Here is a 115,343-nt window from a genome sequence, read left to right on the forward strand (position 1 = left end):
CTGAAAGACGTTTCGAAGAGTTTCTTTAGCCTCGGGGCGGCCGACAGGGGCTTCCACGCGCGCGGGCACCCAGGACAAAAATTTCGCGGATGCAGGCGAGATCTCGACGAGCCAATACGGACGCGTCAGAAGGCGCCTTTGCTCCGTTGACGACAAATAGAGATTGGAATCGCGGATCGAATATCGTCCGCCTCCGCGATCGGCGATGGTCGTATGGGAAAATTGAAGCGGTGGCAGTTGCCGCGTACCTTCGAACAGTGCGTAATGCGGGGCCAACTCCGATCCATCATTTACAGCAAGGCCGCGAATGCCGGTAACGACGTGTCGCTGCCCCTCCTGATGTGAAAATGGCATCGACTTGAGGCCGACGCGCGCCAACCGTCGATTGGCGGCAGATGCGATCCTGTAGCGCCAGAGCCGTAGCAGCCCAAGAGCGCGTTTCCGTTTCGGTAGCTTCTTGAGATTGATCTCGTCGAAATCCTGGATCGAATACGGCGTTCTGGAAATCAGTTTCCGAACGCCAAGATCGGCCAAGCGTGAGAGTGCAGCATAATCGAAATTCTCGCGCTCCTCGACGTCGACGAAAAACAGCTGGCTATTTGCAAGCGGAGCGAGCTTCGATCGCCACTGATCATTTAGCGCCTCGTTCCATTCAGGGAGCTGGATGGGCACAACGGTGTCTTTGATCGGCAAGGTAGTCGCGTGCGCTAGACCCTGAAAGCCAAATAACGCCGCGAAAGCCTTTTGATTTTTGGTTGTAGGGATCGGTGCGTCAAATGTTGCGGAGTTGCCATGCCGCGTGACGATCCAGGTGTTGTCTTCTCGCTGATGCGCAAACATCGCGGTTCCAGCTGCTCGTCGGGCTGATGCCTGGGCAAGCCCTTCCAAAGCGGGCCATTTAACAGGGTGTTTGCGCAGCCAGGACTCCAGCATTGCGACTGCCCAGACCTGGTAGCTCGAAAAGGCGTTCGCAGTGCGTTGCCTTCCAAGGAACCTATTGACGCCCTGATGCCCCAATCCTTGTACCAGCCGGCTTTCATCTCCGCTTAGCATCTTGGACGCTACATTGAGGAGGCTCTTCTTGGCCCAGTCGGACATGGGCAATCCGAAGCCTTGCTTGGGAAGGTCGATCAACTCGCGCGGGAGGTATCGATAAGCGATCTCCTTCAGGATCAGCTTTCCGCTACCATTCTGGGTCAGGACGTTTTCGGGTAACCTTTCTGCAAAGCGCGCCAGTTCCACGTTCAGGAACGGCGTACGAACTTCGAGCGAATGCTGCATGCTCATCCGATCGACTTTCGGCAGCACCGCACCTGGCATGTAGTTATCGACATCCGAGCGGCGCATGGCACTCAAGAGAGTGGGGGCACTTGCATTGATGTCGCCCCGCAAGGCAGCGAGATGGTAGGCAAAACCAGTTGGCACAAAACCGAGCAACTCCTCGACGCCGGCTTCGGCAGCAATCAGGATTCGCCCGCCATAGTAACCGTCACCAGGATGCCAGCCCGTTGTCCCAGGCCGCCTGTTGGCGCATTCTTCAAGCGTCGCAAAGTACCGGCCGTAGCCGCCGAACATCTCGTCGCCACCATCGCCCGAGATCGCAACGGTGACGTGCTTTCGCGCAAATTGCGAGAGCAGGTAGGTGGGAAAACACGACGAGTCCGCATTTGGCTCATCGAGAAATTCGCCAATTCGGTAGAGGAACTCGGCGCCTTTGGGGTCAATGAGTTCTTCGTGGTGTTCGGTGCCGAGATGGGCCGCGAAGGCACGTGCGATATTGTGCTCGCTCTCCTTCGCGCCGCTGAAGCCCATCGAATAGGTTTTCAGGTCACGGTTGAGTCGCCGTCGGATCAGTGCGCATGTGGTGGAGGAATCGACACCGCCGGAGAGGAAGGCGCCAAGCGGAACGTCGGCAATCATTCGACGTTGCAAACTCCGGACCAGGATGTCTTCGAGTTCGTCAGCGAGGTCGGCCATCGAGCGGCCCACGAACAGGTTGTTCCCTGGTTCAAAACGGAAATAACGATTGATCTCTGTCATGCCGTCCGCGCGGACACGCATCCAATGTCCCGGAGGAAGCTTGCGGACGTGTTGATAGATGGTGCGCGGCGCACCAATATACTGGAATGACAGTACTTCCGCGACGGAGTCGATATCGACGGTCGGATCGAAACCGGGAACACGCTCCATTGCCTGCAGTTCGGAGGCGAAGGCGAGGCCGCCTCCAGCGAGATGCATGTAGTAGAGAGGTTTCTCCCCAAACGGATCGCGTGCCAGAATGGTTTCACCAGACTGGGTATCGAAAGCTGCGAACGCGAACATTCCGTCTAGCCTCGGAAGCGCCTCGGTTCCCCAAAGGGCAATGCTCTCGACAAGGACTTCGGTGTCGGTGCGCCCGCGAATATTGACGCCGGCGCGCTCCAGTTGTGGCTTCAGCTCCTTGAAACTGTAGATCTCGCCATTGAAGGTGATCCACCATCGCCCGTCGCCTGATGGGAACGGTTGCAATCCCGCAGGGGAGGTGTCGATGATCGCTAGACGCAATTGTCCGAGCACGCAGCGTCCGTCCGGATCCTGCCATACGCCGTCGCCATCGGGGCCCCGATGCTGCATCGACGGTAACATCGCTCTTACGGCGCTCTCGGCTGTTGGTCCGTCAAAAGGCTGTCGCCTCGGCATCAACAGTCCGGCAATCCCACACATATCCAGCTAGCCCCTCCAGGCAACATCGTCTAGTGTTTCTCTGTATATCTTAGATGACACCAGAGTAGAGAAGAACTTGCGCCCGGCAGTTCCATTAATCTATGAAGACGGCTACACTTTGGGTTGACAAGGCAGCGTGGTTCGCGCCTCGCAGCACGGGTACTTCATGCGAGCGCAGCAAGTCAAATCCGGATCAGACGATATAGTCGCGCGCTATCGCGTGCGATGGACCGATCGGTCGACCACATGGAGCGGACACCCCAGCGCTCCCCTGATGGGGGCTGCTTCCTTTTGGGTACAAGTTAGACGCAATCAAGACTTTTTCTTCGACCTCATCGCACCCGCAACGCAGATCGACAGTATTTCTCTCGAATGCTCCATAGTTGGCCGCAAGGGGGCGACGATCTGGGGCGAATTGATCGATACCCGAGGGCATGTCCTTGCGCGGGGGCAGATAAACCCGGCCGGCGTCAGAGCCGCGAATGGACATCCGGTCCTTATTGATGGTGTCGGGCTTCGGCTCGAGGCAGGCCAAAAATATCGCATTCGATTATCGTCGCAGAGCGGCGACGACATCGATTGTCTACGGGTGCGCGCGTTCAGGGCACCCGCCGGCAAGCAGGAATTCAACAGGGAGTTTCTCGGCTTCTCAAATCAACGCAGGTTCGAGCATCGCGCGTTGCCTCGCCAGATGGATATCGTCGCTCTCTGTGACACTACGGACGCGCCCGGGTCCGTGGTTGCGGCGCTTGAGACGCGCTGGCCTGGGTACAAAATCAAACTTTTCCGCGCTGCAGATTACGTCAAGCACTGGTCGATATTGGCTGATGCGAGCTTCGTCATTTTCGTGGACGTCTTTACGCTCGGAAACGATGCCGCTGAGTTCGATGCGCTATGCTTCGAACTGCACCGTCGGGGGATTGTGACAGTTTTTCATCAGTCATGCGCGTACCCTGATCGTCCGGGCGCTTCCGCTGTGTCCTATGGCGGTCGGCTCGCGCATGACAATGCATTGCGCAATGTGCAGCGTCGCCGCTGTCATTTCGCATTGCTTGATATGCCGCCGTCTCTGATTCGGTCTCTCGACAATGCGCCGTGGCCGTTGGCGGGAGATGAGGGCAATGCGCATGTTGATGCTGACCTGCTCGACAGAATGCATCGGGACGTTCAGGTTGGCAGGCTGCCGAGGGTGACCGTCTTCGCTTCCGTAAGCCGCGATCCGACGATCACTGACAAGTTTCTGGAGCATTTTGCGCGTCAGAGCTATCCAGGTCCGGTCGTTCTTGGACTTGTGGCCGACGACCTTGAGAGCGAATCGGTCTCAATCGTTCGCGGATACGCCGCTGCCATTGACGCGTCGCATGATGCCGCCCGAGAGGTTCGCCTGTTTGCGGGCAGGGAGGCGTTTCGCAGTTACATCACGAGGAGTGAGGGCGAGGAGAAAACGCGCGAGACGGATCTCTATCTCCTTGTTGATGGCGAAGCGGTGATGAGCCGTGACTTCGTCGCTGCGCATGTTTTTGAACACTGGTTTGAGGATGTTGAGGCCGTCGTCGGTTCTGGTCCCATCGACGCGAGCGATGCTCTGCCCGAGCGCATGCTGTGCGATCTGGAAGGGCGTCTCCTGGCCGGTGATCGAAATGCGCGATTGAGGGATTCGGTCCAGCCCGATGGCTTCCTGAATTGCAATCGGGAGAACTTCTCCTTCAAGCGCCGTACGGTCTCCCGATGCGCCGCTGCGTTAGAAACGCTGATATTCGCAGATGCTGGAATGTCTTCTGATCGAGCGGCCATCGAACTCGGTTACAGGCTTTATAGCAACGGTGCTGTCATTCGATACACGGATCTGGCCTTTGCCATGCGCTGTAGCCACGCAGAGTCTGTTACCGAACCAGGTCCTTCCGCAGTATCCGCGCGCGACATTGCCCAAGCGCTTCAAGCCGAGCCGGAACTTGCTCTTGCGTCTCGTCGTTGGGCTGCGAGTGCAGGCAGAGCAGATCACGCGTTGCCGGGGGATGTGTGTGTTTCGGGGGCGCGCGCGCATCGGCCGCTCCGTGTCTTGACCTATCGTTGGCACGTGCCGCACCAGTATGAACTCTACAAGTTGCCGCATGAGTTCACCCTGGCAACCCGGCTCGGCAACGGGATGGTTGATGCGTGGCAGTTCGACCAGCGACCGCTTCGGCCGAATGTCCGTCTGCGTCCCGCCGAAACGATAGATCCGCGTGACTACGACGTTGCGATACTGCATTTCGATGAGAACGTCCTTGCGCCCCACCTGACCAATGGCGTTGTGTCGTCTGTATGGGGCGAGCCATTTCGCTGGCTCCTGGGCCTACCGGACATTCCCAAGATCGCGATCTGTCACGGGACGGTGCAGTTTGTCGGCCAGTACGGCGCTGATCCAGGCCGCAAGACTGAATTCATTATTCACGACGATGAGCGTCTCCGGCTTGTCGCGATGCTTGCAGCTGCAGGTGTGAGGGTGGTGTGCAATTCGCATCAGGCTGCAGGAGAATGGCAGTTTCAGAACAGCGAGGTCATCTGGCATGGTTTCGACCCGCAAGAATTCCCGCAAGGCAATTTGACGCGAAATGTTCTGGCGCTCGAACCGGATATCCATCGCCCGCATTATCGCGGGGCATGGGAGCATCGCCTCGTCGAGGACTTGCTCGATCCCGGTATCAGAATCGAGACCGCGCGGCATCCCGGCGCGCCGCTCGAGATGCGCGGGACGAATGCCTTTGCGGTCCGAAACTTTCGCTCTTACGTCGACCGCATCCGCAGTTTCACCTGCTATCTCAATACGACATTGCGGTCGCCGATGCCTCGCTCGCGCGGGGAGGCGATGATGACCGGCGTTATTCCTGTCTGCCTGCGCAATCACGACGTTGACCGGTTCATCGAACCGGGAGTTGATGGCTTCTACGCGGACAGTCCCGAGGAACTGGCGGATTTCATCAACTACCTGTTTCGCGATCGCGCCGCTTCCACAGCGATGGCGGCTGCTGCACGCCTTAAAGCGATGGATGTATTCAATCACGACCGCTATCTTGCGTCCTGGACGAGAACCCTCAGGGACGTCGTCGGCTAACGTAAACGCGCGCCGTGACGTCTCTTCGTCTCGATGCGCCGTCTGAGCCACGCAAATGCCGTCGCCATCGCGAAGAATGCGAGCCATAACTGCAGCGGGATCAGTGGTTCGACGGAGCGTTCGATGCCGATGACGCACGCGGCGACGATCGCGGGGACAATTGCCATGGTGGCGAGGACCCATCCTGCACCGCCGAGCGTGAGAGCGGCGATGGCCGCGCCGGCGAGTGCGATCCAGCTCGTGGCGGTTGACTTGTCGAACAAGATCACGTTCAGAGCGCGCGTCATCCTTGCCCAGGCGGGGCGATCAGCTTCCCCGAAAAGGCGCTCGCGTGAAACAGTGGTCAATGCACTGGGGCCGCGCTGGCTGGCAAAAAGCAGAAGCCGCTTTGTCACCAGCTCCGGAAACTCCTTCCAGTTGGCCCGCAACCACGCATCCACGACCAGCTGCAATCGTTGCTTTCGCTCATAGTCCGTCGGCAGATGGGCGACCCATTGCCTCAGGGCCGGTAAGCCAAATTCGGTAATCACTGTGCCGTCGCTGAGGGCAAGGCTTGTATAGGTTTGACGGCCGATCGGGCCTCCGCCTGCTTCCCACAGCAGGGAATCTGTGCCGCTTGTGCCTACGGCGACGATGTTATGCGTGATCCGGTGGTTGCGAACCAGCCAGGGCGACCACACGATCAAGACGCCGACAGCGAAAGCGAAGCCTTGCCTGAGCGCAGTCCTGGGCAGAAGCCCGGCGATGCGAGGCGAGGCAATGCGGCCATTAAAGCTGGCGCATAGCACGATCGTCAGGCCCATGAGCAAAACGGCAGGAAGAAACTGCGGGCGACCCAGACCAAGCGCCAGCCCAGCGCTGCCTGCAAACATTGCCGCTTGCCAGCCTTTCGTGCGTATGGCGCGGAGCCCGGCGGCCATCGTCAGCCACAGCAACGCCTCGCTGACGGTCTCGGTGCCAAGCTTATAACTCCAGAAAATCGAGGGGCGGCACAAGGCAACCACGATCAGCAATGCGTATGCATGGTGCTGATTGCGGGTGAGGAGAAAAATCTCAATACAAAGCAACAACAGGCTGGCGAATGCGAGGCACTGGATCAGGAATCTGAATACCCACTCGAAGCCGGCTTCCCCGCCGATAACCAATGACAGGGCTATGAATGCCGGAGTGGTCGGCGCATAATAAGTGGAGAGGCTAGGATTTTCTCCCCAAAAAAAGTGAGTGTAGATATTGCGTGCAACATTGACGTAATCGAGCAAGTCGGAAAACGGAGCCTCCGATATTTGCAGCCAATAGAGGATTCGAGTTCCCCAAAACATCGCCGCTAGGGCCAGCAGTGTTAAAAGCTCGGGTTTTCTGAGATGCTTCAGGCCATTCACCGACTGATCACTCCCAATAGGTGTCCCCCCCCCCCACACACACCAATAGAACTTCCTCGGAACCTTTAAGGGTTTACATGTGCGAACATGCGCGCCGGGGAAAAAGACGCAATCTGGATATCGTGGCGGCATTCAGTGGTCGGGAAACAACCTGGTGATGGTTCTCCGATCCGGTGTGTGATACGGGGGCGAGCAAAGCCCGTGAAGTTTCTTTTATGATGTGAAGTTCCGACATGACCGAAATCTCAGATTGTGCATACGTTAGACGCGGGCAGGTACGGCGCGAGTTGGTGCGCGAGCATGCCGATCGTGTGGCTGTAGAACGCGACGGCTGGATCGAAAAGAATCAAGCTTACTATAAAGACGACCGGGAATTTATGCAGTTCCTCATTCCTGCGGGCGCGCGAGTGTTGGATCTGGGATGTGGGACCGGCGGATTGCTTGCTGCGCTGGAACCGTCCTACGGGCTGGGTCTAGATCTTAGCGGCAAGATGATCGAGGTTGCACGACGCAATCATCCCAATCTCGATTTTCGCGTCGGCGATATCGAAGACGATGCCTGCATCGAGGCGATTGAAGGTCCGTTTGATTTCATCATCTTGTCGGACACGATTGGCTTGCTGGATGATATCGAAATCGCGTTGTCCCGCCTGCATCGACTTTGCAGTCGCGATACGCGTCTGGTCATCTCCTATTTTTCGCAGATCTGGGGCCCCGCTCTCAAGCTGGCGACCAAGGCCGGGTTGCGCATGCCGCAACCTGAGACCAACTTCATCTCGCATATCGATTTCGAGAACATCCTCGATCTTGCGGAGTTCGAGCCCATACGGCGCGATGCACGGCAGTTGCTCCCCCGACGTGTCTTTGGTCTCGGGACTTTGGTGAACAAGTATATTGCGCCGCTACCGCTCATCGATCGGATGTGCCTGCGCACCTATGTGGTGGCGAGGTCACGCCGTGCCATGGTTCCGGAAGAACTGTCGACGACAGTGCTCGTGCCTTGCCGAAACGAGCGCGGCAATATCGAGAATGCCGTCCGGCGGCTGCCGAAATTCGGCAAACATATCGAGATCCTGTTCGTGGAAGGCAATTCCAGCGATGGGACATACGACGAATGCGAACGCGTGCGCGACGCCTATGCGTCGGAATACGACATCAAGGTCTTCAAACAGCCGGGCAAGGGCAAAGGAGATGCCGTTCGCAAGGGATTTAACGAAGCAACAGGCGACATCCTGATGATTCTCGACGCGGATCTCACGGTGCCGCCAGAGACTCTGCCGAAGTTCTACGCGGCAATCGCGTCCGGCAAAGGCGAGTTCGTCAACGGGACGCGACTGGTTTATCCGATGGAAGGCGAGGCGATGCGTCCGCTGAACTTCATCGCGAATCGCTTCTTCGCGGCGGCATTCAGCTATCTCGTGAACCAGCGCTTCACCGATACGCTTTGCGGCACCAAGGTCCTCAAGCGTAGCGCTTATATGAGGATTGCTGCCAATCGCAGCTACTTTGGTGATTTCGATCCTTTCGGAGATTTCGATTTGATCCTTGGTGCCGCCAAGCAGAACCTGCGGATCATCGAAATCCCAATCCATTATGCCTCTCGTACCTACGGCTCGACGCAAATTTCGCGTTTCCGCGATGGATTTCTGCTGCTGCGCATGGTGATGTTCGCCTTCCGGAAGCTGAAGGCAGTCTGATGAGTGGCGGGGAGCAACAGTTCGATGCTCGACCAGTCGAGTATCGTCAGATCTGGGATCAGAAGCCGACTCTGCGCCGGCTTTACGCCGACTATCACCGCAGGCTGTTGGCCGAATGCGGCGACGGACCCGTTCTCGATATCGGCGGTGGAACGGCGAATATCAAGGATGTCCGCAAGGATGTCGTTTCGATCGACATCCTGCCTTTTCGGGGGATCGACGTCGCGTGCGACGCACATCGGTTGCCGTTCCCGAATGGGTATTTTTCAGGCATCGTGATGCTGGATGTACTCCACCATCTGGCGCGCCCGGTGGCGTTTCTTCAGGAAGCGGCCCGGGTGCTCAGGCCGGGCGGGCGATTGACGATGATCGAGCCGGGAATGTCGACGGTGGCATATCCGTTCTACCGTTTCTTGCACGAAGAGCCGGCCGAGATGGGAGCGGATCCGTTTTACGAGCCACCGCTCGATGCCGAACGTGACCCGTTCGATTCCAATCAAGCGATTCCGACTCTGCTGTTCGAAAACAGGGACAATGTCGTCGAAGTCAAACGTCGGGTGCCGGAGCTTGTACTCAAGCGAGTGGATTGGCTGAGCCTGTTTGCCTATCCACTGAGTGGCGGATTCAAGCGTTGGTGTTTGGTCCCTGATGGCGCAGTCAATTCCGTTCTCTGTCTTGAAGATGCTCTGCCGCGATGGGTTCGTCGCTTCTTCGGGTTTCGTCTGTTCGTGACATTGGAAAAACAGAGCGTGCCGGAGCGCAAGGTATGATCAAGCAGGCGATTCAGAAGATCGGTCTCACGACGAATGCCTTGTTGGTGCGCTCAGGTGTAATGCGTTTGCCGTTTGCACGACGGACCTTCGTCTATGCCTATACCTGGTACAAGGAGCGGATTGAGGCTGGTCCGGTCGAAGCGCTTCGAAAATTCGTGCCGAGCGGAACGCTGGTCATCGATGTGGGTGCCAATATTGGCTTTTTCACCACGCGCTTTGCGGACTGGACGGGCCCACAAGGGCATGTCATGGCGATCGAGCCGGACCTAGAAAATTTTGGCTCCCTGGAGCAGCGGCTCCGGCAGCATGGAAGTATCGAGCGCACCACGCGCCTGAATGCGGTGGCCGCAAGCGAGCCTGGCAGCCTTTTCCTCAAGCGCAACGAAGTGCATCCGGGTGATCACAAGATCGCAACGGATGGTGAAGGAATCAAGGTAGCCGCGGTGGCAATCGACGATATCGTGGCTGGGCACGCGTCGCGTGATCTGTCGATGATCAAGATCGATGTTCAGGGTGCCGAAATGGTCGTCCTGGCGGGCGCCCAAAAGGTTCTGCAAGAGCGAAGCGCGGCGCTTTTCATTGAGGTTGACGAGAAGGCGCTCATGGCGTTCGGAACCTCGTCGCACGCACTTTTCGCCCATCTCCGGTCCTTCGGTTATAGCGGTTACGAGCTTGGCGAAGATGGCAGTTTGACGCCTTTTGAGAATTCTGCGCTGCAGACTCGCCTGGCGGATGGTGGCTATGTCGATGTTCTGTTCCTCAAGCAGAACGACAGTCGGTGATCGCATGCCCGCTTGAAACCGCGCAGCGTCGCATGTGCTGGGGCGCTCGACCCGTAGCGATTGCATCTTGCTTCAAGCGGGCAAATGATTTCCAATCGGTGCAACGAAGATCGGCTGTTTGCAGGTGTTGGGCTTGCCACCGGTGTTGAGCTTACCAGTTTGCGTGCCGCCGTTCTTAGCTTGTTCAGCTGAATTTTGTTAGCAAGTCTCGGTTTGATCTTTCCTCAATCTCGTCGCCATTAACGGTCGCGCGATGTGCGAATTCGCTCGGCTGATAGATAGCGTTTTCTAGCGGCGATGTTCGCACTATACGCCATGGCTGCGACAGCATTTCTTTGTTTCTGGATGCCCCTTTTCAGAATCCCGATGAGTGGGCGCACTTCCTTCGTGCCTATCAAATCAGCCGTGGCGGTTTCGTTGGAACGCAAAGCGAGAGGATGACCGGAGGCTTTGCCGATCGGGCGATCGGTGCGGCGGCCTTGCCATTTCAGGGCGCGCCCTTTCACGTGGACGTCAAAGTCACGTCTGAGCTGTATGCGCAGGCGAATGCGATCGGTTGGAGCGGTGCAACGGAGTTTGCCAGCTATCCGTGAGTTGCACTTTATTCGCCCGTGACCTATTTGCCGGCCGTCGTCGGGATCTGGCTCGGCAAATCGTCCGGCTTGTCCGTCGTTCGCACGCTGTATCTGGCTCGCCTCCTGACCGGGATTGCAACGACCCTGATCGGCGCAATTGCCATAGCGGTCGCAATCCGCTCTGCGCTTTGGCTGTTCTGTGTCCTGTTGTTGCCTATGACGCTTTCTCAGATGAACGCCGTCACGCAGGATGGCATGATCTTCGCGATGGCCGCACTGGGCGTTGCGATGTTAGCGACCTCGGTGCGGCGGCGCGCGTGCCATTTCGAGGAGACGCGTATGGGGCTTTGTCGCTGCAATCAGCATCGTCGTCATGGGGCATCCAGCTTACGCCCCTATGGCCGCACTGTTGGGTCTCGCAAACGGCGCTTCCCGTATCAAGAAAACATCGGCCATCGCGCTTGTCTGGATACTCGTGCTCGCCCGGGGATCTTTCGCAGTGATTCAGGCCGGCACGCCGAGTGCCCGGCCGGACGCTCATATCGATCCCGCCGCACAGTTTAGGTGGGTAATGGGGGATCCGCTGGCTTTCATCAAAATCCTGGCATCCACCATCTCGATCAAGGCCCCCGGCTATGCGAGCAGCTTCATCGGACGATTGGGCTGGTTGGACGTTTACTTGTCACGCGGTTATCTCGCAGCTGCATTCGGCTGTCTTCTTTGTGGCTCTGTTGCGACGATCAATCCGCGGATGGATGCGAGGGGGCTAGTGGTTTTCGTTGCGACGATGTCGATCCTGCTCGTTTTCAGTTCTTGCGCTGTTTTTGCTACTCTACATGACGTGGAATGACGTCGCCGCCACAAAGATCGAGGGACCATCCGGGCGTTACTTCATCCCGCTCGCTCTCGCCTTTATATTGGCGTTTCCGCAATTGGCCCGAATCGGATCTCTCAGAGAAGCCTTGGTGCTCGTTGTCGTCTCGTTTCCTATGGTGACGTTGGCTGAGCTGGTCCGGGCGGTGGTTGCCCGTTGTTGCGTCTGAAGCTCGCGCTGGAAATCATCGATACGGTGGCGAGGTCAGCAGCCGCCGGCGCCATTCGCAGACCATTGCTGCACAATGTGTGTCATCTGCCATATTTACGTTCTAGATTGATCGCGAAGAATAGCGGTCAGAGGTTTGAATAGGCGAGAGCAGCTCGGGTATGGTCGGACAAAATCAGGTGCAATCAGTTTCAGCGAACCGCGAGAATATGGCGCCTTACTGGAAAGACTGGATAACGCTGTCTTGCGCCCTTTGGGCGAGCAAAGGCTGGGATGATAGTGCTGGTGGCTTTGCCGAGCGCTTCTTGCCTGACGGCACGCCTGATCTCGCGGCTCCCCGTCGGGTCCGCGTGCAGGCTCGCCAGATCTATTGTTTCGCCAAGGCGGCGCAGCTCCGCTGGTATCCGCAGGGCGCCGATATCGCGCGCAAAGGTCTTGAGCACATGCTTGCCAAGGCGAAGTCGCCGGATGGCAAGCCCGGCTTTGTGCATATCCTCGCGCCCGATGGCGCTGTGCTCAATCCGCTGCGCGACACCTATGATCATGCTTTCGTTCTTCTCGCGCTCGCGACTGTGTATCAGCTCGATCGCGACGTCCGGGTGCGTGCAGAGATCGATTCCGTGATGTACTTCATCGATACGCAGTTGCGCTCTCCCGACGGCGGCTATCTCGAAGGCATTCCGGCCGCCATGCCGCGGCGGCAAAATCCGCAGATGCATTTGTTCGAGGCCTTCATCGCGGCCTTCGATGCCACCCACGACCCGGCGTTCCAGCAGCGCGCTGGCGATCTGAACGGCCTGTTCGTCTCGAATCTGTTCGATACGCAAAAGGGCGTGCTCGGCGAATATTTCGAGCAGGACTGGTCGCGAATCGAGCCTGTCTGTGTTGAGCCTGGACATCAGGCCGAATGGGTATGGCTGCTCAAGCAATTCGAGCGTATCACCGGTTGTCCGACCGGAAAATATCGTGTGCGTCTGCTGGAGACGGCGCTCCGCTATCGCGATGCCAGCGGCTGCCTGATCGACGAGGGCGATGCCCAAGGCAATATCGTCAAATTGACGCGGCGGCTGTGGCCGCAGACGGAGATCGTCAAGGCGTGGCTGGCCCAGGCCGAGTCCGGCGTCGCGGGCGCCGCTGACGAGGCCCGTGCGGCGCTTGTCCGCCTGGACAAGCACTATCTGCAGCATCCGGTCAAAGGTGGCTGGTACGACCAGTTCGACGCGGATGGCAATTCCCTGATCGATACCATCCCGGCCTCGTCCTTCTATCACATCCTCTGTGCGGTGGCCGAAGCCGATCGTGTGCTCGGGCCGGACGCTCAGTAAGTCTTTCCGAGCAGTTCGAAGGGCGGCGCGTTGCGGACGCGCTGGCCGACGAAATCGAGATCGCGTACGAACATCTCGTCGAGCTTCCCACCGGGATCGAGCCTGCGGGCTGCCGGATCGTAGGCGAACGGCGCAAAGCCGTAGCTGCGCAGATGAGTCCGAATTCCCTCCACGCTCTCGCCGTAACGTTCGATCAGGCCGTTGATCTCCACCATCACCACCTTGAACTCGGGATTGGCAAGGATGCGCGGGGCGCCGCGCAGGACATGCATCTCATAGCCCTCGACATCGAGCTTGAGCGCGTGCGGGACACGGTCGCCGATGATGTCGTCGAGGCGGCGTTGCGGCACGGTTGTGCCGTCGCCCCGCACCACATGGTTGAAGCCATGCTTGCCGACAGAGAGCGTCAATGTGCCTTCGGCATCGCCGGCGGCGATCCTGTGCAGCTCGATGCGGTCGTCGAGCCGATTGAGGCGCACATTGTCGGATAGCGTGCGGAACGTGTCGGGAGCCGGCTCGCAGGCGATCACCCGGCAGCCCGTGCTTTTGGCCGAGAGGAGGCCATAGACGCCGACATTGGCGCCGATGTCGAGCAACAGGTCGTCCGCGCGCAAGAAGTGACAGAAGAATCCCATATTGCTGAAATCATAGAGCTGGTGGAGATACAGTCCGGTGGCAAAATTGCTCTGGTTCGGTACGATGATCTGCAGATCGTTCGGCAGCTGCAGCACCGCCTTGTGGTTTGTCGTCCTGCGCGCGAGATTCCAGCTGATATAGTCGAGCAGCGTTTTTGTCTTGCTGCCGGTTGTGAGCGGGTGCGCGAGAATGTCGCGAACGACGCTGAAACGCGCCATGCCGTGTCTGAAATATCGGGAAGGCCAAAAGGTCATTGCGCGGAATCCGTACGGACAGGCGTGAACCGGCGATTGGCGGTCGCTCCCGTTCGATGCGAGACCGACCCTCACCGTCTGACACTTGCAGGTATTGATTCGCCTGTCAGCCAGAACCGTGTGAGAGCGTTAAGGGCGACAGTTCGGCGACCGAGGCGAGGATAGGCATGATCCGCGTGGTCACATGTGCACTATGGTAGCGACGGCGGTGTATCGTTATCGCATGGCAGACAAGTACACAAAGACGATGCGTCTGCCCACATCAGTTCAGGCTCGCGGAAGAAGGATCAGCCGCGCGGCTTCGCGCGAAAGACCACAAAGTGCGACATGGCGAAATTCACGATGAAAGCGGTGAAGATGGCGCCTATTTTGGCGGCATAGACCGGCATGACCTTCGACAGCACCAGCAGCGTCGCCGTATTAACGACCATGCCGAGAAAGCCCGACGCCGCAAAAACGAAATAGTCTTTCCAGCGAAGCACGCGGCCGGACTCCGCCCGGAACGTGATCATCGTGTTCATGACATAGGAGCACGACACCGCCACCAGCCAGGCCATGACATTGGCAGGCACGATCGGGATACCCAGCGCCTGATAGGAGATACTGAAGACACCGAAATCGATGATCGCGTTCGCGACGCCGATGATGCCGAAGCTCATCATCTTGGCCACTGTCGGGTGACGGAGCCAGTTCTCGGCGGTTTGCAGCAGTTTCAACATCCAGGTCGCGATCTTCGGAATCCATGCGCTGCTTAGCAGGATCGGATCGCGGAGTCCGGGCTTTTTCGCGTCGCAATGCTGCCTTGTGCTAGCCGCCGCGTTCGTCGGCGATCACCTTCCCGTCATTGGGCAGGGAGCCCGGAGGTACAAATTGCACGGCTCCGCCGAGCTTGCTGACCGTCCGCAGGGTGACGGACACGGCCTCCAGCAGGCGCGCATCGCCAGTCGTCTCTGCCTTGAGCAACATGACATCGCTCTCGCCGTCGCGGGATACGACGAGTCGGAGGCGGCCGAGTTCCGGGTGCCGCTTGCCAATCTCGGCAATTTGCTCGGGGCGCACGAACATGCCTTTCACCTTGGTGGCCTGATCCGCCCGGCCCATCCACCCCTTGATGCGCATATTGGTCCGTCCGCAGGCGCTGCGGCCGGGCAGGGCGGCGGTAAGATCGCCAAGCGCCAGACGGATCCAGGGGTGGTGGGGGTCCAGCGAGGTCACGACGATCTCGCCGACATCGCCCACGGCGACGGGATTGCCGGTGCCGGGGGTGACGATCTCCAGGATTAGGTCCTCGTTCACGATCAGCCCGTCCCGCGCCGGGCTCTCATAGGCGACGATGCCGAGATCGGCGGTGGCATAAGCCTGATAGGCGTCGATACCCCTGGCCTTGATCTCCGCCTGCAGGGATGGCGGGAAAGCTGCCCCGGACACCAAGGCCCGTCTGATCGAGGAAACGTCACGCTGGGCCTTCCCAGCGGCATCCAGGAGGATCTTGAGGAAGTCCGGGGTGCCGGCATAGGCCGCCGGGCGGTAGGTCTCGATCAGTTCGAGCTGCTGGTCCGTATTGCCCGGTCCGGCGGGGATCACGGCGCAGCCGAGCGCTCGGGCAGCGCCATCGAACACGAAGCCGCCAGGGACCAGGTGATAGCTGAACGTATTCAGCACAATATCGCCCGGCTGGAACCCGGCGGCATGCAGCGCCCGGGCGCCATGCCAGGGGTCGGCCTGTTTCGATTCCGGCTCGAAGATCGGGCCCGGCGAGGTGAACAGCCGGCCGAAGGTGCCCGGCTGGCCCGCCACAAAGCCGCCGAAGGGCGGCCGGACCTTTTGCAGCGCCGGCAGATCCGATTTCCGCAGTACCGGTAGCCCCGCCAGTGCGGTCGGACTGGTGATGGCGGCCGGATCGATGTCTTTAAGATGTGTCGCATAGGCCGGTGCTTGCATGGCATGCCGCAGCACATCCGGCAGTCGGGAGAACAGATTGGCATGGCGGTGCGACGGGTCGCAATTCTCTAGGCTGTCGAAGTGGCGCATCTGGCTGTGTCCTGGTGGTTGCGACGTTGCGGTCGTTCCTCGGCCTGTGCTGTTGTGCTACGGGAAGGTCATGTCGTCAGAACGTATCGTCCAATGGCTCGAAAGCTGGGGCCAGCTTGATCTTCCTGCGGCGGGCGTGTTGGCGGCGTTAGTTGTTGCGTCCTCGTTCCTGCCGGTTCCCCGTACCTTCGTCGTTATCGGCGCGGGTGCGGCATTCGGCATGCGATCGCTGGCGGTCATCCTTCCCGTCGCGGCTATGGCATCGGTTCTGGCTTGCCTGCTGGCACGCTACGTCCTGCGCGCCTGGGTCGAACGGCAGATCGAAAAACGCGCCGCTTGGCACGTGATTGCACAGGCGGTGAACGACGAAGGCTGGCGTATCATGGCGCTGATGCGATTCTTCGGCCCGATGCCGAATTCCGCGCAAAACTATCTGTTCGGTCTCACCAGGATCGGCCTGCTGCCCTATACGGTCATCACCACCCTCTGCACGATGCCGCAAATCATCTGTTATGCCTATCTCGGCGCGTCCGGCCGCGCCTTGCTGCTGGACGACGGGTCGTCGCTGAAACGCGCGATGATCGTGGTGGCTGCCATCAGCATGGTCGCGATTGTGTTCCTCGTATCGCGTCGCGTCCGCGCGATCCTCGCACGCAAGACCGGCGTGATCTGCGCCGGGCCTGTTTGCTCCAGGCAGGTTGTCCAGAACTAGAGCCACCGTTTACGCCGTTTGAAGCTCTTGAGATTCTTGAAGCTCTTGCGCTGATCGCCGGCGCCGCCGAGATAGAACTCCTTCACGTCCTCGTTGTCGCGCAACTCGTCCGCGGTGCCGTCGAGCACCACCTTGCCCTGTTCCATGATGTAGCCATGGCTGGCGACGGAGAGTGCTGCGCGCGCATTTTGCTCCACCAACAGAATGGTCACCCCGAGGTCGCGGTTGATCTTCTGGATTATCCCGAACACCTCCTTCACCAGCAGCGGCGACAGACCCATGGAGGGTTCGTCCATCAGGATCATCTTCGGCCGGGCCATCAGCGCGCGGCCGATCGCCAACATCTGCTGCTCTCCGCCGGAGAGATAACCGGCGAGGCCGGTACGTTCCTTCAGCCGCGGGAAGTAATCGTAGACCATGTCGATGTCGGAGGAGACATCGCCGTCGCGCCGCGTGAAGGCACCGAGGCGGAGGTTTTCCTGGCACGTCATGTCGGAGACGATGCGGCGCCCCTCCATCACCTGGAAGATGCCGCGACGAACGATCCTATCGGGATCGGTGCCGTCGATGCGTTCGCCATCGAACACGATCTCGCCGCGCGTGACCTCGCCATCCTCGGTCTTGAGCAGGCCGGAGATTGCCTTCAGCGTCGTCGATTTGCCGGCGCCATTGGCGCCAAGCAGCGCGACGATCGCACCCTTCGGAACCTCCATACTGAGCCCGCGGAGCACGAGGATAACGTCGTCATAGACTACCTCGATATTACGGACATCGAGGAGGGGGATGGTGGCTGCTGGCGAAGACGGTCGGCTAAGCTCAGTTGTTTCAGTCATATGGCTTTATCCAACAGGTCGAACGCGGCACGTCGCTTCTCTCTTTGTCATCACCCGCGAAAGCGGGTGATCCAGTATCCGGCGGCGGCAGTGCTCAACCGCAATGGCGGTGTCTACTGGGTCCCCCGCTTTCGCGGGGGACGACATTCAGGCGTTCAAACTACCACCCATGCCATTCCGGCTTGCGCGGCAGATCCACGGTCTTCACCTTTTCAAGCTTGATCGTGCCCTTGGCCATCAGGTCGTTGAGATCGCCATCGGTCGAGCCCGAGACCTTCGAACGATAGAGATCGACCTTGGTGGTCGGGCGGTGATCCTTGTCAGTCCAGGTCGAGGGATTGCAGACGCCCTCCATGCCGGCCGGCACCCAGTCCTTCTTCTGATAGAAGCCCTTGGCGACATTCTCGCCCGATGTACCGCCATTCTTCGCGGCCCATTCGATCGCTTCCTTCATGTAAAGTGAGGTGCAGACGGCCGCGATGTAGTGCACCGGACGGTAGATCTTGCCCGAGGGATCGGAAATCTTGGAGATCTCCTGCACGATCTTCATGCCCGGTGCGTTGCCGCCCCAGCCTACCGCCGTGCGCAGGGGGAAGATCACCCCATCGGCGGCATCGCCTGCGGCTTTTGCGGCGTTCTCGTCCATGCCCCAGACATTGCTCATGAACTGGATATCCACACCGGCCGCCTTGCAGGCTTTCATCACCGAGATATTGGAAGCGGCGGTGTTGCCGAGATAGGCGTAGTTGGCGCCGGAGCTCTTCAGGCTGAGGCACTGCGCGCTGTAGTCGCCCGGTGTAAGCGCAAAGACGAGCGGCGGAAGCACCTCGAAGCCGAGCTCCGCAGCGATGGCTTCACCCGCGGCCTTCGGTGCATTCGGATAGGGATGGTTGGCGCCCATATGGACGTATTTCGGCTTGCCGGATTTGCCCTTGGTCTTCCAGTCCTCCGCCGCCCAGGTCAGCTCGGCACGCAGGGCGTCCGAATAGCTCGGACCATAGAAGAAATTATAAGGTGCGGGCTTGGCCTTGCCGCCGGCGCCGGTCGGATCGGTCAGCGCCGCCGAGTAGGAGCCGGAAATGTCCGGGATCTTGTCCTGCGCGAGGAAGCCCGTGAGCGCTTCGGTGTCCGCCGTGCCCCAGCCCATGATGGCTGAGACCTTCTCGCCGCCCGACCATTTCTTGTACAGCGCGATCGCGCGCGGCACCTGGTAGCCGTAGTCGTTGCTGTCGAGATTGACTTGCTTGCTGCCGATGCCGCCATTCTTGTTGATCCAGGCGAAGGTATCGACCACGCCCTGGCCATAGGGCGTGCCAACGTCGGAGGTGCCGCCGGAATAATCGGCGAGATGGCCGACGGCGATCTGCGCCTGCGCGGAAGCTGAGGCGCCGGCTATCAACAGAGCGAGCGATGCGGAAGTCAGTAATGATCTTATCGTCATGAGCGTTCTCCCAGCGTTTTGTGTTTTATGGTCTTGAGTAGTCTGCCGTCCTCAATGCGAGAACGGGTAGAGTTTCCAGTAGGCTTTGATTTGCCGCCAGCGATGCGCGAGTCCGTCCGGCTCGAACACCAGGAAGGCGATGATGATGATGCCGATGGCGATCTCGCGCAAAAATGTGAGATTGTTGTTGAGAGCGAGGGCCTTGTCGATCGCGCCGCCCTTCAGCTCCATGCTGATCCATTCCATCGCTTCCGGCACCAGCACCACGAAGGCCGTGCCCATCAGTGTGCCCATGATCGAGCCGGTGCCGCCGATGATCACCATGGCGAGAAACAGGATCGAGCGCTCGATGCCAAAGCCTTCGTTGGAAACGACGAGCTGGTAGTGCGCATAGAGCGCGCCCGCGATACCGGCGAAAAAGGCGGCAAGCCCGAAGGACAGCGTGCGATATTTGGTGAGATTGATGCCCATGATCTCGGCGGAGAGATAGTGGTCGCGTACCGCCACCAGCGCACGTCCGTCGCGTGAGCGCATCAGGTTGGTGACGAGCAAATAGCTGACGACCACATAGGCCAGCACCACGTAGAAATATTGCCGGTCGCCGCGCAGCACATAGCCGAAGATCGAGAATGGCTCGGCCATCGCCGGCACCGAGCCGCCGGTGAACCACTCGGCACGGGAGAAGAAATCGATCAGGATATATTGCGCGGCCAGCGTGGCGATGACGAGATAGAGACCCTTCAGCCGCGCCGCCGGCAGCCCGAAGATCAGGCCGACAATGGCGGTGACGATGCCGGCCAGCGGGATCGCGAAAAACACAGGGATCGATGTCTTGCTGGAAATGTAGGCCGACGTGAATGCGCCGAGCAGGAAGAAGGCGGCATGGCCGATCGAGATCTGGCCGGTGAAACCGACGAGTATGTTCAACCCCAGCGCTGCGATGCCATAGATGCCGATCTGAATCAGGATGCTGAGCCAGTAGTTGCTGAACACCAGCGGCGCGAGGCAGGTGAGCGCAATGCCGAGGATCGCGAAATTTCGGCTCGTGGTGGTCGGAAAGATCGTGGTGTCCGCCGCATAGGAGGTGCGAAAATCGCCGGCGGGGAGGAGTGTGGAATTCGCCATGGCTTACACCCGCTCGATGTCTTTGGTGCCGAACAGACCGTAAGGCTTGATCATGAGGATGATGATGAGCACGTAGAACGGCGCGATTTCATAGAGATTGCCCCAGTGCAGATATTCGCTGTCGATGAACTGGGCGAAGTTTTCCAGAAGCCCGATGATGATGCCGCCGACCACCGCGCCGGCGATGGAATCGAGGCCGCCGAGAATGACCGCCGGAAACACCTTGATGCCGTAGATCGACAGACCCGACGACACGCCATTGACCACGGCCACGACGACGCCGGCGACGGCCGACACCATCGCGGAGATCGCCCAGGCCATGGCGAATACGGTCTTGACCGAAATACCCAGCGACTGGGCCACCTGCTGGTTGAACGCTGTCGCGCGCATCGCGAGGCCCCATTTCGAGACCTTGAAGAACCACGCCATGCCGATCATCATCAGCACGGAGACCAGGAGGCTCATCACATAGACGGTCTGGATCTGCAGGCTGCCGATGGTCACCGCCTGGCTGGTGAAGACGCGCGGGAAGGGCTGCGGATTGACGCCATAGATCCATTTCAGCGCCGCCTGGAACACGGCGGACAGCGCGATGGTCACCATGATCACCGAGATGATCGGCTCGCCGATCAGCGGCCGCAGGATGACCACTTGCACGAGGATGCCGAAGGTGAACATGAAGACCAGGGTCATCGGCATGCCGAGCCAGAACGGCACCTGATATTTGGTCAGCAGCGTCCAGCACACCCAGGCGCCGATCAGCAGCAATTCGCCCTGCGCGAAATTGACGACTTGCGTGGCCTTGTAGATCAACACGAACGACATCGCGACCACGCCATACAGCGTGCCGACCACGAGGCCGTTGACGAGAAGCTGGAGCAGGAAGGCTGTGTTCATTCCGCCGCCTCCATCCGCGCTGCATCCCTCATATCCACCACCTTCAGCTTCGTCCGGATGCGCTGCGATGTGCCGTCCTGAAAACGGATGGTGGTGTCCACCGGGATTTCGCTGCGGCCGCCATAGATGCTGTCGATGATGTCGGCATATTTCTCGTTGATCACGCTGCGCCGAACCTTTCGCGTCCGCGTCAGTTCGCCGTCGTCTGCGTCGAGCTCCTTGTAGAGCAGCAGAAATCGCGAGATGCGTTGTGCGGGAGGCAGCGTGGCGTTGACTGCTTCGACTTCCTTCTGCAGCAACGCATAGACCTCGGGGCGCGACGAGAGGTCGGTGTAGGTCGTGAAGGCCAGCCGGTTCTTCTCGGCCCATTTCGAGATGATCGAATAGCGGATGCAGATCATAGCGGCCAAGGCGTCACGGCCCGCGCCGAGCACCACGGTCTCGGCCACATAAGGCGAAAATTTCAGCTTGTTTTCGATATATTGCGGCGAGAAGCGCTCGCCGCGCGCGGTCTCTGCGAGATCCTTGATGCGGTCGATCACCACGAGTTGTCCGGCGTCATTGAAATAACCGGCGTCGCCCGAATGCATCCAGCCGTCGCGTAGATCGGCGCCGGTGGCTTCCGGGTTCTTGTAATAGCCGAGGAACATATTGGGGTGCCTCACCACGATCTCGCCGACACCCTGGCTGTCGGGATCGCGCACCTCGATCTGGATGCCATCGCCCATGGCGATGCCGGTGGTGTCGGGATCAACGGCGTCAGGCGCGTGTAGCGTGAAGGCGCCGAGCGTTTCGGTCTGGCCATACAAGGTGCGGAGCGGCACGCCCATCGCGCGAAAGAATTTGAACGTGTCCGGCCCGAGCGCGGCGCCACCAGTGGCAGCCGAGCGCAGGCGCGTGAAGCCGAGACGGTCGCGTAGCGCGCGGAACAGCAGCATGTCGGCAACGGTCGAGCGCTTGCCATTGGCAAGCGCATTGAGCCCGGTCTTCATGCCGAGCTCATACAGGCTCTGCTTCAGCGGCGATGCATCCATCACCCTGGCACGGACATCGGCCGCGATGCCTTCCCAGACGCGTGGTGCGAACAGCACGAAGGTCGGAGCGATCTCGCGAAAATCGTTCATCATGGTGTCCTGCTGCTCGACGAAGTTGACCTTCATCCGCGACAGCAGGCCTTTGCCGAGGGCATAGACCTGTTCCATGATCCAGGGCAGCGGCAGCACCGAGACATATTCGTCATCTGGCCCCTTGGGGTCGAACGAGAGATACACCGCGCAATGGCCGAGCACGCGGCCGACAGCCAACATGGCGAGCTTGGGGTTCGACGTGGTGCCCGACGTCGTGCAGAGGATGGCGACATCCTCGCCGAAGGTGGCGTCGACCATCTGGTCGTAAAGGCCGGGTTCGCGCGATGCGCGGTCGCGGCCCATCTGTGCCAAACTGTCGGCTTCCAGCAAACGAGGATCGTTATATTTCCGCATGCCGCGCGGATCGCTATAGACGATGTGCTTCAGTGCCGGAACGCGGTCGGCGAGCGTGAGAAGCTTGTCGACCTGTTCCTCGTCTTCTGCGAAGACGATCTTCGCTTCGCCGTAATTGAGGAGATAGGCGGCTTCCTCATCCAGCACGTCGCGATAGAGGCCGAGGCTCATGCCGCCGATGGCGTGGGCGGCGATCTCGGCGGAGACCCAGTCGGGCCGGTTGTCGCCGATGATGCCGATGACATCGCCTTTGCCGATGCCGAGCTCGACCATACCGAGCGCAAAATCCTTCACCCGGTTGTGGTAGTCGTTCCAGGTGAATTCACGCCAGAGGCCGAAATCCTTCTCGCGCAACGCGATCTCGTTGCCGTGCTCTCGAGCGTTGAGGCGCAAAAGCTTTGGATAGGTGTCCGCCTGTCTGACGCGGCCGGCATAATCCATCATGCGGCGCTCTCCGCCTGGACATGCGTGTCATCCGGATCGGCCAGCATCTCATCTTCCTCGCCGAGATAGGCCCGCTTCACATGCGGGTCGGCGAGTACGGCGCCGGGATCGCCTTCGGCGATCTTGCGGCCAAAATCGAGCACCATCACGCGGTGGGAAATATCCATCACCACGCCCATGTCGTGCTCGATCATCATCACGGTCATGCCGAACTCCTCGTTGAGATCGACGATGTAGCGGGCCATGTCCTCCTTCTCCTCGAAGTTCATGCCGGCCATCGGCTCGTCGAGAAGGATGAGGTTCGGTTCCAGCGCCATGGCGCGGGCGAGTTCGACGCGCTTGCGCAGTCCATAGGGAAGGGTGCCGGCGGTGGCCTTGCGCACGCTCTGCAGATCGAGGAAGTCGATGATCTCCTCGACCTTGCGGCGATGCTCGAGCTCTTCCTTGCGTGCGCCCGAGAGCCAGTAGAGCGAACCGGTGAGGAAGTTGTTCTTCAGGAGGTGGTGGCGGCCGACCATGATGTTGTCGAGCACGCTCATGTGGTGGAACAGCGCGAGGTTCTGGAAGGTGCGGCCGATGCCGATACGCGGGCGGGCATTGGTGTTGAGATGGGTGATCTCGCGGCCTGCGTAGAAGAGCTGACCTTCGGTCGGCCGGTAGCGGCCGGAGATGCAATTGACGATCGAAGTCTTGCCGGCGCCATTGGGGCCGATGATGGAAAACAGCTCGCCCTGATTGACGGCGAAGCTCACATCCGTGAGCGCACGCACGCCGCCGAAGCGCAGCGATACCCCGCGTACTTCCAAAGCAACCGTCACGCATGCCCTCCCAGATACGGCGCTTGACGCGCTCTTTATCCCGTCCACGGTAACGCCCGGAGCTTATATCGCTGGGGCATCGCAGGCCATTCGACTAATGAACCTTCCGCGGCGATCCTCCCTACGTTAAACCCGCTCCGGGAAATGTCTCGCGCCGGACAATTGGTCCGGCATTTTGTCGCGTGGCATGTATTGTTGCGTCGCAACAAGCTGAAGAAGCGGCGGTGGCATGATTGCTACGGATCAATTGAGGAAGATCGCTGCCTGGTCGCGCGATCTGACTGAGCGGGAGATCGAGGTCGCCCGCGCCGGCATCAATGAGCGCTCGTTCAGGGCGAACGAATTCGTCTCCATGCGTGGCGATGTGTTCGATTACTGGACTGGCGTTGTGTCAGGTCTTGTGAAGATCGGCACCATTTCACGGAGCGGTAAAGAGGTGAGCATCACCGGCCTGACGGCTGGCGCCTGGTTCGGCGAGGGCAGTGTGCTGAAAAACGAGCCGCGCCGCTACGACATCGTGGCGATGCGCGATTCACGCGTTGCGCTGATGGATCGGACGACGTTCGTCTGGCTGTTCGAGAACAGCGTCGGTTTCAACCGTTTTCTGGTGTCGTTGCTGAACGAGCGCCTCGGCCAGTTCATCGCGCTCACCGAATATGGCCGGATGCTGGATGCCACCGGGCGGCTCGCGCGATGTATCGCTTCGCTGTTCAATCCGATCCTGTATCGCGACGCCAACCGGCATCTGGAGATCACGCAGGAGGAGTTGGGCGCGATTTCCGGCATCTCGCGGCAGAAGGCCAATCAGTGCCTGCAGACGCTGGAGAAGGAAGGTTTGCTGCGCCTTGAATATGGCGGTGTAACGGTGATCGACCTGGAGCGGCTGAGTACCTATGGCGAGTGAAGCGGCGTTTCTGCTTGTTGCAAGCAGCCTGCGGGCATCCTTTGAGACGCGGCCTAAGAAGGCCGCTCCTCTCGCCTGAACGCAATTGCGTTCAGGCTGGGATGAGGGAAGAGTATAGCGCTATAGAAGACCCTCATGGTGAGGAGCCCGCGGAGCGGGCATCTCGAACCATGCAGGCCGAACACTATCCTCATCCATAGCCGATAGCTTTACGCTTGCGGGAGAGGTTAAACCTCCAGCCATTCCTTTCGCACCCGATCGTTTGCCTTCAGCTCCGCCGGCGTCCCCTCGAAGACGATCTTGCCGTGGCCCATCACATAGACCCGGTGCGAGATGCGCAGCGCGATGGACAGTTTCTGCTCCACCAGCAGGATCGCAACGCCGCGCCGGGCGATCTCGGCGATGAGGTCGCCGACCTGCTGCACGATCAGCGGGGCGAGGCCTTCGGTCGGCTCGTCGATCATCACCAGTTCCGGATCGCCCATCAGCGTCCGGCAGATCGTCAGCATCTGCTTTTCGCCGCCCGACAGCACGCCTGCGGCGGTATCGGCACGGTCGGCGAGGTTGGGGAACATGTCGAGCATGTCGTCGGGCCGCCATTTGCCGGGCTTGCGCGGGTCCTTGATCCCCAGCAGCAGGTTCTGCCGCACTGTCAGGCCCGGGAAGATGTCGCGATGCTCCGGCACATAGCCGAGGCCGAGATGCGCGATCTTGTAGCTCGGCAGGCCCGTGATGTTCTGGTTCTTGAAGGTGATGGTGCCGTGCGGCGGCACCTCGCCCATGATGGCCTTCACGGTGGTCGAGCGCCCGACGCCGTTGCGGCCGAGCAGGCTGACGACTTCGCCGGCGCCGATATGCATATCGACGCCCTGGAGGATGTGGCTCTTGCCGTAATAGGCGTGCAGATCCCGGACATTCAGCATCAGGCAGCTTCCTCGCCGAGATAGGCTTCCTTGACCTTCGGATTGTTGCGGATTTCCTCGGGCGTTCCGGATGCGATGATATGGCCGTAGACCAGCACCGAGATGCGGTCGGCGAGGCCGAACACCACGCTCATGTCGTGTTCGACGATCAGCAGCGTGCGACCCTCGGTGAGGCGGCGGATCAACGCCACCGCGCGCTCGGTCTCCGCGTGGCTCATGCCTGCTGTCGGCTCGTCCAGCAGGATGACGTCCGCGCCGCCGGCAATCGTGATGCCGATTTCCAGCGCGCGCTGTTCGGCATAGGTGAGCAGGCCCGCTGGAATGTCGCGCCGCGAGGTCAGGCTGATGTCGTCCAGAATCCGCGCGGTGCGTTCACGGACTTCCGGCAGCTTGTCGACGCTCTTCCAGAAAGCGTAGCGCTGTCCCGTCGCCCACAGCACGGCACAACGCAGATTTTCCCACACCGTCATGTTGGCGAACACGTTGGTGACCTGAAACGAGCGCGACAGTCCGCGGCGGTTGATCTGGTAGGGTGGCAGGCCCGAGATCTTTTCGCCGCGCATCAGCACCTCGCCGCTGGTCGGCGTCATATAGCCGCTGATCAGGTTGAACGTCGTGGATTTGCCGGCGCCGTTCGGCCCGATCAGCGCATGGCGCTCGCCCTGGCCGACGGTCAGGTTGAGGTCGCGGATCACTTTTGTGATGCCGAAACTCTTCTGAACGTCGCGGATTTCGATGGCGTTCACGGTTGACGTCATGTGTCAGTATCCCTTCGCGCGCGCCGCCGTCAGCGCTTCGTCCCAAGCCTGTGCAACGCGTTTCCAGGTGATGCGCGCGATGACAAATCCGCCGACGGTCAGAACCACGGAGATAATCCATGTCAGGGGGCTTGCGGCGTTGAACGGAATGCCGAACGCCTTGATGTTGGGATCTTCCATCGGGTTCATCGTGTAGTGGACGATGGACTCGATGCCGAGCATCAGGCCGATCAGCATCGCCAATGTCGGCGCGGCCGCCACCAGATATGTCGGTAACACTTGCACGAGCGTGCTGCCGCGGATCAGCGGTCGATGCATCATCAGGAGACCGGTGATGCCGCCGGGGGCGTACATGACGATGGCGATGAACAGCAGACCGAAATAGAGCTGCCATACGGTGGTGAGATCGCTGAGACCGAGCGACAGCAGCGTCACGAAGATGGCGCCGACGATCGGGCCGATGAAGAACCCGACGCCCCCGATATAGGCGGCGAACAGCACCGTGCCGGACTGCACCGCACCGAGATAGGCCGAATTGGCGATTTCGAAGTTGATGGCGGCGAGTGCGCCCGCGATCCCCGCGAAAAAGCCCGCGAAACAGAACGCGATGTAGCGCACCACATGCGGATCGTAGCCGACGAACTGGACGCGTTCGGGGTTATCGCGCACGGCATTGCACATACGCCCGAGCGGCGTGCGGGTGAGGGCGTACATCGCAATCATGCAAATCAGCGTCCAGACCGCGACCAGATAATAGATCTGGATCTGTGGGCCGAAATTCCAGTCGAAGAATTTCAGCAGCTTGGTGCGATTGGCGGAGATGCCGGCCTCACCGCCGAAGAAGGTGCGCAGGATCAGTGCCGACGACGCCACCAGTTCGGCGAGGCCGAGCGAGATCATGGCGAAGGCCGTGCCGGAACGCTTGGTAGAGACCCAGCCGAGCAGGGCGGCGAACACGAGGCCGGTGAGTCCGCCGATCAGCGGCACCAGCGGCAGTGGGACCGGCCATTTGTTGCCGCCGATGATGTTGATGGCGTGGATGACGAGAAAGCCGCCGAGGCCGTAATACACCGCATGGCCGAACGACAGCATGCCGGTCTGTCCGAGCAGGATATTGTAGGACAGCGCGAAGACAATGGAGATGCCGATCAGGCTGAACGTAGTCAGCGAGCCGCCCGAGGAGAAAATCTTCGGCAGCACCAGCAGCAGGACCGCGGCTGCGACCCAGAACCCGTAGAATTTGAACTTCTCGGCGACGTTGGGCGCCGGAGGCGCGATGCGTGCGGTTATATCGGTCATGTCTCACGCGTCCCCAAAAGACCCATCGGACGGAACACGAGGATCAGGACCAGCAGCACGTAAGGCAGCACCGGCGCGATCTGCGCGACCGTCACATTCCAGATATCGGCGAGCCACGTGCTCGCATAGGCCGGGCTCAGCGGCCCGAACAGTTCGGACAGCGAGCCGTTCATCGAGACGGCGAAGGTCTGAACGAAGCCGATCAGCAGCGAGGCGATGAACGCGCCGGGCAGCGAGCCGAGCCCGCCGGTGACCACGACAACGAACAGGATGGGGCCGAGAAGTCCCGCCATGTTCGACTGCGTAACCAGCGCAGGTCCCGCGATCACGCCGGCCACCGCGGCGAGCGCGGTGCCGACACCGAACACCAGCATGAAGATGCGTCCGACGTTATGTCCGAGATGACCGACCATGTGCGGGTGGGTGAGGGCGGCCTGCACGATCATGCCGATCCGGGTCCGCTTCAGTACCAGCAGCAGCGCCACGAAGATGGCGATCGACACCAGCAGCATGAACATCTTGTAGGCGGGGTAGTTGGTCGAGAAGATCGTGAAGGCCGGAAAATCGAGCGAGGCTGGGACGCGGAAATCCACAGGGCTCTTGCCCCAGATGATCTGCACGACTTCCTCGATGGCGAAGGCGAGGCCGAAGGTAAAAAGCAGCTCGGCGACATGGCCGTTCTTGTGCACCCGGCGCAGACCGTAACGCTCGACGGCGGCGCCGATCGCGCCGGCGAGAATGGGCGCGATCAACAGCGCTGGCCAGAAGCCGAACCAGCGGCTGATCTGAAATCCGAAGAATGCGCCGAGCATGTAGAAGCTTGCATGCGCAAAATTCAGCACGCCGAGCATGCTGAAGATCACCGTCAGGCCGCTGGCCATCAGGAATAGCAGCATCCCGAACAGGATGCTGTTCAATGTGGAAATGACGATGAGTTCAAGCACGTATGACCTCGGAGCCTGGCCGGCCAGTCAGAAGTAACAAAGCGCCGTCATGGCCGGGCAGCGCGAAGCGAGCTTCGCTGGATGTCCCGGCCATCCATGTCTGTTGTTGTCGCGGCAAGGCACGAGTGCCCCGTCCGCGGCCACGCCTGTCGCGACGCCGTTACTTCGGCCGCTCCATCTTGCAGGCGGTCGGCAGCATCGTCTTGTCGGTGTCGATCTTGGCAGACAGCTTCCAGCCCCAGCCGGTCTTTTCATCGTCGAACGGCTCGTTGTTCTTCAGCTCGCCGAACTGGGCGATGTACATCGGCTGGAAGAACTGGTGGTCGTCCTTGCGCATGAAGCCCTTGCCGCCGGTGACGACGTCAAACTCCAGGCCCTCCAGCGCCTGTGCAACCTTGACCGGATCGAGCGACTTGGCCTTCTCTGCGGCTGCCGCGAACATCCGCATTTCGTTGGCTGCGCGCGGATACCAGAACGTCTGGCCGTTGTACTTGGCGCGGAAGGCCGTTTCCAGATCCCTGGATGCCTTGTGGTCGAGATTGGCGAAGCCTTCGACGATCGTGAAGACCTGATCGTTGAGATTGGCCTGCTTGATGGCGGTGGGACCACCGGCGCCGCCCGCGTAATAGGTGTACCAGCCCGCCTTCAGGCCTGCATCCGCGGCGGCCTTCAGCAGTAGCGCGAAGTCCTGGCCCCAGTTGCCGGTGATCACGGTGTCGGCGCCCGACGCCTTGATTTTGGCGATATAGGGAGCGAAGTCGGTGATCTTCAGCAGCGGGTGCTTTTCGTCGCCGACGATTTCGATATCAGGACGCTTCTCCTTCAGCATCGCGCGCGCGGTGGTGCGCACGGATTCGCCGAACGAGTAGTCCTGGTTGATCAGGTACACTTTCTTGATGGCCGGAACACCCTTCATGTAATTGGTGAGGGCTTCCATCTTGATGTCGGAGCTTGCGTCCCAGCGGAAATGCGCAAAGCTGCATTTCTCGTTGGTGAGGATCGGATCCACCGCGGCATAGTTGAAGTACAGAACTTCCTTGCCGGGGTTGCGGTCGTTGTATTTGGTGACGAAGTCGCTCAGCGCGCCGGCCACCGAGGAGCCGTTGCCCTGTGTGATATAGCGCACGCCGCTGTCGATGGCCTTCTGTGCCTGGATCAGGCTTTCCTGCGGATTGGTCTTGTTGTCGAGCGGGACGATCTCGACCTTTTTGCCAAGGATGCCGCCCTTGGCGTTCAGCTCATCGGCCAGAAACTGAAAGGTCTTGAGGCCGACTTCGCCGACGCTGGCTCCGCCGCCCGAGAGCGGATCGATATAGCCGATCTTGACGGTTTCCTGAGCCAATACCGCGGTGCCGAACAGCGGCAGCGCAAGTGAGGCCCCGACGGCAAACTTGATGAAAGCCCGTTTATCCATGCGTTTTCTCCCTGACCTTGGTTTGTTGCGACCGTTATTTCCGGCGCCGAATCTTGTTGATCCGTCCGCCGGCGGTTCTTGATGGCGAGTGTGAGCGAATGCAGCAGAGGCTGCAAGCATTCCTTCGTCGTACGTAGATTACTTCGCGGTAACGGTCGCCTTCACTTTCTTCGACGTGGCCGTATCGCCGACGATTTCCGTCTTGCGCAATTCGGCGATCTCGCCGTCGCCCAGACCGAGCACGTTGCGCAACACCTCCTCATTGTGCTGGCCGAGCGTCGGCGCCAGCCGCGTGATCGCATAGGGCGCGCGCGATGTGCCTTCCCGATAGGCAACCGACGGCAGCAAATGAGGGCCCATGAACCGGCGGGTCCTGGGCTGCCAGTGCCCGGTGGAAAGCAGATGCGGATCGCCGGCCATGTCCATCGGCAGACGCGCGGTGCCCGCCGGCACGCCGGCATCCTGCAGCGCGTTCATCGCAAGGTCTGGCCGCACCGTCATGGTCCAATGGCGGATTGCCACTTCGATCCGGTCCTCTTCCGCGCGGCGGCCCTCGGCGGTGGCGAGCGCCGCATCCTCCGCCAGATCGGGGCGATGGATGACCTTGCAGAGCGCCTGCCATTCGTCATCGCTGCGGACCGCGATCGTGAGCCACTGATCTTCGCCGATGCAGGGGAAGCAGCCGTGCGGCACGAAGCGCGGATGGCGATTGCCAAGCCGCGGACCTGTACGGCCCGTGATGGATTGCTCGATCACCGACGGCGCGACCATCGGCAGGAGGGCCTCGGTGGCGCTGAGGTCGATATGCTGGCCCTCGCCGGTGCGCTTCTGATGCATGAAGCCGATCATCAGCGCTGCTGCGGCGCTGACACCGCCATAGGGATCGCCGAGCGCAGTATGCACCATGGTCGGCGGATCGCTCTCGCGCCCGGTTACCGAAGGCAGGCCGCAAGCCTGCTCCAGCGTCGAGCCATAGGCGCGCACGCCGCTCCATCGTCCCGTCATCCCGAAGGCCGGCATGGTGACCACGATGAGACGCGGATTGAGCTTGCGCATCGAGGCCGGATCGAGCCCGAGCCGCGGCATCACATCGGCAGCGTAGTTGTCGATGACAGCATCCGCACCTTCGATCAGCCGTTTCAGCAGCGCGAGGCCCTTGGGCTGCGTGAGGTCGAGCGTGATGCCGCGCTTATTGCGGTTCATCTGTTGAAACCAGTAGACCTTCTCGTAGGTGCGCTCGGGATGATAGGGCCCGCGGGGATCGGTGCCGCGAAACCAGTCGGGATACTGGCAGGATTCCACCTTGATCACGTCGGCGCCGAGATCACCCATCTGGCGCGTCGCCGTGGGGCCAGCCCAGCCCATGGTGAGATCGATGATGCGCAGGCCCTTCAGCGGCAGCGGATCGTCGGATCCGGCTTGCCGCGTCGCGATACGCTCGCGCGGTTTGAAGTTCGCGATGTCGTCGCTGCCGGCGAGCGGGGCTCTGCCATTCGCGATTGGCGGCGAACCGGTGAGATGCTGCGGCAGTATCGGTGCCTCGAACGAACCACTGCCGATCTGCACTTTGGCGAAAGCGCCGCGCTCGCGATAATAGGGCTGGCGCAGTAGCTCCTCCATGCTCGGTACGACCGCAAGCGGGATGCGCAGCTCGATGCCCTTCTCGAACCAGTATTCGGCGCTCTGCTGCAGCAGGATCGGCTGGAAAATCGCCGCCAGCTCCGCTGAATTGACGGAGCGCACGAGGCCGTCGGTGAATCTGGTTTCCTTCTCGAGCTCGGGCAGGCCGAGCATTACGCAGAATGCAGCCCATTGTGCAGGGGTCACCACAGTGATGCCGAGCCAGCCGTCCTTGGTTGGAAAATTGCCGACGGGATAGCCGCGTCCGAAACGATTGAGCGCCATGCGCGGGCGCGTGAAGCCGGTTTCCAGTGCGAGGCCGGTGTCGAATTCGCTGATATGCAGCATCGCCGCATGGGCGCTGACGGCGAAGCGCCGTGCACAACGCTTGCGGTCGTAGAGGCCGGCCAGGGTCGGGATGAATGCGGTGAGGCCGGTCATGACGGAGATATGTCCGTCGCCCGGCAGCACCGGTGGGCCCTCCTTGCTGCCGACGAGCTTGACGTTGCCCGACAGCGCACGGCAGACGGAGTCGGTCGCTTCGAAGTTCGAGTAAAGTCCGTTCTCGCCAAACCATGAAATGGCCGTGATGGCGAGGCCGGGATTGTCGCGGCGCAGATCGTCGTGATCGAGAAGCGATCCCGGAATGCTTGCGGGGGCGCGCGCATCGAGCAACAGGTCGGAGCTCTGCAGCAGCCGCTTGATGTCCGCGACATCGCTCGCATCGTCGAGATCGGCGACGACGCTGTGCTTGTTGGTATTCAGCCAGGCGAACACGCCGCCTTCGGATGTGCCATTGCCGACATCGACCAGCGGTGCATGCCGGCGCATCGGATCGCCACCGGGCGGTTCGATCTTGATGACCTCGGCACCAAAATCGGAAAACAGCTTGCCGCAGTAGCCCAGCTGATCGCCGGATCCAATTTCCACCACGCGCAAATCCGACAGCGGGAACTCCGACATTGCATTTCCACCCGTTCTTCTTTGTCTTGAACGGGCATCATGTCGGGCTGAACCGGTGCGTCAAGTCAGCTTGCAGTGGTGCGCACCGCAGATTTGCTGAGCGCGACGGACATGGCGGAGATCAGCGGTCGCATGAAGAACGCATCCTCGGCCGGCGTGATCGTTGCCGTGAAACCGTAGGCTTGCAATTCATCGGAGACGACAGGCCCGACCGACGCGATCGGTGTCTTCGCGAGTGCATTGCGCAGTTGATCTTCACGTCCATGCGCACGCGCTGCATCGACAAGGCGTCGTACCTGACCCGAACTCGTGAGCGCGATGGCATCGACGCGGCCGGCCTCCATCTCGTCGATGGCCGCGAGGATGTTCGTATCGGCTGCCTTGGAGTCGTAAACATAGGGCAGCACCGTATCGACCGCTGCTCCCTGCGCCGCGATGGCGCCGATCAGGGCCGAGTGGTCCTTCTCCGGATAGAGCTGCAGCCCGACCCGGCGGCCTTTCAGGTCGTATTGCGCCAGCATCTCGACGATGCCTTCCGAGGTCGGCTTCTCGGTGGTGACGTCCGGGGCGAGACCGATCTCGCGCAGCGCCTTGCCGGGCTTCGGCCCGCGCGCAAATTTGCGCGATTTTCCGATTGCCTCGACCATCTCAGTGTCGCCGCCGTGTTGCCGCACCAGCTTGAGGAGGCGCCGCAGGCCTTCGCCGGTCATTAAGATCAGGTCGTCGAAGGGGTTAGCCGTCAAACGGGCGATCCAGTCCAGAACCGGCTTCGGGTCCGGAGCGTCCTCGATGGTGAACATCGGGCATTGCAGGACATCTGCGCCTTTCTCCTTGAGAAGTCTGGAGAATTGCGCTTCCTCGCGGGTTTCCAGGATCAGGATGCGGGTGCCGTCCAGTCGCTCAGCCATCGTGGCATCCTTTCATTGACTGCCTGATATTGCAGCGCGCAATTGGATTGGCGCAAGACCGGGCGGGATGATAGAGGAGGGCAAAATTTCCTCTGAATCTCAAGTCAGTAGCCCAGCATGTCGCACCATTTCGTTCTCACCCTGTCGTGCCCGGATCGTCCGGGCATCGTCTCCGCCGTCTCGACCTTCCTCGCCCATAACGGCCAGAACATCGTCGATGCCCAGCAGTTCAACGAGAACGCGACCGGCGTGTTCTTCATGCGTGTGGTGTTCAACGCTGCCGATGTGAATGTTGATCTCGGCGCGCTGCAGACCGGTTTCGGCGCCATCGCCGAGCGCTTCAAGATGGTCTGGCTGATGCGCGATCAGGAGACGAAGCGCCGTGTGATGATCCTGGCCTCGAAGTCGGATCACTGTCTCGTCGATCTGCTCTATCGCTGGCGCACCGGCGAACTCGAAATGGTCCCGACCGCGATTGTCTCCAACCATCCGCGCGAGACCTATAACGGCATCGATTTCGGCGACATCCCGTTCCACTATCTGCCGATCACCAAGGAAACCAAGCGCGAGCAGGAAGCCGCGATCTGGGATCTGGTGAACGAGACGAAGTCCGAACTCGTGGTGCTGGCGCGCTACATGCAAATCCTCTCGGATGATATGTCGGCCAAGCTGTCCGGCAAGTGTATCAACATTCACCACTCGTTCCTGCCGGGCTTCAAGGGCGCGCGGCCCTATCACCAGGCCCATGAGCGCGGCGTCAAGCTGATCGGCGCGACCGCGCATTATGTCACCAGCGATCTCGACGAAGGTCCGATCATCGAGCAGGACGTCGAGCGCATCAGCCATCGCGACTCGCCGGAAGATCTCGTCCGCAAGGGCCGCGACATCGAGCGCCGCGTCCTCGCCCGCGCCGTGCGCTATCATCTCGAGGATCGCGTCATTCTCAACGGCAAGAAAACGGTGGTTTTCACCAACTGAGCGACACGCTTTCTGTCATTGCCCGGCTCGACCGGGCAATCCAGTACACACCGCTGCTGACAGAGTTTACTGGGTCACCCGGTCAAGCCGGGTGACGACATGCGAGTTTCGGTGAGACCACTCTCAATGTATCGCGCTGGCCGAAGGCGATGTCGCCGGATCGGGCCCGCGGGCAGTGTCGCCCTGCGGATGCTCGCGCTGTTTCACGTAAGCATCGTATTCCGGCGTTCCCGGCCGCGGCGGCGCATCGGCGGGGAGGCCTCCGGCCCAGGCCGGGATCAGATCGGCCATTCCCCCGGCCACGAATGAGCTGATCGAGCCGCAGCCGGACAGGCTGCAGGCGATCAGAAAAAGACTGAAAGCAGCGGTTACGCGGCGGAAGACTGGCATTGGGACAACATGGGGACGGTGGTGAGTTAACACTCACCAATATGGAGCCATTTTCCGAAAGTTGAAGGTACTCCAGGCGGGGTCACGCAACTTTTGCTGCGGGAAGGGGTATTTGAGTTTGGTGACCTGATTGCAAGAGCGGATGAAACGCAGCCGTAATCCGCCAGCCGATTGCATTGCGGCGACTCCGCTGCGGATCACGCCTTCGGCTAATCCGCCTTACGGGTCTTTCCCTTCCGCACCTGCACCGCATTCACCGCCGGCGTCTGCGCCAGCAGGCGCCTCAGGAGGTCGATCAGCGTTTCCACCTCATCCGGCTTCAGGCAATCCAGCAGCACCTGCTCACGGTCCAGCGCCAGTTCGATGATCCGGTCATGCAGCGCGCGGCCGGCCTTGGTCATCACGATGATGCGCTTGCCGTCGCCCTGATCGACCACCGTGACATTGCCGCCATCGGCCAGCGATTTCAGCGTCCGGCTCACAAGGCCCTTGTCGAGGTCGAAATACTGGCAGATCTGCTGCGCGGTGCAGGCGTCCTCGCTGGCAAGCTTGGACAGGATGCGCCATTCGGTGACGCCGACGCCGAATTCGCGGCGATAGGAAGACGACGCGCCCGCGGCGAGCTTGTTGGCGAGGAAATTGATCAGCGCCGGAACATATCGGGTGTGGTTGATGACCGGCTTCGTCATGCGACAGGCATTGCTCTGAAACGTCCCAGGAAAGGCACGCCGCACGGCGCTGCTAGACTTTAGCAGTAGGCCGGGATGCGTCGGATTTACGCAGTTCACCGTAGCGCCGCATATTGTCAAGGCGAGCGTTGACACGTCAACATGGCTTCGATATCGCGAACCGACGTGGATGGGGAGTTCGATCTTTCGGCCGACAAGAGCCGACATCACGCAGAGGAGAAAACGATGCTGAGGACATTCATCTCCGGCGCAGTAACGGCCGCCAGCCTGCTTGCGCTCGGTGCGGTGGCAGGCGCCCAGGAGACCGTGAAGATCGGCCTGATCGTGCCGATGACCGGCGGCCAGGCCTCTACTGGCCAGCAGATCAACAACGCCATCAAGCTCTACCAGCAGAAGAACGGCGACACCGTCGCCGGCAAGAAGGTCGAGGTCATCCTCAAGGACGACGCGGCGCTGCCGGACAATACCAAGCGCCTCGCCCAGGAACTGATCGTCAACGAAAAGGTCAACATCATCGCCGGTTTTGGCGTGACCCCGGCCGCGCTCGCCGCCGCGCCGCTGGCGACGCAGGCCAAGGTGCCGCTGATCGTGATGGCAGCCGGCACCTCGATCATCACCGAGCGCTCGCCCTATATCGCGCGCACCTCCTTCACGCTCGCGCAATCCTCCACCATCATCGGTGACTGGGCCGCGAAGAACAATATCAAGAAGGTGGCGACGCTCACCTCCGACTATGCGCCGGGCAATGACGCGCTCGCGGCTTTCAAGGAACACTTCATCGCAGGCGGTGGCGCCATCGTCGAGGAAGTGAAGGTCCCGCTCGCCAATCCGGATTTCGCGCCGTTCCTGCAGCGCATGAAGGACTCCAAGCCCGATGCGGTGTTCGTGTTCGTGCCGGCCGGGCAGGGCGGCAACTTCATGAAGCAATATGCCGAGCGTGGACTCGACAAGTCCGGCATCAAGGTGATCGGGCCGGGCGACGTCATGGATGACGATCTGCTCAACGGCATGGGCGATGCGGCCATCGGCGCCGTCACCGCGCATCTCTATTCGGCCGCGCATCCCTCGGCCATGAACAAGGCCTTCGTGGCCGACTACAGGAAGGCCTTCGGCACCCGTCCGGGCTTCATGGCGGTCGGCGGCTGGGATGGCATCCATCTCATCTACGAGGCGCTGAAGAAGACCGGCGGCAAGGCCGATGGCGACTCGCTGATCGCGGCGATGAAGGGCATGAAGTGGGAGAGCCCGCGCGGCCCGATCTCCATCGATCCCGAAACCCGCGACATCGTGCAGAACATCTATATCCGCGAAGTGAAGAAGGTGGACGGCGAATTGTACAATGTGGAATTCGCCACGTTCGAAGCGGTGAAGGATCCGGGCAAGACGAAGAAGTAAGCTAACTCTGTCCTCATCCTGAGGAGCCCGCGTCAGCGGGCGTCTCGAAGGATGGTGCCACGATCGATGCCCTCGTGCTTCGAGACGGCCCTGCGGGCCTCCTCAGCATGAGGGCATCACCACTTTGAAGTGAACATATCCATGACTCTCCTCACCATCCTGTTTGACGGCGTCGCCTACGGCATGTTGCTGTTCGTGCTCGCATGCGGACTGGCGGTGACGCTCGGGCTGATGAATTTCGTCAATCTCGCCCATGGCGCCTTCGCCATGGCTGGCGGCTATATCTGCGCCATCCTCGTCAATCGCATCGGCTGGCCGTTCTTCGCCGCTTTGCCGATGGCCTTCATCGCCAGCGCGCTGATCGGCGCCGTGCTGGAGCGCTCGCTGTATCGCCACCTCTACAACCGCAGCCACCTCGATCAGGTGCTGTTTTCCATCGGCCTGGTTTTCATGGCGGTGACCGGCGTCGATTACGTGATGGGTTCGTCGCAGATGTTCATCAATCTGCCGTCCTACCTGCAGGGTCAGATCGATCTGTTCGGCCTGCATGTCGGCCGCTACCGCCTGATGATCGTGGTGATCTGTGGATTGCTCACCATCGCGCTGCAGCTGATCCTGTCGAAGACGCGTTTCGGCAGCCGCCTGCGCGCTGCGGTGGACGATCCGCGCGCGGCCTCGGGCCTCGGCATCAATGTGCCGCAGGTCTTCGCCTTCACGTTTGCGTTCGGTTGCGGCCTTGCCGGCATGGGCGGCGCGCTCGGCGCCGAGATCCTTGGCCTCGATCCGCATTTCCCGCTCAAATTCATGATCTATTTCCTGATCGTGGTCACCGTCGGCGGCTCCTCCAGCATCACCGGCCCGTTCATGGCTTCGCTGCTGCTCGGCATCGGCGATGTCGCCGGCAAATATTATGTGCCGACGCTCGGCGCTTTCGTCATCTATACGTTGATGATCGTCATCCTGCTGTGGCGTCCTAACGGCCTGTTCGGCCGCACGGCAGCGAGGTGAGGTCGTGAAAGCGGATTCCACCACGCATCCCGAAGTCGCCACCGTCGCGATGGCGAGCGCACGCTGGCGCTGGCCGGAGGTCGCATTCTGGCTGCTTGCGGCAGGCTGCATCCTGCTGTTTCCGAACCGCTACCTCATCCTCACCGAGATCGCCTGGCTCGCGCTGTTCGCGCTCTCGCTCGATCTCATCCTCGGCTATGCCGGCATCGTCTCCCTCGGCCACGCCGCCTTCTTCGGATTCGGCGGTTATGCCGCCGGCCTGCTCGCATTGCATGGCATCGTCAAGGAGCCGGTGCTGGCGTTGATCGTTGCGGGTCTCGCCGCCATGCTGCTCGGCTTCGTCACCAGCTTCCTGGTGATGCGCGGCTCCGACCTGACGCGATTGATGGTGACGCTCGGCATCGCGCTCCTGTTGCGCGAACTCGCCAACAAGTTCTCCAACATCACCGGCGGCTCCGATGGCCTGCAGGGGATCGAGATGCAGCCCATCCTCGGCCTGTTTTCCTTCGATATCTTTGGCAAGGTCGGCTTCATCTATTGCCTGATCGTGCTGTTCATCCTGTTCCTGCTGGCGCGGCGGATCGTGAATTCGCCCTTCGGCCTGTCGGTACGGGCGATCCGCAACAATCCGCTGCGCGCCTCCGCCATCGGCATTCCCGTCAATCGCCGGCTGATCGCGATCTATACGGTGGCGGCCTTTTATGCCGGCGTGGCCGGTGCGCTGTCGACGCAGACCACGGCGCTGGCCTCCCTCGATGGTTTCGCCTTCGAGCGCTCGGCGGATCTGATGCTGGTCGTGATCATCGGCGGCACCGGCTATCTCTATGGCGGCCTGATCGGGGCCGTCATCTTCAAGCTGCTGCAGGAGCTGTTCTCCACCATCACGCCGCAATACTGGCAGTTCTGGATCGGTGCCGTGCTGGTCATCATCGTGCTGATCGGCCGCGAGCGGCTGCATCGCTGGGTGCTGTTCGTGCCGCGCCTGATCGCCAGCAGGTTTTCGCGGGGGCGCGCGGCATGACCATCGCGCTGGAAACGGCCAATCTCGAAAAGTCCTTCGGCGGCCTGCGCGTGACCCGCGATCTCTCGCTGAAGATCGCGGCCGGCGCCCGCCATGCCTTGATCGGCCCTAACGGCGCCGGCAAGACCACGGTGATCAACCTGCTGACCGGCGTGCTGAAGCCGAATAGCGGCCGCATCCTGCTGCAAGGGGCGGACATCACTGAATTGCCGGTCCACAAGCGCGTGCTGCGCGGACTGTCGCGCACCTTCCAGATCAATCAGCTCTATCCCGATCTGACGCCGCGCGAGACCGTCGGTCTGGCCGTGTCCGAACGCCTCGGCCATGGCGGCGACTGGTGGCGCCTGATGGGCACACGCCGCGACGTCAATGACGAGATCGCGGAAAATCTCGCCCGCTTCCATCTCATCGACGTCATGAACGAGCGGACCGCGACGCTGCCTTACGGCAAGCAGCGCCTGCTGGAGATCGCCGTCGCCATCGCCGCCAAGCCGCGCGTGCTGTTGCTGGACGAGCCCGCCGCCGGCGTGCCGGAAAGCGAACGACACGACATCCTCGCCGCCGTCGCCGCATTGCCGCGCGACGTCACCGTGCTGCTCATCGAGCACGACATGGATCTCGTCTTCTCCTTCGCCGACCGCATTTCCGTGCTGGTCAACGGCGCCATGCTGGTGGAAGGCACGCCGGACGACGTCGCGCGCGATCCGCAGGTGAAAGCGGTCTATCTCGGGGAGGGCGCCGATGTCTGAGCTGCTCGCCATCCAGAATCTGCGCGCCGGCTATGGCGAGGCCGTCGTCATCCCTGACATGTCGCTGTCGCTCGGCGAGGGGCAGGTCCTGGCGCTGCTCGGCCGCAACGGCACCGGCAAGACGACATTGATCAACTCCATCGTCGGCGTCACCCGCCGCTTCGGCGGTTCGCTCAGGCTGGGCGGGAATGACATCACGGCGCTGCGTGCCGATCAGCGCGCCCGCGGCGGCATCGGCTGGGTGCCGCAGGAGCGCAACATCTTCCGCTCGCTCACGGTGGAAGAGAACATGACCGCGGTGGCGCAGCCGGGGCCGTGGACCGTGAAGAAGGTCTACGAGATGTTTCCGCGTCTCGAGGAGCGCAAAGGCAATTTCGGCAACCAGCTGTCCGGCGGCGAGCAGCAGATGCTGGCGGTCGGCCGCGCGCTGGTGCTCAATCCGAAAGTGCTGCTGCTGGATGAGCCGACCGAAGGCCTTGCCCCGATCATCGTCGAGGAATTGCTGGCTGCCATCGGCAAGATTTCGCGCACCGGCGGCATCTGTTCCATCATCGTGGAGCAGAATGCGCGAAAGATTTTAGGTCTGGCTGATCGCGTCGTGATATTGGAACGTGGCACGATCGTGCATGATGCGAGCAGCGAAGCGCTGAAGGCCGATCTAGCCGTGCTCGACCGTCTGCTCGGCGTGGCCGGGCATAATAAACATCAAGCCGGTCCGTCCGGCGCGTCTGCCAACTGATCATCTGGGAGTATCACATGCAGAGAACAAAAGCCCCGTTCCGCGCCGACGAAGTCGGCAGCCTCTTGCGCCCCGCGTCGATCAAGGAAGCGCGCGCCAGGCTGGAGAAGGGCGAGATCACCGCCGCCGATCTGCGCAAGGTCGAAGATCTCGAAATCGAGAAGGTGGTGCACAAGCAGGCCTCCATCGGCCTCAAGCTCGCCACCGACGGCGAATTCCGCCGTTCCTGGTGGCATTTCGACTTTCTCGCCAAGCTGACCGGCTGCGAACTCTATCATCCCGACACCGGCATCCAGTTCACCGGCGTCGAGACCCGCCATGACAGTGTGCGCGTGATTGGCAAGCTGGATTTCCCCGACGATCATCCGATGCTCGATCACTTCCGCTTCCTGAAGCGGCATGCCGATATCGCTGGGGTCGCGGCGAAGATGACCATCCCGTCGCCGGCCGTGCTGCATTTCCGCGGCGGCCGCAAGGCGATCTCCAAGGAGGTCTATCCGGACATCGAAGTGTTCTTCGAGGATCTCGCCAAGACCTATCGCAAGGCGGTGAAGGCGTTCTACGATGCCGGCTGCCGCTATCTGCAGTTCGACGACACCGTCTGGGCCTATCTCTGCTCGGAGGACGAACTCAACAAGGTGCGCGCCCGCGGCGAGGATGCCGACAATCTGCAGCAGATCTATGCCCGCATCATCAATTACGCCATCGCCGAGCGTCCTGCCGACATGGTGATCACCACGCATGTGTGCCGCGGCAATTTCCGCTCCACCTGGATTTCCTCGGGCGGCTACGAGCCGGTGGCGGAAACGCTGCTCGCGGGCACCAATTACGACGGCTACTTCCTCGAATACGACTCCGACCGCGCCGGCGGCTTCGAGCCGCTGCGTTTCCTGCCGAAGGGCAACAAGGTGGTCGTGGTCGGCGTCATCACCTCGAAATTCGGCGAGCTGGAAAAGAAGGAAGACGTTCTGGCCCGCCTGAAGGAAGCGGCGAAGTTCGCTCCGCTGGAGCAGCTGGCCGTGTCCCCGCAATGCGGCTTCGCCTCGACCGAAGAGGGCAACATCCTCAGCGAGGACGAGCAGTGGGCGAAGCTGAAGCTCGCGGTGGACGTGGCGAACGAGGTGTGGGGGAAGTAAGCTTCCCGACCTTTGCCATCGAAATGCCCGGCTCGAGCCGGGCATTTTTATATGTGCCGTGTCATTGGTGGATGAGGCGAAGCCGTCATCCGCCGGCCGAACGCGTTTGGCAAAGAACGGCGGATGACGCTCCGCTTATCCGCTTTACGACCGAATTCAAATTCGCCCGCGGCCGACGCTCTCATACGTGAACCCGGCCTTCTCCATTTCGTCGGGCCGATACACATTGCGCAGGTCGACCATCACCGGCTGCTTCATCTTCGCTTTGAGCTGGGCGAGATCGAGCGCGCGGAACTGCTCCCATTCGGTGACGATGACGAGTGCATCGGCGCCGGTCGCGCAGGCATAGGCGTCGTCACAATAGGTGACGGAGGCGGGTAGTTCGGCTTTCGCCTGTTCCATGCCGACGGGGTCGTAGGCCTGCACGGTGGCGCCGAGATCCTGCAGCGCGGTAATCAGCGGGATCGAGGGGGCCTCGCGCATGTCGTCGGTGTTGGGTTTGAAGGTGAGGCCGAGCACGCCGACCGTCTTGCCGCGCAGGCTGCCGCCGAGCGCGTGCTGCACCTTGCGGGCCATGGCGCGCTTGCGGTTGTCGTTGACGGTGAGCACCGCTTCGACGATGCGCAGCGGCGCCTCATGATCCTGGCCCGTCTTCACCAGCGCGCGCGTATCCTTCGGAAAGCAGGAGCCGCCGAAGCCGGGACCCGCATGGAGAAACTTGGCTCCGATGCGGTTGTCGAGGCCGATGCCGCGGGCGACGTCCTGTACATCGGCGCCGGTCCGCTCGGCGAGGTCGGCGATCTCGTTGATGAAGGTGATCTTGGTCGCGAGGAAAGCGTTGGCGGCGTATTTGATCAGTTCGGCCGTGCGGCGGCCGGTATACATGATCGGCGCCTGGTTCAGGTAAAGTGGCCGGTAGATCTCGGCGATCACTTTTTGCGCGCGGTCGTCCTCGGTGCCGACGACGATACGGTCGGGATGCTTGAAGTCGCGGATCGCGGCACCCTCGCGCAGAAACTCCGGATTGGAGGCGACGGCGACATCGGCGGCCGGATTGGCTTCCTTGATGATGCGCTCGACGTCGTCGCCGGTGCCGACCGGGACGGTGGATTTGGTGATGACCACCGTGAAGCCGTTCACATTGGCGGCGATCTCGCGGGCGGCGGCGTGGACATAGGAGAGGTCCGCATGGCCGTCGCCGCGCCGGGACGGGGTGCCGACGGCGATGAACACGGCATCCGCCTTGGCGACCGGGTCTGCAAGATCGGTGGTGAATTCGAGCCGGCCGGCCTTCACATTGGCGGCGACCAGGGCGTCGAGGCCCGGCTCGTAGATCGGGATTTCGCCGCGTAGCAGCGCCTCGATCTTGTTCGCCGCCTTGTCCACGCAGGTCACGTGATGGCCGAAATCGGCAAAACAGGCTCCCGAAACGAGTCCAACATAACCGGTGCCGATCATCGCAATGCGCATGGAAATAACCTTGTCTGGAGCGTGCTGGAAGCAAGTGTGACGCTGCGGCGTCTTAGCAAAGCCGGGCGACTGGCGCACGACATTCTGGAGTGTCTACGGACCATTTCCCCCGTGGGCAAGCCGTGCTAGAGAGTGGGCAGAAGCCGTTTCTGCCCACTCTGTGCCGTGTGGCTGCCGCAAGTCGGCCACAGATCCTGCCGCAAGAAAGCCGCAAGAAATCGAATGAAAAACGACCAGATCCTCGCCACGATCGCCGATTTCTGCCGCCAGGCCGGCATGGCGGAATCGACCTTCGGCCGCCGCGCGGTGAATGACGGCAAGCTGGTCGCGCGCCTGCGCGAGGGCAAACGGATCACCATCGATACGCTCGAGCGCATCCAGGCTTTCATCGCCCAGTCGATGCCCGAAGGCGTGCCGCCGCCGCCGGGGCTGGAAGCGCCGATCGAGCGCCGCGACCCGCGCAGCAATTTCCGGTTCTTCGAAAACCGGCAGAAATACCTGCTGTTCGTGCACACCTGCTCGGAAAAGCGGGTGATCGCCGACCGCGTCGCGCTGGAGCTGGCCAACATCCATCCGCGTCCGCCGGCGCTGCGGGTGTTCGATGCGGGGGTCGGCGACGGCACCGTGCTGTCGCGCGTGATGCGCTCGATGCACGGCCGTTTCCCGCATATGCCGTTCTATATCGCCGGCAAGGAACTCAGCCTCGAAGATGCGCGCCTGACTCTCGACAAGATCCCGGATCGCCTGTTCGAGCATCCGGCCACGGTCTTCGTGCTGACCAACATGCACTATGCCGAGGCCCCCACGCTGACGCCGGCGTCTCCGACTGCGGCGGCGGCCATGATCTGGCACGAGGTTCCCCTCCGTGGGGCCTCATCGGGCGAATTCGCCGACCAGATCGCGAATCTTGGAGCTTTTCTTGAGGACAACTGGCGCGCCAGCATTAATCCGCGATCGGGCATGCCGACCTATGAACGCCCCGTGGCCTTGGTGGTTTATCGCGAGGATCACCGGTTCCTGCTCGATACCATCATCCCACGCGCCGGCCGCACCGAGGCCAATTTCGACCTGATTATTGCTTCGCAGCCCTATCGCGCGAAAAGTTCCGTTCAATTCCGCGCCCGCCGCATCATCGCGCCGCTGGCCCGGGCACTTAGAGCCGGTGGGCGGCTGATCGGGATTCATTCGCATGGGCAGGACCCCGGCATGGAGATCGTCCAAGCCGTCTGGCCCAAAGAAAATCCTTTCGCCGTCAGCCGGCATGAGCTATTGCGGGCGGTGAAATACGAGCTGGGCTCCGCCGGCCGCGATCTGAACTTCAATGCCTATTCCGACCAGCGGTCGATCTTTCGCTACGCCATGGAGGCGCTGCCGAACGAGGTCACCGGATCGATCGGGACATCGACGGCATTCGCAGCCTGGAACGCGGCGGTCTATGTGGCCCAAATCGAGGATGACCGTTTGACGGAAGTGACGCAGAGCGGCCGTTATCTGGATGCCACGAGAGAGGTTCTGCGCAAGCACAACGGTCTCTGGTTCTACGACGAATCCTACGTCATCTCGCGGCGTCGCGACTGACACCGAGAACATTCAAGAAATTCGCAAGAACTCAGCACGAAGCCTGCCATCTCCGGCGCAACCACAGAGGATCAGTTGATGCGCGCGTCTTATCTCTTCACCAGTGAATCGGTTTCCGAAGGCCATCCCGACAAGATCTGCGATCGCATCTCGGACGAGATCGTCGATCTGTTCTTCCGCGAAGGCCCGAAGGCTGGCATCGATCCTTGGGATATCCGCGCGGCCTGCGAAACCCTCGCCACCACCAACAAGGTCGTGATTGCCGGCGAGACCCGCGGTCCGTCGACCGTGACCAACGATCACATCGAAGCCGTCGTCCGCGCCGCCATCAAGGACATCGGCTACGAGCAAGACGGTTTCCACTGGAAGACCTGCGATATCGACATTCTGCTGCATCCGCAGTCGGCCGACATCGCGCAGGGCGTCGATGCCAAGCAGCCGACCAATGCCGAAGAAGGCGCTGGCGACCAGGGCATCATGTTCGGCTACGCCACCAACGAGACGCCTGAGCTGATGCCGGCGCCGATCTTCTACGCGCACAAGATTCTGCGCCTGATCTCGGAAGCCCGCCACAATGGCACCGAGAAGGTGCTCGGCCCGGACTCCAAGAGCCAGGTCACCGTGCAGTACGAAAACGGCAAACCGGTCGGCGTGCGCGAGATCGTCGTCTCGCATCAGCATCTCGTCGAGGACATGACCTCGAACCAGGTGCGCGAGCGCGTCGAGCCCTACGTGCGCAAGGCGCTGCCGGAAGGCTGGATCACCGACAAGACCATCTGGCATATCAACCCGACCGGCAAGTTCTTCATCGGCGGTCCTGACGGCGACGCTGGCCTGACCGGCCGCAAGATCATCGTCGACACTTACGGCGGTGCAGCTCCCCATGGCGGCGGCGCGTTCTCCGGCAAGGATTCCACCAAGGTTGACCGTTCGGCTGCCTATGCCGCGCGTTACGTGGCGAAGAACATCGTCGCTGCCGGCCTCGCCGACAAGGCGACGCTGCAGCTCGCTTACGCCATTGGCGTGGCGCGTCCGCTGTCGATCTATGTGGACACCCACGGCACCGGCAAGGTCGCTGACGACAAGATCGAGGCGGCCGTCGCGGCTGCGATGGATCTCACCCCGCGTGGCATCCGCAAGCATCTCGACCTCAACAAGCCGATCTATGCCCGCACCGCCGCCTACGGTCACTTCGGCCGTACGCCGGATGCAGATGGTGGCTTCTCCTGGGAGAAGACCGACCTCGTCGATGCGCTGAAGCGCAACGTCTAATCACAAGTGACGTCGTGGCCGGGCTTGACCCGGCCACCCAGCTTTTCTTCGGCGAAGTCGAAGATGGATGCCCGGGTCATCTAGCGAAGCCGCGCTTCGCGCTTTGCCCGGGCATGACGGAGAGAGACATTTCCAGCGCCCCTCGCGCTAACAACTAAGGACATCCCACATGACCGCACCCGCCGGTTTCACCGACTATATCGTCAAGGACATTTCGCTCGCCGATTTCGGCCGCAAGGAGCTCTCGATCGCCGAGACCGAAATGCCGGGCCTGATGGCCACTCGTGAAGAGTTTGGCCCGAAGCAGCCGTTGAAGGGCGCGCGTATCGCCGGTTCGCTGCACATGACCATCCAGACCGGCGTGCTCATCGAGACGCTGAAGGCGCTCGGCGCCGACATCCGCTGGGTCTCGTGTAACATCTACTCGACGCAGGATCATGCTGCCGCCGCGATCGCTGCCGCCGGCATTCCGGTGTTCGCCGTCAAGGGCGAAACCCTGAAGGACTACTGGGACTACACCGCAAAGCTGTTCGACTGGCACGGTGGCGGCCACCCGAACATGATTCTCGACGACGGCGGCGATGCCACCATGTATGTCCACCTCGGCCTGCGCGCCGAGAACGGCGACACAGCGTTCCTGGACAAGCCGGGTTCGGAAGAAGAGGAAGTGTTCTTTGCGCTGCTGAAGAAGCAGCTGAAGGAAAAGCCGAAGGGTTACTTCAAGGCGATCGCCGACTCGATCAAGGGGGTCTCGGAAGAGACCACTACGGGCGTGCATCGTCTGTACGACATGCAGAAGGCTGGCACGCTGCTGTGGCCCGCGATCAACGTCAACGACAGCGTCACCAAGTCGAAGTTCGACAACCTCTATGGTTGCCGCGAGTCGCTGGTCGATGGCATCCGCCGTGGCACCGACGTGATGATGTCGGGCAAGGTCGCCATGGTTGCCGGCTTCGGTGACGTCGGCAAGGGCTCGGCGGCTTCGCTGCGTCAGGCCGGTTGCCGCGTGCTGGTGTCCGAAATCGATCCGATCTGCGCGCTGCAGGCGGCGATGGAAGGCTATGAAGTTGTGACCATGGAAGACGCCGCGCCGCGCGCCGACATCTTCGTCACTGCGACGGGCAACAAGGACATCATCACCATCGAGCACATGCGTGCGATGAAGGATCGTGCCATCGTCTGCAATATCGGCCACTTCGACAACGAGATTCAGGTCGGTGCGCTGAAGAACCTGAAGTGGGACAACATCAAGCCGCAGGTCGACGAGATCACCTTCGCCGACGGCAAGCGCATGATCCTGCTGTCTGAAGGCCGCCTGGTGAATCTCGGCAACGCCACCGGCCACCCGTCCTTCGTGATGTCGGCCTCCTTCACCAACCAGACGCTGGCGCAGATCGAACTCTACGCCAACAACAAGGAAGGCAAATACAAGAAGGAAGTGTACGTGCTGCCGAAGTCGTTAGACGAGAAGGTCGCGCGCCTGCACCTCGCCAAGATCGGCGTCAAGCTGAGCACGCTGAGCAACGAGCAGGCGGCTTATATCGGCGTGAAGCAGGAAGGCCCGTTCAAGGCCGAGCACTATCGCTACTGAGTTCGCTCTGCAGAGCTGAATCAGAAAAGCCCCGGAGCGATCCGGGGCTTTTTATTTGGTCGGTCGGCAAGTTCGCGCGTTGCGCTATTTCGTTACATCCCCGGCTTTTCCATGCGTTGCGCTTTCCGCGCTTGAGAGCCAGAACAGGCCGCCAGTTGCCCCGACAATGAAAAAGACGATGCCGAAAAGAAGAGAGACGTTGATGCCTTCATTAGCCGAAAGACCAGCATAGGAAAAAGCGAGGCCCATCGATGCTTCGCGCAACCCCCATCCTGCGATCGAGATGGGGATCATCGTCACAATGATTACGGGTGGAACAATCTGGAGAACTTGTAGAAAAGTAGCCGGGGCCGCGATCGACCGAACGGCACACCAGGCAATGACAACCGTCAATACATGGATGAGTATCGAAAGCGCGGCGACGCGAGGGCCGGTTGTTCGATTGAATATCATACGGTTTGCGACAACCGCGGAGGCGTGAATATGATGCAGGAACCACAGGCGCTTAAACCATCCGATGCGCAATCCACCGAATAGGAGAAAGCCAAAGCCTGCGCCCAGGGCCAGAACGTCAATGGTGACGAGGGCCGATCGACCGACGGGATCGGTGATGAGTTCATAACTCCAAGGCAACGTCGCCAGGATCAAGATGGCCAGAGCGAGTAGCCCAAAGGCGCGGTCAACGAAGATTGAGTAGGTTGCCGCGCGCCAGCCGGCACCCCCGCGGGCCAGAAGCCACAGACGGATCGCATCACCGCCCATCGACGACGGCAGCGTCTGATTGAAAAAAGCTCCGATCATCGTGAATCGGAACGCTCGACTGACCGCGATAGGGGTATCGCAACTGGTGCAAATTGTTCGCCAGCGCAACGCGCTGGCGCAGGTGGCGACGTAAGCCAGCAAGATGGCAAGCAATAACCAGCCGAAACTCGCAGCATCGATTCGCGATAGGAGCTCGGCAAAGTCAACCTTTCGCAGGGCGAAATAGAGCAGGGCTGCCGTGACGAAAACTTTTATAGCCAAAATCAAAATACGACGCATCGCATCAATTCTTGTTCTGGAGCGTAACCGTGGCGAGCGCCCCGATCGCTTGTCTTTGACTGCTTCGAAAAATCCAAGAAGGAAGGCTCGACGGCTTCACAATGGCGAGATCGGTCGGCCTCCTAATTGGGCGGAGCGATCTATGTGGGCTCGCCGATCGAAAACCTCAGCGTGCCAATGCCGTCCACGCCGCACTCGACTTTGTCGCCAGGATTGAGCGCAGCCACACCCGCCGGGGTTCCGGTCAGGATGACGTCACCTGCGCCGAGCTCGACCTGCAGCGACAGCTTCGAGATGATCTCGGCGATGTTCCAGATCATTTCCGACAGATCGCCCTTCTGGCGCTCGGTGCCGTTCACCGACAGCCAGATCTTGCCCTTGGAGGGATGACCGGATTTCGAAGCCGGAATCAGCGCGCCTGTCGGAGCGGACATGTCGAATGACTTGCCGATCTCCCAGGGCTGCTCCTTCTTGCGCGAGATGGTCTGCAGGTCGCGGCGGGTGAGGTCGACGCTGACGCCATAGCCCCAGACGTGGTCGAGCGCCTGCTCGGGCGAGATGTTGAGGCCGCCGCTCTTGAGCGCCACCAGCAGCTCTACCTCGTGCTGCATGTCCTTGGTCAGGGTCGGATAGGGGATCACGCTCCCGTCGGCCACGGCCATGTCGGCATGCTTGGCGAAGAAGAAGGGCGGGTTGCGCTCGTCGTTGCCGAGCTCCCGGATGTGCTCGAGATAATTGCGGCCGACACACCAGACGCGGCGGACCGGGAATTTGGCGGTTTCGCCCTGGACGGCGATGGCGGCCTGCGGCGGCGGAGTGATCACATAGGAAGCGGTCATGAAGGGGTCTCGGACTGGTTGCAAATGACGTCGATCCGCCGTGAGGCGGCCCCGGCAGCGTCCTCTTACGCCGATGCGTCGAGGGGCGCCAGCGGGGAGGCTTCACGATGCTGCAGGCGGAAGAACGACGCATAGCGGCCATCCCGGCGCAGCAGGTCGTCGTGGCGGCCGCGCTCGACGATCTCGCCGCCTTCGACCACCAGAATGGCGTCAGCATGCATGATGGTGTGCAGGCGGTGCGCGATCACGATGGTGGTGCGGTTCTGGCAGAGATGCTCGATGGCTTCCTGCACCGCCTTCTCGGATTCGGAATCGAGCGCTGCCGTGGCTTCGTCCAGCAGGATCAGCGGTGCGTTCTTCACCAGCGCGCGGGCGATGGCGATGCGCTGGCGCTGGCCTCCTGACAGGGTGGTGCCGTGTTCGCCGACCGGCGTGTCATAGCCCTTGGGGAAGCTGAGGATAAAGTCGTGGGCACAGGCCGCCTTGGCAGCGGCGACGATTTCGTCCTCGGTTGCGCCCGGACGGCCGAACGCGATGTTCTCGCGGATGGTGCCGCGGAACATGTAGACGTCCTGGCCGACATAGGCGGTCTGGCTGCGCAGCGAGCGGCGGGAGACCTCGGCGGTATTCTGGCCGTCGATGACGATCTGGCCTTCGGAGACCTCATACATTCGCAGCAGCAACGCCAGCACGGTGGACTTGCCGCCACCGGAGGGGCCGACGAGGGCGGTCATCTTGCCCGGCTCGGCGACGAAGCCCATGCGGTTGAGCACGATTTCGCCGGGACGATAGCGGAAGGTGACGTCGCGCAGCTCGACGCGGGCGTCGGTGAGCTTGAGTGCCGGCTTATGATCGTCATTTGGCTCGGTGGCCGGGCTGTCCACGATCTCGAGCAGGGTTTGGGCGCCGATGAGCTGGCTGTTCAGGTCAATGTTCAACCGCGCCAGGCGCTTGGCCGGCTCATAGGCCAGCAGGAAGGCGGTGATGAAGGAGAAGAACTGGCCCGGTGTCGCACCCATGGCTACCACGCGATAGCCGCCATACATCAGCGCGCCTGCAATGGCGAAGCCGCCGAGGGTTTCCATCAGCGGCGAGGAGCGGCTGGAGACCCGCGCCATCTTATTGGCATTCTGCTCGACCGCGGCGATGCTGGCATCCATCCGCGCCTGCATCGTCTGTTCGAGCGTGAAGGCCTTTACCGTCCGGATGCCCTGCAGGGATTCCTGCATCACTTCGAGAATGTCGGCGGTGCCGGTGAACTGGTTGCGGGCGAGGCCCTTGATGCGGCGGACCAGTTTGCGCAGCACGAGGATCGCCGGCGGGGCGACGAGGAAGCCGGTAATCGCCATATACGGATCCTGCATGACCATCACGGCGACGAGGCCGATCAGCGAGAGCAGATCGCGGCCAATGGCATTGATCAGCAGGCTCAGCACCTGCGTCACCGAATTGGCGCCGGCGGTCAGGCGTTGCAGGAATTCGGAGGAGTGACGTTCGGAGAAGAATCCGATGCTCTCGCTCATCAGTTTGGCGAACAGACGGCGTTGATTGTTGGCGACGATGGCATTGGAGATCTTCGACAGGATCACCGTATGGCCATAGGTCGCGGCACCCTTGAGCAGGAAGATGAGAACCACGAAGCTCGAGAACAGCGCGATGCGCTCGATGCTCTTGTCCACATAGGCCTGGTTGATCACCTCGCCGAGCATATAGGCGGACAGGGCCGTGGTGGCGGCGGAGACGGCCATCAGCAGGAAGGCTGCCAGATATCGGCGCCAGTAGGCTTTCGCCTGCTCTGTGATCAAGCGACGGATCAGCGCCCAGGCGCCATGGGGATCGTCAGTGACTTTGCGTGTAACTTTGGCCATCCGCAGTCCAGGGAGCGCCTCACCGGTAGTCCGCGGCAGTCTGCGGGCCGCCAGTCAGCGTTGCGAAACAGCCGCCTGATTGCCCGTTAAAGCAAGGATTTTCAAGCCAAATCCGGTCTTGTCAGGACTTTGTTAACGCTCCAGCCAGCCTACCGAAGCGCCCAGATTACCGGATTTCCTGGCCCGGATATAGCGCAAGGTCCGGCTCCGTCGACGGAGCCGGACCTGGGTTCTGCCAGATCAAAACCGGTAGTTCACGCCTGCCTTCATGGTGTGGAACCTGGTTTCTACCTCGAGCAGGGAACTGGCGAAGAAGCCGTTGGCGACGTCGTTCACATTGGTCGCGGCCAGCCTGCTGCGGCCGAGATCGACATAGAGATATTCGGTCTTGAACGACCATTGCGGAGCGAAGGCGTATTCGAGGCCGGCGCCGGCCGTCCAGCCCCATTGTGTCCCGCCGTTGGAGGCAGCGGCGATCTGGCCGATGACGCCGTTCGGCCCGGTCAGGATGAAGTTGCCTGACGTATTAACCTGCCCATAGGCGCCACCGCCGGTGCCGTAGAGGAACAAGCGGTCCCAGGCATAACCAAGGCGGCCGCGGATGGTGCCGAACCATTCGACCTGCGAGCCGGTGCCGAAGGTCGCCGAAGTGACAACGCCATTGTTGTTGACGGTCTGGTTGCCTTCGAAACGGCCCTTGATGTCGGACCACTGGATGTCCGTTTCGATACCAGTCACGAACCCGTTCGAGAATTGATAATTGTAGCCGGCCTGGCCGCCGCCGAAGAAGCCGCTGGAGGTGAGGCTTAACTTGCCGGCGCTGCTGGTGACCAGCGCCGGGGCTTCCGCCTGCAATTGGCGTTGCGTCGCGCTGAACGGATAGTCGAACCTGTCGCCGCCATAGCCGACATTGGCCCCGATATAGAAGCCGGTCCAGGAAAACGCGGCCACCGGAGCGATCGGGGTCTTGACCGGATAGGCCATATCGGCCGCGGCGGCGGGGGCGATGGCTACGCCGAGAACAAGCGCAGCGCCGAGTGTGGTTCGCTTCATCGTGTCGTTCCTCAGTTTCTGGCGCGATGTACGGCGATCGAGTCGCCGCTGCTGCGCGATTGCATGCGCTCACGATGACAGAAACCGTGCGGAGGTCTTGTTGGGGGGCGCAGCGGAATTTAGTTCACGCGCAGTGCTGCTGAACTTCGTGGCGCTGTGGCGGCTTCGCAACAGCACATATGCGCATTGCGCGTTGAGAAGTCGCAGCCTCCACTTACACTTTTACGCGTGGTGAAATCGAAGGCGCTGCTACACTTTCAAGGAAAACGAGAGAGCGCATGCAGCAGGCCAGTTTCGTCTCTGACGACTTCGATCCCAGGCTCGACGATCGCGAGAAGTTCGCACATTGGTGCGACAACATGGAGGCGCTGACCTGTTGCGTCGATATCACGCGCAACGAGGACCGGCCGTTCTCCGCATTCGTGCATTGGTCCGATTTCGGCAGCCTTCAGGTGTCGCGCTTCGGTGGCCCATTCAGCCGGATACGGCGCTCGAAGACCGCGATTTCGCGCGGGCCAGATGATGATTTCTGTCTCCTGTTCCACCACGGCAGCGGCACCTTCAGCATCGACCATGTGGGACGCGAGATGGTGCTGCCGTCCGAGCGCGCGTTTCTCGGCACCAACGGGCTGCCGGCCGATATGCGTTCGGATGCCGGTTTTCGTTCGTCGACGCTGACAGTGAGTCGTTCACGCTTGCTGCCGCTCGTCGGCCATGCAGACGAACTCCTGGCGAAATCGCTCGACGAAAGCAGCCCTGCGGTCGCGCATCTGCGGCGGACTATCGACATCGCCGTGGATCTGCAGCGCGGTGCGCACGATGCGCAGCTCGACGCACATATCGTCACGACGCTGCTGGACCTGACGGCACTTGCGCTCGGTGCACGCGGTGATGCTGCGGAGCAGGCCTCGATGCGCGGCCTGCGCGCGTCGCGTACGCAGGAAATCATTGCGGAGATCGACCGCAGATTTGCCGATCCCGGCTTCTCCATCGGCCAGGTCGCGCGGCGACTCGGGCTGTCGCCGCGTTATCTGCAGGACCTGCTGCAGGAAACCGGATTGAGCTTCACGGACCGTCTGCTCGAGCGGCGACTGCAACATGCGATGCAGCTCCTGACCAGCGAGGCCGGAGACCGGATGAAGATCGGCGAGATCGCGCTCGCCTGCGGTTTCAACGAGATATCCTACTTCAACCAGCGCTATCGGCGTCGTTTCGGTGAGACGCCGAAGCAGTCGCGGCGCTGGCCGGTGTCTTAGGCCGATTGCGCCATCAATTCGATGCCGAAACGCTCTCGGGCGAGTTTTTCTTCCCAGGCCAGCGCGTGACGGGCGATGGTCTCGAGGTCGTCGAATTGCGGCATCCAGTTCAGGGTGGCGCGGATGCGCGAGGTGTCGGCGATCATCGTCATGATGTCACCATCGCGCCGCGGGGCGAATTGGACGGCGAAGTTGCGACCTGATGCACGACGTACGGCTTCGATGGTCTCCAGCACCGAATAGCCGCGGCCATAGCCGCAATTCAGCGTGGTCGAGGTGCCGCCGCTGCGCAGATAAGCGAGCGCGGCGCGATGGGCCTCGACGAGATCGCTGACGTGGATGAAATCGCGAATGCAGCTGCCATCCGCCGTCGGATAGTCGGTGCCGTAGACGTCGATCTTGCTGCGCTGGCCGGTGGCGGCTTCCACCGCGATCTTGAGCAGATGCGTGGCGCCCATGGTGGCGAGGCCGGTGCGGCCGTGCGGATCGGCTCCGGCGACATTGAAGTAACGCAGGACGACGAATTCCATGCCGTAGGCCGGCGCGATGTCGTGCAGCATGATTTCGGTCATCAGTTTCGATGAACCGTAGGGCGATAGCGGCCGCGTCGGCGCATCTTCGGCGACGGGCGTGAAATCCGGATTGCCGTAGACGGCGGCGGTGGATGAGAAAATGAAGCGCTTGACGCCGCACTTCACCGCCGCATTCAGCAGGTTGCGCGACGTCATGGTGTTGTTGCGATAGTAGCTGAGTGGATCGCGCATGGAATCCGGTACGACGACCGAGCCGGCAAAATGGATGATGGCGTCGACGCCATGCGCCTGGATCACGCCTTCGACGAGATTCTCGTCGGCGACGTCGCCGATGAACAGCGGCACACCTTCGGGCAGATAGGTGGAGAAGCCGGTGGAGAGATTGTCGATCACAACGACATTCTCGCCGGCTTCCACCAGCGCGTGCACCATGTGACTTCCGATATAACCGGCGCCGCCGGTGACCAGCACCGTCATCTGGATGGTCTCGCTCTCCTGTTTCCCGAACGATAGACGTTTCGCGATGAAGAGCGGGTTTCGGCACGTGGTTACTGGTCTCTATGCTTAATGTTGCGTATAGGAACCGGAGCGGAATGGAGTTCTCTGTGCCGATTGCGGGCAAAACAGCCGAAAAACTGCAGGTGATCATCGCCAATCTGCATTGGCGCTACTCCGGTGTGACGGCAACCAACCGCATGGTGGCACCGCAACTTGCCGCCATGATCGACGCCGCGTGGCTCGGAACCGATGCGCCCGATGGCATCAGGCGCATGGGCTTCGGTGAATTGCTGACATTATGGACGCGACGCATGCCCGTCGTCTGGCATGCGCGGCGCAACAACGAGATGATCGTGGGTGTTTTTCTCCGCGCACTCGGCTGGCCGCTGAAACTGCTCTTCACCTCGGCTGCGCAGCGGCATCACAGCTGGATCACCCGCTGGCTGATCCGCCGCATGGATGCGATCATCGCGACGTCGGACGCCTCGGCGTCGTATCTCAAACGTGAGGCGACGGTGGTGATGCATGGCGTCGACACGGATCGCTACGCGCCGCCGGCCGATCGTGCGGCGGCTTTCGCTGAAGGGCGACTGCCGGGACGCTATGCGATCGGCTGCTTCGGGCGGGTGCGCGCACAGAAGGGCACCGATCTGTTCGTCGATGCCATGTGCGCGCTGCTGCCGCGCTATCCGGATTTCAGCGCTGTCATCGTCGGCGCGATCACGCCGGACCAGATCGGATTTGCAAATGGGTTGCGCAGGAAGATCGCCGACGCCGGCCTGCAGGATCGCATCGTGATCACCGGCGAGTTGCCGATCGAGGAAGTCGAGCGCTGGTATCGTCGGTTGACGATCTACGCATTCACCTCGCGGAACGAGGGCTTCGGGCTCACGCTCATCGAGGCGATGTCGGTCGGCGCTGCGCTCGTTGCGGCACGCGCCGGTGCTGCCGAGATCGCGGTGGACGATGGTGTCACCGGAACGCTGGTGCCGACCGGCGACGCGAAAGCTCTGACGGATGCGATCGAGCCGCTGATGCGCGATCCGGACGCTGCACGCGCCATGGGAGAGCGCGGACGCCAGCGTGTGCTTGATAAATTCAGCCTTGATGCTGAAGCGCGCGGCATCGCTGCGGTCTATCGCAGGTTCGTCTGATCATCAGGCCCGGAAGCATGAGTTTTCTGTAGCACTCGTGGCTCGATGCGGCGGTCAATCTGCCTGTTGTTTAAGCTGTGAGAATGGCATTTGGCGGAGATGCGTGCTACGTTTCATCTAATCGATCGTGTTCAGGAATTTTATCTTGATCCCATATGTCTATGATCTAGCTGGAAAAAAGATTTTTGTCGCGGGTCATCGCGGCATGGTTGGGTCGGCGATCATACGTCGTTTGGCGGCTGAGAATTGCGAAGTGCTGATCGCCGAGCGCAAAGATGCTGATCTTCTCGACGAGCTCCAGACCAAGCGCTGGCTTGCGAAGACCAGGCCCGATGTGGTCGTCCTGGCTGCGGCAAAGGTTGGCGGTATCGGTGCCAATAATGCGCTGCCTGTCGACTTTCTTTGCGAGAACATGCGGATTCAGTTGAACGTTATTCAGGGCAGTCATGACGCCGGAGTGAATCGCCTGCTGTTTCTGGGGTCGTCTTGCATCTATCCGAAGTTCGCGAAGCAACCCATCAGTGAGAATGAGTTGTTGACCGGTGCGTTGGAGCCAACCAATGAGTGGTACGCAATCGCGAAGATCGCCGGTCTAAAGATGTGTCAAGCCTATCGTCAGCAATTTGGCCGAGATTATATTTCGGCGATGCCGACCAATCTTTATGGCCCGGGTGATAACTATCACCCCGAGCACAGTCACGTCCCTGCAGCGCTGCTCCGTCGCTTCCATGAAGCCAAGCTCAATGATGCGCAGGAAGTTGCGGTATGGGGAACGGGCGCACCGTTGCGCGAATTTCTATACGTGGATGATATGGCCGATGCTTGCGTGTTTCTGCTCAAGCACTATTCCGAGTGGGAGCCTATCAACATAGGTACCGGAGACGAAGTCTCGATTGGTGAGTTCGCGAAAAGGGTCGCGGAAGCCGTCGGCTATCGCGGTAAGCTGACATTTGATACTACGAAGCCTGATGGAACGCCGCGCAAGCTGCTTGATAGTTCTCGATTGTTGGCGCTTGGTTGGAAGCCAAGAGTAACACTACGAGAAGGATTACCGAAGGCGCTCGATGATTTTCTGGGCGGCGGAGGGAGGTATCGATTTGCGAGCTGCGACGTGGCTGAATAGAAAACTGAAATATCAAGCGGGCGAAGCCAACTCTTGGTGCATTCGCGCTCCGTTCATTTTATTCGTGACGTGCGTAGTAGCGGAAGCCGTGACGCTTGATGAGTTCGTCACGTTCAGCTGATCGAAGATCCTCTTGTATCATCTCAGTCACTAGAGACTGGAATGAGGTCTTGGGTACCCAGCCGAGTTTTTCTTTCGCCTTAGTGGGGTCGCCGAGTAGAGTTTCCACTTCTGCCGGTCGGAAGTATCGAGGATCCACCGCAACGATGCATTGTCCGTTGGTGGCATCGTATCCTCTCTCGTCTAGGCCCTTGCCCTCCCAACGAATCTTGATGCCAACCTCTCTGGCGGCAATATCGACAAACTCGCGGACCGAATGTTGCTCGCCCGTGGCGATCACGAAATCTTCAGGCTTGTCCTGCTGCAACATCAGCCATTGCATTTCGACATAGTCGCGTGCGTGGCCCCAGTCCCGCAGCGCGTCGAGGTTCCCGAGATATAGCCGATCCTGAAGGCCAAGTTTGATGCGGGCGATGGCGCGCGTAATTTTTCGAGTCACGAAGGTTTCGCCGCGTACCGGCGATTCGTGGTTGAACAGAATGCCGTTACACGCGTACATGCCATAGGCCTCGCGGTAGTTTACTGTGATCCAGTAGGCATAGAGCTTTGCGACCGCATAAGGAGATCGCGGATAGAACGGCGTGCTTTCCTTTTGGGGAATCTCTTGGACCAGACCGTAAAGCTCTGACGTTGATGCTTGATAGAAACGCGATCTTTGGTCGAGTTTGGTAATGCGCATAGCTTCAAGAATGCGCAGCGCGCCAAGCGCGTCCGAATTGGCGGTGTATTCCGGCTCCTCAAAAGAGACCGCGACATGGCTCTGGGCGGCGAGATTGTAAATTTCGTCTGGCTGTACTTGCTCGACAATACGGATCAGGCTCGACGAGTCAGTCAGGTCACCATAGTGGAGTTTAAAACGAGATCCTTGTTCGTGCGGATCTTGATAGAGATGATCGATGCGGTCAGTGTTGAAGAGCGAGGTGCGGCGTTTGATGCCGTGAACCGCATAGCCCTTGGCGAGAAGTAGCTCGGCGAGATAGGCGCCATCTTGGCCCGTTATGCCGGTAATAAGCGCTGTTTTCCTCGTCATAGAATACCTGTTCGATTGGCTCTAATACGTAACTGTAATGAGCCCTGCTTCGCCGAAAAAGCACGGCATCTTTTGAGTTCTCGAGATCTAGGCGGGGCTGTCATGTGCCTTAAAGGCAGGTCGGCAATGCTCTGCGACATATACCCACACGACACCTCATCACGAACGCTTGCCAGAACGGTCATTCAGACGCAAGGCGTTCATGTCGATCACCGTCTCTCAAGATGGGCTTAGACGCTATGCACAGTTTGCATGAGGAACGATAAGAATGCTAAATACTTCAGAGTGTTATTTTGGGTTTTTTTGGGGGGGAGGCTTGTAGAGTTGGGTGAAGGGCGGGGCTCGATCCCGCCAGAAAGCTGAACTGTGCGATTTACTGACATTCTGCAGGCTCATTGGGTCTTCAAAATATCCGCCACGAAGGCATCGAGGTCTCCGCCGGCAAACAGGTAGCCTGGAAGATGCGCGGCGGTTGCCGCTTCGATATCGCTGTCGCGATCGCCGATGACGAAACTGCCTTCAGGTATGACCGCCCAGTGTTGCATGAGGTCGAGGATCATGCCGGGCTTTGGTTTGCGCCAGGGATGATCTTCCAGATACCCCTCGACGATCCCGCTCGGATGGTGCGGGCAGTAGCGGACGTCGTCGATAACAGCACCTTTTTTGCCGAGCTCTCTCCGCATCCAGTCGAGCAGTTCGTTGAGTTCATCCTCGGTGAAATAGCCACGCGCGACACCGGACTGGTTGGTGAAGACGAAGACGTGATAGCCGGCGTCGTTGAGCCGCTTCACCGCCTTCGCCGCATTCGGCATCCAGCGGATTTTCTCCGGGTGCCCGACATAGTTGTCGTCGTAATTCAGCACGCCATCGCGATCGAGAAAGGCGGCAGGCTTGTGTTGCTTGATCGACGTCATGAGGACACGCCGAAGGCTTCGGCTTTTGCCATGATAGTCTGGATGATGTCGGCGACATCGGCTGCCGGGATGTCGCGCATGCAGGCGTGATTGTTCTGGTGGCAGACCGGCGTATGGCAGGGCTGGCACGGTACGACGGTCCTGGTCTGCACGGTGGCGGCGAGGGGATTGAGCGGGCCCCACAGATGCGGGCTGGTGGGGCCGAAAATGCCAACGGTCGGCGTGCCCACTGCGGCGGCGATGTGCATCAGGCCGGAATCGTTGGCGACGGCGACTTGGGCGGCGGCCATGCCGATCACGCCGTTACGCAGATCGTTCGTGGTGAGATCGCGTGCCCGTGGACCGGCCGCGGCGACAATCTCGTTGGCAAGATCCTTCTCCCCGGGGCCGCCGATCACCCAGACGTCATAACCGCGCTCTACCAGCAGCTTCGCCGCCTCGGGATAATAGGTCCAGCGCTTGGACGAGCCGACCGAGCCGGGGCCGAGGGCCACGGCCGGGCCGGTACCAAGCCCGTTGGCCTGCCGCCAGCGGGCGATTTCATCGGCAGGAACGCGAAAATCCGGAACGGGCCACTCGGCCGGCAATTCGGTGCCCGGCGGTAGCGCCAGTGCGCATTTGCGGTCGATCATGCGCGTGAGCTTCTTTTCGCCCCAGCGCCAGTCATTGAGCAGGCCAAAGCGAACCTCGCCGACGAAGCCGATGCGCTCCGGAATGCCCGCCAGTGCCGGGGCGAGGGCGGATTTCCATGTCCGCGGCATGATCAGGGCGGTGCCGTAGTTACGCTCGCGCATCAGCGCGGCGAGTTCCCATTGTTTTGCGAGCGCCAGCTGGCCGCGCGGCAGATCCCAGACGATCCCGGAGCGCACGCCGGGCATATAGTCCACCAAGGGGGCCACCAGCTTGGTCACCAGGAGGTCGATCGGCCGGTTCGGCCAGCGCTGTTTCAGTACCCGCACCACGGTATGACCGCGGACGAAGTCGCCGATCCACATATAGGGCACGATCAGGATCGGCCGGATATCCTCCGCATCCACCGTCACGCCCGGATATGGGGTATTTTGGGTCATGGTTTCAAAGACTTCGCGTATGGCTTAAGTCAGTCGGTAGCCCGTCCGCCCGGGGCAGACAAGCGGTTTGGAAAGATGTCAGATGATGTCTCCACCGGCTTCACGTCATCTGGTGGCCCAAGTTGCCTGCAGGGCGGGACTGGGGCAAAGGTGGCGGCACAGGACGTATATGGGGATTTCATGCTGCTGGTAACCGGAGGGGCCGGTTTTATTGGATCGAATGTGGTGGCGGCGCTGAATGACGCCGGCCGCGCCGATGTCGCCGTGTCCGATTTTCTCGGCCATGACGGCAAATGGCGGAACCTGGCCAAACGGCAGCTTGCCGACGTGGTGCCGCCGGGCGAGCTGATGGAGTGGCTCAAGGGCCGCCGGCTCGACGCTGTCATCCATATGGGAGCGATCTCCGAGACCACGGCGACAGACGGCGACCTCGTCGTCGAGACCAATTTCCGCCTCTCCATGCGGTTGCTCGACTGGTGCACCACCAACGGCGTGCCGTTGATCTATGCGTCATCCGCGGCGACCTATGGCGATGGGGCACAGGGCTTTCGCGATGCGGACACCGTGTCCGAGCTGAAGACGCTGCGCCCGATGAACCTTTACGGCTGGAGCAAGCACCTGTTCGACCTTGCGGTGGCCGAGCGCGCTGCCCGCGGCGAGCCGATGCCGCCGCAATGGGTGGGCCTGAAATTCTTCAATGTGTTCGGGCCCAACGAGTATCACAAGGGCGGCATGATGAGCGTGCTGACCCGGCGCTTCGACGATATCAAGGGCGGCCGCGGCATCCAGCTGTTCAAGTCGCATCGCGAGGGCATTGCGGATGGCGATCAGCGCCGCGACTTCATCTATGTCGAGGATGTCGTCCGCGTCATCCTGTGGCTGCTGGCAACGCCTCGTGTCAGTGGCATCTACAATGTCGGCACCGGCACGGCGCGCAGCTTCAAGGATCTGATGCTGGCCGCCTATGCGGCGCTCGGCACCGCGCCTGATATCGATTATATCGATATGCCCGAACAGATTCGCGACAGCTATCAGTATTTCACGCAGAGCGAGGCCGATCGGCTGCGCGCCGCCGGCTATAATGGTGGTTTCACCCGTCTGGAGGATGCGGTGATGCATTATGTGACGCACTATCTCGATATGCCCGATCGCTTTCGCTGACGTCCAGGTTCCGGTGTGATGTTCGACTTTGACGCCCTGTCCCATTTGCTTCCGAAGCAGACGGTGCTCTGCATCGGCGATCTCATGCTGGACGAATTCGTCTATGGCGAGGTGTCGCGCATCTCGCCGGAAGCGCCGGCACCGGTGATTGCCGCGCAGCGCAGCGAGATCGTGATCGGCGGCGCGGGTAATGTGGCGCGCAATATCGCGGCGCTCGGTGCCCGCTGCATTTTCGTCGGCCTGATCGGCGCTGACGACGCGGCGGAGACGCTGAAGCGGCATCTCGCGCAGGAGAGTGGCATCGAGGCGCTGCTGGTAATCGATGCCTCGCGCCCGACCACACGAAAAGTGCGTTTTGTCTCCGAGCATTTCTCGACCCATATGCTGCGCGCCGACTGGGAGCTGGCGAGGCCGGCCTCAGCCGAGATCGAGAAGCAATTGCTCGACGTCATCCTGCCGCAGATCGTCCGTGCCGATATCGTGCTGCTGTCGGATTATGCCAAGGGCGTGCTGACTGCGCGGGTGATCCGCAATGTGATCGACGCAGCGAAGAAATTCGGAAAGCGCGTGATCGTCGATCCGAAGAGCGCGAATTTCGCCATCTATCGCGGCGCCACGCTGCTGACGCCAAACCGCAAGGAATTTGCCGAGGCCACTCGCAGCCGTGCCGATACCGAGATCAATATTGCCGCAGCCCAGGAGGCGATGATCCTCGCCGATTGCGCCGCCATGCTGGTGACCCAGAGCGAGCACGGCATGACACTGGTTGCGCGCGATGGCGAGGCGATTCATGTGCCGGCCATGTCGGCGAAAGTACGCGACGTTTCCGGCGCCGGCGACACCGTCGCAGCGATGCTGGCTGTTGCACTCGCGGTCGGGGCGGATTGGGAAACGGTGCTCCGCCTCGCGGCGGCGGCCGCCGCCGTGGCCGTCGGCAAGCAGGGGACGGCGGTCGTCCTGCCGCAGGAGCTGCGTCGCAAGGTGCTGCCGCATGCGACTTTGGCGGCCGAAGACAAGATCGTCGCCGCGGAAGATCTCGCAGCCCGGCTCGATGGCTGGCGTCAGGAACAGTTGCGGGTCGGTTTCACCAATGGCTGTTTCGATATCCTGCATCCCGGCCACGTCAAGGTGTTGACCGCAGCGCGCGCGACCTGCGACCGCCTCATCGTCGGCCTCAACAGCGACTCGTCGGTGAAGCGCCTCAAGGGGCCAGATCGTCCCGTTCAGGACGAGCGCGCCCGTGCCGAAGTGCTGGCGGCGCTGGAGGCGGTGGATCTTGTTGTCATCTTCGACGAAGACACGCCGATCAGGCTGATAGAGACGATCTTGCCCTCGACTTTGGTGAAGGGCGGCGACTACACCCGTGAACAGGTGGTCGGCCACGAGATCGTCGCCGCGAATGGCGGCGAGGTGGTCATCGTCGATATCCTGCAGGGGCACAGCACAACCTCGCTGGTCGAACGGGCGCGCAGCGGGAAGTCATGACGCGTATTTCGAGCTTCACCATCCGCAATTGGGTCATTGCGGTCCATGATGCCATCGTCACTGCCGCAGCGGTGGTGCTGGCCTTCGTGCTGCGCTTCGATGGCGAGAACCTGCTGGACCGCCTGCCCTTGCTGCTGACGATCCTGCCCTATTTCGTCATCTTCAGCTTTCTTGTCTGTTACGTCTTCAACCTGACGACGACGAAGTGGCGCTTCATCTCGCTGCCGGATCTACTCAATATCATCAAGGCCTCGACGGTTTTGACCGGTGCGCTGCTCGTGCTCGACTATATTTTCCTCGCGCCGAACGTTTACGGAACCTTTTTTCTCGGCAAGACCACCATCATCATTTACTGGTTCCTTGAGATCTTTTTTCTAAGCGGATCGAGGCTGGCCTATCGCTACTTCCGCTATTCGCGCACGCGTAACAAAGCGCGCGCGACGGATGCTGCGCCCGCCTTGCTGATCGGCCGCGCTGCCGATGCCGAGGTGTTTTTGCGCGGGATCGAAAGCGGGGCGGTGAAGCGGATGTGGCCGGTCGGCATTCTCTCTCCGGCCCTGTCGGATCGCGGACAGACGATCCGTGGTGTCCCTGTGTTGGGCGGTCTCGACGATCTCAGCAACGTCATCGACGACTTCAAGCATCGCCAGCGCTCTATCGAGCGGGTGGTGATGACCCCGTCCGCATTCGAGGACGAGGCTCAGCCTGAGTCGATCCTGATACGATCGCGCAAGCTCGGTCTTGCGGTGAGCCGGATTCCGACACTGGAAGAGAGTCGCGACATCCCGCAGCTCGCGCCGGTGGCGGTGGAAGATCTGCTGCTGCGGCCGAGCGTAAAGATCGACTATGCGCGCCTGGAAAGCTTTGTGCGCGGCAAGGCTGTGATCGTGACAGGCGGCGGCGGCTCCATCGGCTTCGAGATTTGCGACCGCGTTGTCACTTTCGGCGCGGCGCGGCTGCTGATCATCGAAAATTCGGAGCCGGCATTGCATGCGGCGCTGGAGAAGCTCGCTGCGAAAGTGACAAGCGCGGTGATCGAAGGCCGCATTGCCGATATACGCGATCGCAAGCGCATCCATCAACTGATGGAGGTCTTCAAGCCTGACGTCGTGTTCCACGCCGCAGCGCTGAAGCATGTGCCGATCCTGGAGCGCGACTGGGGCGAGGGGGTCAAGACCAACATCTTCGGCTCGGTGAATGTCGCGGATGCGGCGTTGACCTCGGGGGCCGAGGCCATGGTGATGATTTCGACGGACAAGGCGATCGAACCGGTTTCGATGCTCGGTCTCACCAAACGGTTCGCCGAAATGTATTGCCAGGCGCTCGATGGCGATGTTGCGGCGAGCGCTGTCGGCAAGCCACGCATGCGGCTGATCTCGGTACGTTTCGGCAACGTGTTGGCGTCGAACGGCTCGGTCGTTCCGAAGTTCAAGGCGCAGATCGAGGCCGGCGGCCCGGTGACCGTAACGCATCCGGATATGGTGCGCTACTTCATGACCATTCGCGAAGCCTGCGACCTGGTCGTGACAGCCGCGACGCATGCGAAGAACGCGCAGCATTCCGACGCATCGGTCTATGTGCTCAGCATGGGCCAGCCGGTGAAGATCGTCGATCTCGCCGACCGCATGATCCGGCTCTCCGGCCTGCAGCCCGGATACGACATCGACATCGTGTTCACCGGCGTGCGGCCGGGCGAGCGTATGCACGAAATCCTGTTCGCCGAGCAGGAGCCCACGGCGGAGATCGGCCTTGCCGGCATCATGGCTGCAAAGCCGAAGGAATTGCCGCTGGATGTGCTCAATGCATGGCTTGCCACGCTACGCACGGCGATCGACGCCAATCAGCATGACGTCGTGGTCGCAATCCTGAAGGACGCGGTGCCGGAATATCGCGTTCCGGCGGAATGATGAACTAGGTGCGCGGTGTCGCAAACCGCCGCAGCAAGGCCGCTGTCGCACCGATGCCGACAATGAGCAACCCGATGCTGGCCGGTGCAGACTCGAGATAGATCGACAGTCCCGCCAGTGCGGCCAGAACGACGTTTAACGCAAGGATATTTCCTGACACCTCGATCACGGTAAAGCCGTTGTCGGTTGCCCGCTGGTAGAAATGCGAGCGGTGGGCGAGCCAGAACGGCTCGCTTCGCGCCATTCGTCGCAGCAGAGTCACGGTCGCATCGCAAAGATAGTACAGCGGCAGCAGCACGGCTGCTACGAGATGCCCAGCGAAAGCGAGCTGGAGCAGGCACCAGGCGAGCAGGAGACCGATGGGCAGGCTGCCGACATCGCCGAGAAACATCTTGGCGACCGGCCTGTTGAAGGGAGCAAAGCCCAGCATCGCGCCGCAAAGGGCGGCAGCCATCAGCGCAGCCGGGAGAGAGAGCGCGCCGGACAGGCCCATGAGAGCCAGGGTCGCTGTGACCGGGACGATTTCGGCAACGGTAATCCAGTCGAGACCGTCCATGAAATTGGTGAGGTTGACGAACCACAATCCGCCGATCAGCAGTGCCGCGCGTTCGAGCCATAGCGGCAGGACTGGCAGGATCTGCAGATCGGCCGGCAATGCCGAGAGCGTGGCAGCGACGCACAAAGCCTGCAGCGCGAAGCGCGGTGCGACGGGCAGCGGCCGCAAATCGTCCGCGGCTCCGACAACGGCTATGACGATTGTCGCTGCGAACAGCACCCAGAGCATCGCCGTAATGGCAGCGAACCAGGCGATCGCAACCCCTGCCACGAACAACGTCGCTGCAATCACGGCGATGCCGGCGCCCTGCGGCGTCGGTATCTTGTGGGAGGAACGGGCATTCGGCCGGGCCAGTGCGTAGCGGATCAGCAGCGGATGGATGGCCTGGATGCAAAGGCGCGCGAGAACGGCGGCGGCCAGCGCGGCGGACAAAACGATCAGTTCGGTTGACGACATCTGGATGACAGGGTGAGGGAGTTTTCTGAGGATTTTAGCGAGCTATGCACGGCCGCCTTCATAGCGGGTTTCTCGGGCATGGCCACGCCTTGCGGTCGCGGTTCTGACGCAATCGAATGCTGCGATGCCGAAAGGTTGCAGCATTTGTGGTCTCTTGGCTATGAGAATGCTGCACGAATGGCTGTGCAATGCGGCCTGATCCGAGCTCTGGGGACGCGATGTCTGAATCTTCCATCCTGGTTACCGGAGCCGCGGGCTTCATCGGCTTTCACGTCGCGCGCCAATTGCTGTCGGAAGGGCGCAGGGTGGTCGGCCTCGACAGCGTCAATGACTATTACGACCCCGCACTGAAGGAAGCTCGGTTGGCCCGGCTTGCGGGCGAACCGAACTTTACTTTTGTCAAAGCCAACCTGGCCGACCGGGCAGGTCTGCTGGCGCTGATGGCCGAGCACAAATTCCCTGTGGTGATTCATCTCGCTGCCCAGGCCGGCGTACGCTATTCCATTGACAATCCGCATGCCTATGCCGACGCCAATCTCGAAGGGTTTTTGAACATCCTCGAAGGTTGTCGCCACAATAGCTGCAAGCACCTGCTCTATGCTTCGTCATCCTCGGTCTATGGTGCGAACAAGAAGAAGCCGTTTTCGGTCAGCGACCGGGTCGACAATCCCATCAGCCTCTATGCTGCCACCAAGAAGGCGAACGAGCTGATGGCGCATTCCTATAGTCATCTTTACCGGCTTCCGACAACGGGCCTGCGCTTTTTCACGGTCTATGGCCCATGGGGGCGGCCGGATATGGCGATCTTTCTGTTCACCAAAGCGATCATCGACAAGCAGCCGATCAAACTGTTCAATCACGGTGACATGCGGCGTGATTTCACCTATGTCGATGATGTGGTCGGTGTGATCGGGCGGCTGATCGATCACGTACCTGCGGGTGGCACTGACGAGGCGCCCGCACGCATCTACAATGTCGGCAACCATAAGCCAGAACATCTCTTGCATGTCGTCGAGGTCCTTGAGAAGGAATTGGGGCTGGAGGCGGTCAAGACTATGCTGCCGATGCAGCCGGGGGACGTGCCAGAAACCTTTGCGGATGTTGACGACCTGATGCGCGATGTCGGCTTCAAGCCGGATACCAGCATCGAGGACGGTATCCGGCAGTTTGTGGCTTGGTATCGCGGCCATTACGGCAATCTCGGCGCAAGCCGGTAACGTGCCTGAACGACAAAGAGGTTATGCGAACGATGAGCAAGCGCATCATTCCCCTCATCATGTGTGGCGGAGCCGGCACGCGGTTGTGGCCGTCGTCGCGCGAGGGACGGCCGAAGCAGTTTCTGCCGTTATTCGGCCCGCGCTCAACGTTCCAGGACACGATTTTACGTATTGCCGATCCCGAGCTGTTTGATCGTCCTATCGTCATCACCAGCGAGGCCTATCGCTTCATGGTGCGTGAACAACTGGCCGAGATCGGCCGTGAAGCCGACATCCTGCTGGAGCCTGCGCGCCGCGACTCTGGTCCGGCCATTGCGGCCGGTGCTGCCTTTGCGCTGGCACGCGACCCAGATGCGGTGGTGCTCGCTTTGGCGGCGGATCATGTCGTGCGTGACGTGCCGGCTTTTGTTGCGGCTTGCCGAGCGGGACTGGTCGAGGCCGATAACGGCCACATCGTTACCTTCGGCGTCACGCCGGAGCGGCCGGCCGTGGAATACGGCTACATCTCACCGGGAGACGGACTCTCGGGTGAGGTGAAGCGCGTCGCTACATTCGTCGAGAAGCCCGATCTGCCGACGGCTACGCGCTATGTCGAAGCCGGTTATCTCTGGAACAGCGGCAATTTCATGTTTCGGGCGGCCACCCTGCTGGACGAGTATCGCACCGTCGATGCAGACAGCGTTGCTACAATCTCGCATGCTGTGGCGAAAGCCGGGCGCGACCTCGGTTTCTTCACTCTCGATGCTGACGCGTTCAAAAAGGCCCGGGCGATCTCCGTGGATTACGCGGTGATGGAGAAAACGGCGAAGGCCGCCGTCGTGCCTGTTTCCTGCGGTTGGTCCGACGTAGGGTCCTGGCTCGCGGTATGGGAGTTGTCCGATAAAGATGCCCAAGGCAATGCGGTGCAGGGCGTCGCGGTGTTCGAGGACGCGCGGAATTGCAACGTCGCCAGCGACGGGCCGGTCGTGGCGCTGGAAGGCGTGGACGATCTCGTCGTCGTCGCCACGCAAGATGCGGTGCTGGTGTCGCGGCAGAAGGACGCCAACAATCTGAAGCGCCTTGTGGCGAAGCTGAAGGTCGCGGCGCCGCACGTTACCGAGGACCATCTCAAGACACATCGTCCCTGGGGATCGGTGCAGGCGCTGGAGACCGGCGAGCGTTACCAGGTCAAGCGCCTCGTCGTGAAGGCCGGCGAGCGGATGTCGCTGCAGATGCATCACCATCGCTCCGAGCACTGGATCGTCGTCCGCGGCACCGCGAAGGTGACGCTGAACGACGAGGTGAAGGTGATGCAGGAAAACGAGTCGATCTACATTCCGATCGGCGTCACGCATCGGCTGGAAAATCCCGGCAAGATTTCGCTCGAGCTCATCGAAGTGCAGACCGGCAGTTATCTCGGCGAAGACGACATCGTCCGGATCGAGGACGATTACAAGCGAAGCTGAGCCGTAGCGTCAGGCGCCCGAGACGGGAAGATCGCTCAGCGATATTTGGCGAATTGCTTGTAGATCCATCGCCGTCCGTCACGCCGGCGCCAGACTTGCCCGCGCACAAGGCGGCCGGTGATCGACCGGCGCGGGATGAATACCGTCCACAGGTGCCAGATTGAGGCCTGTTCGGCGCTCGGTTTGAGCTTGAGCATGCGCAGATAATTTCGGCTGTCGGCGAACATCGTGGCCTCGGCGTGCAGATGTCCACAGTTGCGCGCAATACGGGGAATTGTTCAATTGCTTCGTGGATTTAACCTAACCAATCAAGGTTACCGGCGAGGCCTGCCGACCACATATTCTTAATTTAATGGATAACCGGCAGCGCGTCGCGTAAACATCCACGAATGTAATCTTTTATTGCCCGAGCCATTCCGGTGAAAGTTTTTACTCTCGAAATCGACGGACAGCCGATCATGGCTTTCGATGCTGATAGCATCGAGGAGGCACGCGGCATCTGCGCATTGCCCGAATTTCGCGCCGACCTCGGTGAGCTGAAACGGCACGGCAAGCCGCTGTTCGGCGATTTTGCGGTGTTTGCGGCGCGGGAGGCGACGGATGTCGAAATCGTCGCCTTCAATCATGCTCTGACGGGTGCGGGTCCATCGGATGGGCCGACCATGGCATTTCTCGTTCCGATCGACGGCATGGTCGTCACGATTGTTCAGCCCGGATAGAGTGCGACAGCCGATATCGCGGTCGCCTTTTTTCACATCACTTGCTCCGAGCGAGTGGGATACAGGACTTTCACACGATGGTATCGAGGCAAGCCGTTCTGGTCACTGGCGGCGCGGGCTATATCGGCGCGCATTGCTGCAAGGCCCTGCATGGAGCCGGCTATTTGCCGGTTTGCTACGACAATCTGTCTAGCGGCCATGAGGCCTTCGTCCAATGGGGACCGCTCGTCGTCGGCGATATCGGTGATAGCCGCAAGGTGGCGGAAACGATTGCCGCCCACGGTGTGATCGCCGTGATGCACTTTGCGGCTTTCAGCGCGGTCGGCGAGTCCGTCGTCGATCCGCAGAAATACTATCGGAACAATCTGGCCGGTACGCTCGGGCTGCTGCAGGCGATGCGCGAGACCGATGTGTCGAAGCTCGTCTTCTCCAGCACCGGCGCGGTTTACGGCCAAGCCGACAGCAAGCCGATCGCCGAGGCGGCGGCAGGCCGGCCGATCAATCCTTACGGCATGAGCAAGTGGATGATCGAACAGGTACTGGCGGATTATCGCCGTGCCTACGGGCTTCATTCGTTCAGCCTGCGTTACTTCAATGCCTGCGGCGATGATCCTGGCGGCGATATCGGCGAGTTGCGCGACCCGGAAACACATCTGATCCCGCGCGCCATGATGGCGCTGCAGGGGCATGTGGATTTTTCCGTGTTTGGCGACGATTACGCGACCCCCGACGGCACCGCGATCCGCGACTACATCCATGTCGCCGACCTTGCCGCCGCCCACATCCTCGCATTGAAACATTTGCTGGGCGGTCATGCGGGGGGCGCGTTCAACCTCGGGACCGGCAGTGGTTTCTCGGTGCTGCAAATTCTCAAGGCGATCGAGCAGGAGGCAGGTCGTGCTGTGCCCTACGTGATCCGCGAGCGCCGCGCCGGTGATCCTGAATTCCTGGTGGCCGATCCGTCGGCGGCCTTCGATGTACTTGGCTTCCGCCCTGTGTCATCGGATCTTGCCACCATCGTGCGTACCGCTTGGGCGTGGCATCGCAAGGCGCATCCGGCCAGGGACGGTTAGCCGAGAACGCGATTGTAAAATAAGGCGAACAGGCCGGTCTGCGGACCAATTCATCTGTAATTCTCTGACTTAAAACGTGTTTGAAACTCCTTTTTGCTGCATCGCCACATTTGTGGCGTCATGTTAGGACACCGGCACACGCTGGGATGGGCGTGATTTGGTGGGATTAGAGGATGGTTTCGAGCGGTTCCAAAGCAGTTGGCGGCGATCAGGCGCGCGTGTTGCGTGTCGGCGTGATCGGCGCCGGCATCATGGGGACGAATCACGGTCGCGTGTTGGCCGGACTGCCCGGTGTCGAGATGGTCGGCATTGTCGACCCCTTGGCTGAGCATCGGACCCGAGCGGAGAACCACATCGGCTGCAAAACATTTGCGGATCTCGATGCGTTGTTTGCGGTTGGCGTCGATGCCGTGAGTATTGCCGCGCCCACGCATCTGCATCACGAGATCGCGCTCGCTTGCATCGCCAGAGGCATTCATGTCCTCGTCGAGAAGCCGGTGGCTTCGACGGTGGAAGAGGGGCGCGAGATCGTCGCCGCCGCAAACAAGGCCGGCGTCACCCTGATGGTCGGTCACGTGGAGCGCTTCAATCCCGCTGTGGCTGCCGTCAAGAAGGCCATCGCCGGTGAGGACATTCTCTCGATCGGTATCACCCGTGTCGGCCCGTTCCCGCCGCGTATGTCCAATGTCGGTGTTGTCATTGATCTTGCGGTGCATGACATTGATCTGATCCGCTGGTTCACCGAAAGCGACATCGTCGATGTGCAGCCGCAGCTTGCCTCGGCCGTGGCCGAGCGCGAGGACATCGCGCTGCTCCAGTTCCGCACCGCCTCGGGCGTGCTCGCGCACATCAACACCAACTGGCTGACGCCGTTCAAGGCGCGCACCGTGACCGTGGCGACGCGCGGCAAATATGTGATGGGCGATCTGCTCACCCGTCAGGTCACCGAATGCTTCGGTTTCAAGACGGACGGCAGCTATTCCATGCGCCACTTGCCGGTCGGCCAGGACGAGCCGCTGCGCGCCGAGCTCAATGCCTTCCTCGATGCCGTGCGCACGGGTGGCGTGCCGGCCGTGACGGGCGAGGAGGGCGTCGCCTCGCTCGAAATCGCGATCCAGTGCCTGGAGGCGCCCAAGACCCAGGCCGCCACCGCGCCGCGCGCGGCAGCACGTAAGGTCGCTGGCTAGTTCGGCATCCCGTCTCTCCGGCGCCCTCTCGGCGCCGGCTTCGATTCAACAGCTCCTCTTTTAGGCCCTGCAATGAACCAGCACACTCCTGTTCCGTTCATCGATCTCAATGCCCAGCGTCGGCGTCTGGGTTCGTCGGTCGACGAAGCCGTCACCCGCGTGCTCGATCACTGCCAGTTCATCAATGGCCCGGAGGTGACCAAGCTCGAGGCCGAGCTCGCAAAATATTGCGGCGCTCGGCATGTAATCAGCTGTGCCAGCGGCACCGATGCGCTGGTGATGGTGCTGATGGCCAAGCAGATCGGTCCCGGCGATGCCGTGCTGTGCCCGTCCTTCACTTTCTGCGCGACGGGTGAGGCTGTGGCGCTGGTCGGCGCATCGCCTGTCTTTGTCGATGTCGATGAGGTGACGTTCAATATCAGCGTGGAGTCGGTCAAGCGCGGCATCGCTGCTGCGAAGAAGGCCGGTCTCAAGCCGAAAGCGATCATTCCAGTCGATCTGTTCGGTCAGCCCGCCGATCTCGACGCCGTGGGGGCAATTGCCGACGCCGAGGGCATGTTCGTGCTCGAGGACGGCGCGCAGGCCTTCGGCGCCACCTATAAGGGCAAGCGTATCGGCACCTCGGCACTCGCGACCACCACCAGCTTCTTCCCGGCCAAGCCGCTCGGCTGCTTCGGCGATGGCGGCGCGATCTTCACCGATGACGATCAGCTTGCCGAGACCCTGCGCAGCATCCGTATCCACGGTCAGGGCTCCGACAAATACGACAATGTTCGTCTCGGCATCACCGGTCGCCTCGACACCATTCAGGCCGCGGTGCTGCTCGAGAAGCTGAAGATTTTCGACGACGAGATCGCCGCCCGCAACAAGGTCGCCGATCGCTACGCCCGCAGTCTCGGTAACGTCGTGACGGTGCCGCGGGTGGCCGACGGCAATACATCGATCTGGGCCTGCTACACCATTCGCCTGCCCAAGGGGACGGATCGCGATGCCTTTACCAATGCGCTGAAGGCGCAGGGCGTGCCGACGGCGATCTATTACGCGAAGTCGATGCATATGCAGACGGCGTACAAGGACTATCCGGTGGTCGATGGCGGCCTGCCGGTGTCCGAGGCGTTGTCTGCCGATGTCATCAGCCTGCCGGTGCACGCCTATCTCGACGAGGCTACCCAGGAACGCGTCATTCAGGCCGTGCGCGACGCGCTGGCGTAAGGCTTTTGGCAGCCGCCACCCCCATCGATTGTCATTGCCGGCCCTGGCGCGCAATTGCGTGCTTGGAGCGGGCGATCCAGTATGCGGCATCGCTCGTGTGACACACCGCTACCTGTGTATACTGGGTCACCCGGTCAAGCCGGGTGACGACAACGGAGACGGGATCACTACAATCAACGCATGCTCGCACGCATTTTCACCGTCGGCGGATATACGCTGCTTTCGCGGATCACCGGGTTCGCGCGCGATATCATGCTCGCAGCGATTCTCGGTGCCGGCCCCGTGGCGGATGCGTTCTTCGTCGCACTACGGTTGCCCAATCATTTCCGAGCCATCTTCGCCGAGGGCGCCTTCAACGCCGCGTTCGTGCCGGCCTATGCGCATGTAAGCGGGAAGGGCGGCCAGGACGCCGCGCATCTGTTCGCCGATCGCATTTTTACGCTGCTGTTCGCCTCGCAGGTGGTGCTGCTGGTGCTTGCCATCGTGTTCATGCCGCAAGCCATGAGCATTCTCGCGCCGGGCTTCACCGACGATCCCGCCCAGCGCGCCCTGGCGATCGAGCTGACACGCATCACCTTTCCCTATCTCCTTCTGATCACGCTGGTGACGCTCTATGGCGGCATGCTCAATGTGATGCAGCGCTTCGCCAGCGCTGCGGCAGCATCGATTTTCCTCAACATCTCGATGATGGCGACGCTTGCGCTCGCGGCATTCTTCCCGAGTGCCGGCCATGCCGCAGCCTGGGGCGTCCTGATCTCCGGCGTGCTGCAATATCTCCTGCTCGCCGGCGACCTGCAGCGCCATGGCGGCCTGCCGCGCTTTGCCCCGCTGCGGCTGGACGAGGACATCCGCGGCTTCTTCCGCGCGCTCGGCCCGGCCACGCTCGGCTCCATGGGCACGCAGGTCGCGCTGTTCGCCGACACCATCATCGCGACCTTCCTGCCGGTCGGCGCGCTGTCGGCGCTGTATTACGCCGATCGCCTCAACCAGCTTCCCATCGGCGTCATCGGCATCGCCATCGGCACTGTGTTGTTGCCGGAAATGTCGCGGCGGATGGCGGCGAACGACCATCTCGGCGCCATGGGCGCGCAGCGCCGCGCTTTCCTGTTCACGCTGCTGTTTTCGCTGCCCTTCGTGGCTGCCTTTCTGGTCGTGCCCGATGTCATCATGCGTGCGATGTTCGCCCGCGGCGCCTTCAGCAAAGCCGATGCGGCAGTGGCAGCGGCGACACTCGCTGCGTACGCCATCGCATTGATTCCCTTTGTGATGATCCGCAGTGCCGTGGCGACATTTAACGCCCGCAAGGATACGACCACGCCGATGATCGCCGCACTCACCGGCATCGCCGTCAACGTCGTGCTGAAGATCATGCTCATGGGCTCGCTTGCACAGATCGGCCTTGCGCTCGGCACGGCGGCGGGCGCGTGGATCAATCTGCTGCTGGTGATTTTCTTCGCCATGCGCGCCGGTTATCTGGAATTCGACCGCGCGTTCCTGATCGCGCTTGGCAAGTTCGTTGTTGCGGGCCTTGTTCTGGCTGCGACATTGTGGGGCATTGCGCAACTGGCAGCGAAGCAATTCGCTGATGTTGTCACGCTCCGCGACGAAGCGACGCTGGGCGCCCTTATTGTCGTGACGTTTGTCGTCTACGGCATCTCGATCCTCGCGTTGTTCGGCAAGGGCTGGCTGCGCGATCTGGTACGGGCGAAATAAGCTCAGCCGTAGGGCGGATTCGCACAGCGTCATCCGCCGTTCTTCGCCACACGTCTTCGGCCCGTGGATTGCGGCTTCGTCTGATCCGTCCTACGATACTGTGATCGCCATGCTGCGCCGCCCACTTGCCGCTCTCCGACGGCTGTGTAGACTGTTTCTAAATTGCAGTCGGAGGACCCATGGCTTCTATCAAGGCGGATTCTATCAAGGCGGCTCCCATCAAGTTCGGCGTCGGACAGAGCGTCCTGCGCAAGGAAGATGACGCCCTGATCCGCGGCCGTGGCCGTTATACCGACGATCATGCTCCCTCGACGCTCCACGCTCTCGTGTTGCGCTCGCCTCATGCCCACGCCACTTTCACCATCGATGCGAGCGCAGCCCATGCCATGCCGGGTGTTGCTGCGATCCTGACTGCCGAAGACACCAAGGATCTCGGCGGGCTGCCCTGTCTGTTCAACCTTGAGGACAATCCGTTCACCGGTCCGGAATATCCCATCCTGACCGCCCGGGAAGTACGCCATGTCGGCGATGCCGTCGCTTTCATCGTCGCCGAGACGGTCGAGCAGGCGCGCGACGCCATCGAAGCGATCGCGGTGGAGTGGAAGACTCTCCCGTCGGTGAACGGTGTCGTGAATGCGGTTGCCAAGGGCGCACCGCAGGTATGGGAGAAGCATGCCGGCAACGTCCTGTTTGACGTCCCCATCGGCGACAAGAAGAAGGTGGATGAGATCTTCGCCAAGGCGCCTGTGACGGCCGAAGTGAAGATCGTGAATCCGCGCGTGGTCATCAACTATATGGAGACCCGCGCGGCGATCTGCGAATACGACGCCAAGCGCGATCACATGACGCTGACCATCGGCAGCCAGGGCAGTCATCGTTTGCGTGACATCCTCTGCGACAACGTCCTGAAGATGCCGAAGGACAAGATGCGCGTGATCTGCCCCGATGTCGGCGGCGGTTTCGGTACGAGGCTGTTTCCCTATCGCGAATATGCGCTGGTGGCGTTTGCCGCCAAGAAGCTCGGCAAGAACGTCAAATGGGCCGCCGATCGCACCGACCACTTCCTCGGCGATGCGCAGGGCCGCGACAACGTCACTCACGCCCGCATGGCGCTGAGCGAGGACGGCAAGTTTCTCGCCATGGATGTCGACCTGATGGCCGATATGGGGGCCTATCTCTCGACCTTTGGTCCCTATATCCCGCACGGCGGCGCCGGCATGCTGCCGGGCCTCTACGACATCCAGGCATTCCATTGCCGCGTCCGCACCATCTTCACCAATTCGGTGCCGGTGGATGCCTATCGCGGCGCCGGCCGCCCCGAAGCGGCCTATGTCGTCGAGCGTCTTGTCGATCAGTGCGCGCGCAAGCTCGGCATGTCGCCCGATGCCATCCGCCGCAAGAATTTCATTCCGCCGAAGGCGATGCCTTATACGACGGCAACCGGCAAGGTTTACGACAGCGGCGATTTCACCGCGCATATGAAGCGCGCGATGGATGTGGCGGCTTGGAAGGAGTTTCCGAAGCGCGCCAAGGCTGCCAGGAAGGAAGGACTCGTTCGTGGCATCGGCATGGCGACTTATGTGGAAGTCTGCGGCACCATGGGCGAGGAGACCGCCAATGTCGCGGTTGGTGCCGATGGCGACATCACCATCCTGATCGGCACGCAATCGACCGGGCAGGGCCATCACACCGCTTATGCGCAGATCGTTGCGGAACAGTTCGGCGTCGCGCCGGAGCGGGTGCATATCATCCAGGGAGATACCGCGAAGGTGGCGACCGGTCTCGGCACCGGCGGCTCGGCCTCGATCCCGTCCGGCGGCGTCAGCGTTCAGCGCGCGACGAGGCAGCTGGGCATCAAATTGAAAGAGCTGGCTGCGGACGTGCTGGAAACGAGCACGGCCGATCTCGAGATCGATGGCGGGGTCGTGCGCATTGCCGGTACCGATCGCTCAGTATCCTTCGCCGATCTCGCGCGGAAGACCGATCCGTCTAAGCTGAATGCGAGCGAGACGTTCAGCAGTGCCGACGGCACATTCCCCAACGGCACCCATTTGGTGGAAGTCGAAATCGATCCATCCACCGGCAAGATCCGAATCGTCAATTACGTCATTGTCGATGATTTCGGCGTCACGCTGAATCCGCTGCTGCTGGCGGGCCAGGTCCATGGCGGCACCATGCAGGGCATTGGTCAGGCGTTGATGGAGCGGGCGGTCTACGATCCCCATGACGGCCAGCTCGTCACCGGCACGTTCATGGACTACGCGCTGCCCCGCGCGGCGGATGGCGCCACGTTCTCGTTCGAGACGCACAACATTCCGTGCACGACCAATCCGATGGGCGTGAAGGGAGCAGGCGAGGCCGGGGCCATCGGTTCCTGTCCGGCGATCATGAACGCGATCATCGAAGGCCTGCATCGCGAATACAAGATCGAGCATATCGATATGCCAGCCACCCCCGAGCGGGTCTGGATGGCGATCCGCGAGCAGGAGCGGCTTCACACCCTCTGACAGACTGTCGCATCGCCGCGCCGGAATAGCCGGTGTCAGGCGGGGTTCACACGAATATTGCACATTACCCTTGGTCGAATTCCAAAGAAGGAAGGTCTTGATGAAATACGTATTTCTCGTCGCCAGCGCCCTTGTGCTCGGGGCCGGCGCCGTCTCGGCTCAGCAGGATATCGTCAAGGACCGTCAGACTCAGATGAAGGCCACCGGCCGCGCGCTTGGCGGCACGCTCAGCGCCATCGCAAAGGGCGACAAGCCCTATGACCAGGCCGCCGTCGATGCCGCCTTCGCGACCCTGACCGAGACCGCCACCAAGCTCCCGGCGCTGTTTCCGGACAGCACCAAGGGCCTGAAGGAAGGCAACGAATATTCCGCCTCGCCAAAGGTGTGGGACGACAAGGCGGGCTTCGCCGCGCATATCGCGGACTTCAGCAAGGCCGTTGCGGATACGAAGGCCAAGGTGAAGGATCTCGACAGCCTCAAGGCCAATGTCGGCGCCATCGGCAAGCAGTGCGGCAGCTGCCATGAGAATTATCGGCTGAAGAGCTGAGCAAAGCTCTGCCTTCATCCTGAGGAGCGGCCATCGGCCGCGTCTCCCAGCGAATGGCGTCGCCATTCGCTGGGGATGGTCGCCTAAGCGATACATGGTTCGAGACGGCGTTCTCACGCGAGAACGCCTCCTCACCATGAGGGCGGAGTTTCAGCGCAGTGGTTTTATCTTCCAGAATGACAGGCCTCCGCGTGCTGAAGCGCTTCCTCATCCTTTTTGCCTTTTTCTTTGCCGTCGGCCTCGGCGCCTATTGGTGGCTGACGATTCCGGCCACGGTCGCAGCCAGCACGCTGCCGGCGCACACGCCCGATGTCGCCAATGGCAAGCTGGTGTTCAACGCCGGCGGCTGTGCGTCATGTCATGCGACGCCCAAGCAGGATGACAAGCTGAGGCTTGGCGGTGGTCTGCCGCTGACATCGCCGTTCGGCACCTTCTACGCGCCGAACATCTCGCCAGATCCGACTGCCGGCATCGGCCGCTGGAGCGACGCGGATTTCGTCACGGCGCTGTTGAAGGGGACGTCGCCGAAGGGCGAGCATTACTTCCCGGCTTTCCCCTACACCTCGTATCAGAAGATGACCTCAGGCGATGCGCGCGACTTGTTCGCCTATATCAAGACGCTGCCGCAGGTCGCGGGCAAGGCGCCGGATCATGACGTCGGCTTTCCGTTCGACCTTCGCCGCAATCTCGGCGTCTGGAAGTGGCTGTTCCTCGACGGCAAGCCGTTCGTCGCCGACAGTTCGAAATCGCCGCAATGGAATCGCGGCGCCTATCTCGTGAACGCGCTCGGTCACTGTGCCGAGTGTCACAGTCCGCGTAATGTTCTCGGCGGCCTCGAGGAGAAACAGCGCTTCGCCGGCGGTCCCAATCCCGAAGGGCAGGGCTGGGTGCCCAACATCACCCAGAGAGGCCTCAAGGACTGGAGCGAAAAGGACATCGCCTATTTCCTGAAGACGGGCGAGACGCCGGAGGGCGACACGGCGGGCGGTTCCATGGCCCCGGTCATCCGCAACACCACGCAGCTCGACGACGACGACCGGGCCGCCATGGCGATCTATCTGAAGTCGCTGCCGGCGGTGGAGGGGCCGCCCAAGCCGGCCAGGAAGGGGTAGGGCAGCGTCCACCCGTCCGCTCGGTTGTCATCCCCGCGAAAGCGGGGATCCAGTAGACACCGCTCTTTCGTTTTGATCGCCAACGCCAGCGTGTACTGGACCACCCGCTTTCGCGGGCGGTGACAGGGATCAGCTTCGCCCTCCCACGCATGGACACCCGCCAAGCCATGTCCCCGTGGTGGTTTTCGTGCGCCGACTCACGTGTTTGTGTGATGCGGCACCTCGCAAACAGCGATTCTTGGAATTTTGATCTCCCGCGCCTCATGAACATCTTCAAAGCCGTGTCGCTGAAAATTGCCAGCACCATGGCCTTTGCCATTATGGGCGCGCAGGGGCGCTATCTCGGCACTGCCATCCCGCTCGGCGAGATTGTGTTCTGCCGTGGCCTGTTTGCGCTGATCCCGATCCTGCTGTTTTTCGGCTGGCGCGGGCAGCTCGGCGATGCCGCCCGCACCACGCGGTTCTCCGCCCATCTGGTCCGCGGCTCGTTCAGCGTCATCGGCACCTTCTGCACATTCGGCGCGCTGGCACGGCTGCCGATTGCCGACGTCACCGCCATCGCCTTCATCGCACCGTTGATCACCGTGGTCTTCGCGGCGATCTTTCTCAAGGAAAAGGTCTACGTCTATCGCTGGTCGGCGGTGGTGGTCGGTTTCTCCGGCGTCATCCTCATGCTGTCGCCGTATTTCCAGAACCACGCCGCGATCACCGGTTCGATGATGGTCGGTCTCGGCCTCGCGTTGCTCAACGCGTTTACCTCTGGCGGCGCCACCATCCAGATCCGGCGGCTCACCGCGACGGAATCCTCGTCCGCCATCGTGATCATCATGACCTTGATCGTGATGGCCGCGTCGCTGCTGACGGCGCCATTCGGCTGGGTCTGGCCATCGCATTTCGAGCTGGCGCTGCTGGTCGGCATCGGCGTTTGTGGGGGCCTCGGACAGATGCTGTTCACCGAAAGCTATCGCTATGCGCCGGCGTCCTTTCTCGCGCCGTTCGACTACACGGCGATGCTGTGGGCCTTCCTGCTCGGCTACTGGATGTTCGGCGAAGTGCCGACAACCTATGTCGTCTTCGGTGCCGTGATCGTCGCAGGTGCCGGCATCTTCGTCATCCTGCGCGAGCGCTATCTCGGCCTCAAGCGCCTGCGCGACACGCCGATGTCGCCGATCTCCACCATGGCGGATGACGAAGTCGATCCCGACGCGCCGGTGACCTTGCGCGTGAAATGACCAACTGTGATTGCTGCGCTGCACACTTTGTTCAGCTGCGGCATTTTTGAATTTGGAACATGCACAATGTGGCAGGTCTTGCTCCAGCCATGGGACTGCACTTAAATGCTGGCCGTCGTATCCACGCGACATCCCGTGCATGGCGGGTTCATCAGGCGGAATGATCGCGCAAGGATGCTTGCCGCGCAGGCCGTTGTCCCACACGAGCCGTCATCACTGGCGTTCAACAAAAGACGCTCCCGAACTCAAAGAGGTTACCAATGGTCAACCGCATGCAATTCTACATTGACGGCGCCTGGGTCGATCCCGTCGTCAAGAAATCGACGCCTGTCGTCAATCCGGCGACCGAAGAAGCGATGTATGAAGTTGCCCTCGGCTCCAAGGCCGATGTGGACAAGGCCGTTGCCGCCGCCAAGCGGGCCTTCGAGACTTTCTCGCAGACCACCCGTGAGGAGCGCGTCGCGCTGCTCGAGAAGATCATCGAGGCCTACAAGGCCCGCATGAAGGATATCGGCGCAGCCGTGTCCGACGAGATGGGCGCCCCGCTGCCGATGGCCGAGCGCCTTCAGGCCGGTGCCGGTCTCGGCCACCTGACCGCGACGCTCGACGTCCTCAAGACCTATCCGTTCGACGAGAAGCACAACCAGGCCGTCATCACCAAGGAGCCGATCGGCGTCGTCGGTATGATCACGCCGTGGAATTGGCCGCTCAACCAGATCGCCTGCAAGGTTGCGCCCGCCATCGCAGCCGGCTGCACCATGATTCTGAAGCCGTCGGAATTCACCCCGACCTCGGCTCTCATCTTTGCTGAAGTCCTGCACGAGGCCGGCGTGCCGAAGGGCGTGTTCAACCTCGTGAATGGCCTCGGTCCTGAGGTTGGTGTCGCCATGAGCGAGCATCCGGATATCGACATGGTGTCGTTCACTGGCTCGACCCGCGCCGGCATCGACGTCGCCAAGCGCGCCGCCAACACCGTCAAGCGCGTCAGCCAGGAACTCGGGGGCAAGTCGCCGAACGTGATTCTGGAAGGCGCGGACTATGTGAAGGCGGTCACCGGCGGCGTCGCGCACATGTTCAACAACTCCGGACAGTCGTGTAACGCGCCGTCGCGCATGATCGTGCCGCAAGGCGCGATGAAGGAAATCGCGGCCATCGCGAAGGCCCAGGCCGACAAGACCAAGGCCGGCGATCCGCGTGCCGACGGCACCGTGATCGGCCCGGTGGTCAATCGCGGCCAGTGGGACAAGATCCAGGGTCTGATCCAGAAGGGCATCGACGAAGGCGCGACGCTGGTTGCCGGCGGCCCCGGCCTGCCGGAAGGCGTCAACAAGGGCTTCTATGTCCGCCCGACGATCTTCGCCGATGTCACCGAGAACATGACCATTGCCCGCGAGGAAATCTTCGGGCCGGTGCTCGTGATCATGGGCGCCAAGGACGAAGCCGACGCGCTCCGCATTGCCAATGACACACCGTATGGCCTCGCTGGCTATGTCTCGGCCGACACCATCGAGTCCGCCCGCAAGTTCGGTCGCCGCATCCGCGCCGGCAATGTCAATCTGCAGGGCGCACCGAACGACCGCACCGCGCCGTTCGGCGGTTACAAGCAGTCCGGCAACGGCCGTGAATGGGGCAAGGCCGGCCTCGAGGATTTCCTCGAGATCAAGGCCATCGCAGGCTACGACGCGGCGTAAGACCGCGTCTCGAAGCGTCATGCTTCGTGACTGAAAACGCCGGAGCGAAAGCTCCGGCGTTTTTGTTTGCTGCAGCCGTAGGGCGGATCAGCCGAAGGCGTAATCCGCCGCGGAGTTTCAGCGATGACCTCGGCCGGCGGATTACGCTGCGCTCATCCGCCCTACGATGTGGAACTAGCCGCCCGGCGCCCCCTGCGTGTTCACATACACCGCATAGATCGACTGGCTCGCCGCCATGAACAGCCGGTTACGTTTCCTTCCGCCGAAACACACATTCGCGCAGCGCTCCGGCAGCGCGATCCGCCCGATCGGCGTGCCGTCCGGCGCGAACACCATCACGCCGTCGAGTTCAGGCGTTCCCATGCCCCAACCGCACCACAGATTGCCGTCGACATCGCAGCGCATGCCGTCCGGCGTGCCTGGGCCGGCATCGATAGCGATGCGCTTGTTTCTAAGCGTTTTGCCATCGGGCGCGACATCGTAAGCGAGGATTTTGCGTGTCGGCACGCCGCGCGACTCCACGATGTAGAGGATCGTCTCGTCCGGCGAAAAGCACAATCCGTTCGGGGCAAGGATGTCGTCGGCGACGATGCTCGGCTGCAGCGTTTCGCCGTCAATGCGATAGACGTTCATGCCGATCTCGGACGGTGCCTTGTTGCCTTCGTAATCGCTCAGGATGCCAAAGGCGGGATCCGTGAACCAGATCGAGCCGTCCGATTTCACCACCACATCATTCGGCGAATTCAGGCGCTTGCCCTCGAAGTTGTCCATCAGCACGGTGATGCTGCCGTCATATTCGGTGCGGATCAGGCGGCGGCCATGCTCGCAGGTGATCAGCCGGCCCTGCTGGTCGCGCGTGTTGCCGTTGGCGTAGTTCGACGGCCTGCGGAAATCGCTGACCGCACCGGTCTCTTCGTCCCAGCGAATGATGCGGTTGTTGGGAATGTCGGAGCAGAGCAGATAGCGGCCATCGCCGAACCAGACCGGACCTTCCGCCCAGCGCAGGCCGGTGGCGATACGTTCGACGGCGCCGAGCTTGATCCAGTATTTCTCGAAGCGGGGATCGAGGGCGGTGATGGCGGGGTCTGGATAGGAGGTTGCCGGCTGCCAGCCGCGCGATGACGTATCGGACATTGGCGTCTCGTTCACTGTCGTTTCCTCGGATGCGTTTGCTAGCATCGGCAGGGATGGGCGGCAAGCAATGCCGGTCGCGCTGCCTTGCTGAGACGCCGACGCTGCGTCATACTTGTCTGACAACTGACAACATCATGAGGGACGGGAATGCCAAGGATCTTGATGACGGGCGCATCGGGTGGCATCGGCACGCGTTTGCGCGAACTCCTGCCGCCGATCTATCCGGATCTCGTCCTCAGCGATCTCGCAACGCCGCCGAGCCTGAAGTCGGACGAGATGTTCAAACAGGCCGACCTCGCCGATCTCGCTGCCGTTGAGGCCATTTGCGAGGGTGTCGATGGCATCCTGCATTTCGGCGGTTTCTCGGTGGAGGGGCCGTGGGACACCATCCTGCAGGCCAATATTGTCGGCTGCTACAATCTGTTCGAAGCGGCACGAAGGAAGGGCGTCAGGCGCATCGTGTTCGCGTCGTCGAACCATGCCGTCGGTTTCTATCCGCGCTACAGCAAGATCCCGCCGGACGTCACAGCGCGGCCGGACAGTCGCTATGGCGTCAGCAAGGTATTTGGCGAGGCGCTCGGCGCGCTCTATGCCGACAAGCACGGCCTCTCGGTGACATGCCTGCGCATCGGTAATTTCGGCGACGTTCCGCTCGACAAACGCCGCCTCTCGATCTGGCTGAAGCCGGAGGATCTGGTTCAGCTCTGCCGTATCGGGCTCGAGCATCCCGGTATCCATTTCGAGGTGTTGTACGGCGCCTCCTATAACGAGCGCGCCTGGTGGGACAACACGCGCGCTTATGAGCTCGGCTATCGCCCGACCGGACGCGGCGAGGATCATCGCGCGCACGCGATGGCGGAGCAGGCCAAGCTGAAGCCCGATCCGGTCGGCGATTTCTATCAGGGCGGTGCCTTTTGCAGCGCCGAGTTTTCGGGAGATTTCAGCAAGATCTGGGCGCCGAGATCGTCGGATGAGTAGAGCGGAAGCATGATGGCGCCGGAGCGAAACCCATCGGCCGAGCTTGCCACATCGGACGAAATGATGGGTTTCGTTGCACTCCACCCATCCTATAGCTCCGTGCCCCGCATTGACATCCTTCCCCATCGCTCCATAAGAACCATTCAAAACAAGCATTGGGAACGCGAGAATGGCCGACGGATTGCGCAAGGGGCTCACGAGTTACGGCGATGCCGGCTTTTCGCTGTTTCTGCGAAAAGCCTTCATCAAGGCGATGGGCTATTCCGACGATGCGCTCGATCGTCCCATCGTCGGCATCACCAACACCCATAGCGATTACAATCCCTGCCACGGCAACGCCCCGCAGATCATCGAGGCGGTGAAGCGCGGCGTCATGCTGGCCGGCGCGCTGCCGATGGTGTTCCCCACCATCTCCATCGGCGAAAGCTTTGCGCATCCGACATCCATGTATCTGCGCAACCTGATGGCGATGGATACGGAGGAGATGATCCGCGCCCAGCCGATGGACGCCGTGGTGGTGATCGGCGGTTGCGACAAGACGTTGCCGGCACAGATCATGGCGGCGCTGTCCGTCGATCTGCCGACGGTGGTGATCCCGGTCGGCCCCATGGTGGTCGGCCATCACAAGGGCGAAGTGCTCGGCGCCTGCACGGATTGCAGGCGCATGTGGGGCAAGTTCCGCGCGGGGGAGATCGATCAGCAAGAGATCGACGACGTGAATGCGCGCCTCGCGCCATCCGTCGGCACCTGCATGGTGATGGGCACGGCCTCCACCATGGCCTGCATCACCGAAGCCATGGGTCTGTCCCTCCCCATGAGCGCGACCATTCCGGCGCCGCATGCGGAGCGCTTCCGTTCTGCGGAGGCCAGCGGCAAGGTTGCGGCCGAGCTTGCGAGGAACAAAGGTCCGAAGCCGAGCGAATTCCTGACGCCGGGCTCGTTCCGTAACGCGCAGGTGGTGCTGCAGGCGATCGGCGGCTCCACGAACGGCCTGATCCACCTCACCGCGATGGCGAACCGTACGCCGAACCGCATCGACCTCGGCGCCTTCGACGATCTCGGACGTGACGTGCCTGTGCTGGTCGATCTCAAGCCCTCGGGCGATCACTACATGGAGCACTTCCATCACGCCGGCGGTGTGCCCAAACTGATGGAGCAGCTTGGCGATCTCATCGATCTCGATGCGAAGTCCGTCACCGGCCAGACGCTGCGAGAGATCGTGGCTAAGGCCGAGGACGTGCCGGGGCAGGACGTGATCCGCTCCAAGGACAATCCCATCAAGCGCGAAGGTGGCCTCGCCATCCTGCATGGCAATCTCGCGCCGCGCAGCGCCGTCATCAAGCACGCGGCGGCCTCTCCCAAACTGCTTCAGCACACCGGCCGCGCCGTCGTGTTCGAATCCGTCGAGGACATGACCAACCGGATCGATGATCCCGATTTCGATGTGAATGCCGATGACGTGCTGGTTCTGCGCAATGCCGGCCCCAAGGGTGCGCCCGGCATGCCCGAGGCCGGCTATCTGCCGATCCCGAAAAAGCTCGCGCGGGGCGGGGTGAAGGATATGGTGCGCATCTCCGACGCGCGCATGAGCGGCACGGCTTTCGGCACCATCGTGCTGCATATCACGCCGGAAAGCGCCGTGGGTGGTCCGCTGGCGCTGGTGCAGAATGGCGACATGATCCGGCTCGATGTCGCCAACCGGTCAATCGATCTCCTGGTGGATGAGGCGGAGCTCGCGAAGCGGCAGGCGGCGCTGCCGAAGCCGGAAACGCCGGACTGGGCGAAACGCGGCTACGCACATCTGTTCCACGCGACGATCCTGCAGGCCGATGAAGGCTGCGATTTCGACTTCATGACGGGTGAGGGGAAGCAGTAACTCTCACTGTCATCACCCGGTTGACCGGGTGACCCAGTAAAAACTGTAGCTCATGAGGTTACTGGATCGCCCGGTCAAGCCGGGCGACGACAGTGAGTGTGTGAGGCGATCACGCCTTCTCGAACTCCGTCCTCACATCAGCAATATCTGCCAGCGTCGGCAATCCCGCTTCATTCCCCAGTTTCTGGATCTTGTGCGTCGAGGCCGCCCGGGCGAACTGGAAATGCTCCGACCAGCTCGCGCCGGGATTGGCGAGATATGAATACACGTAAGCCCCGTGAAACACGTCGCCAGCGCCGTTGGTGTCAATCACACGCTCGCGCGGGATCGGATAGGCGGGTTGCGTATGCACAGTGCCTGCTTCGTCATACCAGAGCAGTCCCTTCTCGCCGAGCGTGACGCCGCCGACGCGGCAGCCGCGGCCCTTGAGATAGTCCAGCATCTTTTCCGGCGTCAGGTCCATCTGCTCGCACAGGCGTTCGGCGACGATGGCGACGTCGATATATTCCAAGAGCTCATGCGTATTGGTGCGCAGACCGCCGCCATCCAGCGAGGTGAGGATGCCGGCCTCGCGGCACAGTTTCGCATAATGGATCGCCGCGTCCGGCTGGTGCCCGTCCACATGCAGCGCGCGGCAGGCGCCCAAATTCAACAGCGGGAACGGATGGATGTGCTCGTCGTCGCGGCAGCGCACGATGGCGCGCTTGCCGTCCTTCGGCATAATGAAGGACAGCGACGATGACGCCACCTTGCGCGGATGAATCTCGATATTGTACTTCGCGCTCATGTCCATGAACATGCGCCCGAGCCAGTCATTGGCCACGGTGGCGATCAGGTCGGGCACGATGCCGAGCTTGGCGCAGCAGAACGCCGCGGTGACGGCATTGCCGCCGAACGACACGGCGTAGTCGGAGGCGACATGCTTCTCGTCGCCGGTGGGCATGTGGTCGGTGATGAAGGTGACGTCGATATAGGTCTGTCCGATAAAGAGCGCTTTCATGGATCCGTCCGTCGCGTCAGGGTGATGGCGGTGCGGCCCCCGGGCATCGGCCACATCGGTAGCTTAACAGCCGTGGCGCTTCCCGCCATGGAAATTGTGCGATGCCGCACGAGTGCCGCCCATCCTGTCTGTGCCGCGGTCGTGGCCGCACTGGGGCAAATCGCGCCAAGTGTCTGCGGCGTCTTGACCGGCCGACCGTAAAAGCTGGCATAGTGGCGCAGCAAGAAACGGGAGGAGATAACCATGATCACCGGACTGGATCATGTCGTCATTCTGCTGAACGATCTGGAGGCCGGCATCGCCGCTTACCAGACCTTGTTCTCGCGCAAACCCGCCTGGCGCAGCACCAGCGAGGGTGCCGAACTGGCGATTTTCACGCTGGCTAACATGTCCGTCGAGCTGTTGGCCCCGCAGGGCGATGGCACGGCGGCGAACCGCATCCGTGCGGTGCTGCCGGAAAGCGGTGCCAGCCTCGCCAGCATCTGTTTTGCGACCAATGATATCGCGAAGATGCATCGCCGCCTCGATCGCGTGGCTCTGAAGCCCGACCCGATTGCCGAGGTCGAGAGCCGGGATCGTGACACCGGCGCCACGCTGTCCTGGAAGCGCACCCGCGCCGCCACCGATCACACCCGCGGCGTGCGCCAGTTCTTCCTCGAGCTGAATGGCGAGCGCCCGGCTTCGGCCAGCACCAGCGAGACGCCAGTCATCGGCCTCGATCACATCGTCGTCGCCACGCAGGATCCCGAACGCGCTGCCGCGCTCTATGGTGCACGCCTCGGCCTCGATCTCGCGCTGGACCGCTCCAATCCGGACTGGGGTCACCTGATGTTCTTCCGCTGTGGCGATCTCATCGTCGAGCTGGTCAAGCGTCCGCACGATCAGGGCGATATCCATCGCGACGTGTTGTGGGGCATGACATGGCGCGTGACCGATATCGATGCGACGCGCGAACGCCTGCTGGCCGCTCATGTCACCGTCTCCGAGGTGCGGAGCGGTCGCAAGCCGGGCACCCGCGTCGCCAGCCTGCGCGACGGCACGCTCGGTATTCCGACGCTACTGATCGAGCGGGAGGAAAGGGAGAGCTGAAGCCTGCTACGCCACCTTCAATGTCTCGATCCCGCTGACATCGACGTTCTGCTCTGCGTGCCAGGTGTCATAGGCGCCTTGCATCCGAACCCAAATGCCTGCGCCGTTACCGAACAATTTGCCGATCCGTACCGCCACTTCCGGCGAGATCGGCTTCTTCTCTTCGAGGATGTCATGCAAATGCTGGCGTGAAATCCCCAGCAGGCGAGCGATCTCGGTTTTTGAGCGATCGACGGCCGGAATAACATCTTCGCGCAGAATTGCGCCTGGGTGAGTTGGGCAGCGGGACGCACTACGTTTGGTAATCTGTTCAGCCATTGCGGTTCTCCTAGTGATACTGCTCAAAATCGATGCGCCACGCATCGCCGGCTTCGAATTCGAAGGTGAGACACCATGGTCCGTTGACGTGAACCGAATAGCGCTGCGGTTTGCCGCGCAGCGGATGAAAATTAAATCCAGGCAGGCCCATGTCGTTCGGCGTGGCGGCGACATCCAGCATGTCCAGCCTGCGCAAAATGCGCCCATGCATCTTCTTGTCGATCTTTGCCGGCGTTTTCTTGCTCCAGAGCTCATTCAGTCCGGGATGAATGAAAGACCGGATCACGGGCGCCTCGCAGGAGATCACGCCCTTGAAATGTAAGCTGATGGCTTACATTGTCAAGCCGGGTACTGGTTATCGCACGAAATGCGATACCCCCTGCCACAGCAGCACGATCGAGATCACCAGCAGCATGGCATAGGCGATGTTGTAGAACAGGTCGGTAGGCGTGTGCTTCACCAGCCAGATGCCGGCAAAATTGGCGAGCACGGCCGCCGGCAAGAGCAGCAGCGATGTCGCGAAATTCGCCGTGTTGAATTGTCCAAGCGCCAGATAGGGCACGATCTTCAGCGCATTCACGATGGCGAAGAAAATCGTCATGGTGCCGACCAGCACCAGCTTCGGCAATCGTTGCGGCAGCACATAGACCTGAAACGGTGGGCCGCCCGCCTGGGTCATGAAAGACGTGAAGCCCGACACTGCGCCCCAGAACACGCCCGCAACCGGGCCCATGCGGCGCGGTTCGATCTGGGCGCGCTTGCGCCAGACATCGATGACGAAGACAAGGCCGATCAGGCCGACGGTGATCCGCACCGCGTTATCGGAAATGACGGAGGCAAGCAGCCACGCGATCGCCATGCCGATGATGGCGCCGGGCAGCATGATCTTCAGATTCGAGGCATCCCATTCGCGGCGATAGACATAAAGCGAAATGAGATCCTGGGTGATCAGTACCGGCAGCAGAAGGGCGGCTGCTTCGAGCGGCGGCAGATACAGAGCGAGCAGGGGTGTCGCCGCGATCCCGACACCGGCAAAGCCGCCTTTGGACAGGCCGAGGAACAGCACCGCCGGAATGGCGACGAGATAGAAGAACGGGTCGGTGATGATGGTAGGCACGGCGGGATCCGGTTGGGCCGCGCTGTGATAGCGACGTGTCGGCTAAAAGGCGATGGATGTTTGTGCATACTCGCCAGAACGTATGCGGTTCTCAATGCTGCGACCGCATGCTACACGCGATGAGGTTGCCGGTGTGATCCATCATACCGGTCGATGACAGGGATAAGGTTTGGCCAAGAAACAAGCGACCAGGCAAACGATCCGGACAAGGTCGACCAGGGCAGGCAAGTCGACGGGCAGGGCCCAGAGGTGGCAGCGAGACCCCGAGGGTATGCGGTTGCGTATCCTGGAGGCGGCGACCAAGGAATTCGCCACGCGCGGCCTGGCTGGTGCGCGTGTCGATCGCATCGCGGCGGCCGCTGGCGCCAACAAACGCATGCTGTATTACCACGTCGGCAAGAAGGACGATCTCTATCTGGCGGTGCTGGAAGGCACCTATGCCAAAATCCGTGCCGAGGAGCGCACGCTCGATCTCGAACACCTCGATCCGCCCGAGGCGATCGAGAGCCTGATCACCTTCACCTGGAACTACTTCATCCGCAATCCGGAATTCCTTGCGCTGCTCAATACCGAGAATCTGGAGCGCGCCAGACACCTCAAGCGGTCCGACAAGGTGAAGTCGATGCATTCGCCTTTCGTGGAGATGATCCGCGAAGTTGTCGTGCGCGGCGTGGCAAGCGGCGACTTCAAGGTCGCGATGGACCCGGTGCAGCTCTACATTTCCATCGCCGGTCTCAGCTTTTTCTACATCGGCAACAATGCCACGCTGAGCGTGATCTTCGGCCGCGATTTGCTTGCGAAGGATGCCAAGGACGAGCGGCTGGCGCATATGGTGTCGCTCATTCTGGGCGCGCTGACAGGTCGCTCGGCCGCTGAGATTCCCGTGCCTGGATCTCAGCCTGTCATCCCCGCGAAAGCGGGGATCCAGTAGCCTCTGCAGCTTCCGATCAAGCGCTGCTTTCGGCGTTTACTGGATCGCCCGGTCAAGCCGGGCGCTGACAGATGGAGGCTTGTAAACAGCTTATCCAGCTGATTTCATTCCATAATTTTCCGTAATTAATCACCCAATTGACAACGCAACCGCTGTGGTTAGTATTTATCCAACGAGTTAATTGCGACCGCGAAGCCGGCCAACTGGGAGACGAGACGCGTGAGTGAGAAAAAGGCGCCAGGGGCAGTGACAAGACTGCTGAATTCATCCTGGTTGCGCCCGTTCATCTTTCTGCTGTTCATCATCGCGGCGTGGGATCTCTCGATCCGTATCTTCGGCATTCCGGCCTATCAGATCCCGGCGCCGATGGATGTGGTGAAGGTGCTCTATACCGATTGGCCCGAGTTGCTGGCGCAGTCGTGGCCGACCACTTATGCGACGCTGCTCGGCTTCCTGGCTTCGGCCGTGTTCGGCATTCCGGTCGCGATGCTGATCGCGGGATCTCGCACGGTGGAAAGCTATGTCTATCCGCTGCTGGTGTTCTCGCAGTCGATCCCGAAGGTCGCCATCGCGCCGCTGTTCGTCGTGTGGTTCGGTTTCGGCATCGTGCCGAAGATCATCGCTGCCTTCCTGCTTGGTTTCTTCCCGGTGGTCGTCTCCGCGGTGCAGGGCTTCAAGTCGGTCGATCCCGACATGGTCGATCTCGCCCGCGCCATGAAGGGCAGCCGCATGCGTGTGTTCTGCGCAGTGAACCTGCCGCACGCTTTGCCGGCGATCTTCTCGGGCCTCAAGGTGTCGGTCACGCTCGCCGTCGTCGGGGCGGTGGTCGGCGAGTTCGTGGGCTCCAATTCAGGCATCGGTTATGTCCTGCAACGTTCGATCGGCACTTTCGACCTGCCGACCATGTTTGCGGCTCTCGTTATTCTCGCGCTGCTCGGCGTGATCCTGTTCTGGCTGGTCGATCGCATCGAGCGTATCGCCATTCCATGGCACGTCAGCCAGCGCGCTGATGTTTTCGTCGCGTCCTGACCGGGCGCCAATATCCAAAAAGCGGCCCGGTCTAACGGGCCGCCTTCACCTGCTTCAAAGGGAGGCTGACTATGCTGAAATGGGTTACCGCTGTTTCGACTGCTGCGATCGCTGCGACGATCGCCTTCGCCGCGCCGGCCGCTGCCGCCGACAAGGTGACGCTGATGCTCAACTGGTATGTCTATGGCGAGCACGCGCCGTTCTATTACGGCAAGGCCAAGGGCATCTATGCCGCTGAAGGCATCGATCTCGACATTCAGGAAGGCCGCGGTTCGGCTGCGACCACCCAGGCCGTTGCCGCCAAGAGCGTGAATTTCGGCTACGTCGACGTTCCCACCATGATGCGCGCTGCCGTGAAGGGCGCACCCGTCATTTCCACCGGCGTGCTGCTGCAGACCTCGCCGATGTCGGCGATGGGCTTCGTCGACAAGAACATCAAGAAGCCGGAAGACATCAAGGGCAAGACCGTCGCCATCACCCCCGCGGACTCGATGACCCAGATCTGGCCGCTGTTCCTCAAGAAGGCCGGCCTCAAGGAATCCGATTTCAAGACCGTTGCCGGCGATGGTCAGACCAAGCTGAACGCCGTCATCAACGGCCAGGCCGATCTGCTGCTCGGCTACGTCATGGACCAGTCCATGAAGATCAAGGACGCCACCGGCAAGGATGTGTTCCCGATCAAGTTCGCGGATTACGGCATTCACCTCGTTTCGTCGGGCATCATCTCCAACACCGATTGGGTGAAGGCGAACCCTGACCTCGTGAAGCGCTTCATGTCGGCCACCACCAAGGCCGTCGAAGCGGCCTCGAAGGACCCGAAGGCGGCCGCCCAGTCGATCCTCGATGCAAATCCGAAGGGCGGCAAGATCGATACCCTGACTCAGGGTTTCGAACTGACCATCCCGCTCTACACCACCCCGGAAACCAAAGGTAAGCGCCCGTTCCAGGTCACCGACCAGAACATGAAGGACTCGGTCGATCTGATGGTCGAGTACGGCGGTCTGGAAGCCAAGGCCAAGGATAATCCGAAGGCCTTCTACACCAACGACTATCTGCCGAAGTAAGCGCGACAGGGACGACTGCGATGACTGCAACACTGAGGGCCACGAACAAAATGAGCGTCGATCAACCCAGCGCGCATCTTCGTGTCGTGTCGGAACAGCCGCAGTCGTCCAACGCCACGGGGATTCACCTCGCCGGCGTGTCGAAGACTTACGGGACCGGCGACGGCCAGGTGCAGTCGCTGCGTCCTCTCGACTTTCACATCAATGACGGCGAGTTCTTCGTCGTGGTCGGTCCTTCCGGCTGCGGCAAGTCCACGCTGCTCAAGCTGATCTCGGGCCTTCTTGCGCCGACGACCGGAGAGATCCATGTCGATGGCAAGAAGGTCACCGAGCCCCATGGCGATGTCGGCATCGTGTTCCAGAACGCACTGCTGCTGCCGTGGCGGAATATCCTCAACAACGTCCTCATGCCGATCGACATGAAGAATCTTTCGCGCGAAAAATACATTCCGCGCGCGAAAGAACTGCTCAAGATGGTCGGCCTTGAGGGCTTCGAGAAGAAGCTGCCGTGGCAGCTCTCGGGCGGCATGCAGCAGCGTGCCTCGATCTGCCGTGCGCTGGTGCACGATCCCAAGATCATGATGATGGACGAGCCCTTTGGCGCGCTCGATGCGATGACCAGAGAAAAGATGAACGTCGAGCTGTCACGCATCCAGCGTACCACCGGCAAGACCATCCTGCTCATCACCCACTCGATTCCGGAGGCGGTGTTCCTCGCCGACAAGGTGCTTGTCATGACCGAGCGTCCGGGCGGCATCGCTGCGATCTACGACGTGCCGCTCGGCCGCGAGCGCACGCTCGATGTGATGTCGAACCCGATCTTCACCGATCTGGTCGCCCGCATCCGCAAGCACTTCATGACCAACAGCGCGCTGGATTGATGATGCGTGCTGCGAAGCAATCCTGCCGTCGCCGCGACGCGCGTTCTGACTTCTCCCCGCTTGCGGGGAGAAGGTGGCCGCGCGGAGCGCGGACGGATGAGGGGGACTCTCCGCGGGCTCCGAGCATGTGGAGGCTCCCCCTCACCCGACGCCCACATGCTTTGCATGCGGACGTCGACCTCTCCCCGCAAGCGGGGAGAGGTCTGGAGAGGGCATGACCATGTCCACCACACCACGCGTCGCCTTGCGAGATATCACGCTGTTCGAACGCCCGACGGCGTTCGTGCGGCCGTTTCGCTTTGGCAGCGTAACGGTTCATGCCGCGCCGCAGGCTTTTACGCGCGTCGAGCTTGAGGTCGAGGGCAGGGGCGTGTTCGTCGGCGCCTCCGCCGAGTTGATGGTGCCGAAATGGTTCGACAAGCGGCCGCATCTGTCCATCGACGACACCGTGAACGAGCTGCGCCGGTCGCTGGCGATTGCGAGGGACCTCTATCGCGCGCAGTCCGGTTACATCACCGCTTTCGGTCTGCATGCCGCCTGTATTGGCGCGCAGATGAAGGCCTGCGCCGAACTGGATATCCCGCCGTTGGCAGCCGCCTTCGGCCCCGCGGAGATCGACAAGGCCGTGCTCGATGCCTTGCTGCGGGGTCTCGGCACCGACTTCTTCTCCGGCATGAAGGCCAACGTCGCCGGTCTCACATCGCGTCTCGCGCCCGATCTCGGCGCCGATGACATCGCCGCCTTCCTTGCCAGCCGCCGCCGCCTGCCGCGCGTGGCGCTGCGTCACACTGTTGGCCTCGATGATGTGATCGAAGGTGAGGGCGGTGTTGCCGATCTCAATGAGAATTCAGGCGCGCATTACTTCAAGCTGAAGATGAATGGCGATCCCGACGCGGACGCCGGACGCCTGACGCGGATCGGCAACGCGCTCGCCACGCTGCCTTACGATTATCAGGTCACGCTCGACGCCAATGAGCAATATGCCGATCTCGAAGCGCTCTGTTCACTCGTCGATCGTCTCGACAAGGACGCCGCGCTGGCGCCGATCGCATCGAAGCTGCTCTATATCGAGCAACCGATGCCGCGCGACATCACGCGCGAACAGCCTCTCGGTCTGCTGAGCTCGCGCGCCTTCATCATCGACGAAGCCGATGACAGCTGGGATGCGTTTCCCGCCGCGAAACAGCTCGGCTATCGCGGCATCTCCTCGAAATCCTGCAAGGGCTTTTACAAATCTATCGCCAATGCCACGCGCGCCGCGGCGTGGAGCGCGCAGGGCAGGCCGTATTTCATCACCGGCGAGGATCTCACCTGCCAGGCCGGCCTCGGTGTGCAGCAGGATCTCGCGCTCGGCGCGCTGATCGGCGTCACCCATGCCGAGCGCAACGGTCATCACTACGTCGATGGTTTCGGCTTCGCGCCTGCAGGCGAGGCCGAGGCTTTCCTCCAGGCCCATCCCGATCTCTACAGCCGCGATGAGGATTTCATCCGCCTGCAGATCCATGACGGCGATCTCCTCACGGGATCGCTTACCGCTCCCGGATTTGCATCCGGCGCACATCCGGACTGGACGGCGCTTCAGCCGCTTGCAGTCCCCCAAACTGAAGTTCTCCAGGAGTTCTGACTATGGCTGTCCACCGCCTCGGCATCATCATGAACGGCATCACCGGCCGTATGGGTCTCAACCAGCACCTGATCCGCTCGATCGTCGCGATCCGCGCACAGGGCGGCGTGACGCTGAAGAATGGCGACCGCATGATGCCCGATCCGATTCTCGTCGGCCGCAATGCCGAGAAAATCGAAGGCCTCGCCAAGCGTTTCGGCATCGAGCGCTGGACTACCGATCTCGACAAGGCGCTGCAGGACCCGAAGGACACCATCTTCTTCGACGCCGCCACCACCCAGGCGCGTCCGGGCCTGCTGCAGAAGGCGATCGCGGCCGGCAAGCACATCTATTGCGAGAAGCCGATTGCGACCAACCTTGCCGAAGCGCTCGATGTCATCAAGGTCGCCAATGCCAAGGGCCTCAAGCATGGCACCGTGCAGGACAAGCTGTTCCTGCCCGGCCTGAAGAAGCTGGCAATGCTGCGCGACAGCGGCTTCTTCGGTCGCATGCTCTCGGTGCGCGGCGAGTTCGGCTATTGGGTGTTCGAAGGCGACTGGCAGGAAGCCCAGCGCCCGTCCTGGAACTACCGCGCCGAAGACGGCGGCGGCATGATCCTCGACATGGTCTGCCACTGGCGCTACGTGCTCGACAACCTGTTCGGCGAGGTCGAGGCGCTGACCTGCCTGGGAACGACGGATATTCCGGAGCGCTGGGACGAGCAGGGCAAGAAGTACAAGGCGACCGCGGACGACAGCGCCTACGCCACCTTCCAGCTCAAGGGCGGCGTCATCGCCCACATGAACATGTCCTGGGCCACGCGCGTCTATCGCGATGACCTCGTCACCTTCCAGGTCGACGGCACCCATGGTTCGGCCGTGGCCGGCCTCACCGAGTGCATGATCCAGGCCCGCCAGGCGACGCCGCGTCCGGTCTGGAATCCTGACGAGAAGCGCAACCACGACTTCTATGCCGACTGGCAGAAGGTTCCCGACAACGCCGTCTATGACAACGGCTTCAAGGAGCAGTGGGAGATGTTCATCCGCCACGTGGTCGAGGATGCGCCCTACAAGTACACGCTGCTTGAAGGCGCCAAGGGCGTGCAGACGGTGGAAGCCGCGCTCACGAGCTGGAAGGAGCGCCGCTGGGTCGACGTTCCCGCGCTCAAGGTCTGAGGTTCGCCATGAACAAGCCAGTCCAGTCCACCACCGGCTCATCGCTGTCGCTGAAGCTGCCGACCGCCGATCGCAGCATCGAGACCTATCGTCTCGCGGCCTCGCGCGCGTTCCCGGCCAGGCTGAGCGGCACGCTCAACCGCGTTGCCTTCTCGGCCGCGCATGTGGTGGCCGATCCGCTTGCCGAATGCGATCCGTGGCTCAATCAGGCCATCGATTGGGACAGGACCATCGCGTTCCGTGAGCATGTGTGGGATCTCGGCCTCGGCGTCGCCGAGGCCATGGACACCGCCCAGCGCGGCATGGGTCTGGACTGGCCGGCTTCGCTCGAACTGATCACGCGTTCGGTGAATGCCGCGAAGCCCCGCAACGGCCTCGTGTTCTCCGGCGCCGGCACCGACCACCTCGCGGTGGAAGATGCGAAGTCCATCGACGATGTCATCAAGGCCTATGAGCAACAGTTCGAAGCCATCGAAAAGGTCGGCGGCCGCATCATCCTGATGGCGTCGCGGGCGCTCGCCAAGATCGGCAAGAATGCGGACGACTACGCGAAGGTCTATGACCGCATTCTGTCGCAGTCGCAGAACCCGGTGATCATTCATTGGCTCGGCGACATGTTCGATCCCGCGCTGTCGGGTTACTGGGGCACCTCGGATCTCGGCAAGGCGATGGACACCGCGGTGGACGTGATCAACCGCAACGCCGCCAAGGTCGATGGCGTAAAAATCTCGCTGCTCGATGCGCAGCGCGAGATCGACATGCGCCGCCGCCTCAAGCCCGACGTGAAGATGTATACCGGCGACGACTTCAATTATGCCGAACTGATCGCCGGCGACGACAAGGGCTATTCCCACGCGCTGCTCGGCATCTTCGATGCCATCGCGCCGGCGGCGTCCTATGCGCTGTCGCGTCTCGCGGCAGGCGATGAAGCCGGCTTCCACGATGTGCTCGGCCCAACCGTTCCGCTGTCGCGTCACATCTTCAAGGCGCCGACGCGGTTCTACAAGACCGGCATCGTCTTCATGGCCTATCTCAACGGCCATCAGGACCACTTCACCATGATCGGCGGCCAGGAGAGCACGCGCTCGACCCAGCATCTCGCCGAACTGTTCCGCCTCGCCGACAAGGCAGGCCTGCTCGCCAATCCCGAGCTTGCGGTTTCGCGCATGAAGTCGGTCATGGCCACGCGCGGGATCGACGCCTGATCATGCGTGATTTTTCCAACGACCATCGCTGGCTGTCGCTGAATACGGCGACGGTCCGCAAGCAGGGCGATTTCGTCGCCATCACTGAGGCCTGTGCCCGCCACAAGATCCGCGGCGTGAGCCCGTGGCGCGATCAGGTCGCCCATGTCGGTCTCGATCGCGCCGTGAAGGCGGTGAGGGATCACGATCTCGAACTCTCCGGCTATTGCCGTGGTGGCATGTTCGTGGCGGATAGCGCGCATCGCCAGGCGGAACGCGACGACAACAGGCGCTGCGTCGATGAAGCTGTTGCGCTGGGCTCGCCCTGCATCGTGCTCGTCGTCGGCGGCCTGCCGCAATATTCGCGGCCGGGTAGCGTGACGTCCAAGGACATCATCGATGCCCGCAATCAGGTCGATGACGGCATCGCCGCGATGCTCGAATACGCGAAGCAGGCGAAGATGCCGCTCTCCATCGAGCCGCTGCATCCCGCTTATGCCGCCGACCGCGCCTGCGTGAACACCACCGAGCAGGCGCTGGATATCTGCGACCGCCTCGATCCCGACCGCACCGGCATGCTCGGTGTTGCGCTCGACGTCTATCACATCTGGTGGGACCCGAAGATGCTGGCGGGAATCGCGCGAGCCGGGAAGGACCGTCTGCACGCCTTCCATGTCTGCGACTGGATGGTCCCTACCAAGGACATCCTCAACGACCGCGGCATGATGGGCGATGGTGTCATCGACATCAAAGCCGCTCGCGCCGCCGTCGAGGCACAGGGCTTTGCCGGCTACTGCGAGATCGAGATCTTCTCGGAGCACTGGTGGAGCAGGCCGATGTACGAGGTGCTCGAGACCTGCATCACGCGCCACAAGACGGTGGTGTAGTTTCGACGCGCCGGCGCTAATGGCCTCCCTCCCCGGAGCGAAGCGAATGGGGAGGGTCCGCCAACAGGCGGGGGTGGGGACGCTCCCCACGAAAGGACGGAGTGTTGGGATAGACCCCACCCGTCTCGAAGCTCGCTGAACGCTCGCTTCGATCCACCCTCCCGGCTGCGCCGCTTGGGGAGGGAAAGAAGAGCGCCTCACGCTAACCGCAAAGCACAGCTTCGTGACGCGGCGGCTACAGTTGCGGGCTATGCTTTATCCATCCTGCTTACCTCGTCGCGTCGCTAGCGCCCTTTCCAACAATCCGATCAAACAGGTCCCCAAATCTTCCGCCGTCTTGATTGTCGTGGAAGCGGTATAACAGCGAGCTACGTCAAAACCGATGCCGAGGGCAAAGAGCTCGATCTCCCCTTTGGCTTCGATATCGGCGATCACCTCGCGCAAATGCGCAATCAGGATATCCGGCTCATTTGCGAGCAGCGTCGAGTCATCTACCGGCGCTCCGTCGGAGATCACGACGATGATCTTGCGCTTCTCTGGACGAGCGAGCAGGCGCTCCGACGCCCATAGCAACGCTTCGCCGTCGATATTCTCTTTCGGCAGATCAGGCCGCAACATCTGTCGGATGCTCCACCCGAGACTAGATGCGTATTCATTATCGGCAGATCGATAGATGATGTGTAGTAATTCGCATAGTCTCCCCGGATCCTTCGGTCGGAGGCACCATTTCCAGAACTGCCTTGGGTGCCCACCTTTCCACGAGACTGTCGTGAAGCCGAGTATTTCGACCCGGTAACCGAGATGAGCCAGAAAATCCTGCGCGATGTCGGTCGTCGCGGCGGCCAGCAACATCGATTGCCCGCGCATAGAGCCAGACTGATCCACGAGGAGGGCGATCACCGTGTCGGCGCGATCATCGTCGGTGGTCACGCGTCTTAATCGCTCGGATGCTGCGAGCGCATCGAGGTGGACCCGCATCTTCCAGTCCATCAGGCCTGTTTCGAAAATGTCCCAGGCTTTCTCCAGGGTTGCTTTCGTCTCCGCGGAAAGCGGCCCCAGCACGCTGTCGAGTTGATCTGCTATGACGACGCGATCGAACGCGCGCGTGTAAATACGGTAGCCCCGGTGTGTTGCTGACGCAGCCATCGTCGCCCCCTAATGATCTGTATTTTACATCCTAAAGTTGTTTTACATTAGTTCATGATTTGTTCTTGACAAGGTGCTTCTTTCAGGAATATCCTCCCTCCGTCTCGTTCGCGAGGGGGCGCTTCATGAGGCGTCTTGGAGCGGAACGTGGATGTGGCGCCTGCGGGTGAAGGGGGACGTACCCTTCACACTCGGGAGGCCTTGGGTCACCGTCCGGGCCCACTACGGCGCTCTGCCACTCAGTGGCTGGACGGGTGCGGATGACGGCTGGCGAAAGCCGGTCCGATGGCAGGGCACCTGCCAGCTTCCAGTACCCGGAAGCACGGTCCCTCGGTCCGAAATCGCCACGGTGGTGCGCCGTCAGGCGTTGCGCGGCTCAGGTTTGCTGGCGATCCAGCGGGCAGGAGCAGCGTCAGAAACCACCCTCGCGCCTTGCGGCGCACCGCCTCCCCTCATGCTTCGAGGGGAGACCTGCTCACACCTCGGACGCCCCAGGGCGCCGCGAGATCGCCGAACTGTGTCTCCTGGATACCACCCCCGGTAAATCCCTTGATGCAACGCACCAATTCATTGACAGGAGCTGAGGTGAGCGCTTACTCACGCCGCTATGACAACTCTCCGAATGACTCACGATCTGCGGCGCGAACTGATCCTTTCGGCTGCGAAGCGCTGCTTTGCGCACAATGGATTTGCCGGCACCACGACCAAGAGCGTGGCGGCGGCGGCATCGATTTCGGAGGGACTGCTGTTCAAGCATTTTCCCACCAAGTCGGCACTCTATGCCGAGATTCTGGCGGAGGAGTGCAAGGCCGATCCGGCCCTCAACCGGCTGCTCGATCTGCCGGCTTCCACCGAGACGCTGGTGATCATGATCCGCGAGATGGTGCGGCACTTCCTCGACATCGCCCGCGAGCCGGACGACGAGGAGGCGCAGCGTCTGCGTCTCGTCACGATCAGCTATCTGAACGATGGCGAATTCGCCCGCCTGATGCACGAGAAGATCGCCGACATCATCGGTTCGGCCTTCGTTGCCGCCTACGAACGGGCGGTGAAGTCGGGCGATGCGCGGGCGTCATCGCAGGCGCCGATGAATCTCTTCTGGTTCGCGCATCATGCGGCGATGACGACGTCGCTGTCACTGATGCCGGCGGTGCCTTCTCTTTCTTACGACAAGTCGGAAAGCCTCGATCTGCAACTGACGGAATTCATCCTTCGCGGAATTGGACTGAACGACGATGCGATCGCATCGCATATTCGTCGCGCACTGCCGCCCGAGCTGATGCCGGCAGCCGCGACCACGACAGAAAGCGCATAAGATGACTATGACCCAGAACCCTCCTACGGCGCACCAGCAGCCGTCCGTCGAAACGCCACGCAAGCGTCCGCGCACGGTGCGCTGGTTCATCATCGTCGGCGGCCTGCTGGCGCTGCTTGTCGTCGCCATCGTCGGCTTCAATGCCTTCCGCTCGCATATGATCAAGCAGTTCTTCGCCAATATGAAGCCGCCGCCGATCACTGTGAGCATCGCCGAAGCGAAGTCCGAGGTGGTGCCGAACCTGATCGGCGCCGTTGGCGATCTGGCCGCCGTGCATCAGGTCAATGTCACCTCCGACGTCAATGGCCGTGTCACCGAGATCATGTTCCAGGCCGGCGCCACCGTGAAGAAGGGACAGCCGCTGGTGCAGCTGTTTGACGGACCGGAGCAGGGCGACCTCGCCAACTTCAAGGCCGCGGCTTCCGTGGCGCGCATCAATCTGGACCGCGCCAAGCAGCTTGCCGAGCGTCAGGTCGGCCCGCAGGCGACGGTCGATACCACGCAGGCGGCGTATGACCAGGCGCTCGCCAACATTGCCAAGACTGAAGCGGTGATCTCGCAGAAGCTGGTCCGTGCGGCTTTCGATGGCGTGCTCGGTACCCGCCGTATCGAAGTCGGTCAGTATCTCACGGCCGGCACGCAGATCGTGTCGCTCACCGATCTGTCGGCGGTCTATGCCAACTTCACCGTGACCGAAAAGGATAGCGGCAAGCTCGCGGTCGGCCAGGTCGTGCGCATTACGGTCGACGCCTATCCGGGCCGCACCTTCGAGGGCAAGCTGACCACCATCGAGCCGCAGATCTCGGCCGATACGCGCAACATCCGCGTGCAGGCCACGATCCAGAATCCGGAAGGCATCCTGAAGCCCGGCATGTTCGCGACCACGACTGTGGTGCTGCCGGACAAGCCCGCCGTCGTGACGGTGCCGGAAACCGCGGTCGACTACACGCTCTATGGCGACAGCGTCTATGTCATCCAGGAGAAGAAGACCGACGACGGCAAGACCGAGCTGCACGCGATCAGAACCTTCGTGCGCACCGGCGATCGCATCGATGGCCGTGCAGTCATCACCCAGGGCGTCAAGGCCGGTGATCGCGTCGTTGCGGTCGGCCAGCTCAAGCTGCAATCGGGTGCGCTGGTCGCAATCTCGTCTGACCCGCCGCCGAAGATCCCGGCACAGCCGCCGCTGAACTGACCGGAGCACACACGCATGTCCTTCACGGATATCTTCATCAAACGCCCCGTGCTGGCGGTGGTGGTCAGCCTGCTGATCCTGCTGATCGGCTTCAAGGCGGCCACCAGCCTGCCGATCCGGCAGTATCCGAAGCTCACCAACACCGTGATCACCGTCACCACTGTGTATCCCGGGGCGTCTCCGGATCTGATGCAGGGCTTCATCACCACGCCGATCGAGCAAGCCGTCGCGGCTGCCGAAGGCATCGACTACATGACCTCTGCCTCGACCCAGGGGCAAAGCCTGATCTCGGTCTACATCAAGCTGAATGTGGACCCGAACGCGGCGCTCACCGAAGTGCTGTCGAAGGTGAATTCGGTCAAATATCTGATCCCGCGTGAAGCCAATGACCCGGTGATCCTGAAGTCTACCGGCGAAACCACCGCGATCATGTATCTCGGTTTCTCCAGTGACGAGCTGTCCGGTTCGGCGATCTCGGACTATCTGACACGCGCCGTACAGCCGGTGCTGTCGACTGTCGATGGCGTGGCCAATGCTGAAATCCTCGGCGGCCAGACCTTCGCAATGCGCCTGTGGCTCGATCCCGTGCGCATGAACGGTCGCGGCGTGTCGGCGGACGACGTGGTCAATGCCATCCGCTCCAACAACTTCCAGGCAGCGGCGGGTCAGACCAAGGGCTACTACATCATCTCCAACGTCGCCGCGAACACCGACCTGCAGAATGTCGGCGAGTTCAAGCGGATGATCATCAAGGCGAAGGATGGCGGCTTCGTTCGCATGGAGGATATCGCCACCGTCGAACTTGCCGCGCAAAGCTCCGATGCCAGCGTGGCGTTCAGCGGTGAGCGCGCGATCTTCATCGGCGTGAAATCGACCCCACTCGGCAACCCGCTCAACATCGTCAAGGGCGTGCGCGACCTGTTCCCGGAACTCGAGCGCAACCTGCCGCCATCGATGAAGATGAAGGTGGCCTACGACTCCACCAAGTTCATCACCTCGTCCATCGAGGAGGTGCGCAATACGCTGATCGAAGCGGTGGTGATCGTGGTCGTGGTCATCTTCCTGTTCCTGGCGTCGCTGCGTTCGGTCATCATTCCGGTGGTGACCATCCCGCTGTCGCTGATCGGTGTCTGCAGTCTCATGTTGATGGCCGGGTTCAGCTTCAACCTGCTGACGCTGCTGGCGATGGTGCTCGCCATCGGCCTCGTGGTGGACGACGCCATCGTGGTGGTGGAGAACATTCATCGCCATCTGGAGGAGGGCAAGTCGCCGGTGCAGGCGTCGCTGGAAGGCGCGCGCGAAATCATCGGCCCGGTCATCTCCATGACCATTACGCTGGCGGCGGTCTATGCGCCGATCGGCTTCATCGGCGGTCTCACCGGCGCGCTGTTCCGCGAATTCGCTTTCACGCTGGCGGGCTCCGTGATCGTGTCGGGCGTCATCGCGCTGACGCTGTCGCCGATGATGTGCTCGGTGCTGCTCAAGCAGGAGGAGCCGGGCTGGTTCGCCAAGAAGGTCGACAAGGTATTCGGCGCCACCACGCGCTGGTATGGCCGGCAGCTCGATCGTTCGCTCGACTATCGCCCGATCACCGCCCTGTTCGCGGTGGTCATCCTCGGTCTCGTCGGCTTCATGTATATGAATACGTCCAAGGAGCTGGCGCCCGAGGAAGATCAGGGCATTCTGTTCGCCATCACCAAGGGGCCGAAATACGCCAACATCGACTACTCCGACTATTACGGAGACAAGATGGACAAGGTGTTCGCTCAGTTCCCGGAAACGGATCTGCGCTTCATCATCAACGGCATCAACGGCCCGAATAACGGCATTGCCGGCATGCTCTTGAAGCCATGGGATGAACGCAAGCGCTCGACCAATCAGCTCAAGCAGCCGGTGCAGAACGAGCTCAGCAAGATCGAGGGCGTTCAGGCTTTCGCCTTCAACCTGCCGGCGCTGCCGGGGGGGCCGGGCGGCCTGCCGATCCAGATGGTGATCAGCACCGTCGGCAGCTTCCAGTCGGTCTATGAGGAGATGGTGAAGCTGAAGGCTGAAGCACAGAAGAGCGGTCTGTTCATCGTCTCGGACAGCGACCTCGACTTCAACCAGCCGGTGGTGCGCGTCAGTGTCGACCGGTCGAAGGCGAACGATCTCGGCGTCACCATGCAGAGCGTCGGCAATACGCTGGCTGTGATGCTCGGCGGCAACTATATCAACCGCTTCAACCTCGAAGGCCGCTCCTATCAGGTGATTCCGCAGGTGCCGCGCGGCATGCGCATCTCGCAGGATTCACTCGCCAACTACTATGTGCCGACCGCAACGGGCCAGCAGGTTCCGCTGTCGACGCTGGTGAAGGTGGAAACCGGCACCAATCCGAACGCGCTGTCGCATTTCAACCAGCTGAACTCGGCGACCTTCCAGGCCGTGCCGATGCCGGGTGTGACCGTCGGACAGGCGGTGGACTTCCTCGAACAGGCCGCGAAGAAACTGCCGGCCGGCTTCAACCACGACTATCTCGCTGACTCGCGCCAGTATGTGCAGGAAGGCAACCAGCTCGCGGTGGCGTTCGGCTTTGCGCTGATCATCATCTTCCTGGTGCTGGCGGCGCAGTTCGAGTCGATCCGCGATCCCTTGGTCATCATGATCTCGGTGCCGATGGCCATTTCGGGTGCGTTGATCCCGCTGTTCTTCGGCGTGGCGACGATCAACATCTACACCCAGGTGGGTCTGCTCACGCTGGTCGGCCTGATCTCGAAGCACGGCATCCTGATGGTGGAGTTCGCCAACGAGCTGCAGCTGAAGGAAGGTCTCGATCGTCGCTCGGCCATCGAAATGGCCGCCCGCGTTCGTCTGCGTCCGATCCTGATGACGACGGCGGCGATGGTCACCGGCTTGTTGCCGCTGCTCACCGCATCGGGCGCCGGCGCCGCGAGCCGCTTCTCCATCGGCCTCGTGGTGGTCGCCGGCATGCTGATCGGCACGCTGTTCACGCTGTTCGTGCTGCCCGCGGTCTATGTGGCCATCGCCACCGACCACCGCGCCGGCAAGGAGAGCGAGCGCGCCAGGGAAATCGCCGACTTCGATATGAAGCACGCGAAGACGACGTAACGCATCAGGCCTTGCGGCGCTGAGCTTGCACGAATAGATTGATCCATGTTGGAAGGCGGATCGGCAATGTCGGTCCGCCTTTTGATTTTGAGGGCCTACACACTCAGTCCGTCATGGAGAGGAGGCCTAGCGGCGCAATTGCGCCGCTGAGAGCGCCGTCTCGAACCATGAGTTCGCCTGGCTCGGAGCGTGCAGCCATTCCTTGCGAATGGCTTCACCATTCGCTGGGAGACGCGCGCTTTGCGCGCTCCTCAGGATGAGGGCGGAGTGGAATAGGGGTTACGCAGCCCGTGCTTTTTCGCTCAGATGCGCCGCGACAATGCGCAGGTCTTCGACAAAATTCGCATACTCGGTTGCCCGCGCCTCTTCATCCGGTAGCCGCAATAGATAGGATGGATGTACGGTCACCAGCACGCGTGTGCCGTCATCGAGATCGATCACGCGCCCGCGCGTCTTGCCGACCGGCACGATCTTGCCGAACACGCTCTGCGCAGCCGTCGCGCCCATGGCGACAACGAGCTCGGGTTTCACCAATGCTTTCTCGCGCTCGTACCAAGGGCGGCACGCCTTGATCTCCGGCGTCGCCGGTTTCTGATGCAGCCGGAATTTACCGCGTGGCACGAATTTGAAATGCTTCACGGCATTGGTGACGTAGACTTTCTCGCGGATAATCCCGGCTTCCTTCAGCGCCTTGTCGAGCATCTGCCCGGCCGGACCGACAAATGGTTTGCCGGCAAGGTCTTCCCTGTCGCCTGGCTGTTCACCGACCATCATGACTGATGCATGTTTTGGTCCTTCGCCAAACACGGTCTGCGTCGCGTCTTTCCAGAGCGCGCAGGCGCGGCAGTCTGCAGCCTCATCGCGCAGCGCAGCGAGGCTCGTATCATCAGGATATTCGGTCGGTGCGATAGAATGGGATCTCGCCATGGCATCCTCCCGGCGCTGCGGCTTCTTTGGCTCCTGTGCTTCGGCGGCAATCATTTCGCTCGTGACTCGTTCCGCTTTCTCGATCAGCGGCTTGATCAGCCCGGCTTCGGGCAGGTTGCGCCAGTATTTCCTCGGCATCTCCTTCTGCATCGCTTTGGTCTTCAGGCGGGCTGGATTGAAGATGCTCGCATAGTAGGTGCGCCACGTCTCTTCGAGACGATCGCTCGATGGCGCCATGGATTTATCGACGCCTGGCAAAAACGACACGTCGTGCCCGTCCCAATGCGCGCACAGATCGGGAGTCAGGATCGACCATGCCATGTCGGCAAAGCGCCTTGCGAAGAACGGCGCGGCCAGTTCGACGATGTGATGCTCCGGTTCGAACCAGGCCACAAAATGCGATTGTGGTTCGCGGCCGATCTCGCGAAACCGAACAAAGGCATGCATCTTGTGCTCGTCGCGGCGGATCGCCTTGGCCATGCTTTCCAGTTTTGAAGTGTCTGCATCGGTGGAGAGCTGCAGCAGGTCATGATTGCTGCGCAATCGCCACAGCATGCGATAGAGCAGGGCGAAACGCTCGGGATTGCGATGCAGGATGACGTGTTGCGCGAGATCGACAAAATGGGCGGGGACGTTGAACGTGCCGCGCATCTCTTGGAGCGGTACATCCAGCGTCGCTGGAAACAGCTCCGGCTCATCGCCGTCAGCAACGCGCCAGGTCACATCCTCAGGCGCGACGCCGTTCATCGCCAGTAAACGCGCCGCCTTGCGCCAGCCGTCGAAATCGGTTTCGCCGTTGAGCGTGATGGTGTGCATTGGCTCAAATCTTTCTTCCCAACACTCTCCAGCTCTCATCCTGAGGAGCCGCAGCGGCGTCTCGAAGGATGGCCGCAAGCTCAGCGCCAAGCCAGCTCATGGTTCGAGACGGCGCTTCGCGACTCCTCACCATGAGGAGCTGTGTATTGTGCCTGTCAGAAAGCAAAGCCCAATTGCTTGGCTTTCGGCTTGAAGCGTTCGGCCAGTTGCGCGCTGTCGAGAAGGTGCACGGCCGGCCGATGATCGGGAAGAACGATGAACGGTAACGCCTTGTTCCGCGGGATGTGCAGCTTTGCCAGATCGCCGACGCGGATCGAGGAAATCCGCCGCGTTTCAATGATCCGCTGCACGGCACGCGCACCGAAGCCCGGCACCCGCAACAGGTCTTCGCGGCTGGCGCGGTTGACGTCGAGCGGGAAACGGTCGCGGTGGCGCAGCGCCCAGGCGAGTTTCGGGTCCATGTCCAGCGGCAGCATGCCGCTTTCGCTGCCCACGATCTCGTCGGGATCGAAACCGTAGAACCGCATCAGCCAGTCGGCCTGATATAGCCGGTGCTCACGCATCAAAGGCGGCGCGCGCAGCGGCAGCGAACGGCTAGCATCGGGGATCGGGCTGAAAGCGGAGTAATAGACGCGCTTGAGATGATACGAGCCGTAGAGATTGGCAGAGGTCTTGATGATGGTGGCATCATTGGCGCTGTCGGCGCCGACGATCATCTGCGTGCTTTGACCCGCCGGCGCAAAGCGTGGCGCGGTGCGGCCGCGGGGCGTGGGTTTGGCACCCTCGCGCGCCTCGTCCAGTTTCAGCCGCAGACGTCCCATGGTGCGACGGATCGCGCGGACGTCCTTCTCCGGCGCGAGGTTCTTCAGGCTGCCTTCGTCCGGCACCTCGATGTTGATCGAGAGCCGGTCGGCATATTTGCCCGCCTCGGCGATAAGCGCATCATCGGCTTCGGGGATCGTCTTCAGATGGATGTAACCGCGGAAATGATGCTCTTCGCGCAGCTTGCGCGCGACGGCGACCACTTGCTCCATCGTGTAATCTGCGCTGCGGATGATGCCAGAGGAAAGAAACAGCCCCTCAATGTAATTGCGTCGATAGAAATCCAGCGTCAGCTGCACCACTTCGTCTACGGTGAAGCGCGCCCGCGTTACATTGCTGGAGGCACGGTTGACGCAATAGAGGCAATCGTAGTTGCAGGCATTGGTGAGGAGAATCTTGAGCAGCGAGATGCAGCGGCCGTCCGGCGCATAGGAGTGACAGATGCCCATGCCTGCATCGGTCGATCCCATGCCTTTGCCGTCGCGCGAGTCCCGCTTCTCCGTGCCGCTCGATGCGCAGGAGGCGTCATACTTCGCAGCATCCGCGAGGATCTCCAGCTTGCGCTTCACGTCCATTCCAAATTCCTTCCAATACCACCGCCAAAATTTGGGGCGTGCTCCCCGTTGACTCGTCCGGGCCAGTGGGTTTTATATAGGAACATACCATGAACAATGTGGCCGGCAAAGCGTTCATCAAAAACCTTTGTCGGCACCGGATTTTTTGAGGAGCGTCGCATGACCAGCGCACGCACGGACATGCTTGCGCGCCTGCGCGGCAGCATCGAACGGATCGAGGGTCATGATGACACCGTTCGCTTCGATCGCGTGGCGCTCGGCCATTCCGAGGCCGATACCGTGCTGCAAGGCGGCCTCATGCGTGGCGCCCTGCATGAGGTGTTTGCGCTGGAGACACGGCAGATCGGCGCGGCGACGGGCTTTGTCTCCGGCATCGCCCAGCGCCTGAGCAGGGGCAGGCCGCTGTTCTGGATCCGGCAGGATTTCGTCGCTCGTGAAGCAGGCGCCTTGGCGATGACGGGGCTCAAGGAACTCGGTCTCGATCCGCGCTGCATCGTGCTGGTGCAGGCGGCCGATCACGAGATGGCGCTGCGCGTCGGCGCGGACGCGCTGGCCTGCGATGCGCTCGGCGCCGTGGTGCTCGATCTGTGGGGCGAGGTGCGGGCCTTCGATCTCGTTGCCAGCCGCAAATATACGCTCGCCGCGCAAAGCTCCGGGGTGAGCTGCGTGATGCTGCGTACCTCCGCCTTGCCGATGGTCAGCACTGCGGAGACGCGCTGGGTGGTGCAGGCGGCGCCTTCGCCGGAGGTGGCGCCATGGGAGGCCTGGGGAGTGCCGATCCTCGATGCGCAACTTGTTCGCAACCGCCACGGCATGACAGGCCGTTGGATCATGGAATGGAAATGTGATGAGTGCCTTTTCCGTGAAACCTGGTCTCGTACAGACGAGACGGATTCTCAGTCTGTGGCTGCCGCGCCTGCCGACCGACCGCATCAAGCGCCAGCGCGTCCGCAACGGCGCGTTGCACGACGCGCATGAGCCTGTCATCGTCGTTGCCAAGGAGAACAATGCCTGGCAGGTCACGGCGCTGAACGATGCGGCGGCCGGACTCGGCCTCGAGATTGGCACGCCGCTCGCCAATGCGCGCGCGGTCTGTCCCGATATCGGTGTCTGCGATGCCGATCCTGTCGCCGATACCGAATTGCTGAATGCCATCGCCGACTGGTGCGATCGTTTTACGCCGCTGGTTGCGCTCGATCCGCCGCATGGCCTGTTTCTCGATATCACCGGCTGCGCGCATCTGTTCGGCGGCGAGGCGGCGCTGATGCGGCAACTATGCGACACGCTGCACCGGCAGGGTTTCATTGTCAGTGCAGCCATTGCCGGCACCTCGATCTGCGCCCGTACACTGAGCCGTTACAAGCCCAATTACATCGTGGCTGCCGGCGACGAAGCCAAGGCCGTCACGCCGCTGCCACTTTATCCGCTCGGTGCCGATGATACGATCATCCGCGGTCTGCGCCGGGCTGGTCTCAAGACCATCGGCGATGTCGCGGCGCGTGGTCGTCATGAAATCACTGCGCGCTTTGGTGCGGCTTTCACCGCATTGCTGGAAGCGGCACTGGGGCAAAGCGACAGTCCGATCAGTCCGCGAAAACCGCTGCCGGATTACATCGTCGAGAAACGCTTCCCCGAGCCGATCGCGACGGATGCCGTAATCGCGGCGACGCTGCATGGTTTGGCCGGCATGCTGATCGCGGCAATGGACAAGCAGGGCAAAGGCGCACGTCTGCTGGAGGCGGCTTTTTTCCGCACCGATGGTGCGGTCCGCGTGATCGGCGCACAGACCGGGCAAGCGGTGAACCGCGTCGAGACCATAGACCGTCTGTTTCGCGAGCGCCTCGACGCCATCGCCGATCCCCTCGATCCCGGCTTCGGTTTCGACATGATCCGGCTCTCGGCCAGCCACACCGAAATCGTGGTGCAGCAGCAGAACGATCTCGACAGCCGCGTGCAGGACAATGACGAGGTGCTTGGCTTGATCGATCGTCTCTCGGCGCGGATCGGTCCGCGCCGTGTCCTTGTGCATCTGCCGGTCGATACGCATATTCCGGAGCTGGAAGCGAATCCGATGCCGGCCCAGCAGGGCCTGATCGATGCATCGTCTGTGCCATGGCCGCTGCGCATCGCCGGCGAGCCGCCGCTACGACCGCTGCGTTTGTTCGAACGGCCGGAGCCGATCGATGTCGCGCTCGCCGAATTTCCCGATAAGCCGCCGAAATATTTCACATGGCGACGCGTCAAGCATGTCGTGCGCCGCGCCGAAGGTCCGGAACGTATCGCGATGGAGTGGTGGCGCATGCAGGAGCCGCAGCCCACGCGCGACTACTTTCGCATTGAAGACGATAGGGGACAGCGGCTCTGGATCTTTCGCGATGGGCTCTATGGCGAGGTTCTGGATGCGAAGGAAAATCGCATCGATCCAAAATGGTTCGTGCACGGATTATTCGCATGAGCAAGCATCCGGTCAAACCGCCGGCATCGGCCTATGCTGAACTCGGCATCACTACAAATTTTTCTTTCCTGCATGGCGGCTCGCATCCGCAAAGTTATGTGCATCAGGCCAGCGGAATCGGTCTGCCGGTCATCGGCATTGCCGATCACAACACGCTGGCCGGCGTGGTGCGTGCCTATAGCGAATTAGGAAACAAGAAAATTTCACATCCGCCCCGTCTGCTGGTCGGCACGCGTCTCGTTTTTGTCGATGGTACGCCCGATATCGTCGTCTATCCCCGGGATCGTGATGCTTATGGACGGCTATGCCAGTTGCTCAGCCGTGGAAAGCTGAAGGCGGATAAAGGCGAATGCCATCTCACGCTGACCGATCTGATCGATTTCGCCGAAGGACAGCTCTGCATCGTTTCTCTGCCGTATCGCTTCGACAAGGCGGCGGCGCTCAAGACGCTGGACTGTTTGATCAGGGCATGTCCCGGCAATGTTTGGCTCGCTGCCGCCTTTTTCCATCATGGGGATGACAAACGGCGTCTTGCGCGGATCGAACGTATTGCTGACACTGTCCGCGTGCCGCTGCTCGCGACCAATGAGGTCCTTTATCACGATGACAGCCAGCGGCCGCTCCAAGATGTGCTGACCTGCATTCGCGAGAAGACGACGATCGACAGGATCGGTCGTCGACTGCAGGCGAATGCCGAACGTCATCTCAAGTCGCCATCCGAGATGGCGAGGCTGTTTCGCGATTATCCGGAAGCGATCACCGAGACGTTTCGTTTCGCCGAACGCATTCAATTCACACTCGATCAGTTGCAATATCAATATCCCGATGAGCCGGTGCCGCCGGGGAAGACGGCCCAGCGGCATCTCGAAGATCTGACATGGGAAGGCTATCGCCGGCATTTTCCCGGCGAAGAAGATGTGAAGCTGATCGAGACCTTGAAGAAGGAGCTCGCACTGATCGCCGAACTTGGATACGCGCACTACTTCCTGACCGTCCACGATATCGTCCAATTCGCGCGTCGCGAGGGCATTCTCTGTCAGGGCCGTGGGTCGGCGGCCAATTCGGCGGTTTGCTACATGCTCGATATCACTTCGGTGAATCCCGCCGAAGTCGATCTCCTGTTCGAGCGGTTCATCTCCAAGGAACGCCTGGAGCCGCCGGATATCGATGTCGATTTCGAGCACGTTCGGCGCGAGGAGGTGATGCAATATGTCTATCGCCGCTATGGCCGTCATCGTGCCGCGATCATCGCCACCGTCATTCATTATCGCCCGCGCTCGGCGATCCGCGATGTCGGCAAGGCGCTGGGGCTCACCGAAGATGTCACCACGGCGCTGGCGGATACCGTCTGGGGCAGTTGGGGCAAGGGTCTCGACGAGATGCAGGTGAGACAGGCTGGGCTCGACCCGTCCAATCCAGCCATTGTGCAGGCGGTTGCGCTGGCGACGCAGTTGATCGAATTTCCGCGTCATCTCTCGCAGCATGTTGGCGGTTATGTGCTGACACAGGACAATCTCGACACGTATGTGCCGATCGGCAATGCGGCGATGGACGACCGCACCTTCATTGAATGGGACAAGGACGATGTCGATGCGATGAAGATGATGAAGGTCGATGTGCTCGCTCTGGGCATGCTGACCTGCATCCGCCGGTGTTTCGAATTGATTTTTCGCCACAAGGGGCGACGCTATGAGCTGAGGGACATCAAGGTCCAGAATAAGGAGGAATCCGAGCCGGTATTTGCCATGCTTCAGCGCGGCGAGTCCCTCGGTGTGTTTCAGGTCGAAAGCCGCGCGCAGATGAACATGCTGCCGCGGCTGAAACCGAAGACGTTCTACGATCTCGTCATTGAAGTCGCCATCGTGCGCCCTGGACCTATTCAGGGCGACATGGTGCATCCCTATTTGAAACGAAGGGAGATGGATCCGGACGAGATCGTCTATCCTTACCCGAAAGGTGGCGACAAGAACGAACTCCGCAAGGTTCTGCACAAGACGCTTGGTGTGCCGCTGTTTCAGGAGCAGGCCATGCGCATCGCCATTGAGGCTGCGAAATTTACGTCAGAGGAGGCCAACGGGCTGCGTCGCGCCATGGCGACATTCCGCAATGTCGGCACGATCGGAAATTTTCAGGACAAGATGATCGGCCAAATGATCGCGCGCGGTTACGATCCGGTTTTCGCCAGGAATTGCTTCGAGCAGATCAAGGGGTTCGGCAGTTACGGTTTCCCGGAAAGCCACGCAGCCGCCTTTGCGCAGCTTGTCTATGTTTCGTCGTGGCTGAAGCACCATCATCCCGACGTCTTCTGCTGCGGTCTCTTGAATTCCCAGCCGATGGGCTTCTATGCACCGTCGCAGATCGTCCAGGACGCACAGAAGAATCGCGTGACGGTGTATCCGATCGACGTTTCGTACAGCCATTCGCAGAATACGCTCGAAGACACCGGCGGCGCATATCATGCCGTTCGCCTCGGCTTCCGCCAGATCGATGGTTTCAAATGGGTTGATGCCGACGAGGAACGGCTGCGGCAGGACAGGGAAAACCCAAAGCCCGCGCCAGAGGACTGGGGCGCCCGTATCGTCGAAGCGCGCGAAAAACTTCCCTTCACCTCGCTGGAAGATTTCGCCCGCGACACCTCGCTGCCGAAACGGGCGCTGATCATGCTGGCCGATGCCGATGCGTTCCGTTCCATCGGTCTCGATCGTCGCGCCGCCCTATGGGCCATAAGGCGTTTGCCGGACGACAGACCGTTGCCTCTTTTCGAAGCGGCCGCCGCGCGCGAGCTGTCCAATGAAAACGCCGCGCCGCTGCCTGTCATGCCGCGGGCCGAGGAGGTGGTGGCGGACTATCAAAGTATCCGGCTGTCGCTCAAAGGCCATCCGATGGAATTCTTGCGGACGATGTTCGCCGCCGAGAAAGTCTCCACATGTGCGGCAGTCGCTGCCTCCTCCAATGACACGCCCGCGCGCTGTGCCGGCGTCGTGCTGGTGCGGCAGCGGCCGGGCAGCGCCAAAGGCGTGATCTTCATGACACTGGAGGATGAAACCGGCATCGCCAATGTCGTCATCTGGCCGAAGGTGATGGAGAAGTTCCGCAAGGAGGTGATGGGCGCACGGCTGATCTTCGTCGAAGGCCGCATTCAGAGCAGCAAGGAGAAAGTCGTGCATCTCGTCGCCGAGCGGCTGGTCGATCGCTCCGATGAACTGAGATACCTTGCCAATGATGCGCTCGGCCCGCCACGGCGCCTGCTATCGGCCCCGGGGCCGCTCAATGACGATCGCCGCGAACATCCCGACAATCCCGCCCAGCGCATCCGCCATCCGCGCGACGTGCGCATCCTGCCGCGCTCGCGGGACTTTCACTAGCGTCATTCAGCAACCGTTCAGCCGTTGACCTGTACCGTCAGAATACGGTCTGCTGGCTTGAGCCAGCCACCGCTTCTCGGGACAGACAAAAGATGCAGACGCCGCGCGACATGCTTGCCGAGCTGTGGGCCCGGTTGGGCGGAGATCGCGCCGCGCTGGACCGCGTTACGCTGACCGGCGTCGAGCCTGCGCTGCCATCGACGTTTCGCGTCGGCGCCGCCGCACAGGTGTCGATCGCAGCGGCCGGTCTCGCCGCCGCCGAGATCTGGCGTGCCCGCAGCGGGCAGGGGCAGGATATCGGTGTCGATATGCGCCACGCCGTCGTCGAGTGCCGCAGCGAGCGTTACCTGCGCTGCGACGGCAATCCGCCGCCGCCGGCCTGGGACGCGATCGCCGGTGTCTATCATACCGGCGATGGTCGCTTCGTCCGCCTGCATACCAATTTCCCGCATCATCGCGATGCCGTCTGCAAGGTTCTGTCCTGCGCACCAGAACGCGGTGCCGTTCAGGCCGCACTGATGCGGTGGAAGGGTGAGGAGTTCGAGACCGCGGCCTATGCGGCCGGCGGTGTCGTCGCGCTCATGCGCAGCTACGACGAATGGACGGCGCTGCCGCAGGCACAAGCGATCGCCAAGCTGCCGCTTATCGAGATCACCAGGATCGGCGATGCCGCGCCACGGCCATGGCCCGCAGGCGAGAGGCCGCTTGCCGGCCTGCGCGTCCTCGATCTGTCGCGGGTGATTGCAGGCCCCGTCGCCGGGCGCACGCTTGCCGTCCATGGCGCTGAGGTGATGCTCGTTTCCAGTCCCAATCTCCCGGCGATCCCGTGGCTCACCATCGACACCGGTCGCGGCAAGCGCTCGTGTTTTATCGATCTCGATACCGAACAGGGCAGGGAGACGCTAGGCGGCCTGCTCAAGGGCGCCGATATCTTCTGCCAGGGCTATCGCCCGCAGGCGCTGGGCGGACGCGGCTTTGCGCCGGAGGACACTGCACGGCTCAGCCCCGGCATCGTTCACGTCTCGCTGTCGGCCTATGGTCGCAGTGGCCCTTGGGCGGGGCGCCGCGGGTTCGATTCGCTGGTTCAGTGCGCCACGGGCTTCAATCACGCCGAAGGGCAGGCGGCCGGCGTCGAGGGGCCGAAGGAGCTGCCGGCCCAGATCCTCGATCACGCCACCGGCTACCTGATGGCCCTTGGGGCCATGATGGCCAGGCTCCGCCAGGCGCGCGAGGGCGGCAGTTGGCATGTCCAGGTCTCGCTCGCGCGCACCGGAAAATGGCTGTGGGAGATGGGCCGCCTCGCAAAGGGCTTGGACGTGCCGGATATCGCCGGCGACGTCATTACGCCTCTTGTCGAGGAGCTGCCGTCCGGTTTCGGCACCTTGTCGGCTGTTCGTCATGCCGCTGTGCTAGGGTTCACACCTGCCTATTGGGCGCGACCCGCGGTGCCGCTCGGGACCGATCCGCCGGTATGGGGGTCCGCAGCATGACTGCGGCTCGCAAGCGCAGCAACAATTTTAACCGAAAATGCGGGTCTGGCCTGCGTTTTTTGATTGTCTCAACGTCTTTATGCGCACTAATAGCGCGCGCAATGGCACCCAAGGCCGCGGCATAAGCGACCTCTCATATGTTAAGGGCTCGGCAGGTGACGAACGTGAACCAGGGATCTTCGAAATTCGGCCGTAAACAGCTGGTTGCCGGCGTTTGCGCGATCGCCGTTTTGGCCGCCGGCGGCTATGCCTATACACAACTCAATGCGACCCCGCAGAAGCATTCGGACGTTTCCAGCCAGTCCCGCAAGAACCCGCAGCGCTACACGCCGAGCCCGGCGGAATGGGCGAGCCTG

Annotated in this window: 95 protein-coding genes and 1 pseudogene (2 of these 96 running past the window's edge); 57 read left to right on the forward strand and 39 right to left on the reverse strand. The window is 61.5% G+C overall.

Annotated features, from left to right (window positions below):
- A protein-coding gene (gene asnB / locus E0H22_RS09320; RefSeq protein WP_283818806.1) for an asparagine synthase (glutamine-hydrolyzing) crosses the window boundary here: on the reverse strand, positions 1-2,703 show its 5' portion. It extends 1,227 nt beyond the left edge of the window; only the first 2,703 of its 3,930 coding nucleotides appear in the window; the start codon lies at positions 2,701-2,703; the stop codon falls past the left edge of the window.
- Positions 2,704-2,977: 274 nt separating this feature from the next.
- On the opposite strand from asnB, the gene E0H22_RS09325 reads away from it, so the two are divergent.
- On the forward strand, positions 2,978-5,797 hold the full coding sequence (locus E0H22_RS09325) for a glycosyltransferase (protein WP_233025373.1): 2,820 nt from the start codon (positions 2,978-2,980) through the stop codon (positions 5,795-5,797).
- Here E0H22_RS09325 and E0H22_RS09330 read toward each other — a convergent pair.
- Positions 5,794-7,176, reverse strand: a complete 1,383-nt coding sequence (locus E0H22_RS09330; RefSeq protein ID WP_233025374.1) for a hypothetical protein — start codon at positions 7,174-7,176, stop codon at positions 5,794-5,796. The genes E0H22_RS09325 and E0H22_RS09330 overlap by 4 nt on opposite strands.
- Before the next feature lie 233 nt (positions 7,177-7,409).
- On the opposite strand from E0H22_RS09330, the gene E0H22_RS09335 reads away from it, so the two are divergent.
- The 7 genes and pseudogenes from E0H22_RS09335 to E0H22_RS09360 all read left to right on the forward strand — a co-directional run bounded on the left by E0H22_RS09335 (position 7,410) and on the right by E0H22_RS09360 (position 13,370).
- Positions 7,410-8,873 carry a glycosyltransferase gene (locus tag E0H22_RS09335; RefSeq protein ID WP_233025375.1) on the forward strand — a complete coding sequence of 488 codons (1,464 nt, stop codon included), beginning with the start codon at positions 7,410-7,412 and terminating at the stop codon, positions 8,871-8,873.
- Positions 8,873-9,643 carry a class I SAM-dependent methyltransferase gene (locus E0H22_RS09340; RefSeq protein ID WP_233025376.1) on the forward strand — a complete coding sequence of 257 codons (771 nt, stop codon included), beginning with the start codon at positions 8,873-8,875 and terminating at the stop codon, positions 9,641-9,643. Before E0H22_RS09335 ends, E0H22_RS09340 begins: the two co-directional genes overlap by 1 nt.
- Entirely contained in the window at positions 9,640-10,428 is a 789-nt protein-coding gene (locus E0H22_RS09345) for an FkbM family methyltransferase (protein WP_233025377.1), read from the forward strand. Before E0H22_RS09340 ends, E0H22_RS09345 begins: the two co-directional genes overlap by 4 nt.
- A 335-nt stretch (positions 10,429-10,763) precedes the next feature.
- Complete coding sequence (locus E0H22_RS09350; protein WP_233025378.1) at positions 10,764-11,021, forward strand: hypothetical protein; 258 nt, start codon at positions 10,764-10,766, stop codon at positions 11,019-11,021.
- Positions 11,022-11,039: 18 nt separating this feature from the next.
- Positions 11,040-11,258: pseudogene (locus E0H22_RS26045) on the forward strand (DUF2142 domain-containing protein); the annotation flags it as partial.
- Between the two features lie 118 nt (positions 11,259-11,376).
- On the forward strand, positions 11,377-11,853 hold the full coding sequence (locus E0H22_RS25925) for a DUF2142 domain-containing protein (RefSeq protein WP_430715237.1): 477 nt from the start codon (positions 11,377-11,379) through the stop codon (positions 11,851-11,853).
- A 401-nt stretch (positions 11,854-12,254) separates the two neighbouring features.
- Complete coding sequence (locus E0H22_RS09360) at positions 12,255-13,370, forward strand: AGE family epimerase/isomerase (protein ID WP_233026239.1); 1,116 nt, start codon at positions 12,255-12,257, stop codon at positions 13,368-13,370.
- Here E0H22_RS09360 and E0H22_RS09365 read toward each other — a convergent pair.
- The 3 genes from E0H22_RS09365 to E0H22_RS09375 all read right to left on the reverse strand — a co-directional run bounded on the left by E0H22_RS09365 (position 13,364) and on the right by E0H22_RS09375 (position 16,291).
- On the reverse strand, positions 13,364-14,224 hold the full coding sequence (locus E0H22_RS09365; protein WP_233025379.1) for an FkbM family methyltransferase: 861 nt from the start codon (positions 14,222-14,224) through the stop codon (positions 13,364-13,366). The two genes, E0H22_RS09360 and E0H22_RS09365, sit on opposite strands and share 7 nt — an antisense overlap.
- A gap of 323 nt (positions 14,225-14,547) precedes the next feature.
- Entirely contained in the window at positions 14,548-14,979 is a 432-nt protein-coding gene (locus E0H22_RS09370; RefSeq protein ID WP_233025380.1) for a GtrA family protein, read from the reverse strand.
- 88 nt (positions 14,980-15,067) lie between these two features.
- The gene (locus tag E0H22_RS09375) at positions 15,068-16,291 is read right to left on the reverse strand and encodes a phenylacetate--CoA ligase family protein (protein ID WP_233025381.1); all 1,224 of its coding nucleotides are present in this window, start codon (positions 16,289-16,291) and stop codon (positions 15,068-15,070) included.
- Between the two features lie 70 nt (positions 16,292-16,361).
- On the opposite strand from E0H22_RS09375, the gene E0H22_RS09380 reads away from it, so the two are divergent.
- The gene (locus tag E0H22_RS09380; protein WP_233025382.1) at positions 16,362-17,003 is read left to right on the forward strand and encodes a TVP38/TMEM64 family protein; all 642 of its coding nucleotides are present in this window, start codon (positions 16,362-16,364) and stop codon (positions 17,001-17,003) included.
- Here the strand turns inward: E0H22_RS09380 and E0H22_RS09385 are convergent.
- From E0H22_RS09385 to E0H22_RS09410, 6 genes are all read right to left on the reverse strand, one after another.
- Complete coding sequence (locus E0H22_RS09385) at positions 17,000-17,836, reverse strand: ABC transporter ATP-binding protein (RefSeq protein WP_233025383.1); 837 nt, start codon at positions 17,834-17,836, stop codon at positions 17,000-17,002. The two genes, E0H22_RS09380 and E0H22_RS09385, sit on opposite strands and share 4 nt — an antisense overlap.
- Positions 17,837-17,996: 160 nt before the next feature.
- On the reverse strand, positions 17,997-19,277 hold the full coding sequence (locus E0H22_RS09390; RefSeq protein ID WP_233025384.1) for an ABC transporter substrate-binding protein: 1,281 nt from the start codon (positions 19,275-19,277) through the stop codon (positions 17,997-17,999).
- A gap of 51 nt (positions 19,278-19,328) precedes the next feature.
- On the reverse strand, positions 19,329-20,402 hold the full coding sequence (locus tag E0H22_RS09395) for a branched-chain amino acid ABC transporter permease (protein ID WP_233025385.1): 1,074 nt from the start codon (positions 20,400-20,402) through the stop codon (positions 19,329-19,331).
- Positions 20,403-20,405: 3 nt separating this feature from the next.
- Positions 20,406-21,299, reverse strand: a complete 894-nt coding sequence (locus E0H22_RS09400) for a branched-chain amino acid ABC transporter permease (RefSeq protein ID WP_233025386.1) — start codon at positions 21,297-21,299, stop codon at positions 20,406-20,408.
- Positions 21,296-23,224 (reverse strand): long-chain fatty acid--CoA ligase, encoded by a 1,929-nt coding sequence (locus tag E0H22_RS09405; RefSeq protein WP_233025387.1) that lies wholly within the window; start codon positions 23,222-23,224, stop codon positions 21,296-21,298. The genes E0H22_RS09400 and E0H22_RS09405 overlap by 4 nt, the downstream gene beginning before the upstream one ends.
- On the reverse strand, positions 23,221-24,042 hold the full coding sequence (locus E0H22_RS09410) for an ABC transporter ATP-binding protein (RefSeq protein WP_233025388.1): 822 nt from the start codon (positions 24,040-24,042) through the stop codon (positions 23,221-23,223). The genes E0H22_RS09405 and E0H22_RS09410 overlap by 4 nt, the downstream gene beginning before the upstream one ends.
- A 229-nt stretch (positions 24,043-24,271) precedes the next feature.
- Between E0H22_RS09410 and E0H22_RS09415 the strand changes: the two genes are divergently transcribed.
- Positions 24,272-24,946 (forward strand): Crp/Fnr family transcriptional regulator, encoded by a 675-nt coding sequence (locus E0H22_RS09415; RefSeq protein WP_233025389.1) that lies wholly within the window; start codon positions 24,272-24,274, stop codon positions 24,944-24,946.
- Between the two features lie 227 nt (positions 24,947-25,173).
- Here the strand turns inward: E0H22_RS09415 and E0H22_RS09420 are convergent, their stop codons facing one another.
- The 7 genes from E0H22_RS09420 to E0H22_RS09450 all read right to left on the reverse strand — a co-directional run bounded on the left by E0H22_RS09420 (position 25,174) and on the right by E0H22_RS09450 (position 33,775).
- Positions 25,174-25,869: an ABC transporter ATP-binding protein gene (locus E0H22_RS09420; RefSeq protein ID WP_233025390.1), complete on the reverse strand. Its 696-nt coding sequence runs from the start codon at positions 25,867-25,869 to the stop codon at positions 25,174-25,176.
- On the reverse strand, positions 25,869-26,627 hold the full coding sequence (locus E0H22_RS09425) for an ABC transporter ATP-binding protein (RefSeq protein ID WP_233025391.1): 759 nt from the start codon (positions 26,625-26,627) through the stop codon (positions 25,869-25,871). Before E0H22_RS09425 ends, E0H22_RS09420 begins: the two co-directional genes overlap by 1 nt.
- Before the next feature lie 3 nt (positions 26,628-26,630).
- On the reverse strand, positions 26,631-27,926 hold the full coding sequence (locus tag E0H22_RS09430; protein WP_233025392.1) for a branched-chain amino acid ABC transporter permease: 1,296 nt from the start codon (positions 27,924-27,926) through the stop codon (positions 26,631-26,633).
- On the reverse strand, positions 27,923-28,870 hold the full coding sequence (locus E0H22_RS09435; protein ID WP_233025393.1) for a branched-chain amino acid ABC transporter permease: 948 nt from the start codon (positions 28,868-28,870) through the stop codon (positions 27,923-27,925). The genes E0H22_RS09430 and E0H22_RS09435 overlap by 4 nt, the downstream gene beginning before the upstream one ends.
- Before the next feature lie 160 nt (positions 28,871-29,030).
- On the reverse strand, positions 29,031-30,284 hold the full coding sequence (locus E0H22_RS09440) for a branched-chain amino acid ABC transporter substrate-binding protein (protein WP_233025394.1): 1,254 nt from the start codon (positions 30,282-30,284) through the stop codon (positions 29,031-29,033).
- Between the two features lie 138 nt (positions 30,285-30,422).
- Positions 30,423-32,867: a CaiB/BaiF CoA transferase family protein gene (locus E0H22_RS09445; RefSeq protein ID WP_233025395.1), complete on the reverse strand. Its 2,445-nt coding sequence runs from the start codon at positions 32,865-32,867 to the stop codon at positions 30,423-30,425.
- A gap of 65 nt (positions 32,868-32,932) precedes the next feature.
- Positions 32,933-33,775 (reverse strand): uroporphyrinogen-III synthase, encoded by an 843-nt coding sequence (locus E0H22_RS09450; RefSeq protein ID WP_233025396.1) that lies wholly within the window; start codon positions 33,773-33,775, stop codon positions 32,933-32,935.
- Positions 33,776-33,892: 117 nt separating this feature from the next.
- On the opposite strand from E0H22_RS09450, the gene purU reads away from it, so the two are divergent.
- Positions 33,893-34,753, forward strand: coding sequence for a formyltetrahydrofolate deformylase (gene purU, locus E0H22_RS09455; protein WP_233025397.1), 861 nt, complete (start codon positions 33,893-33,895; stop codon positions 34,751-34,753).
- Between the two features lie 123 nt (positions 34,754-34,876).
- On the opposite strand, the gene E0H22_RS09460 is transcribed toward purU, so the two are convergent.
- Together E0H22_RS09460 and E0H22_RS09465 are read right to left on the reverse strand one after the other, a co-directional pair.
- Positions 34,877-35,044: a hypothetical protein gene (locus E0H22_RS09460; protein WP_233025398.1), complete on the reverse strand. Its 168-nt coding sequence runs from the start codon at positions 35,042-35,044 to the stop codon at positions 34,877-34,879.
- Positions 35,045-35,352: 308 nt separating this feature from the next.
- A complete protein-coding gene (locus E0H22_RS09465) occupies positions 35,353-35,832 on the reverse strand; it encodes a MarR family winged helix-turn-helix transcriptional regulator (RefSeq protein WP_233025399.1) in 480 nt (159 codons plus the stop codon).
- A 225-nt stretch (positions 35,833-36,057) separates the two neighbouring features.
- Between E0H22_RS09465 and E0H22_RS09470 the strand changes: the two genes are divergently transcribed.
- The 6 genes from E0H22_RS09470 to E0H22_RS09495 all read left to right on the forward strand — a co-directional run bounded on the left by E0H22_RS09470 (position 36,058) and on the right by E0H22_RS09495 (position 41,880).
- A complete protein-coding gene (locus E0H22_RS09470) occupies positions 36,058-37,227 on the forward strand; it encodes an ABC transporter substrate-binding protein (protein ID WP_233025400.1) in 1,170 nt (389 codons plus the stop codon).
- Positions 37,228-37,368: 141 nt separating this feature from the next.
- Positions 37,369-38,235, forward strand: a complete 867-nt coding sequence (locus E0H22_RS09475; RefSeq protein ID WP_233025401.1) for a branched-chain amino acid ABC transporter permease — start codon at positions 37,369-37,371, stop codon at positions 38,233-38,235.
- Positions 38,236-38,284: 49 nt separating this feature from the next.
- Positions 38,285-39,256, forward strand: coding sequence for a branched-chain amino acid ABC transporter permease (locus E0H22_RS09480; RefSeq protein WP_233026241.1), 972 nt, complete (start codon positions 38,285-38,287; stop codon positions 39,254-39,256).
- Entirely contained in the window at positions 39,253-40,005 is a 753-nt protein-coding gene (locus E0H22_RS09485) for an ABC transporter ATP-binding protein (RefSeq protein WP_233025402.1), read from the forward strand. Before E0H22_RS09480 ends, E0H22_RS09485 begins: the two co-directional genes overlap by 4 nt.
- The gene (locus E0H22_RS09490; protein WP_233025403.1) at positions 39,998-40,744 is read left to right on the forward strand and encodes an ABC transporter ATP-binding protein; all 747 of its coding nucleotides are present in this window, start codon (positions 39,998-40,000) and stop codon (positions 40,742-40,744) included. Before E0H22_RS09485 ends, E0H22_RS09490 begins: the two co-directional genes overlap by 8 nt.
- 17 nt (positions 40,745-40,761) lie before the next feature.
- The gene (locus E0H22_RS09495) at positions 40,762-41,880 is read left to right on the forward strand and encodes a cobalamin-independent methionine synthase II family protein (protein ID WP_233025404.1); all 1,119 of its coding nucleotides are present in this window, start codon (positions 40,762-40,764) and stop codon (positions 41,878-41,880) included.
- A 156-nt stretch (positions 41,881-42,036) separates the two neighbouring features.
- On the opposite strand, the gene E0H22_RS09500 is transcribed toward E0H22_RS09495, so the two are convergent.
- Positions 42,037-43,350, reverse strand: a complete 1,314-nt coding sequence (locus E0H22_RS09500) for a UDP-glucose dehydrogenase family protein (RefSeq protein ID WP_233025405.1) — start codon at positions 43,348-43,350, stop codon at positions 42,037-42,039.
- Between the two features lie 222 nt (positions 43,351-43,572).
- Here E0H22_RS09500 and E0H22_RS09505 point away from each other — a divergent pair, with 222 nt between their 5' ends.
- From E0H22_RS09505 to ahcY, 3 genes are all read left to right on the forward strand, one after another.
- On the forward strand, positions 43,573-44,928 hold the full coding sequence (locus tag E0H22_RS09505) for a hypothetical protein (protein ID WP_233025406.1): 1,356 nt from the start codon (positions 43,573-43,575) through the stop codon (positions 44,926-44,928).
- Between the two features lie 78 nt (positions 44,929-45,006).
- On the forward strand, positions 45,007-46,200 hold the full coding sequence (gene metK / locus E0H22_RS09510; RefSeq protein ID WP_233025407.1) for a methionine adenosyltransferase: 1,194 nt from the start codon (positions 45,007-45,009) through the stop codon (positions 46,198-46,200).
- A 169-nt stretch (positions 46,201-46,369) separates the two neighbouring features.
- Entirely contained in the window at positions 46,370-47,791 is a 1,422-nt protein-coding gene (gene ahcY, locus E0H22_RS09515; RefSeq protein WP_233025408.1) for an adenosylhomocysteinase, read from the forward strand.
- Between the two features lie 84 nt (positions 47,792-47,875).
- On the opposite strand, the gene E0H22_RS09520 is transcribed toward ahcY, so the two are convergent.
- From E0H22_RS09520 to E0H22_RS09535, 4 genes are all read right to left on the reverse strand, one after another.
- On the reverse strand, positions 47,876-48,832 hold the full coding sequence (locus tag E0H22_RS09520; protein ID WP_233025409.1) for a lysylphosphatidylglycerol synthase transmembrane domain-containing protein: 957 nt from the start codon (positions 48,830-48,832) through the stop codon (positions 47,876-47,878).
- A gap of 140 nt (positions 48,833-48,972) precedes the next feature.
- A complete protein-coding gene (locus tag E0H22_RS09525; RefSeq protein WP_233025410.1) occupies positions 48,973-49,671 on the reverse strand; it encodes a fumarylacetoacetate hydrolase family protein in 699 nt (232 codons plus the stop codon).
- Between the two features lie 65 nt (positions 49,672-49,736).
- Positions 49,737-51,539: an ABC transporter ATP-binding protein gene (locus E0H22_RS09530; RefSeq protein WP_233025411.1), complete on the reverse strand. Its 1,803-nt coding sequence runs from the start codon at positions 51,537-51,539 to the stop codon at positions 49,737-49,739.
- A gap of 240 nt (positions 51,540-51,779) precedes the next feature.
- Positions 51,780-52,592 carry an outer membrane protein gene (locus E0H22_RS09535; protein WP_233025412.1) on the reverse strand — a complete coding sequence of 271 codons (813 nt, stop codon included), beginning with the start codon at positions 52,590-52,592 and terminating at the stop codon, positions 51,780-51,782.
- 278 nt (positions 52,593-52,870) lie between these two features.
- On the opposite strand from E0H22_RS09535, the gene E0H22_RS09540 reads away from it, so the two are divergent.
- Entirely contained in the window at positions 52,871-53,848 is a 978-nt protein-coding gene (locus tag E0H22_RS09540; protein WP_233025413.1) for an AraC family transcriptional regulator, read from the forward strand.
- Here the strand turns inward: E0H22_RS09540 and galE (E0H22_RS09545) are convergent.
- Positions 53,845-54,858, reverse strand: coding sequence for a UDP-glucose 4-epimerase GalE (gene galE, locus E0H22_RS09545; RefSeq protein ID WP_233025414.1), 1,014 nt, complete (start codon positions 54,856-54,858; stop codon positions 53,845-53,847). The two genes, E0H22_RS09540 and galE (E0H22_RS09545), sit on opposite strands and share 4 nt — an antisense overlap.
- A gap of 116 nt (positions 54,859-54,974) precedes the next feature.
- On the opposite strand from galE (E0H22_RS09545), the gene E0H22_RS09550 reads away from it, so the two are divergent.
- Both E0H22_RS09550 and E0H22_RS09555 read left to right on the forward strand, forming a co-directional pair.
- Positions 54,975-56,033 carry a glycosyltransferase family 4 protein gene (locus tag E0H22_RS09550; protein ID WP_233025415.1) on the forward strand — a complete coding sequence of 353 codons (1,059 nt, stop codon included), beginning with the start codon at positions 54,975-54,977 and terminating at the stop codon, positions 56,031-56,033.
- 205 nt (positions 56,034-56,238) lie between these two features.
- Positions 56,239-57,156 carry a GDP-L-fucose synthase family protein gene (locus E0H22_RS09555; protein ID WP_233026243.1) on the forward strand — a complete coding sequence of 306 codons (918 nt, stop codon included), beginning with the start codon at positions 56,239-56,241 and terminating at the stop codon, positions 57,154-57,156.
- A gap of 58 nt (positions 57,157-57,214) precedes the next feature.
- Here E0H22_RS09555 and gmd read toward each other — a convergent pair whose 3' ends face one another.
- The 3 genes from gmd to waaF all read right to left on the reverse strand — a co-directional run bounded on the left by gmd (position 57,215) and on the right by waaF (position 60,290).
- On the reverse strand, positions 57,215-58,306 hold the full coding sequence (gmd, locus tag E0H22_RS09560) for a GDP-mannose 4,6-dehydratase (protein ID WP_233025416.1): 1,092 nt from the start codon (positions 58,304-58,306) through the stop codon (positions 57,215-57,217).
- A 392-nt stretch (positions 58,307-58,698) separates the two neighbouring features.
- Positions 58,699-59,220 (reverse strand): D-glycero-alpha-D-manno-heptose-1,7-bisphosphate 7-phosphatase, encoded by a 522-nt coding sequence (locus E0H22_RS09565; RefSeq protein WP_233025417.1) that lies wholly within the window; start codon positions 59,218-59,220, stop codon positions 58,699-58,701.
- A complete protein-coding gene (gene waaF / locus E0H22_RS09570; protein ID WP_233025418.1) occupies positions 59,217-60,290 on the reverse strand; it encodes a lipopolysaccharide heptosyltransferase II in 1,074 nt (357 codons plus the stop codon). The genes E0H22_RS09565 and waaF overlap by 4 nt, the downstream gene beginning before the upstream one ends.
- 180 nt (positions 60,291-60,470) lie before the next feature.
- Here waaF and rfaD point away from each other — a divergent pair, with 180 nt between their 5' ends.
- Genes rfaD through E0H22_RS09585 form a run of 3 tightly spaced genes read left to right on the forward strand, consistent with a single transcriptional unit; the run spans position 60,471 to position 64,843 of the window.
- The gene (rfaD, locus tag E0H22_RS09575) at positions 60,471-61,451 is read left to right on the forward strand and encodes an ADP-glyceromanno-heptose 6-epimerase (RefSeq protein ID WP_233026245.1); all 981 of its coding nucleotides are present in this window, start codon (positions 60,471-60,473) and stop codon (positions 61,449-61,451) included.
- A gap of 18 nt (positions 61,452-61,469) precedes the next feature.
- Positions 61,470-62,936: a D-glycero-beta-D-manno-heptose-7-phosphate kinase gene (gene rfaE1, locus E0H22_RS09580; RefSeq protein ID WP_233025419.1), complete on the forward strand. Its 1,467-nt coding sequence runs from the start codon at positions 61,470-61,472 to the stop codon at positions 62,934-62,936.
- Positions 62,933-64,843 (forward strand): polysaccharide biosynthesis protein, encoded by a 1,911-nt coding sequence (locus E0H22_RS09585; RefSeq protein WP_233025420.1) that lies wholly within the window; start codon positions 62,933-62,935, stop codon positions 64,841-64,843. The genes rfaE1 and E0H22_RS09585 overlap by 4 nt, the downstream gene beginning before the upstream one ends.
- Positions 64,844-64,847: 4 nt before the next feature.
- On the opposite strand, the gene E0H22_RS09590 is transcribed toward E0H22_RS09585, so the two are convergent.
- Positions 64,848-65,855: an MraY family glycosyltransferase gene (locus E0H22_RS09590; protein WP_233025421.1), complete on the reverse strand. Its 1,008-nt coding sequence runs from the start codon at positions 65,853-65,855 to the stop codon at positions 64,848-64,850.
- Between the two features lie 218 nt (positions 65,856-66,073).
- Here E0H22_RS09590 and E0H22_RS09595 point away from each other — a divergent pair, with 218 nt between their 5' ends.
- Positions 66,074-67,072: an NAD-dependent epimerase gene (locus E0H22_RS09595; protein WP_233025422.1), complete on the forward strand. Its 999-nt coding sequence runs from the start codon at positions 66,074-66,076 to the stop codon at positions 67,070-67,072.
- A gap of 32 nt (positions 67,073-67,104) precedes the next feature.
- The gene (locus E0H22_RS09600) at positions 67,105-68,517 is read left to right on the forward strand and encodes a mannose-1-phosphate guanylyltransferase/mannose-6-phosphate isomerase (protein WP_233025423.1); all 1,413 of its coding nucleotides are present in this window, start codon (positions 67,105-67,107) and stop codon (positions 68,515-68,517) included.
- A 35-nt stretch (positions 68,518-68,552) separates the two neighbouring features.
- Here the strand turns inward: E0H22_RS09600 and E0H22_RS09605 are convergent, their stop codons facing one another.
- Positions 68,553-68,744: a hypothetical protein gene (locus tag E0H22_RS09605; protein ID WP_233026626.1), complete on the reverse strand. Its 192-nt coding sequence runs from the start codon at positions 68,742-68,744 to the stop codon at positions 68,553-68,555.
- Positions 68,745-68,936: 192 nt separating this feature from the next.
- Between E0H22_RS09605 and E0H22_RS09610 the strand changes: the two genes are divergently transcribed.
- The 10 genes from E0H22_RS09610 (at position 68,937) to E0H22_RS09655 (ending at position 81,510) form a co-directional block, all read left to right on the forward strand.
- A complete protein-coding gene (locus tag E0H22_RS09610; protein ID WP_233025424.1) occupies positions 68,937-69,236 on the forward strand; it encodes a hypothetical protein in 300 nt (99 codons plus the stop codon).
- A gap of 77 nt (positions 69,237-69,313) precedes the next feature.
- A complete protein-coding gene (galE, locus tag E0H22_RS09615) occupies positions 69,314-70,309 on the forward strand; it encodes a UDP-glucose 4-epimerase GalE (protein ID WP_233025425.1) in 996 nt (331 codons plus the stop codon).
- 173 nt (positions 70,310-70,482) lie between these two features.
- On the forward strand, positions 70,483-71,496 hold the full coding sequence (locus E0H22_RS09620; RefSeq protein WP_233025426.1) for a Gfo/Idh/MocA family protein: 1,014 nt from the start codon (positions 70,483-70,485) through the stop codon (positions 71,494-71,496).
- Positions 71,497-71,568: 72 nt separating this feature from the next.
- A complete protein-coding gene (locus tag E0H22_RS09625) occupies positions 71,569-72,708 on the forward strand; it encodes a DegT/DnrJ/EryC1/StrS family aminotransferase (RefSeq protein ID WP_233025427.1) in 1,140 nt (379 codons plus the stop codon).
- A 180-nt stretch (positions 72,709-72,888) separates the two neighbouring features.
- On the forward strand, positions 72,889-74,421 hold the full coding sequence (gene murJ, locus E0H22_RS09630) for a murein biosynthesis integral membrane protein MurJ (RefSeq protein ID WP_233025428.1): 1,533 nt from the start codon (positions 72,889-72,891) through the stop codon (positions 74,419-74,421).
- Between the two features lie 179 nt (positions 74,422-74,600).
- Entirely contained in the window at positions 74,601-76,928 is a 2,328-nt protein-coding gene (locus E0H22_RS09635) for a xanthine dehydrogenase family protein molybdopterin-binding subunit (RefSeq protein ID WP_233025429.1), read from the forward strand.
- A 100-nt stretch (positions 76,929-77,028) separates the two neighbouring features.
- Positions 77,029-77,475 carry a c-type cytochrome gene (locus tag E0H22_RS09640; protein ID WP_233025430.1) on the forward strand — a complete coding sequence of 149 codons (447 nt, stop codon included), beginning with the start codon at positions 77,029-77,031 and terminating at the stop codon, positions 77,473-77,475.
- Between the two features lie 176 nt (positions 77,476-77,651).
- A complete protein-coding gene (locus E0H22_RS09645) occupies positions 77,652-78,587 on the forward strand; it encodes a c-type cytochrome (RefSeq protein WP_233025431.1) in 936 nt (311 codons plus the stop codon).
- A 263-nt stretch (positions 78,588-78,850) separates the two neighbouring features.
- Positions 78,851-79,819, forward strand: coding sequence for a DMT family transporter (locus E0H22_RS09650; RefSeq protein ID WP_233025432.1), 969 nt, complete (start codon positions 78,851-78,853; stop codon positions 79,817-79,819).
- Positions 79,820-80,079: 260 nt separating this feature from the next.
- A complete protein-coding gene (locus E0H22_RS09655) occupies positions 80,080-81,510 on the forward strand; it encodes an aldehyde dehydrogenase family protein (protein ID WP_233025433.1) in 1,431 nt (476 codons plus the stop codon).
- A 174-nt stretch (positions 81,511-81,684) separates the two neighbouring features.
- On the opposite strand, the gene E0H22_RS09660 is transcribed toward E0H22_RS09655, so the two are convergent.
- Positions 81,685-82,644 (reverse strand): SMP-30/gluconolactonase/LRE family protein, encoded by a 960-nt coding sequence (locus tag E0H22_RS09660; RefSeq protein WP_233026247.1) that lies wholly within the window; start codon positions 82,642-82,644, stop codon positions 81,685-81,687.
- A 147-nt stretch (positions 82,645-82,791) separates the two neighbouring features.
- On the opposite strand from E0H22_RS09660, the gene E0H22_RS09665 reads away from it, so the two are divergent.
- Both E0H22_RS09665 and E0H22_RS09670 read left to right on the forward strand, forming a co-directional pair.
- Complete coding sequence (locus E0H22_RS09665) at positions 82,792-83,622, forward strand: NAD-dependent epimerase/dehydratase family protein (RefSeq protein ID WP_233025434.1); 831 nt, start codon at positions 82,792-82,794, stop codon at positions 83,620-83,622.
- Between the two features lie 169 nt (positions 83,623-83,791).
- Complete coding sequence (locus E0H22_RS09670) at positions 83,792-85,498, forward strand: IlvD/Edd family dehydratase (protein WP_233025435.1); 1,707 nt, start codon at positions 83,792-83,794, stop codon at positions 85,496-85,498.
- 109 nt (positions 85,499-85,607) lie between these two features.
- Here E0H22_RS09670 and E0H22_RS09675 read toward each other — a convergent pair whose 3' ends face one another.
- Positions 85,608-86,498 carry a sugar kinase gene (locus E0H22_RS09675; RefSeq protein WP_233025436.1) on the reverse strand — a complete coding sequence of 297 codons (891 nt, stop codon included), beginning with the start codon at positions 86,496-86,498 and terminating at the stop codon, positions 85,608-85,610.
- 243 nt (positions 86,499-86,741) lie between these two features.
- Here E0H22_RS09675 and E0H22_RS09680 point away from each other — a divergent pair, with 243 nt between their 5' ends.
- A complete protein-coding gene (locus E0H22_RS09680; RefSeq protein WP_233025437.1) occupies positions 86,742-87,587 on the forward strand; it encodes a VOC family protein in 846 nt (281 codons plus the stop codon).
- Between the two features lie 6 nt (positions 87,588-87,593).
- On the opposite strand, the gene E0H22_RS09685 is transcribed toward E0H22_RS09680, so the two are convergent.
- The 3 genes from E0H22_RS09685 to E0H22_RS09695 all read right to left on the reverse strand — a co-directional run bounded on the left by E0H22_RS09685 (position 87,594) and on the right by E0H22_RS09695 (position 89,022).
- Entirely contained in the window at positions 87,594-87,905 is a 312-nt protein-coding gene (locus E0H22_RS09685; protein ID WP_233025438.1) for a HigA family addiction module antitoxin, read from the reverse strand.
- 10 nt (positions 87,906-87,915) lie between these two features.
- Complete coding sequence (locus E0H22_RS09690; protein ID WP_233025439.1) at positions 87,916-88,191, reverse strand: type II toxin-antitoxin system RelE/ParE family toxin; 276 nt, start codon at positions 88,189-88,191, stop codon at positions 87,916-87,918.
- A 69-nt stretch (positions 88,192-88,260) separates the two neighbouring features.
- Complete coding sequence (locus tag E0H22_RS09695) at positions 88,261-89,022, reverse strand: sulfite exporter TauE/SafE family protein (RefSeq protein ID WP_233025440.1); 762 nt, start codon at positions 89,020-89,022, stop codon at positions 88,261-88,263.
- Positions 89,023-89,293: 271 nt separating this feature from the next.
- Here E0H22_RS09695 and E0H22_RS09700 point away from each other — a divergent pair, with 271 nt between their 5' ends.
- The 8 genes from E0H22_RS09700 (at position 89,294) to E0H22_RS09735 (ending at position 97,776) form a co-directional block, all read left to right on the forward strand.
- Positions 89,294-89,953, forward strand: coding sequence for a TetR/AcrR family transcriptional regulator (locus E0H22_RS09700; RefSeq protein WP_233025441.1), 660 nt, complete (start codon positions 89,294-89,296; stop codon positions 89,951-89,953).
- A 219-nt stretch (positions 89,954-90,172) separates the two neighbouring features.
- The gene (locus E0H22_RS09705) at positions 90,173-90,982 is read left to right on the forward strand and encodes an ABC transporter permease (RefSeq protein WP_233025442.1); all 810 of its coding nucleotides are present in this window, start codon (positions 90,173-90,175) and stop codon (positions 90,980-90,982) included.
- 71 nt (positions 90,983-91,053) lie between these two features.
- A complete protein-coding gene (locus E0H22_RS09710; protein ID WP_233025443.1) occupies positions 91,054-92,046 on the forward strand; it encodes an ABC transporter substrate-binding protein in 993 nt (330 codons plus the stop codon).
- Positions 92,047-92,066: 20 nt separating this feature from the next.
- Positions 92,067-92,927 (forward strand): ABC transporter ATP-binding protein, encoded by an 861-nt coding sequence (locus tag E0H22_RS09715; RefSeq protein WP_233025444.1) that lies wholly within the window; start codon positions 92,067-92,069, stop codon positions 92,925-92,927.
- Between the two features lie 214 nt (positions 92,928-93,141).
- Positions 93,142-94,551, forward strand: coding sequence for a hypothetical protein (locus E0H22_RS09720; protein WP_233025445.1), 1,410 nt, complete (start codon positions 93,142-93,144; stop codon positions 94,549-94,551).
- 2 nt (positions 94,552-94,553) lie between these two features.
- Entirely contained in the window at positions 94,554-95,705 is a 1,152-nt protein-coding gene (locus tag E0H22_RS09725; RefSeq protein WP_233025446.1) for a Gfo/Idh/MocA family protein, read from the forward strand.
- 8 nt (positions 95,706-95,713) lie between these two features.
- Complete coding sequence (locus E0H22_RS09730; protein WP_233025447.1) at positions 95,714-96,910, forward strand: dihydrodipicolinate synthase family protein; 1,197 nt, start codon at positions 95,714-95,716, stop codon at positions 96,908-96,910.
- A 2-nt stretch (positions 96,911-96,912) separates the two neighbouring features.
- Positions 96,913-97,776 (forward strand): sugar phosphate isomerase/epimerase family protein, encoded by an 864-nt coding sequence (locus tag E0H22_RS09735; RefSeq protein ID WP_233025448.1) that lies wholly within the window; start codon positions 96,913-96,915, stop codon positions 97,774-97,776.
- Between the two features lie 255 nt (positions 97,777-98,031).
- Here E0H22_RS09735 and E0H22_RS09740 read toward each other — a convergent pair whose 3' ends face one another.
- Positions 98,032-98,922 carry a cobaltochelatase CobT-related protein gene (locus E0H22_RS09740; RefSeq protein WP_233025449.1) on the reverse strand — a complete coding sequence of 297 codons (891 nt, stop codon included), beginning with the start codon at positions 98,920-98,922 and terminating at the stop codon, positions 98,032-98,034.
- A 607-nt stretch (positions 98,923-99,529) separates the two neighbouring features.
- On the opposite strand from E0H22_RS09740, the gene E0H22_RS09745 reads away from it, so the two are divergent.
- The 3 genes from E0H22_RS09745 to E0H22_RS09755 are packed head-to-tail and all read left to right on the forward strand — an operon-like array spanning position 99,530 to position 104,537.
- Positions 99,530-100,237 carry a TetR/AcrR family transcriptional regulator gene (locus E0H22_RS09745; RefSeq protein WP_233025450.1) on the forward strand — a complete coding sequence of 236 codons (708 nt, stop codon included), beginning with the start codon at positions 99,530-99,532 and terminating at the stop codon, positions 100,235-100,237.
- 7 nt (positions 100,238-100,244) lie between these two features.
- Positions 100,245-101,432, forward strand: coding sequence for an efflux RND transporter periplasmic adaptor subunit (locus tag E0H22_RS09750; RefSeq protein WP_430715238.1), 1,188 nt, complete (start codon positions 100,245-100,247; stop codon positions 101,430-101,432).
- 15 nt (positions 101,433-101,447) lie between these two features.
- Positions 101,448-104,537, forward strand: a complete 3,090-nt coding sequence (locus tag E0H22_RS09755) for a MexW/MexI family multidrug efflux RND transporter permease subunit (protein WP_233025452.1) — start codon at positions 101,448-101,450, stop codon at positions 104,535-104,537.
- Between the two features lie 279 nt (positions 104,538-104,816).
- On the opposite strand, the gene E0H22_RS09760 is transcribed toward E0H22_RS09755, so the two are convergent.
- Together E0H22_RS09760 and E0H22_RS09765 are read right to left on the reverse strand one after the other, a co-directional pair.
- Complete coding sequence (locus E0H22_RS09760; RefSeq protein ID WP_233025453.1) at positions 104,817-106,280, reverse strand: UdgX family uracil-DNA binding protein; 1,464 nt, start codon at positions 106,278-106,280, stop codon at positions 104,817-104,819.
- A gap of 155 nt (positions 106,281-106,435) precedes the next feature.
- Entirely contained in the window at positions 106,436-107,677 is a 1,242-nt protein-coding gene (locus E0H22_RS09765) for a putative DNA modification/repair radical SAM protein (RefSeq protein WP_233025454.1), read from the reverse strand.
- Positions 107,678-107,836: 159 nt separating this feature from the next.
- Here E0H22_RS09765 and E0H22_RS09770 point away from each other — a divergent pair, with 159 nt between their 5' ends.
- The 5 genes from E0H22_RS09770 to E0H22_RS09790 form a co-directional block, all read left to right on the forward strand.
- Positions 107,837-108,655, forward strand: a complete 819-nt coding sequence (locus E0H22_RS09770) for an ImuA family protein (RefSeq protein WP_233025455.1) — start codon at positions 107,837-107,839, stop codon at positions 108,653-108,655.
- Positions 108,540-110,132, forward strand: coding sequence for a Y-family DNA polymerase (locus tag E0H22_RS09775; protein WP_430715270.1), 1,593 nt, complete (start codon positions 108,540-108,542; stop codon positions 110,130-110,132). The genes E0H22_RS09770 and E0H22_RS09775 overlap by 116 nt, the downstream gene beginning before the upstream one ends.
- Positions 110,129-113,497, forward strand: a complete 3,369-nt coding sequence (locus E0H22_RS09780; RefSeq protein ID WP_233025456.1) for an error-prone DNA polymerase — start codon at positions 110,129-110,131, stop codon at positions 113,495-113,497. The genes E0H22_RS09775 and E0H22_RS09780 overlap by 4 nt, the downstream gene beginning before the upstream one ends.
- A gap of 92 nt (positions 113,498-113,589) precedes the next feature.
- On the forward strand, positions 113,590-114,987 hold the full coding sequence (locus tag E0H22_RS09785) for a CoA transferase (RefSeq protein WP_233025457.1): 1,398 nt from the start codon (positions 113,590-113,592) through the stop codon (positions 114,985-114,987).
- A 137-nt stretch (positions 114,988-115,124) separates the two neighbouring features.
- Positions 115,125-115,343 carry the beginning of an efflux RND transporter periplasmic adaptor subunit gene (locus E0H22_RS09790; protein WP_233025458.1) on the forward strand. It continues 1,041 nt past the right edge of the window, so the window shows 219 of its 1,260 coding nt (coding positions 1-219); the start codon lies at positions 115,125-115,127; the stop codon falls past the right edge of the window.

Origin of the sequence: Rhodopseudomonas boonkerdii, from assembly GCF_021184025.1 — a bacterium.
Lineage (GTDB): Bacteria > Pseudomonadota > Alphaproteobacteria > Rhizobiales > Xanthobacteraceae > Tardiphaga > Tardiphaga boonkerdii.

What these genes read in the sequence shown, in the direction of transcription:
- E0H22_RS09325 (WP_233025373.1), top strand. Translation starts at nt 2,978, where the DNA reads ATGGGGGCTGCTTCCTTTTGGGTACAAGTTAGACGCAATCAAGACTTT.
- E0H22_RS09335 (WP_233025375.1), top strand. Translation starts at nt 7,410, where the DNA reads ATGACCGAAATCTCAGATTGTGCATACGTTAGACGCGGGCAGGTACGG.
- E0H22_RS09340 (WP_233025376.1), top strand. Translation starts at nt 8,873, where the DNA reads ATGAGTGGCGGGGAGCAACAGTTCGATGCTCGACCAGTCGAGTATCGT.
- E0H22_RS09345 (WP_233025377.1), top strand. Translation starts at nt 9,640, where the DNA reads ATGATCAAGCAGGCGATTCAGAAGATCGGTCTCACGACGAATGCCTTG.
- E0H22_RS25925 (WP_430715237.1), top strand. Translation starts at nt 11,377, where the DNA reads ATGGGGCATCCAGCTTACGCCCCTATGGCCGCACTGTTGGGTCTCGCA.
- E0H22_RS09360 (WP_233026239.1), top strand. Translation starts at nt 12,255, where the DNA reads ATGGCGCCTTACTGGAAAGACTGGATAACGCTGTCTTGCGCCCTTTGG.
- E0H22_RS09365 (WP_233025379.1), bottom strand. Translation starts at nt 14,224, where the DNA reads ATGGCGCGTTTCAGCGTCGTTCGCGACATTCTCGCGCACCCGCTCACA.
- E0H22_RS09370 (WP_233025380.1), bottom strand. Translation starts at nt 14,979, where the DNA reads ATGTTGAAACTGCTGCAAACCGCCGAGAACTGGCTCCGTCACCCGACA.
- E0H22_RS09375 (WP_233025381.1), bottom strand. Translation starts at nt 16,291, where the DNA reads ATGCGCCACTTCGACAGCCTAGAGAATTGCGACCCGTCGCACCGCCAT.
- E0H22_RS09380 (WP_233025382.1), top strand. Translation starts at nt 16,362, where the DNA reads ATGTCGTCAGAACGTATCGTCCAATGGCTCGAAAGCTGGGGCCAGCTT.
- E0H22_RS09385 (WP_233025383.1), bottom strand. Translation starts at nt 17,836, where the DNA reads ATGACTGAAACAACTGAGCTTAGCCGACCGTCTTCGCCAGCAGCCACC.
- E0H22_RS09390 (WP_233025384.1), bottom strand. Translation starts at nt 19,277, where the DNA reads ATGACGATAAGATCATTACTGACTTCCGCATCGCTCGCTCTGTTGATA.
- E0H22_RS09395 (WP_233025385.1), bottom strand. Translation starts at nt 20,402, where the DNA reads ATGGCGAATTCCACACTCCTCCCCGCCGGCGATTTTCGCACCTCCTAT.
- E0H22_RS09400 (WP_233025386.1), bottom strand. Translation starts at nt 21,299, where the DNA reads ATGAACACAGCCTTCCTGCTCCAGCTTCTCGTCAACGGCCTCGTGGTC.
- E0H22_RS09405 (WP_233025387.1), bottom strand. Translation starts at nt 23,224, where the DNA reads ATGATGGATTATGCCGGCCGCGTCAGACAGGCGGACACCTATCCAAAG.
- E0H22_RS09415 (WP_233025389.1), top strand. Translation starts at nt 24,272, where the DNA reads ATGATTGCTACGGATCAATTGAGGAAGATCGCTGCCTGGTCGCGCGAT.
- E0H22_RS09420 (WP_233025390.1), bottom strand. Translation starts at nt 25,869, where the DNA reads ATGCTGAATGTCCGGGATCTGCACGCCTATTACGGCAAGAGCCACATC.
- E0H22_RS09425 (WP_233025391.1), bottom strand. Translation starts at nt 26,627, where the DNA reads ATGACGTCAACCGTGAACGCCATCGAAATCCGCGACGTTCAGAAGAGT.
- E0H22_RS09430 (WP_233025392.1), bottom strand. Translation starts at nt 27,926, where the DNA reads ATGACCGATATAACCGCACGCATCGCGCCTCCGGCGCCCAACGTCGCC.
- E0H22_RS09440 (WP_233025394.1), bottom strand. Translation starts at nt 30,284, where the DNA reads ATGGATAAACGGGCTTTCATCAAGTTTGCCGTCGGGGCCTCACTTGCG.
- E0H22_RS09445 (WP_233025395.1), bottom strand. Translation starts at nt 32,867, where the DNA reads ATGTCGGAGTTCCCGCTGTCGGATTTGCGCGTGGTGGAAATTGGATCC.
- E0H22_RS09450 (WP_233025396.1), bottom strand. Translation starts at nt 33,775, where the DNA reads ATGGCTGAGCGACTGGACGGCACCCGCATCCTGATCCTGGAAACCCGC.
- purU (WP_233025397.1), top strand. Translation starts at nt 33,893, where the DNA reads ATGTCGCACCATTTCGTTCTCACCCTGTCGTGCCCGGATCGTCCGGGC.
- E0H22_RS09460 (WP_233025398.1), bottom strand. Translation starts at nt 35,044, where the DNA reads ATGGCCGATCTGATCCCGGCCTGGGCCGGAGGCCTCCCCGCCGATGCG.
- E0H22_RS09465 (WP_233025399.1), bottom strand. Translation starts at nt 35,832, where the DNA reads ATGACGAAGCCGGTCATCAACCACACCCGATATGTTCCGGCGCTGATC.
- E0H22_RS09470 (WP_233025400.1), top strand. Translation starts at nt 36,058, where the DNA reads ATGCTGAGGACATTCATCTCCGGCGCAGTAACGGCCGCCAGCCTGCTT.
- E0H22_RS09475 (WP_233025401.1), top strand. Translation starts at nt 37,369, where the DNA reads ATGACTCTCCTCACCATCCTGTTTGACGGCGTCGCCTACGGCATGTTG.
- E0H22_RS09480 (WP_233026241.1), top strand. Translation starts at nt 38,285, where the DNA reads ATGGCGAGCGCACGCTGGCGCTGGCCGGAGGTCGCATTCTGGCTGCTT.
- E0H22_RS09485 (WP_233025402.1), top strand. Translation starts at nt 39,253, where the DNA reads ATGACCATCGCGCTGGAAACGGCCAATCTCGAAAAGTCCTTCGGCGGC.
- E0H22_RS09490 (WP_233025403.1), top strand. Translation starts at nt 39,998, where the DNA reads ATGTCTGAGCTGCTCGCCATCCAGAATCTGCGCGCCGGCTATGGCGAG.
- E0H22_RS09495 (WP_233025404.1), top strand. Translation starts at nt 40,762, where the DNA reads ATGCAGAGAACAAAAGCCCCGTTCCGCGCCGACGAAGTCGGCAGCCTC.
- E0H22_RS09500 (WP_233025405.1), bottom strand. Translation starts at nt 43,350, where the DNA reads ATGCGCATTGCGATGATCGGCACCGGTTATGTTGGACTCGTTTCGGGA.
- E0H22_RS09505 (WP_233025406.1), top strand. Translation starts at nt 43,573, where the DNA reads ATGAAAAACGACCAGATCCTCGCCACGATCGCCGATTTCTGCCGCCAG.
- metK (WP_233025407.1), top strand. Translation starts at nt 45,007, where the DNA reads ATGCGCGCGTCTTATCTCTTCACCAGTGAATCGGTTTCCGAAGGCCAT.
- ahcY (WP_233025408.1), top strand. Translation starts at nt 46,370, where the DNA reads ATGACCGCACCCGCCGGTTTCACCGACTATATCGTCAAGGACATTTCG.
- E0H22_RS09520 (WP_233025409.1), bottom strand. Translation starts at nt 48,832, where the DNA reads ATGCGTCGTATTTTGATTTTGGCTATAAAAGTTTTCGTCACGGCAGCC.
- E0H22_RS09525 (WP_233025410.1), bottom strand. Translation starts at nt 49,671, where the DNA reads ATGACCGCTTCCTATGTGATCACTCCGCCGCCGCAGGCCGCCATCGCC.
- E0H22_RS09530 (WP_233025411.1), bottom strand. Translation starts at nt 51,539, where the DNA reads ATGGCCAAAGTTACACGCAAAGTCACTGACGATCCCCATGGCGCCTGG.
- E0H22_RS09535 (WP_233025412.1), bottom strand. Translation starts at nt 52,592, where the DNA reads ATGAAGCGAACCACACTCGGCGCTGCGCTTGTTCTCGGCGTAGCCATC.
- E0H22_RS09540 (WP_233025413.1), top strand. Translation starts at nt 52,871, where the DNA reads ATGCAGCAGGCCAGTTTCGTCTCTGACGACTTCGATCCCAGGCTCGAC.
- galE (WP_233025414.1), bottom strand. Translation starts at nt 54,858, where the DNA reads ATGACGGTGCTGGTCACCGGCGGCGCCGGTTATATCGGAAGTCACATG.
- E0H22_RS09550 (WP_233025415.1), top strand. Translation starts at nt 54,975, where the DNA reads ATGGAGTTCTCTGTGCCGATTGCGGGCAAAACAGCCGAAAAACTGCAG.
- E0H22_RS09555 (WP_233026243.1), top strand. Translation starts at nt 56,239, where the DNA reads ATGGTTGGGTCGGCGATCATACGTCGTTTGGCGGCTGAGAATTGCGAA.
- gmd (WP_233025416.1), bottom strand. Translation starts at nt 58,306, where the DNA reads ATGACGAGGAAAACAGCGCTTATTACCGGCATAACGGGCCAAGATGGC.
- E0H22_RS09565 (WP_233025417.1), bottom strand. Translation starts at nt 59,220, where the DNA reads ATGACGTCGATCAAGCAACACAAGCCTGCCGCCTTTCTCGATCGCGAT.
- waaF (WP_233025418.1), bottom strand. Translation starts at nt 60,290, where the DNA reads ATGACCCAAAATACCCCATATCCGGGCGTGACGGTGGATGCGGAGGAT.
- rfaD (WP_233026245.1), top strand. Translation starts at nt 60,471, where the DNA reads ATGCTGCTGGTAACCGGAGGGGCCGGTTTTATTGGATCGAATGTGGTG.
- rfaE1 (WP_233025419.1), top strand. Translation starts at nt 61,470, where the DNA reads ATGTTCGACTTTGACGCCCTGTCCCATTTGCTTCCGAAGCAGACGGTG.
- E0H22_RS09585 (WP_233025420.1), top strand. Translation starts at nt 62,933, where the DNA reads ATGACGCGTATTTCGAGCTTCACCATCCGCAATTGGGTCATTGCGGTC.
- E0H22_RS09590 (WP_233025421.1), bottom strand. Translation starts at nt 65,855, where the DNA reads ATGTCGTCAACCGAACTGATCGTTTTGTCCGCCGCGCTGGCCGCCGCC.
- E0H22_RS09595 (WP_233025422.1), top strand. Translation starts at nt 66,074, where the DNA reads ATGTCTGAATCTTCCATCCTGGTTACCGGAGCCGCGGGCTTCATCGGC.
- E0H22_RS09600 (WP_233025423.1), top strand. Translation starts at nt 67,105, where the DNA reads ATGAGCAAGCGCATCATTCCCCTCATCATGTGTGGCGGAGCCGGCACG.
- E0H22_RS09605 (WP_233026626.1), bottom strand. Translation starts at nt 68,744, where the DNA reads ATGTTCGCCGACAGCCGAAATTATCTGCGCATGCTCAAGCTCAAACCG.
- galE (WP_233025425.1), top strand. Translation starts at nt 69,314, where the DNA reads ATGGTATCGAGGCAAGCCGTTCTGGTCACTGGCGGCGCGGGCTATATC.
- E0H22_RS09620 (WP_233025426.1), top strand. Translation starts at nt 70,483, where the DNA reads ATGGTTTCGAGCGGTTCCAAAGCAGTTGGCGGCGATCAGGCGCGCGTG.
- E0H22_RS09625 (WP_233025427.1), top strand. Translation starts at nt 71,569, where the DNA reads ATGAACCAGCACACTCCTGTTCCGTTCATCGATCTCAATGCCCAGCGT.
- murJ (WP_233025428.1), top strand. Translation starts at nt 72,889, where the DNA reads ATGCTCGCACGCATTTTCACCGTCGGCGGATATACGCTGCTTTCGCGG.
- E0H22_RS09635 (WP_233025429.1), top strand. Translation starts at nt 74,601, where the DNA reads ATGGCTTCTATCAAGGCGGATTCTATCAAGGCGGCTCCCATCAAGTTC.
- E0H22_RS09640 (WP_233025430.1), top strand. Translation starts at nt 77,029, where the DNA reads ATGAAATACGTATTTCTCGTCGCCAGCGCCCTTGTGCTCGGGGCCGGC.
- E0H22_RS09645 (WP_233025431.1), top strand. Translation starts at nt 77,652, where the DNA reads ATGACAGGCCTCCGCGTGCTGAAGCGCTTCCTCATCCTTTTTGCCTTT.
- E0H22_RS09650 (WP_233025432.1), top strand. Translation starts at nt 78,851, where the DNA reads ATGAACATCTTCAAAGCCGTGTCGCTGAAAATTGCCAGCACCATGGCC.
- E0H22_RS09655 (WP_233025433.1), top strand. Translation starts at nt 80,080, where the DNA reads ATGGTCAACCGCATGCAATTCTACATTGACGGCGCCTGGGTCGATCCC.
- E0H22_RS09660 (WP_233026247.1), bottom strand. Translation starts at nt 82,644, where the DNA reads ATGTCCGATACGTCATCGCGCGGCTGGCAGCCGGCAACCTCCTATCCA.
- E0H22_RS09665 (WP_233025434.1), top strand. Translation starts at nt 82,792, where the DNA reads ATGCCAAGGATCTTGATGACGGGCGCATCGGGTGGCATCGGCACGCGT.
- E0H22_RS09670 (WP_233025435.1), top strand. Translation starts at nt 83,792, where the DNA reads ATGGCCGACGGATTGCGCAAGGGGCTCACGAGTTACGGCGATGCCGGC.
- E0H22_RS09675 (WP_233025436.1), bottom strand. Translation starts at nt 86,498, where the DNA reads ATGAAAGCGCTCTTTATCGGACAGACCTATATCGACGTCACCTTCATC.
- E0H22_RS09680 (WP_233025437.1), top strand. Translation starts at nt 86,742, where the DNA reads ATGATCACCGGACTGGATCATGTCGTCATTCTGCTGAACGATCTGGAG.
- E0H22_RS09685 (WP_233025438.1), bottom strand. Translation starts at nt 87,905, where the DNA reads ATGGCTGAACAGATTACCAAACGTAGTGCGTCCCGCTGCCCAACTCAC.
- E0H22_RS09700 (WP_233025441.1), top strand. Translation starts at nt 89,294, where the DNA reads ATGCGGTTGCGTATCCTGGAGGCGGCGACCAAGGAATTCGCCACGCGC.
- E0H22_RS09710 (WP_233025443.1), top strand. Translation starts at nt 91,054, where the DNA reads ATGCTGAAATGGGTTACCGCTGTTTCGACTGCTGCGATCGCTGCGACG.
- E0H22_RS09715 (WP_233025444.1), top strand. Translation starts at nt 92,067, where the DNA reads ATGACTGCAACACTGAGGGCCACGAACAAAATGAGCGTCGATCAACCC.
- E0H22_RS09720 (WP_233025445.1), top strand. Translation starts at nt 93,142, where the DNA reads ATGACCATGTCCACCACACCACGCGTCGCCTTGCGAGATATCACGCTG.
- E0H22_RS09725 (WP_233025446.1), top strand. Translation starts at nt 94,554, where the DNA reads ATGGCTGTCCACCGCCTCGGCATCATCATGAACGGCATCACCGGCCGT.
- E0H22_RS09730 (WP_233025447.1), top strand. Translation starts at nt 95,714, where the DNA reads ATGAACAAGCCAGTCCAGTCCACCACCGGCTCATCGCTGTCGCTGAAG.
- E0H22_RS09735 (WP_233025448.1), top strand. Translation starts at nt 96,913, where the DNA reads ATGCGTGATTTTTCCAACGACCATCGCTGGCTGTCGCTGAATACGGCG.
- E0H22_RS09740 (WP_233025449.1), bottom strand. Translation starts at nt 98,922, where the DNA reads ATGGCTGCGTCAGCAACACACCGGGGCTACCGTATTTACACGCGCGCG.
- E0H22_RS09745 (WP_233025450.1), top strand. Translation starts at nt 99,530, where the DNA reads ATGACAACTCTCCGAATGACTCACGATCTGCGGCGCGAACTGATCCTT.
- E0H22_RS09750 (WP_430715238.1), top strand. Translation starts at nt 100,245, where the DNA reads ATGACCCAGAACCCTCCTACGGCGCACCAGCAGCCGTCCGTCGAAACG.
- E0H22_RS09755 (WP_233025452.1), top strand. Translation starts at nt 101,448, where the DNA reads ATGTCCTTCACGGATATCTTCATCAAACGCCCCGTGCTGGCGGTGGTG.
- E0H22_RS09760 (WP_233025453.1), bottom strand. Translation starts at nt 106,280, where the DNA reads ATGCACACCATCACGCTCAACGGCGAAACCGATTTCGACGGCTGGCGC.
- E0H22_RS09765 (WP_233025454.1), bottom strand. Translation starts at nt 107,677, where the DNA reads ATGGACGTGAAGCGCAAGCTGGAGATCCTCGCGGATGCTGCGAAGTAT.
- E0H22_RS09770 (WP_233025455.1), top strand. Translation starts at nt 107,837, where the DNA reads ATGACCAGCGCACGCACGGACATGCTTGCGCGCCTGCGCGGCAGCATC.
- E0H22_RS09780 (WP_233025456.1), top strand. Translation starts at nt 110,129, where the DNA reads ATGAGCAAGCATCCGGTCAAACCGCCGGCATCGGCCTATGCTGAACTC.
- E0H22_RS09785 (WP_233025457.1), top strand. Translation starts at nt 113,590, where the DNA reads ATGCAGACGCCGCGCGACATGCTTGCCGAGCTGTGGGCCCGGTTGGGC.